The 81764-nt window shown below is 67.1% G+C and carries 75 protein-coding genes and 4 tRNA genes; 72 read left to right on the top strand and 7 right to left on the bottom strand.

Features of this window, described 5'->3' with window-relative positions; all coding sequences use genetic code 11:
- From ACIQ51_RS04565 to hflX, 16 genes are all read left to right on the top strand, one after another.
- On the top strand, positions 1 to 1289 hold a 1289-nt coding region (locus tag ACIQ51_RS04565), incomplete at its 5' end, for a DNA translocase FtsK (protein WP_396203824.1).
- 199 nt (positions 1290 to 1488) lie between these two features.
- Positions 1489 to 4410: a TonB-dependent receptor domain-containing protein gene (locus ACIQ51_RS04560; protein WP_396203823.1), complete on the top strand. Its 2922-nt coding sequence runs from the start codon at positions 1489 to 1491 to the stop codon at positions 4408 to 4410.
- 127 nt (positions 4411 to 4537) lie between these two features.
- Positions 4538 to 5311, top strand: a complete 774-nt coding sequence (locus tag ACIQ51_RS04555) for a glycerophosphodiester phosphodiesterase family protein (RefSeq protein WP_396203822.1) — start codon at positions 4538 to 4540, stop codon at positions 5309 to 5311.
- A gap of 111 nt (positions 5312 to 5422) precedes the next feature.
- The gene (locus ACIQ51_RS04550) at positions 5423 to 5788 is read left to right on the top strand and encodes a YraN family protein (protein WP_396203821.1); all 366 of its coding nucleotides are present in this window, start codon (positions 5423 to 5425) and stop codon (positions 5786 to 5788) included.
- 100 nt (positions 5789 to 5888) lie between these two features.
- Entirely contained in the window at positions 5889 to 6965 is a 1077-nt protein-coding gene (recA, locus tag ACIQ51_RS04545) for a recombinase RecA (protein ID WP_396203820.1), read from the top strand.
- Positions 6966 to 7078: 113 nt separating this feature from the next.
- The gene (locus ACIQ51_RS04540; protein WP_396203819.1) at positions 7079 to 7735 is read left to right on the top strand and encodes a regulatory protein RecX; all 657 of its coding nucleotides are present in this window, start codon (positions 7079 to 7081) and stop codon (positions 7733 to 7735) included.
- A gap of 29 nt (positions 7736 to 7764) precedes the next feature.
- Entirely contained in the window at positions 7765 to 10548 is a 2784-nt protein-coding gene (alaS, locus tag ACIQ51_RS04535) for an alanine--tRNA ligase (RefSeq protein ID WP_396203818.1), read from the top strand.
- A 128-nt stretch (positions 10549 to 10676) separates the two neighbouring features.
- Positions 10677 to 10937, top strand: a complete 261-nt coding sequence (locus ACIQ51_RS04530; RefSeq protein WP_396203817.1) for a hypothetical protein — start codon at positions 10677 to 10679, stop codon at positions 10935 to 10937.
- A gap of 97 nt (positions 10938 to 11034) precedes the next feature.
- Entirely contained in the window at positions 11035 to 11778 is a 744-nt protein-coding gene (locus tag ACIQ51_RS04525; RefSeq protein WP_396203816.1) for a tyrosine-protein phosphatase, read from the top strand.
- Between the two features lie 37 nt (positions 11779 to 11815).
- Complete coding sequence (locus ACIQ51_RS04520; RefSeq protein WP_396203815.1) at positions 11816 to 12400, top strand: SIS domain-containing protein; 585 nt, start codon at positions 11816 to 11818, stop codon at positions 12398 to 12400.
- On the top strand, positions 12397 to 13152 hold the full coding sequence (locus tag ACIQ51_RS04515; RefSeq protein ID WP_396203814.1) for an SDR family NAD(P)-dependent oxidoreductase: 756 nt from the start codon (positions 12397 to 12399) through the stop codon (positions 13150 to 13152). Before ACIQ51_RS04520 ends, ACIQ51_RS04515 begins: the two co-directional genes overlap by 4 nt.
- Positions 13149 to 14444 (top strand): CCA tRNA nucleotidyltransferase, encoded by a 1296-nt coding sequence (locus ACIQ51_RS04510; protein WP_396203813.1) that lies wholly within the window; start codon positions 13149 to 13151, stop codon positions 14442 to 14444. Before ACIQ51_RS04515 ends, ACIQ51_RS04510 begins: the two co-directional genes overlap by 4 nt.
- Positions 14441 to 14971 (top strand): hypothetical protein, encoded by a 531-nt coding sequence (locus ACIQ51_RS04505; RefSeq protein ID WP_396203812.1) that lies wholly within the window; start codon positions 14441 to 14443, stop codon positions 14969 to 14971. The genes ACIQ51_RS04510 and ACIQ51_RS04505 overlap by 4 nt, the downstream gene beginning before the upstream one ends.
- Positions 14968 to 16332 carry a replication-associated recombination protein A gene (locus ACIQ51_RS04500; protein ID WP_396203811.1) on the top strand — a complete coding sequence of 455 codons (1365 nt, stop codon included), beginning with the start codon at positions 14968 to 14970 and terminating at the stop codon, positions 16330 to 16332. Before ACIQ51_RS04505 ends, ACIQ51_RS04500 begins: the two co-directional genes overlap by 4 nt.
- 117 nt (positions 16333 to 16449) lie before the next feature.
- Positions 16450 to 16962, top strand: a complete 513-nt coding sequence (locus ACIQ51_RS04495) for an LEA type 2 family protein (protein ID WP_396203810.1) — start codon at positions 16450 to 16452, stop codon at positions 16960 to 16962.
- A gap of 64 nt (positions 16963 to 17026) precedes the next feature.
- Positions 17027 to 18379, top strand: a complete 1353-nt coding sequence (gene hflX, locus ACIQ51_RS04490) for a GTPase HflX (RefSeq protein ID WP_396203827.1) — start codon at positions 17027 to 17029, stop codon at positions 18377 to 18379.
- Positions 18380 to 18427: 48 nt separating this feature from the next.
- Here the strand turns inward: hflX and ACIQ51_RS04485 are convergent.
- The 3 genes from ACIQ51_RS04485 to ACIQ51_RS04475 all read right to left on the bottom strand — a co-directional run bounded on the left by ACIQ51_RS04485 (position 18428) and on the right by ACIQ51_RS04475 (position 19758).
- Positions 18428 to 18501 (bottom strand) — tRNA-Val (locus ACIQ51_RS04485).
- A 115-nt stretch (positions 18502 to 18616) separates the two neighbouring features.
- Positions 18617 to 18690, bottom strand: a tRNA-Ile gene (locus ACIQ51_RS04480).
- A gap of 57 nt (positions 18691 to 18747) precedes the next feature.
- A complete protein-coding gene (locus ACIQ51_RS04475) occupies positions 18748 to 19758 on the bottom strand; it encodes a bifunctional heptose 7-phosphate kinase/heptose 1-phosphate adenyltransferase (RefSeq protein ID WP_396203809.1) in 1011 nt (336 codons plus the stop codon).
- A 43-nt stretch (positions 19759 to 19801) separates the two neighbouring features.
- On the opposite strand from ACIQ51_RS04475, the gene ACIQ51_RS04470 reads away from it, so the two are divergent.
- From ACIQ51_RS04470 to rsmA, 23 genes are all read left to right on the top strand, one after another.
- The gene (locus tag ACIQ51_RS04470) at positions 19802 to 20815 is read left to right on the top strand and encodes a DMT family transporter (protein ID WP_396203808.1); all 1014 of its coding nucleotides are present in this window, start codon (positions 19802 to 19804) and stop codon (positions 20813 to 20815) included.
- Between the two features lie 156 nt (positions 20816 to 20971).
- The gene (locus tag ACIQ51_RS04465) at positions 20972 to 21970 is read left to right on the top strand and encodes an asparaginase (RefSeq protein WP_396203807.1); all 999 of its coding nucleotides are present in this window, start codon (positions 20972 to 20974) and stop codon (positions 21968 to 21970) included.
- 15 nt (positions 21971 to 21985) lie between these two features.
- Positions 21986 to 22672 carry a carboxymuconolactone decarboxylase family protein gene (locus ACIQ51_RS04460; RefSeq protein WP_396203806.1) on the top strand — a complete coding sequence of 229 codons (687 nt, stop codon included), beginning with the start codon at positions 21986 to 21988 and terminating at the stop codon, positions 22670 to 22672.
- Between the two features lie 67 nt (positions 22673 to 22739).
- On the top strand, positions 22740 to 23762 hold the full coding sequence (gene obgE / locus ACIQ51_RS04455) for a GTPase ObgE (protein ID WP_396203805.1): 1023 nt from the start codon (positions 22740 to 22742) through the stop codon (positions 23760 to 23762).
- A complete protein-coding gene (dprA, locus tag ACIQ51_RS04450) occupies positions 23743 to 24621 on the top strand; it encodes a DNA-processing protein DprA (RefSeq protein WP_396203804.1) in 879 nt (292 codons plus the stop codon). Before obgE ends, dprA begins: the two co-directional genes overlap by 20 nt.
- The gene (hemW, locus tag ACIQ51_RS04445; RefSeq protein WP_396203803.1) at positions 24618 to 25823 is read left to right on the top strand and encodes a radical SAM family heme chaperone HemW; all 1206 of its coding nucleotides are present in this window, start codon (positions 24618 to 24620) and stop codon (positions 25821 to 25823) included. Before dprA ends, hemW begins: the two co-directional genes overlap by 4 nt.
- A gap of 12 nt (positions 25824 to 25835) precedes the next feature.
- Positions 25836 to 26894 (top strand): heat-inducible transcriptional repressor HrcA, encoded by a 1059-nt coding sequence (hrcA, locus tag ACIQ51_RS04440; RefSeq protein ID WP_396203802.1) that lies wholly within the window; start codon positions 25836 to 25838, stop codon positions 26892 to 26894.
- Positions 26895 to 27032: 138 nt separating this feature from the next.
- Positions 27033 to 28166: a molecular chaperone DnaJ gene (gene dnaJ / locus ACIQ51_RS04435; RefSeq protein WP_396203801.1), complete on the top strand. Its 1134-nt coding sequence runs from the start codon at positions 27033 to 27035 to the stop codon at positions 28164 to 28166.
- Entirely contained in the window at positions 28159 to 29028 is an 870-nt protein-coding gene (locus ACIQ51_RS04430) for a 50S ribosomal protein L11 methyltransferase (protein ID WP_396203800.1), read from the top strand. Before dnaJ ends, ACIQ51_RS04430 begins: the two co-directional genes overlap by 8 nt.
- Positions 29001 to 29795 carry an RsmE family RNA methyltransferase gene (locus ACIQ51_RS04425; RefSeq protein WP_396203799.1) on the top strand — a complete coding sequence of 265 codons (795 nt, stop codon included), beginning with the start codon at positions 29001 to 29003 and terminating at the stop codon, positions 29793 to 29795. Before ACIQ51_RS04430 ends, ACIQ51_RS04425 begins: the two co-directional genes overlap by 28 nt.
- Entirely contained in the window at positions 29792 to 30133 is a 342-nt protein-coding gene (locus tag ACIQ51_RS04420) for a histidine triad nucleotide-binding protein (protein WP_396203798.1), read from the top strand. The genes ACIQ51_RS04425 and ACIQ51_RS04420 overlap by 4 nt, the downstream gene beginning before the upstream one ends.
- Before the next feature lie 159 nt (positions 30134 to 30292).
- Positions 30293 to 30481, top strand: a complete 189-nt coding sequence (gene rpsU, locus ACIQ51_RS04415) for a 30S ribosomal protein S21 (RefSeq protein ID WP_291163493.1) — start codon at positions 30293 to 30295, stop codon at positions 30479 to 30481.
- Positions 30478 to 30942 carry a GatB/YqeY domain-containing protein gene (locus ACIQ51_RS04410; RefSeq protein ID WP_396203797.1) on the top strand — a complete coding sequence of 155 codons (465 nt, stop codon included), beginning with the start codon at positions 30478 to 30480 and terminating at the stop codon, positions 30940 to 30942. Before rpsU ends, ACIQ51_RS04410 begins: the two co-directional genes overlap by 4 nt.
- 67 nt (positions 30943 to 31009) lie before the next feature.
- Positions 31010 to 33451, top strand: a complete 2442-nt coding sequence (locus ACIQ51_RS04405; protein WP_396203796.1) for an endonuclease MutS2 — start codon at positions 31010 to 31012, stop codon at positions 33449 to 33451.
- Positions 33452 to 33483: 32 nt separating this feature from the next.
- Positions 33484 to 35442: a DNA primase gene (gene dnaG, locus ACIQ51_RS04400; RefSeq protein WP_396203795.1), complete on the top strand. Its 1959-nt coding sequence runs from the start codon at positions 33484 to 33486 to the stop codon at positions 35440 to 35442.
- A gap of 230 nt (positions 35443 to 35672) precedes the next feature.
- Positions 35673 to 37487, top strand: coding sequence for a single-stranded-DNA-specific exonuclease RecJ (gene recJ, locus ACIQ51_RS04395; RefSeq protein WP_396203794.1), 1815 nt, complete (start codon positions 35673 to 35675; stop codon positions 37485 to 37487).
- Between the two features lie 2 nt (positions 37488 to 37489).
- Positions 37490 to 38011 (top strand): 16S rRNA (guanine(966)-N(2))-methyltransferase RsmD, encoded by a 522-nt coding sequence (gene rsmD, locus ACIQ51_RS04390; RefSeq protein WP_396203793.1) that lies wholly within the window; start codon positions 37490 to 37492, stop codon positions 38009 to 38011.
- A complete protein-coding gene (gene coaD, locus ACIQ51_RS04385) occupies positions 38008 to 38568 on the top strand; it encodes a pantetheine-phosphate adenylyltransferase (RefSeq protein ID WP_396203792.1) in 561 nt (186 codons plus the stop codon). Before rsmD ends, coaD begins: the two co-directional genes overlap by 4 nt.
- Positions 38565 to 39560, top strand: coding sequence for a phosphate acyltransferase (locus ACIQ51_RS04380; RefSeq protein ID WP_396203791.1), 996 nt, complete (start codon positions 38565 to 38567; stop codon positions 39558 to 39560). Before coaD ends, ACIQ51_RS04380 begins: the two co-directional genes overlap by 4 nt.
- Before the next feature lie 28 nt (positions 39561 to 39588).
- Complete coding sequence (locus ACIQ51_RS04375) at positions 39589 to 39921, top strand: STAS domain-containing protein (RefSeq protein ID WP_396203790.1); 333 nt, start codon at positions 39589 to 39591, stop codon at positions 39919 to 39921.
- Between the two features lie 97 nt (positions 39922 to 40018).
- Positions 40019 to 40444: an ATP-binding protein gene (locus ACIQ51_RS04370; RefSeq protein ID WP_396203789.1), complete on the top strand. Its 426-nt coding sequence runs from the start codon at positions 40019 to 40021 to the stop codon at positions 40442 to 40444.
- Positions 40441 to 42075 carry a PP2C family protein-serine/threonine phosphatase gene (locus tag ACIQ51_RS04365; RefSeq protein ID WP_396203787.1) on the top strand — a complete coding sequence of 545 codons (1635 nt, stop codon included), beginning with the start codon at positions 40441 to 40443 and terminating at the stop codon, positions 42073 to 42075. The genes ACIQ51_RS04370 and ACIQ51_RS04365 overlap by 4 nt, the downstream gene beginning before the upstream one ends.
- Complete coding sequence (rsmA, locus tag ACIQ51_RS04360; protein ID WP_396203786.1) at positions 42072 to 42965, top strand: 16S rRNA (adenine(1518)-N(6)/adenine(1519)-N(6))-dimethyltransferase RsmA; 894 nt, start codon at positions 42072 to 42074, stop codon at positions 42963 to 42965. Before ACIQ51_RS04365 ends, rsmA begins: the two co-directional genes overlap by 4 nt.
- Here rsmA and ACIQ51_RS04355 read toward each other — a convergent pair.
- Positions 42941 to 43585, bottom strand: coding sequence for a redox-sensing transcriptional repressor Rex (locus tag ACIQ51_RS04355; RefSeq protein ID WP_396203785.1), 645 nt, complete (start codon positions 43583 to 43585; stop codon positions 42941 to 42943). The two genes, rsmA and ACIQ51_RS04355, sit on opposite strands and share 25 nt — an antisense overlap.
- 106 nt (positions 43586 to 43691) lie before the next feature.
- Between ACIQ51_RS04355 and ACIQ51_RS04350 the strand changes: the two genes are divergently transcribed.
- From ACIQ51_RS04350 to recN, 17 genes are all read left to right on the top strand, one after another.
- Positions 43692 to 44708, top strand: a complete 1017-nt coding sequence (locus tag ACIQ51_RS04350) for a PolC-type DNA polymerase III (protein ID WP_396203784.1) — start codon at positions 43692 to 43694, stop codon at positions 44706 to 44708.
- Positions 44705 to 45625, top strand: coding sequence for an MBL fold metallo-hydrolase (locus ACIQ51_RS04345; RefSeq protein WP_396203783.1), 921 nt, complete (start codon positions 44705 to 44707; stop codon positions 45623 to 45625). Before ACIQ51_RS04350 ends, ACIQ51_RS04345 begins: the two co-directional genes overlap by 4 nt.
- A gap of 190 nt (positions 45626 to 45815) precedes the next feature.
- A complete protein-coding gene (gene infC, locus ACIQ51_RS04340; RefSeq protein WP_396203826.1) occupies positions 45816 to 46421 on the top strand; it encodes a translation initiation factor IF-3 in 606 nt (201 codons plus the stop codon).
- 78 nt (positions 46422 to 46499) lie between these two features.
- Positions 46500 to 46697 (top strand): 50S ribosomal protein L35, encoded by a 198-nt coding sequence (rpmI, locus tag ACIQ51_RS04335; RefSeq protein ID WP_396203782.1) that lies wholly within the window; start codon positions 46500 to 46502, stop codon positions 46695 to 46697.
- Positions 46698 to 46709: 12 nt separating this feature from the next.
- A complete protein-coding gene (gene rplT, locus ACIQ51_RS04330; RefSeq protein WP_396203781.1) occupies positions 46710 to 47081 on the top strand; it encodes a 50S ribosomal protein L20 in 372 nt (123 codons plus the stop codon).
- A gap of 107 nt (positions 47082 to 47188) precedes the next feature.
- Positions 47189 to 48199: a phenylalanine--tRNA ligase subunit alpha gene (gene pheS / locus ACIQ51_RS04325; protein WP_396203780.1), complete on the top strand. Its 1011-nt coding sequence runs from the start codon at positions 47189 to 47191 to the stop codon at positions 48197 to 48199.
- The gene (gene pheT, locus ACIQ51_RS04320) at positions 48196 to 50631 is read left to right on the top strand and encodes a phenylalanine--tRNA ligase subunit beta (RefSeq protein WP_396203779.1); all 2436 of its coding nucleotides are present in this window, start codon (positions 48196 to 48198) and stop codon (positions 50629 to 50631) included. Before pheS ends, pheT begins: the two co-directional genes overlap by 4 nt.
- Positions 50621 to 51061 (top strand): hypothetical protein, encoded by a 441-nt coding sequence (locus tag ACIQ51_RS04315; protein WP_396203778.1) that lies wholly within the window; start codon positions 50621 to 50623, stop codon positions 51059 to 51061. Before pheT ends, ACIQ51_RS04315 begins: the two co-directional genes overlap by 11 nt.
- Positions 51061 to 51369 carry a cell division protein ZapA gene (locus ACIQ51_RS04310; RefSeq protein WP_396203777.1) on the top strand — a complete coding sequence of 103 codons (309 nt, stop codon included), beginning with the start codon at positions 51061 to 51063 and terminating at the stop codon, positions 51367 to 51369. Before ACIQ51_RS04315 ends, ACIQ51_RS04310 begins: the two co-directional genes overlap by 1 nt.
- Positions 51370 to 51570: 201 nt before the next feature.
- Positions 51571 to 53157: a ribonuclease Y gene (rny, locus tag ACIQ51_RS04305; RefSeq protein WP_396203776.1), complete on the top strand. Its 1587-nt coding sequence runs from the start codon at positions 51571 to 51573 to the stop codon at positions 53155 to 53157.
- Entirely contained in the window at positions 53147 to 54040 is an 894-nt protein-coding gene (locus ACIQ51_RS04300; RefSeq protein ID WP_396203775.1) for a bifunctional 5,10-methylenetetrahydrofolate dehydrogenase/5,10-methenyltetrahydrofolate cyclohydrolase, read from the top strand. The genes rny and ACIQ51_RS04300 overlap by 11 nt, the downstream gene beginning before the upstream one ends.
- 12 nt (positions 54041 to 54052) lie before the next feature.
- On the top strand, positions 54053 to 55309 hold the full coding sequence (gene xseA / locus ACIQ51_RS04295; RefSeq protein ID WP_396203774.1) for an exodeoxyribonuclease VII large subunit: 1257 nt from the start codon (positions 54053 to 54055) through the stop codon (positions 55307 to 55309).
- Complete coding sequence (gene xseB, locus ACIQ51_RS04290; RefSeq protein WP_396203773.1) at positions 55306 to 55527, top strand: exodeoxyribonuclease VII small subunit; 222 nt, start codon at positions 55306 to 55308, stop codon at positions 55525 to 55527. Before xseA ends, xseB begins: the two co-directional genes overlap by 4 nt.
- An 11-nt stretch (positions 55528 to 55538) precedes the next feature.
- On the top strand, positions 55539 to 56453 hold the full coding sequence (locus ACIQ51_RS04285; RefSeq protein ID WP_396203772.1) for a polyprenyl synthetase family protein: 915 nt from the start codon (positions 55539 to 55541) through the stop codon (positions 56451 to 56453).
- Positions 56454 to 56519: 66 nt separating this feature from the next.
- Positions 56520 to 58412, top strand: a complete 1893-nt coding sequence (gene dxs, locus ACIQ51_RS04280) for a 1-deoxy-D-xylulose-5-phosphate synthase (RefSeq protein WP_396203771.1) — start codon at positions 56520 to 56522, stop codon at positions 58410 to 58412.
- Positions 58412 to 59281, top strand: coding sequence for an NAD(+)/NADH kinase (locus ACIQ51_RS04275; RefSeq protein ID WP_396203770.1), 870 nt, complete (start codon positions 58412 to 58414; stop codon positions 59279 to 59281). The genes dxs and ACIQ51_RS04275 overlap by 1 nt, the downstream gene beginning before the upstream one ends.
- A 29-nt stretch (positions 59282 to 59310) precedes the next feature.
- On the top strand, positions 59311 to 61065 hold the full coding sequence (gene recN, locus ACIQ51_RS04270; RefSeq protein ID WP_396203769.1) for a DNA repair protein RecN: 1755 nt from the start codon (positions 59311 to 59313) through the stop codon (positions 61063 to 61065).
- On the opposite strand, the gene ACIQ51_RS04265 is transcribed toward recN, so the two are convergent.
- The gene (locus tag ACIQ51_RS04265) at positions 61041 to 62750 is read right to left on the bottom strand and encodes a hypothetical protein (RefSeq protein ID WP_396203768.1); all 1710 of its coding nucleotides are present in this window, start codon (positions 62748 to 62750) and stop codon (positions 61041 to 61043) included. The genes recN and ACIQ51_RS04265 overlap by 25 nt on opposite strands.
- Positions 62751 to 62929: 179 nt before the next feature.
- On the opposite strand from ACIQ51_RS04265, the gene ACIQ51_RS04260 reads away from it, so the two are divergent.
- The 12 genes from ACIQ51_RS04260 to ACIQ51_RS04205 all read left to right on the top strand — a co-directional run bounded on the left by ACIQ51_RS04260 (position 62930) and on the right by ACIQ51_RS04205 (position 75416).
- On the top strand, positions 62930 to 64726 hold the full coding sequence (locus ACIQ51_RS04260; protein ID WP_396203767.1) for a hypothetical protein: 1797 nt from the start codon (positions 62930 to 62932) through the stop codon (positions 64724 to 64726).
- Positions 64727 to 64824: 98 nt separating this feature from the next.
- Positions 64825 to 64897: transfer RNA gene (locus tag ACIQ51_RS04255), tRNA-Gly, on the top strand.
- Between the two features lie 120 nt (positions 64898 to 65017).
- A tRNA-Leu gene (locus tag ACIQ51_RS04250) sits at positions 65018 to 65101 on the top strand.
- Between the two features lie 120 nt (positions 65102 to 65221).
- On the top strand, positions 65222 to 65452 hold the full coding sequence (locus ACIQ51_RS04245) for a hypothetical protein (protein ID WP_396203766.1): 231 nt from the start codon (positions 65222 to 65224) through the stop codon (positions 65450 to 65452).
- Between the two features lie 79 nt (positions 65453 to 65531).
- Positions 65532 to 66524: a M20/M25/M40 family metallo-hydrolase gene (locus ACIQ51_RS04240; protein ID WP_396203765.1), complete on the top strand. Its 993-nt coding sequence runs from the start codon at positions 65532 to 65534 to the stop codon at positions 66522 to 66524.
- On the top strand, positions 66521 to 67597 hold the full coding sequence (gene asd, locus ACIQ51_RS04235; RefSeq protein WP_396203764.1) for an aspartate-semialdehyde dehydrogenase: 1077 nt from the start codon (positions 66521 to 66523) through the stop codon (positions 67595 to 67597). Before ACIQ51_RS04240 ends, asd begins: the two co-directional genes overlap by 4 nt.
- Positions 67594 to 68949, top strand: a complete 1356-nt coding sequence (gene lysC / locus ACIQ51_RS04230; protein ID WP_396203763.1) for a lysine-sensitive aspartokinase 3 — start codon at positions 67594 to 67596, stop codon at positions 68947 to 68949. The genes asd and lysC overlap by 4 nt, the downstream gene beginning before the upstream one ends.
- Entirely contained in the window at positions 68946 to 69692 is a 747-nt protein-coding gene (locus ACIQ51_RS04225) for a 4-hydroxy-tetrahydrodipicolinate reductase (RefSeq protein ID WP_396203762.1), read from the top strand. Before lysC ends, ACIQ51_RS04225 begins: the two co-directional genes overlap by 4 nt.
- An 8-nt stretch (positions 69693 to 69700) precedes the next feature.
- Positions 69701 to 70591, top strand: a complete 891-nt coding sequence (gene dapA / locus ACIQ51_RS04220; RefSeq protein ID WP_396203761.1) for a 4-hydroxy-tetrahydrodipicolinate synthase — start codon at positions 69701 to 69703, stop codon at positions 70589 to 70591.
- Positions 70592 to 70632: 41 nt separating this feature from the next.
- On the top strand, positions 70633 to 71484 hold the full coding sequence (locus ACIQ51_RS04215; protein WP_396203760.1) for a 2,3,4,5-tetrahydropyridine-2,6-dicarboxylate N-succinyltransferase: 852 nt from the start codon (positions 70633 to 70635) through the stop codon (positions 71482 to 71484).
- Positions 71481 to 73499: a 3-phosphoshikimate 1-carboxyvinyltransferase gene (aroA, locus tag ACIQ51_RS04210; RefSeq protein WP_396203759.1), complete on the top strand. Its 2019-nt coding sequence runs from the start codon at positions 71481 to 71483 to the stop codon at positions 73497 to 73499. The genes ACIQ51_RS04215 and aroA overlap by 4 nt, the downstream gene beginning before the upstream one ends.
- 108 nt (positions 73500 to 73607) lie before the next feature.
- Entirely contained in the window at positions 73608 to 75416 is a 1809-nt protein-coding gene (locus tag ACIQ51_RS04205; RefSeq protein WP_396203758.1) for a 30S ribosomal protein S1, read from the top strand.
- Between the two features lie 183 nt (positions 75417 to 75599).
- Here the strand turns inward: ACIQ51_RS04205 and ACIQ51_RS04200 are convergent, their stop codons facing one another.
- Positions 75600 to 76145 carry a hypothetical protein gene (locus tag ACIQ51_RS04200; RefSeq protein ID WP_396203757.1) on the bottom strand — a complete coding sequence of 182 codons (546 nt, stop codon included), beginning with the start codon at positions 76143 to 76145 and terminating at the stop codon, positions 75600 to 75602.
- Positions 76146 to 76489: 344 nt separating this feature from the next.
- Between ACIQ51_RS04200 and ACIQ51_RS04195 the strand changes: the two genes are divergently transcribed.
- The 4 genes from ACIQ51_RS04195 to ACIQ51_RS04180 all read left to right on the top strand — a co-directional run bounded on the left by ACIQ51_RS04195 (position 76490) and on the right by ACIQ51_RS04180 (position 81520).
- Positions 76490 to 78028, top strand: a complete 1539-nt coding sequence (locus tag ACIQ51_RS04195; RefSeq protein ID WP_396203825.1) for an acyl-CoA carboxylase subunit beta — start codon at positions 76490 to 76492, stop codon at positions 78026 to 78028.
- An 8-nt stretch (positions 78029 to 78036) separates the two neighbouring features.
- Positions 78037 to 79569, top strand: a complete 1533-nt coding sequence (gene accC / locus ACIQ51_RS04190; RefSeq protein ID WP_396203756.1) for an acetyl-CoA carboxylase biotin carboxylase subunit — start codon at positions 78037 to 78039, stop codon at positions 79567 to 79569.
- A gap of 86 nt (positions 79570 to 79655) precedes the next feature.
- On the top strand, positions 79656 to 81008 hold the full coding sequence (locus ACIQ51_RS04185) for a class I SAM-dependent RNA methyltransferase (RefSeq protein ID WP_396203755.1): 1353 nt from the start codon (positions 79656 to 79658) through the stop codon (positions 81006 to 81008).
- Positions 81005 to 81520, top strand: a complete 516-nt coding sequence (locus ACIQ51_RS04180) for a biotin/lipoyl-containing protein (protein WP_396203754.1) — start codon at positions 81005 to 81007, stop codon at positions 81518 to 81520. The genes ACIQ51_RS04185 and ACIQ51_RS04180 overlap by 4 nt, the downstream gene beginning before the upstream one ends.
- A gap of 8 nt (positions 81521 to 81528) precedes the next feature.
- On the opposite strand, the gene ACIQ51_RS04175 is transcribed toward ACIQ51_RS04180, so the two are convergent.
- The coding region (locus ACIQ51_RS04175; RefSeq protein WP_396203753.1) for an MscL family protein at positions 81529 to 81764 on the bottom strand (236 nt) is incomplete at its 5' end.

Here is an 81764-nt window from a genome sequence, read left to right as displayed (position 1 = left end):
TGGCGCCCATCCCTGGGCGCGGCGCCGTCGGCGTGGAGGTGCCCAATCCCTCCCCGGAAATGGTGGTGCTGCGCGAGGTTCTCGACGTGCCGGACTTCCGCTCGGCGCGCGCGGCGCTGCCGATTGCGCTGGGCAAGGATCTCGAAGGACGGCCGGTCGTGGCCGATCTCGCGAAGATGCCGCACCTGCTGATCGCGGGCGCGACCGGGTCGGGCAAGTCCGTGTGCGTCAACACCATCATCACGAGCCTCGTGTACCGGCACACGCCGCGCACCCTGCGCTTCCTGATGGTCGATCCCAAGATGGTGGAACTCAGCGTGTACAACGCGCTGCCGCACCTGCGCCACAAGGTCATCACGGATAACCGTGATGCCGCCGCCGTGCTCAAGTGGGCGGTGATGGAGATGCAGGATCGCTATCGGTTGCTCGAAGCGAACGCCTGTCGCAACCTCCAGGAGTTCAATCGGCGGGTCACGCAGCATGAGGAGGGGGCAGGGGCTGCGGTGCTCAAGCCGCGTAGCCCCGACGTGGCCTTCGAGGACCGCACCTACGCCGGCGGCATCCTGCCGTACATCGTGGTCGTGATCGACGAAATGGCCGACCTCATGATGACCGTGCAAGGAGAGGTGGAGACACCGATCGCCATGCTGGCGCAGAAAGCGCGCGCGATCGGCATTCACCTCATCCTCGCCACCCAGCGGCCGAGCGTGAACGTCATCACGGGACTCATCAAGGCGAACTTCCCCTGCCGCATCGCATTCCGCGTGGCGTCGCAGGTGGACAGCCGCACGATCATTGACGGTGCCGGCGCCGAATCCTTGCTCGGCAACGGGGACATGCTCTTCATTCCCCCCGGTAAGTCGGAAGCCTCGCGTTTGCAGGGGGCGTATCTGTCGAGCGAGGATACCGAGGCGCTGTTGCGTTGGTATGACGACGCGCGGCTCCGCCTGGAGGCGGGGGCCGGAGGTCCCGGTGCCGGTGAGCCCGACATTCTGGAAGCGGTGCGCGCGCAGGAAGCCAAGGCTGCCGGTGGTGAGGACGAAGACGAACCGGGGGGCTCCGATGAGCGCGATGCACGATTCCGCGAGGCGGCGGAGGTGGTCATCCAGCATCGGCAGGGCTCCACGTCGCTGCTGCAGCGCCGCCTGAAGATCGGCTACGGGCGTGCCGCCCGGATCATCGATCAGTTGGAGGCGGCCGGCGTCCTGGCGCCCTCCGAGGGGGCGGCGCGTCCCCGCGACGTCCTGATCGGTGTGCAGGATCTGGATCGCATCTGCGGAGACGGTTAACCGCAAGCGCGGATTTAGCGTGCCAACTCCGGGGGGGCGTATTGACGAGCTACGTTGCTCCGGCGAACATAGACAGACTCCGCGTGTCCCCGGTCGGCATTCCGGATACCGTTCCGGATTCCGGAGTCCCGCCAATCGTCCGTGCGCAATGCCCGGACCGCTAAACCTCGAAGTATTTCCCTCCCTCACGAGGTGTGTGATGTCCCTGTTCCTCCGACGTATGCTGGCGACCACGGTGGTCGCGCTGGGTATGGTGCCCGGTGTGGCCGGCCGGTTGGCTGCCCAGAGTGGCGTGATCACCGGCAAGGTGACCGACGCGACGACGGGTCGGCCTATCGAGAACGCGCAAGTGGGCGCCCTGCTCACGGGTGGACAGCAGTACGGTGCCGTCACCGGTGCCGACGGCAGCTACCGCATCATCAATTTGCGTGACGGCAGCTACACCGTCACCGCTCGCCTGATCGGCTACGAGCGCAAGGCCGTGCAGAACGTGCGTCCCGGTCAGGTGGTGAATCTTGCCCTGACGCAGGCGACCACGACCCTCTCGCAGACCGTCGTCACCGCCAGCCGCTCGCGGCCGGAGAAGGCGCTCGATGCCCCGGCGTCGATCTCGGTCATCTCGAGCGAGCGCATCGAAACCACGCCGGCCGTTACGATTACCGACCATCTGCGTTCCACGCCGGGTGTCGATATCAACCGCGGCGGTATCGCGCAGGCCAACATCGTGGCCCGCGGCTTCAACAACGCGTTCAGCGGCTCGATGCTGATGCTGCAGGACTACCGCTTCGCCGGTGTGCCCTCGCTGCGCGTCAATGTGCCGTTCCTCTTCACGGGCACGAACGAAGACATCGATCGCATGGAAGTGCTGCTCGGCCCGGCGTCGGCGCTCTACGGCCCGAACAGCTCGAACGGCGTGCTGCACGTGATCACGAAGTCCCCGTTCAACTCGCAGGGCACCACGATCTCCGTGGACGGCGGTGAGCGTTCGGTCCTCCGCACCGGCATTCGCACGGCGCAGAAGCTGAACGACCAGATCGCGTTCAAGTTGTCCGGTGAGTACATGCAGGGGCGTGACTGGGAGTACACCGATCGGAGCGAGCCCACCACGTTCCCCTCGACCACGAACGTGCCGGCCGCGCGCCGCGGGCAGGCCAACCAGCGCGATTTCGATCTCAAGCGCTACACGGGGGAAGCGCGCCTCGACGTGCGCCCCACCGAGAACACCGAAGCCATCACCACGGTCGGCTACACCAACGTGGGCAGCGGCATCGAACTGACCGGCGCCAACGGCTCGGTGCAGATCAAGAACTGGACGTACCTCAGCCTCCAGCAGCGCTTCCGCTGGAACAAGCTCTTTGCTCAGGCCTTCCTGAACTCGAGCGACGCCGGCAACGACAATGCCCAGGACGATCAGGGCACGTTCCTGTTCCGCTCGGGGCAGCCGATCGTCGACAAGTCGCGCGTGGCGGCCGCCCAGCTGCAGCACGGCTTCGATCTCGGCAAGAAGCAGAGCTTCACCTATGGCGCCGATTACATCTGGACCAACCCGCGGACCGGCAACACGATCAACGGGGCCAATGAAGACGGCGACAACGTCACGGAGTACGGCGCCTACATCCAGTCCTCCACCAAGCCGAACAAGTATCTCGAGCTCCTGACGGCGGCCCGTGTGGACGGCAACAACGTGATCGAGGGGAGCTTCTTCTCGCCGCGCGCGGCGCTGATCGTGAAGCCGAACGAGAACCAGAACATCCGCTTTACCTACAACCGCGCGTTCAGCACGCCGGCGAACTTCTCGTTCTTCCTCGACCTCATCCAGACGCCAAACGTCGGTGGCTCGGGCTTCGACATCCGGGCCCGCGGCAATCCGCCGAAGACCGGCTTCCAGTTCGCCCGTAATTGCAACGGCAGCGCGCTGGGTTCGCTCTGCATGAAGTCGGCGTACGCCAACGGCGGCAACTTCACGGGCGTGTCCGCCGCGTCGGCATTCCCGGGAGCCATCACGGCGCTGTCGCCGCGCCTCCAGCCGGCGATCGCCGGTGCCCTGCAGGCGCAGGGCTTCCCGGCGGCCACGGCGCAGGCCGTCGCGGCCGGCATGCTGCAGTTCCTCGGCAGCCGCACGCCGGGCGCGTCGGATCTCGCCACGCGCGTATCGTACCTCACGGCGCCCACCACGGCCGTGACCGACGCCCAGATCACCGACATCCGCCCGCTCGCCGCCTCGTTCAACAACACGTACGAAATCGGCTGGAAGGGGATCGTCGGCAACAAGTTCCGTTTCGACATCTCGGCCTGGGGCCAGGAGCGTGGTGACGTCGGCACCTCGGCCGCGCTGGCTACGCCGAACGTGTTCTTCGGCAATCCCACGCAGCTCGGTGGCTACCTGGGGCAGCAGATCGGCGCCTTCCTCGCGACGCAGCCGCTCGGCCTGCCGGCCGCGCAGATCCAGGCGCTCGCGGGCGGTCTGGCACAGGCGCTCACGCCGAACGTGGCCGCCCTCCCGATCGGCGTGGTGACGTTCGCCAACGCGCCCACGGCGGCGAATGCGTTGTACGCCACCTACCTCACGTCCAACAGCAAGATCTGGGTGCGTGGCGTCGACATGGCGCTCGACGCGCAGGCTACCGATCGCGTGACGGTTGACCTCGCCTACAGCTACCAGAGCCGCAACGTCTTCCGTGGCATCGATGGCGGAAATGGCCAGCCGCTGATGTCGAACTCGCCGGGATCGCGTGGTTCGCTCGGCATGCGCTACAAGAACGAGGACAACGGCCTCGGGTTCGATCTCCGCGGGCGCTACAGCGAAGCCTTCCCGGTCAACTCGGGTGTGTACGCGACGAACGTGGCCTACGCGCTGGCCGCCGGTCAGGCGGGTGCGGCGGTGGGTGCGGCGGGCGGCGCGAACCGCTGCAGCCCGGCGCCGGCCGGCACTTTCTGTTACGAGAATGTGCCCGAGGCGTTCATCATGGACGCCCAGCTGTCGAAGCGTTTCGACCTGGGAGCCCAGAAGCTGACGTGGTCGCTCAACGCCACGAACCTGTTCGACAACCGCGTGCGCACGTTCCCGGGTGTCCCGGAGATCGGCCGCATGATCATGACCCGCCTGCAGTACACGTTCTGAGTGCACGGGCAGGTTCCCTCACACCCCACCGGTGTGAGGACGCGGCGGGGCGGCACCCAATCGGGTGTCGCCCCGCCGTGATTGTGTACCGGCGAAACGGTCGGGCGGGCAGGGATTAGCTTGCGTCATGATCCTGCTCGACCCGTTGGCGCGGCCCGTGATCGGACATCGTGGTAACCGCGCGCATGCTCCGGAAAACACGATCCCGTCGCTGCTCGAGGCCGTAGCGTTGGGGGTGGACGCCCTCGAGTTCGACCTGCGCGTGACGAAGGACGGCGTGCTTGTGTTGATGCACGATGCCACCCTCGATCGCACAACGGACGCCACCGGCCCCGTGATCTCGTACACGCGGGCGGATCTCCGCACCATCGACGCGGGGGCCCAGTTCAGCCGAGGGGGACCGGATTTTCCGTGGCGCGGGCGTGGTGTGGCCGTCCCCACGTTCGACGAGGTGATTGAGGCGTTGCCGCGCACGCTTCCGCTGATCGTCGAGGTCAAGACGCCGGCGGCTACGCCGCTCCTCGTCGAGGCGATCGCCCGCCATCGGCTGGAGTCGCGCGTCATCGTCGCGGGCTTCGATGCCAACGCCACTCGCGTGCTCCGCGGTGGGCGCGTGGCGCTCGGGGCCAGTACCCGCGCTGTAGCGGGACTCCTCGTGCCGGCGCTGCTACTGCGCCGCGCGGCGCCGTCGTGGTACCAGGCGCTGTGCATTCCCCCGGTCTACAAGGGCATTCCGGTCCCCATCTCAGCGCTCACCCGCGCCACGCGCCCGCATGGTGTCGTAACGCATGTGTGGACGGTTAACGACCCGGCGTTCGCACAGCGCCTCTGGCGGCTGGGCGTCAACGGCATCATCAGCGACGATCCGGCGCTGATACGCGCCGCCAGGCCTAGGGGCTGACGAGGGACGCTAGGCGGTTCACGGTGCACGTGCGCCCGCCCGTACGCTCGAATGATCCAACGTGACAACAATCGGTGCGGCGAGTGTCGGACGGGCGCGCTAGACTGCGCCATGACGAAAGCGCGACAGGAGCTTGGGCTGCTTGGAGAGCGGATCGCGGCGCGCTGGTTGTGCCGGCACGGGTGGGTCGTGGTGGCGCATCGCTTCCGCAGCGGCCACCGCGATATCGATCTCATCGTCCGGCGCCAGCACACGGTGGCGTTTGTCGAGGTCAAGGCCCGGCGTGGGGACCGGTTCGGCTCCCCGATTGAGGCGGTGCACGTCCGCAAGCAGCGGGAGTTGGCGCGGAGTGCCCGGATTTGGGTCGATCGGCACGGAACGCCAGCGCTCACGTACCGGTTCGACGTGTTCGGTGTCCTCGTGATCGGTCAGTCTGTCCGTGTTCGACACATCCCGAACGCGTTCTGTCTGTCCTGAAATCAGGCACTTGCGGGAGTTGTCCACATCGCACTTTCTTCGTACTTTATTCGGGTCTTGGCCCTGTCCGCGTTCTCCCTAGATTCTCGGAAGCCAGGGCATGGCAGCTTCACCCCTTACGACGGCGGTCCTCATGGCGGGTTCGGTGATTACAGACGACAAGCGCAAGGCCCTGGCGCTCGCGGTCGCACAGATCGAGAAGAGCTGCGGCAAGGGCTCGATCATGCGACTCGGCACAGACTCGAAGGTCCGCGTCGAGTCGATTCCCACGGGAGCGATCAATCTCGATGCCGCGATCGGCGTGGGTGGTATTCCGCGCGGGCGCATCACCGAGATCTACGGCCCGGAATCGAGCGGCAAGACCACGCTCTGTCTCCACGTGGTGGCGAACGCCCAGAAGGCGGGTGGCGTTGCGGCGTACATCGACGCCGAGCACGCGCTCGACACCGAGTACGCCAAGAAGCTCGGCGTCGACGTGGAGAACATGCTCATCTCCCAGCCCGACACGGGAGAGCAGGCGCTCGAGATCTGCGAAATCCTCGTGCGCTCCGGCGCCGTCGACGTGATCGTCATCGATTCCGTGGCCGCGCTCGTCCCCAAGGCCGAAATCGAGGGCGACATGGGCGATTCACATGTCGGCTTGCAGGCACGCCTCATGAGTCAGGCGCTCCGCAAGCTGACCGGTGCCATCGCGCGCTCGAAGGTCTCGGTGGTCTTCATCAATCAGTTGCGTGAGAAGATCGGCGTGATGTTCGGTAACCCGGAGACCACCACCGGCGGCAAGGCGCTCAAGTTCTACGCGTCGCTCCGCCTCGACATCCGTCGCATCGGACCGGTCAAGGAAAAGGAAGAGGTGATCGGCTCGCACGTGCGCGTGAAGGTGGTCAAGAACAAGGTGGCGCCGCCGTTCAAGCAGGCGGAGTTCGACATCATGTACGCCGAGGGGATCAGCCACACCTCGCTGCTGGTCGATATCGGCGCCGAATCGGGCATCATCGACAAGTCGGGTGCCTGGTACAGCTATGGATCGCAACGTATCGGTCAGGGGCGCGAGAATGCCAAGATGTTCCTCAAGGACAATCCCACGCTCATGGCCGAGATCGAGGAGAAGGTGAAGGTCGTGCTCGGCGTGAAGACGGCCGAGGGCGCTGGCGCTCCGGACGACGCGGAGGAGTAAGCGCGGGCGTCTGCGACTTGGGACACGCGTAAGGGCCGAGGGGTCGCTCGCGGTGGGAAGTGGTGCCCGGATCACCACGGCTCATCGTTGAGTGGCCCCTCGGCTCTTTTTCTATGACGAACTCCGAATCGATCACGCTCAAGGACCTGCGCGAATCGCCGCGCCGCCCCGGCCGCTATCTGCTCTCGCTCAGTGACGGGCAGCAATTGGTGGTGGGGATCGCTGTGCTCGCGGAGACTGGGGCCACCCGTGCGGGGGTGTCGCTCGGGCCCGAGGTGCTGGCCCGGCTCCTCCACGAGCACAGCATTACCGCGCTCGCCGATCGTGCGGTGGACGCATTGGCGCGGGGGCGACGCACCCGCCGGGAGCTCGAGCTCCGCCTGCGGCGCCATGAGGCCACGCCCGCCCAGATCCGTGAAGCCCTCGACCGTCTGGAAGCGGCCGGATTGCTGTCCGATGAGGCGGTGGCGCAGGCGGAGGCCTCGGCTCGACTTCGGCGCGGCGAGGCGCCGGCGAGGGTCACGCAACAGCTCCGGCGTAAGGGGGTGGCCGGGGCGGTGGTGAATCGCGCGGTGGCCGATGCCATCACTGATGATGGGTTCGACGAAATGGCGGCCTGCCGCGCCGTGGCGGAGAAGCGGGCGCGTACACTCGCTGGCGACGAACCCGTGGCGGCGGCGCGAAAGCTCCTCGGCTTCCTCCTCCGCCGTGGCTACAGTGGCACGGTGGCCCGTCGTGTGGTCGCTGAGGTTCTCGCCCGGCTGCAGTAGCGATCCAAGTCGGCTATATTGAGCGACTTATGCTCGCTGCCGAAATCCGCGCCCGATTCCTGGCCTACTTCGAAAAGAACGGCCACGCCATCCGTCCGAGCTCCTCGCTCGTACCCTCCGACGACCCGACCCTGCTGTTCACGAACGCCGGGATGGTCCAGTTCAAGAAGGTGTTCCTCGGCATGGAGGAGGCGCCCGGTGGAAAGCGGCGTGCCACCACGTCGCAGAAATGTGTGCGCGCCGGCGGCAAGCACAACGACCTCGAGCAGGTGGGGCACACCGCACGCCACCACACCTTCTTCGAAATGCTCGGCAACTTCTCCTTCGGGGACTACTTCAAGCGCGATGCCATTCGCTTCGCGTGGGAGTTCGTCACCGAGGAACTGAAGATTCCCCGTGAGCATCTCCGCGTGACCGTCTTCCACGAAGACGATGAAGCGCGCCAGCTGTGGAAGGACGTGGCCAACGTGCCGGACAACCGCATTTACGGCCTCGGGGCGAAGGACAACTTCTGGCAGATGGCCGACACCGGCCCATGTGGTCCGTGCACGGAGATCTACGTGGACCTCGCCAGAGTGGCGCCGGACTGGGCGTTCCCGGCCGATGCCAGTGGCGAATGGACGAACACCGATCTCGACGAGTACTCGCAGGATGCCTTCGTTGAAGGAGCCGAAGCCGGGCGCTTCCTCGAGATCTGGAACCTCGTGTTCATGCAGTTCGACCGACAGCCCGACGGGACGTTGGTGCCGCTCCCCAAGCCGTCGGTCGATACCGGGGCAGGGCTCGAGCGCATTGCGGCCGTCATGCAGGGCGTGACGAACAACTTCCACACCGACGGGTTCCGACCGCTGATCAGCAAGGTCGAGGAGATCGTCGGGATCGGCTATCCCTACCGTCCGGGCGTGGGGCTCGGCAAAGCGTTCGACAAGAGCGGCAAGGAAATCGACCCGGCCTCATTCCGCGTGCTTGCGGACCATGCGCGTGCGGTGGGCTTCCTGCTGGCCGACGGCGTGTTCCCGAGCAACGATGGGCGCGGCTATGTACTGCGCCGCATCCTGCGCCGCGCGGTGCGCCATGCCTGGCTGCTGGGACGCCGGGAGCCCACTCTCGTGCACGTGGTGGAGACGCTCATCGAGACGATGCGCGACATGTATCCGGAGCTCCACGTGCGCCGCAAGCACATTCTCGAAACGACCCGCGCCGAGGAAGAGCGCTTCCTCGCCACGATCGACGCGGGCATGAGCCGCTTTGACGAGTTGGCGCCCGAGGGGTCCACGCAGGGCTCATCGCGGCTGCGCGGCACGCTGTCGGGTGACGATGCTTTCCGTCTCTATGACACCTTCGGCTTCCCGATCGATCTCACCGAATTGATGGCGCGTGAGCGCGGCTACCTCGTCGATATCTCCGGATTCGAGCAGGCACTCGCGGCCCAGCGCAAACAGTCTCAGGACGAGCGCAAGTCGAAGCAGATTTCGGTGAGCGCCGACGACTTCGCCGATCCCACGCAGTGGACGCACGATCAGCAGCACGCGGCGGGGCTCGGGCGGTTCGTGGGCTACGACGTGATCGAGGTCGATACCGTGGTCACGGCGGTCCGGCAGCTCGCCGACGGGCGTGTGGCGGTCATGCTCCGCGAGACGCCGTTTTACGCGGAGTCTGGTGGGCAGGTGTCTGACCAGGGCGCCATCACGGGCGACGGGTGGAGTGTGCAGGTCAACGAGGTGCGCAAGGTTGATGGACGCATCGCCGCCATCGGCGTACCCAGCGGGGAGATCGTGTTCGGTCGGGCGCACGCCGCCGTGCCGCGCGCTCGGCGCGCGGACACTGAGCGGAATCACACGGCCACGCACCTCCTGCACGCCGCGCTCCGCAAGGTGCTGGGCGAGCACGTGCATCAGGCCGGATCGTTGGTGGCTCCCGATCGTCTGCGCTTCGACTTCACCCACCACGGGCCGATTACCGCGGAACAGCTGGCGGCGATTGAGGCCGATGTAAATGCCGGGGTCTGGGCTTCGGCGCCGGTGAACACCAAGGAGGAGTCGTACAACGACGCCGTGGCCCGAGGGGCCATGGCCCTCTTCGGTGAGAAGTACGGTGACGTGGTGCGGGTCGTGGAGATCCCCTCGCTGTCGGTGGAATTGTGCGGCGGCACGCACGTGCGCAACACGTCGGAGATCGGGTTGGTGCGTCTCACAAGCGAGAGCGGTGTGGCCGCCGGTGTGCGCCGCATCGAGGCGGTCAGCGGACCGCGTGCCTTCCAGTTCCTCGCCGAACGGGAACGCGCGTTGCTGACGGTGGCCGCACGGCTCAAGGTGCCGATGTCGGGGATGACGGCCGGTATCGAACAGATCGAGAAGAAGCTCGACGTGCTCATGGAGGAGCGGAAGCAGCTCGAGAAGCGCCTCGAGGAGGCGATGCGTGGGGGTGCGCAGGGCGGCGGTCTGGCGCAACAGCTCGTGGGCACAGCCTCCGACGTCGGTGGCACGCGGTACATCGCGGCGCGCGTGGACGTGCCCGACGTGAAGTCGCTTCAGGCGTTGGGTGACGCCGTGCGTGAGGCGTTGGGCAGTGGCGTGGCGTTACTCGGGGCGGCCTTGGCCGATGGCAAGGGCGCATTGCTCGCGGTGGCGACCGACGATGTTCGTGACCGCGGTCTTCGGGCCGACCTGATCGTACGGGACGTGGCCGCTACGGTTGGCGGCCGCGGCGGTGGCAAGCCGCACATGGCACAGGCTGGGGTGGAGGCATCGCAGATCGATGCGGCGCTGGCCGCTGGCAGTGCGGTGGTCTCACGCCTTGCGGTCGCTGGTTGATGCAGCCCGAGCGTGATGGCGCCGCGGCTGGGACGACTGACGGTCCGCCGTCTGCGACGCCTGCCGGTACGGTGGGTGAATGGCTGGCCCGCCTCGAGCCCGCCCCCCCCGCTGCACTTCACGCACGGTTGAGCGTGCTTCTCGCTGGTGCGGCCTCGCGCCCCGTCCGGGAGGTACCTGAGGCCTGCCTCGAAGCGGGCGAAGAGCTGCTCGACGCGCTACTGGCATCCGGCTCGACCTCGCGCGCATCGGCGCTGGACCTACTGGCCATCGACGCGCTGGTGACCTACGCCTTCCAGGCGGCGGCGGACGATCCTGCGCGGTTGGAAGAGCGTGCGGCGCAGGCCATGGCACGCATCGCGGCGCTGCCGGCGCGTCTACAGGGATGACGGTCGCGCACCGTGCGGTGAGCGCGCGGTGTGAGGGGCACACGGGCCGTGCTGCTCGTGGGTGGGCATGCGGGCGCAGTGGCTTCGAGGGATGCGAATGATCGACATTCATTCCCATCTGCTTCCGGGGGTGGACGACGGATCACCGTCGTTCGCCGTCTCGGTGCCGGTGCTGCAACGTTTTTGCGACGACGGCGTGACCACCGTGGTGTGCACCCCGCACCTCAATGCCAGCAAGGCGGCTGAGGCGCCCATTGAGCGGTATCGCGAGATCTTCGCGGAATTGCAGCGGCGCGCGCCAGCGGGTATCGGGTTGCAACTGGGCTGGGAGATCATGCTGGATACTCCCCATGTTGATCTCACCAGCCGTGAGCTGTCGCTCGGTGGTTCTTCTGCGGTCCTGGTGGAGTTCAGCCGCGGCGGCCTTCCTCGCGGCGCCACGGCGGAGCTACGGCGTCTTCGGCAGAGTGGCCGAGTACCGATTCTCGCGCACCCGGAGCGCTATTTTGGGTGCACGATCGACGCCGTCCGCGAATGGCGAACCGTCGGTGTGGTGATTCAGACCGATGCCTCGGTGCTCATGGGGCGCGGGGCGCCGGCCGGGCTGGCGCGTGCGATGCTCGCCGAGGGATTGATCGATATTCTCGCGTCGGACAATCACGGTGATCATCGGTCACTGGCGACCGCCCGCGACTGGTTGCGGGAGCGCGGCGGGGACGAACAGGTGGACCTGCTCACCTCCCGCAACGCACGTTGCATCCTGGACGATGAGGCCCCCATGCCGGTTCCGCCGCTCAAGCCCCGGCTGATGGACCGCATGAAACGGTTCTTCACGCGATAACAGCAACAGGCGTCAGCTCTCCCAATACCTTCCTCACATGAACACCAACGACGGCACGGCGGTGGCTCCGCTACTTGGCGCGCTTCGCGAACTCGCGGCGACCGCCGAGCGAACCGCAAATCGCCTCGAGGCACAGATCGAACAGGCGCTCGCGATGGTGCAAGCGACCATTTCGCGCGGTGGCACCCTGCTATTCTGTGGGAACGGCGGTTCGGCTGCCGACGCGCAGCACATGGCCACCGAGTACGTGGTGCGCTACATGCGGACTCGTCGCGCGTACCCCGCCATCGCACTCACCACCGATAGTTCGCTGTTGACGGCCACCGGGAACGATTTCGGGTTCGATCATATCTTTGAACGGCAGGTCGAGGCCCTCGGCAAGGCGGGCGATCTGCTCATCATCCATTCGACCAGCGGCAATTCCCCCAATGTCTTGCTCGCCGCCGATGCCGCGAGAGCGAAAGGCATCCCGGTGTTGGCGCTGAGCGCTAAAGATGGTGGTGCGCTGAAGGAGCGTGCCGATCTCTGCATCGTTGTGCCGACCACGCGCACCGATCGAGCGCAGGAGATCCACCTGTGCATCCAGCACGCGATCTGTGATGCCATCGAGGCCACGCTATGATCACACTGCAGGGAAAGACGGCCCTCGTGACGGGAGGCGCCCGCGGCATCGGCGCCGCATGTGCACGTCTCCTTGCCAAGGCCGGCGCCAACGTGGGCATTGCGTATCGTTCGCGCGACGCTGAGGCCAACGCACTCGTTGCGGAGCTCGAGCAGGCTGGTGTGCAGGCCTTCGCCTTCAAGGGAGATCTTGCCACGCGAAACGCCAACGATGCGTTCGTGGCGGAAGCGGTCCAGCGGTTCGGTCAGGTGAACATCTATGTGGGTAACTCCGGTGTTTGGCCGGACGTGGCGATCCCCGTCGGTGATCTCGATGACGAGCGGTGGCATCACACCATTGCCACGAACCTAGATGGCATGTTCTTTGGGGCTCGTGCGGCGGTCCGTCACATGCCCGATGGCGGGAGGCTCGTGTTTATCTCGAGTACCGCTGGGCAGCGCGGTGAAGCGGGGCATGCCGATTATGCGGCCAGCAAGGGCGCCATGATTTCCTTCGTGAAGTCGCTCGCCGTGGAGCTTGGCGCCCGCGACATCACGGTCAACAGTGTGGCCCCCGGGTGGGTCAACACTGAGGCCGTCGCCCGTCCGTTCTCGGGGAGCGGCCGCGATCGGATTGAGGCCAGTATCCCGCTGCGACGGGTGGCAAGCCCCGAGGATATCGCCGGTCCCGTCCTCTTTCTCGCCAGCCCCCTGGCACGTCACGTGACAGGAGAAATCCTCAACGTGAACGGCGGGAGCGTGCTCTGCGGGTGACTCCTCCAACGCTCCGGCCACCTGGTCAGGTCGTCGAGATCGCCCGCACGCTGCAGCTGGCGGGCTTCGAGGCATGGTGTGTGGGTGGGGCGGTCCGCGATGCGCTGTTGGGCTTGGCGCACCTCGACTGGGATTTGGCCACCTCGGCCACTCCCCAGGAGGTGCGCCGGCTGTTCAAGCGGACAGTGCCGGTCGGCATTGAGTTCGGGACCGTTGGGGTGCTCGATCGCGATGGGCGCATGCACGAGGTCACGACCTTCCGGCATGACGTCCAAACGGATGGACGGCATGCGGTGGTGCAGTTCGGAGCGTCTCTCGACGAAGACCTGGCGCGCCGTGATTTCACCATCAACGCCATTGCCTACGATCCGATCGCGAAGCAATTGCGCGATCCATTCGAGGGCCAACAGGATCTCGGGCGGCGCATGGTCCGTGCCGTGGGCGTGGCCGACGAACGCATGCGCGAGGATCGCCTGCGGGCCCTTCGCGCTATTCGCTTCGCCGCCCGGTTCGACTTCACCATTGACGACGCCACCTGGAACGCCATCGTGGCCAGTGCCCCATACCTCACGCGTCTTTCTCCCGAGCGCGTGAGGCAGGAGCTCGAGAAGACCGTGGAGCAGGTCGTGTGCCCGTCGGTCGCGTTTACCCGTTGGCGGGACAGCGGTGCGTTCGGGGCACTGATCCCCTCGCTCGCCGATGTCTCGCCCTCGGCGCTGGCCTCGGTCGATGCACTGCCGCTGCCCACGCTCGCCTCACGCCCCCTGCGCAAACTGCTCCGCTTTGCGGCCCTGTTCGGTGGGCTCGATGGCAAGTCTGCTGAACGGGCGTTGCGGGCCCTCCGGTTTTCCAATCACGATATCGCCACGATCTCGGCCCTCGTGGAGCGAATGACGGTGCACGGCGCAGTGCTGGAGGCACAGTTCCGGTCCCATGGCGTGCCCGCGGATGCCGCACTGCGGGCGTTGGCTGCGTCGCTCGGACGCCTGCGCGCGGCGGGCTTTTCGCGGCTGCTTGCGGCGCGTCTGGCCGTGACCGAGCCACCGGTGCCCGCGCCCATCCTGCGATTGTTTCATCGCCGCCTGCTGCGCGTGGCGTTTCGCGATGCGATCGAAGTGGCCGATCTGGCAGTTGACGGTGATGACCTCCGTGCCGCAGGAATTGCAGCGGGGCCGACTCTCGGTCGCATCCTGCAGGCGCTGATCGCGGAGGTCATCGAAGACCCGTCGGCCAATACCCGCGATGCTTTGCTGGCACGTGCGCGCGCGATGGCATCCGTAGGAAACGCGTGAGCGAGCTCTCCATGCTGGCGTCCTCGGACCGCCGTCGCTATCGCAGTGGCGAGGACTGGTTCGTGGTGAGTACCGCAGGTACGGTGGTCTGCACCGTCGTGGGCGCGACCGCCGAGCGAACGGTCGACTTGCTCCATGCGCTGTCGGTCCATCTCGACCCCGCGGTGGATGTGCGGATCAGCGACGTGCGCACGGGTCGGTGTTGGGCGGGCAATCTGCGTGCGCTCCCGGAGGTGCGCGATGCGATCGGGCGCTTGCGCCTACCGCTGGCAGCGTACGGCGGCGTGGAGGTCAGTCTGTTCACAGGCGATGACCAGCTGACGGTCACACCGGAGCTCCTGCTCGTCATCTATGCGCGCAGTGATCGTTGGAGCGATCTGCTCAACGCCATGGGGCTGGTGAAGCGGTCGGCCGCGCCGCCGCCAACGTGGACGCCCACGCGTGCCGTCCTGCAACAGGAGCGGCCGCTGCTGCAGGCACTCGAGTCGGCCGCTGCTAGGCTCACCCTCTCCGAGTGTGCGCCGTGACTCGTCCGCCGTCGAAAGGGGCAAGCGCCGCGGGCCCGTCGCTGTTCGCCGCCAGCGCCAAGATCGAGCCGCTCGCCGCACGTATGCGCCCCGAACGCCTCGAGGATGTGCTCGGCCAGCAGCACCTGTTGGCTGCGGGGCGACCACTCGGCGATGCCATCCGCAACGGTAGTATCGGTAGCGTGATCCTGACTGGACCAAGTGGTACCGGCAAGACAACGGTTGCGAGCTTGATCGGTCGCTATACCCGGCAAAGTGTCGTGGTGCTGAATGCCGTGACGGACGGTATTCCCCGGCTGCGGGAGATCGTGCAGGAGGCGGAGCACCGGCTCAACAGCGAGGGGCGACGTACGCTCGTCGTGGTCGATGAGATCCACCGGTGGGCCAAGTCGCAGCAGGACGCATTGCTCCCGCATGTCGAAAGTGGGGTGATCTCATTGTGCGGTGCCACCACGGAGGTACCGGCGTTCGCGGTGGTCGGGGCATTGCTTTCCCGCTGCCGCGTGTACGCGCTCCGCCCACTCGGCCAGGAGGACGTGCGCCAGGTGATCACGCGGGCACTACACGACGCAACCCGGGGCCTCGGCGCCCTTGCGCTCGTCATGGAAGACGACGCGGTCCAGTGGTTAGCGGAGCAGAGCGACGGCGATGCGCGGCGTGCCCTCGGCGCACTTGAGGCCGTGGCGGTGACCGTGACGCCGGGCGCCTCGATCACGGTCGAGGCGTTGTCCGGGGCGCTGGGCGTGCGCGTTGTGAGTTACGACCGCATCGATGTGGACCGTAACGCGGTGCTCTCGGCCTATCATAAGTCCTGCCGTGGCTCGGACCCGCATGCCGCCCTCTACTGGCTTGCTCGTGCCTTGCTGGCGGGGGAGGATGCGCAAGTATTCCTCCGGCGCTTGGCGGCGATTGCCACCGAGGACATTGGCCTCGCGGATCCTGCGGCATTGCAGGTCGTGATGACGGCCTGGGAGGCCTACAGACGACTGGGGCCAGCGGAGGGCGAGCGTGCCGTTGCTCAGGCGACGGTCTATTGCGCGTCGGCACCGAAGTCGAACCGGCTGTACATGGCGTGGGCGCTCGCGCGCGAGGCGGCACAGGGGACGCCGGCACTACCGGTACCGGCGCACTTGCTCAATTCTGAAATGCACCTGCGCGCTGATGAAGAGCGCCGAGTGCCGTACCAGTATCCGCATGATTTTCCCGGCGCCTTCGTGGCGCAGAGGTACCAGCCGGACGAACTACAGGGGCGTACGTACTATCGTCCGGGCCCGTTCGGCGAGGAGAAGCGCATCGCGCAACGGCTCGCGTGGTGGGCCGAGCGTGGGGGGCCACCAGTCGAACCTCAAGGGGATCAGTAACCGCCGCTGATGTTCGGCGCGTGCGACGGGTGCTGGTCATGGGGTCGTGTGTCACGGGAACTCGGCGGTGGGAATGGGTACCAGTCGGTAAGTCGTCGTCTGTCTTCGTCCGGAACTATGCGTATGCCCACTATCGAGCTCTCTTCTGCGCGTCGTCGCCGCTTCTTCGTGGCCTCTGCCGTTGGCCTCGGTGCCATGTCGCTCCTTGGGTGTGCCACCCTCGGACGCGCTACCTTCAAGGAGCCCGCCGTACAGTTGCGGGAAGTCGTCGTGACCGGGCTCGGATTGACTGGCGGCAGCCTGGAGGTGGTGCTTTCGGTGTCCAACCCCAACCGCTACCGTCTCGATGCGTTGGGGATGACGTATCGGGTGGATGTGGACTCGACAAAGGTAGGCGACGGCGCACTCAATGACCGATTCGTGGTGGCGGCAAAAGACTCCTCGCTCGTTCGCCTCCCCATCCGCTTCACTTACGCCGGACTGGGCGCCGCCGGGCGCGCGCTCATCCAGTCGGGAACGGTCCAGTACCGCGTGCGCGGCGACTTCACCGTGGCTACGCCACTCGGCAACTTCACCCGTCCGTACGACCGTACAGGCCGCTACTCGTCGGTCGCCGGCAATCGACGATAGATTAGAAGGGTAAGTCCGAGGCCGCCGCGGGGCGGTGGTGATTCTTCAGCACAGGTAGCGTCTCATCAGTCGCGAGCCAATCAATCTCACGCCGCCTATTGAACGGGCGATCCTCGTCAGCGCGCCGTTCAAGCGCAGTTCGGCGAAGCACACCGTTGACGAGCATCTCGAAGAGCTCGGGCGCCTTGCCGATACGGCCGGTGCGCAGGTCATCGGCACCCTGACGCAGCAGCTCGACCGGCCGCACCCCGGGACGTATCTGGGATCGGGGAAGGTGGAGGAGCTCAAGCTTCGCATTCAGGAACTTGGCGCCACGCTGGTCATTTTTGATGACGAGCTCTCGCCGGCGCAGGGAAAGAACATCGAGCAGATCGTGCGCACGCGCGTGATGGATCGCGCAGAGCTCATCCTTGATATCTTCGCTACGCGTGCGCGCTCGAGTGAAGCGCGCATGCAGGTGGAGTTGGCGCAGCTCGAGTATCTGCTGCCGCGGCTGACGCGGATGTGGACGCACCTCGAGAAGATGCGGGGCGGCATCGGTATGCGCGGTCCCGGCGAAACGCAGCTCGAGACCGATCGCCGGCTCATTCAGCACCGGATCCGTATTCTCAAGGAGCGCCTCGCCGACGTCGAGCGGGCGCGCGAGATTCAGCGGCAGGGACGTCACGCGCACTTCCGGGTGGCGCTGGTGGGATACACCAACGCCGGTAAGTCGTCGATCCTGCGCGTAATGGCCGGCGACGGTGACGTGTTCGTGGAGGATCGCCTCTTCGCTACACTGGATCCGCTGACACGTGAGGTGCCGGTTGGCGACGGGTACACGGTGCTGCTCACCGATACGGTCGGATTCATCCGCAAGCTGCCTCACCATCTCGTTGCGTCCTTTCGTGCCACGTTGGCAGAGGCCCGCGAGGCCGATCTCCTGCTGCACGTGATCGACGCCAGTCATCCGGCGTGGGAGGAACAGCGCGATGTGGTCGACGGGGTACTGAACGAGCTCGGGTTGGCCGAGCGTCCCGTGGCCTACGTCATGAACAAGATGGATGCCGTCCCTGAGAGCGAGCAGGGAGCCATGCGCGAGCGGGTCGCCAACCTGATGCCCAATTCGCTCTTCGTCTCGGCGATTGCCGACGGTGGGCTCGACGGATTGCGCCGGTTACTGCTTGACAGCCTGCGCCAGCAGCGACCGGTTCTGGAGGTGCGGATACCGGCCGCGGATGGGCGTCTGATCGCCGAGGTCCACCGAGATGGTGAAGTGCTTGACCAGGAGGCCGAGGAGGATGTCATCGTCCTGCGTGCGCGCCTCGACGAACGCTCGATCGGCCGGCTGCGCCAGGCGGGGGCGCGGGTGAAGGTGGTGCAGAGCGTGAACCGCCCCTCTGGAATGCCCAGGGGCACCGCGGTTCCGCTGCCGTGAGGGTAACACAAAGGGCCGGTGATCGACTGATCACCGGCCCTTTGCAAGTGGGCGCGCAGGGACTCGAACCCCGGACCTCTGCTGTGTGAAAGCAGCGCTCTAACCAGCTGAGCTACGCGCCCGATCACCGAACCGACGATGTGCGGCGGACGGATCGAAAACGTAACGGGACGCGTCTGGCGTGGGAAGCCCCCCACTGAAAAAGCAGCGCCCCGGTGCAGGGCACCGGGGCGCGAGTGGTCCGGGTGGGACTTGAACCCACGATCGATCGATTATGAGTCGACTGCTTTAACCGACTAAGCTACCGGACCGCACAAACCCGTACGGGAAAGTTGAGGCTTGGCGCGCGATCCGCCACCCCTCGCTGTTCATGGCGTGGCATCGTGCAGCCCGGCATGATGTGCATCGAACGCGTCGAGGACTTCGGCGGTCGACACCGTGGCCGCACCGAGCTTGCCGACTTCCACGCCGGCCGCATAGTTCGCGACGATGGCCGCCTCGAGTGCCGTGGCGCCAGCCGCAAGCATGGTGGCGAGGTACGCCGTGACGGTATCGCCGGCACCCACCACGTCGTACACTTCGCGCGCTGTCGTGGGCACGCGATGAACGACGCCGTCCGATGACACGAGGGCCATACCGCGCTCGCCGAGGGTGAGCAGCAGATGCTCCACACCGAGGCGGCCGAAGGTGTCCGGCAGTGCGGCCGGATGCTCGAGGTCCACCGCCGCACCCAGTGCGCTTTCGAGTTCCCGTCGGTTCGGCTTGAACACGGTGGCGCCGCGGTACGCGAAGAAATTCCGGAACTTGGGGTCGACGACGATCGGCAGACCGCGTTCGCGCGCCAGGCGAATAGCCCCCTCGATGACTGCAGGAACGAGTACGCCCTTGTTGTAATCCTCGAAAACCAGCGCCGTGGCGTGTGGCATCGCGGCGGCGATGGCCTCGAGCACGCGTTGTAGGTCACGGGCGTCGAGATCGGCGTCGTCTTCCTCGTCGAAGCGAACGAGCTGCTGCGACCGGGCCATCACGCGGGTCTTCGTCGTGGTAGGGCGGGCCACCGTCACCAGCGAGCGGGATTCCATGCCCCCGCCATCGAGGTGGTGGCGCAAGGTCGTGCCGGCCACGTCATCGCCGACCACGGCCACGAGATCACACCCGGCGCCGAGCGCCGCCACGTTCTGCGCCACGTTGGCCGCGCCGCCGAGGGCGAGCTTGCGATCGCGTACCCGCACCACGGGCACCGGCGCCTCGGGGGAAATGCGGTCCACGTCACCGCGCAGGTACACGTCGAGCATGGCGTCACCGATGATGACCACATGCTGGCGGCTCCCGGCGGCGAGTAGCGCCTCGAGACGGGCGCGGGTAATGAAAGGCGTCATTCACATAAGCTAAGCGATCCGGCCGTCCAGTCAGTACCTTGCCGTGACTCCGGGCGCCGCCACCGTGGCGGTGTGTCGGCCCGACGGACCACTCGCGCACATGACCGCCGCCTCGCCTACTCCCGCCGCCTCCAAAGCCGCCCCCGCCGCGTCGCCGCTGCTCGTTCTGGCGCTGTCGCTCGTGGGAATTTCCTTTGCGGCACCACTCATCCGGCTCTCCAACGCCGACCCGCTCGTAATCGCCACGTGGCGATTGGGTTTTTCGATGCTCATCGTCGCGGTCGCGCTGGGTGTTGGTGGCGGTTGGCGTGAATGGCGAACGCTTGCCCCGCGTGAGTACCTGTTTGCCGCCGGTGCCGGCGTACTGTTGGCCGTGCACTTCTGGTCGTGGAACGCGTCACTGCGCTACACCACCGTGGCGGCGTCGGTGGCGCTGGTGAATCTGCAGCCGGTGATCATTGCCATCGTCTCGGCGCTGTGGCTGCGGGAGTCGCCGTCGGGCAGGCAATGGGGCGGCATTGTCGTGGCGGTGGTGGGTGCGCTCGTGGTGGGCGTCGCCGATGTCCCCGGCGGCCTGGCGGCCATCGGTCCGGCGCTGCTCGGGAAGGGGACGGAGGGTGGCGGGTCCCGCGCCCTCTTCGGTGACCTGCTCGCCATGCTCGGGGCGGTGACGGCCGCGGGCTATTACCTCATCGGTCGGCGCATTCGGCAGCACCTTGGGATTTGGCCGTACGTGGCGCTCGTGTACGGCGCTGCGTTCGTGACTTGCGTGGTGCTCTCCCTGATGGCGGGCAAGCCCCTCTCCCCGCAGCCGCCGCGCGAACTGGCGATCTTTGCCGGGCTCGCGGCGGGTCCCATGCTACTCGGCCATACCGGAATGAACTGGGCGCTCGGGCATCTGCCGGCCTTCATTGTGAATCTCACCACGCTCGGGGAACCGATCGGTGCCACGATACTTGCCGCGCTCCTGCCGGGTATCGCCGAGGTGCCCGGTGCTGGAACGATCGCCGGTGGCGTTCTGGTCCTAGGGGGGGTCCTGCTGGCGGCGAGGAAATAGCGGGTACCGGGCGGGGAGCGGCCCCGGATCGGTTATCTTACCGAGGTGTGGATTCCAGACTCCTTCAGCGCCCGCTCGGGCCCCCCTGACGCGGACCCGCTCCGACCGATCGGCAACGGATTCGGGCCCCCGGCGCAGACACGTTCTCTGGACGTCGTGGTTACCCGTGATGGCCTGGTCGAATCGCGTCACCGCGTCCATGCGGCTGTGGTGTCCGCCGAGGGCGCGCTGATCGACGCCGCACGTGATCCGGAGTTGCCGGTCTGGTGGAGATCCTGCGCCAAGCCCTTTCAAGTGATGCCGCTGTTGCGCAGCGGCGGTTTCGATGCGTTGGGCTGGGGGGTGGAGGAACTGGCGCTCGCGTGTGCGTCGCACGGGGGCGAACCGGAACATGTCGCGATCGCCCAGCGCATGCTCGAGCGGCTCGGCCTCGAGGAGGGCGACCTCGCCTGCGGCCCGCACGAGCCGTTGGCCAGCCGCGGGGCGCGCGTGATTCGGGACTCGGCGCAACGGATCACGCGTCTCCACAACAACTGTTCCGGCAAGCATGCCGCAATGCTGGCGCGCGCCGCCCAGCTCGGTGCTCCCACCGCCGGGTACGAGCGAGCACCGCACGCGGTGCAGCAGGACTGCCTGCGGGCGGTCGCTGAGTGGACGGGCATGGTGATCCCCAGGATTGGTGTAGGGGTGGATGGCTGTGGCGTCTCGGTGTTTGCCTTGCCCCTCGCCAACATGGCGTTGGCATACGCGCGTCTGGTGCGTGCCGCCGCCGAGGGCGACGCCGCGAGCCGGCGCGTGGTGAGCGCCATGACTTCGCACCCGTTCCTCGTCGGTGGTACCGATCGCTTCGATACGCTGCTCATGAACGCCTGTGGCGGGAACGTGGTGTGCAAGATCGGCGCGGAAGGGGTGCACACGTTTGCCATCGTAGACCGAGGGCTCGGTTTTGCCCTCAAGGTCGAAGACGGTGCACCGCGTGCGCAGTATCCGGCCGTGCTGGCATTGCTTGCCGCCTATGATGCGCTGCCAGCCACCCTCCCCGAGCCCCTGCGTGAGTATGTGCAGCGGGCCGTGCGCAATACGCGCGGGGAAGCGGTGGGCCTCATCCGGGTGGGCCACATGGATGTAGGTGATCGGTTGGAATTCGCCTCCTGACCTCGGGTGACCACGATGAAGGCACCCGTGCGTGCGGCCGATGAGACGGCGCCACTTTCGATGACGCCCAACGTGGCAGGCGGCATTATGCTGCCCTCGCTTGATATGGAGACGGCGGCGCTGGTCCAACTCGCGGCGGTGCTCGCCGGCGGAAGCGAGTCGCAGGTGCGCGTAGCGCTCGCCGACGTCGTGGGCCGTGTGCGTGATGTCTGGGTGGAAGAGGTGATTCTGCAGACGTACCTCTTTGCCGGATTTCCCCGCGCCCTCAACGCGGCGCGCGAGTGGCGTCGGCTCAGCGGGGTGCCGGCTCCCGAGCAGGACCTCTACGGCATCGAGGAACCGCTCGAGCGGCAGGAGAAAGGCGAGGCGACATGCTCCACCGTGTACGGGCGGTTCTACGAACGCCTTCGCGTGAATATCCATGCGTTGCATCCGGCGCTCGATCGGTGGATGGTCGAAGAGGGGTACGGCAAGGTGCTGTCGCGTGCGCCGCTCGATCTGGCGCGCCGCGAGCTGTGCGTGGTCGCGGCCTGTGCCATCGCCCGGCAGGATCGGCAGTTGCACTCGCACCTCCACGGAGCGCTGCATGCCGGGGCCGCCGAGGCGACCGTGTCGGCGGCGCTCGACGTGATTGCGCCTTTGCTTCATGCCGACGATGTGCGGCGGTACCAGGGGCTGTGGGCGCGGGTGTTGGGCAAATAGCGCACCGGATGGTGCGTGAGCAGCAGAGAGGTTCGCGTAGGTTTCGCGTCAATCCAGAGAGAGTCAGATGTTCGTCGATCGCGTTCTTGTGAGAGTGGAAGCCGGCACGGGTGGTTCGGGGCAGACCTCGTTCCGTCGCGAGAAATACGTGCCCATGGGTGGGCCCGATGGCGGCGACGGTGGCCGTGGCGGCGACGTGATCGTGCGCGCCGACCGCAACCTCACCACGCTGCTCGACTACACCTACCGCGACTCGTGGAAGGCGGAGCGTGGCCAACACGGTGAAGGTTCCAACCGTACCGGACGCTCCGGAGAAGACGTGGTGCTGCCGGTACCTCCCGGCACCATCATCCGCGACAGCGACAGCAAGGAACTCGTCGGCGAAGTGCTCGAGCACGGTGACGAGTTGCAGGTGGCCAAGGGTGGGCGCGGGGGGAAGGGAAATGCCTTCTTCGTCACCGCCACCCACCAGTCGCCGCGCGAGTGGCAGCCGGGTGAGGAAGGGCAGATTCGTACGCTCGAGCTAGAGCTCAAGCTGATCGCCGATGTGGGGCTCGTGGGGCAGCCCAATGCCGGGAAGAGCACACTGCTCTCGGTCATTTCCGCGGCACGCCCCAAGATTGCCGATTATCCCTTCACGACGCTGTCGCCCAACCTCGGCGTCGTCCCCCTCAGCGACCATCGCTCGTTCGTCGTGGCCGATATCCCCGGCATCATCGAGGGGGCGCACGAAGGCAAGGGGCTCGGGCTGCAATTTCTCCGGCATGTCGAACGCACTCGACTCCTCGCGTTCCTCATTCCCATCGACGCGTTGGATTGGCAGGCGGAGCTCGATCAGTTGCGTCACGAGATCGCTTCGTATTCGGCGGAGCTCGCGGCCAAGCCGTTCTGCGTCGTGTTCTCCAAGCTCGACTTGCTGGGAGAGCACTACATCCCCGAGATCGACGCGCGCGATGCCTATGCGATGTACGCGATCAGTGCCGCCGGACGTCAGGGGCTCGATGTGATGCTTGATGGCTGGTGGAGCAAGCTGCTGGCCATGCGCGCGCAGGCGTTGCAGCCGGAGAAGGATGCCCAGCTCCTTCCCTGAGGCGGTGCGTTGCCTCACCGCTGCGGACGAGGCCTTTCCGCTGGCGTTGCGTGACCTCAAGGCCGTCCCCCGTGCGCTCTGGGTGCACGGTACGCTGGCGACCGCGGAAGCGCCCGCCGTCGCCATTGTCGGCACGCGTCGGTCCACACCGTACGGTGAACGGGTGGCAAAGACCATCGCGACCCTGTGTGCGCGACATGGCGTCTGCGTGGTCAGTGGCCTCGCGGCCGGGATCGATGCGGCCGCGCACACCGCGGCACTCGAAGCGGAAGGGCGCACGGTGGCCGTGCTGGGGACGGGGATCGATCAGGTCTATCCGCGGGCGCATCGCGCCCTGCAGGCACGCATTGCGCGCGAGGGGCTGCTCCTGAGCGAGCATGGCCCTGGAGACGCCGGGCATGCGGGGGCGTTCCCGCAGCGCAATCGCTTGATTGCCGCGCTGGCCTCAGTCGTCGTGGTGGTGGAGGCGCCCGAGTCGAGCGGTGCGCTCAACACGGCGCGGTACGCGCGGGAGCTCGGGCGCACCCTTGCGGTCGTGCCGCATCCCATCGATTCGCCAGCGGGGCGGGGCAGCAATCTGCTCATCAAGTCCCACGACGCCGAGCCGCTTCTCGCCCCGGAGGACGTGCTCGCGTTGCTCGATCTGCAGGCCACGCCCACGGTGGGTCTCACGCTCGACGGCGATGCCGCCGCCTGCTGGGATGCCCTCCGCAGCGGGGCCGCCACCGTGGCGGCCATCGCTGCGCAGACCCGCTTGCCCTCGCGGCAGGTAACGGCGCTGCTCGCACTGCTCGAGATCGACGGTCTGGTCACGTTCGATGCGGCGGGGCATGTGCGCCCCGCCAGCATGCTGGCATGACCCTCGGGCAGCCACGCGATCCGCACGAGGATCGGTCCGGGGCCCAGCATGTGCCGCCTCAGCCGGGTGGCCGGCGCTACGAGCATCTGTACCTGCACGTTCCCTTCTGCGCCCGTCGCTGCAGCTACTGCGATTTCGCCATTGCGGTGCGTCGGGACGTCCCGTGGCACCAGTTCGCTCAGGCCGTCTCACGCGAGTGTGAAATCAGACGAGTCGGGGAGTGCAGCGGGATGCTGCGCACCGTCTATCTCGGCGGCGGGACGCCCTCACGGCTTGGCGCTGACGGCGTCGCCGCCACGTTGCACGCCCTCCGCGATCACGTAGCGTGGACTGACGACGCCGAAGTCACTCTCGAGGCCAATCCCGAGGATATCTCCGCCGACGTCGTCGCACGGTGGCGAGCAGCGGGCGTGAATCGCCTGAGCATCGGCATCCAGAGCTTCGATGACCTGGTGCTCTCGTGGATGCACCGCGTGCACGACGCGGCTGGCGCTGCGACGGCCGTCCGTGAGGCCCGCCGTGGTGGCATGGTCGACTTCTCCCTCGACCTGATCTTCGCCACGCCCGACCGTCTGGCCCGCGACTGGGCGGCGGATCTTGAACGCGCCATCGCGCTGGAGCCCGCGCATATTTCGCTCTATGGCCTGACCGTGGAGCCGCAGACGCCGCTCGGACGGTGGCATGCGCGTGGGCAGGAGCAGGAGGCCCCCGAGGAGCGGTACGAGCGCGAGTTCCTGCTTGCGCACGAGACCTTGCGGGCGGCCGGTTACGAGCACTACGAGGTCTCGAACTTCGCGCGTCCCGGGCATCGGGCCCGCCACAACAGTGCCTACTGGCGCGGCGTGCCGTACCTCGGCCTCGGCCCCTCGGCCCATGGGTTCGACGGGCGCACCCGTCGGTGGAACCGTGACGCCTTCACCGCGTGGGAGCGTGCCCTCGGCACACTGACCGATCCGATCGGAGGTGAGGAGATGCTCACGAGCGAGAACCAGCTGGCGGAGCAGGTGTATCTTGGGCTGCGCACCGTCGATGGTCTCGCCGTGTCGACGGTGGAAGTGGCCCACGTGGACGCCTGGCGCCGTGCGGGATGGGTGGAAGTGGTCGACGATGCTGGCGGGGCGCGCCTGGTCTGTACTCCCCACGGCTGGTTGCGTTTGGATTCTCTGGCCGCCGACTTGACAGCCTTTCGAAGCCGTTCGTAGGCTTCGCCTTCTATGGCACGCGATATGGCGCACAGCGGTGAACTCTCTGAGCGGGAGCGGGAAGTGCTCGAGGCGGTGATCCACAGCTATGTGGCCACCGCGGAGCCGGCCGGCTCGCGCACGCTGTCGCGCCGATTCGGCCTGGGGATTTCGCCGGCCACGATCCGCAACACGATGAGCGACCTCGAGGAGAAGGGGTTTCTCTTCCATCCGCACACCTCGGCCGGGCGCATTCCCACCGACAAGGCGTACCGCACGTACGTGGACTCGCTGATGCGGGTCGATCCCCTCTCGGGGGAGGACCAGCGCCGCCTTCAGGAGGAAATTCTCGGCGGCGGCTCGGCGATCGAGACCATCCTTCGCCGCGCCGCACAGTCGCTCGGGGTGCTCACGCAGGAGCTGGGGGTCGCCCTCGGGCCGCGTCTCGATCGCGCCACGTTGCGGCAGGTGGAGCTCGTGCGCGTCTCGTCGGACCGGCTTCTCATGGTGCTCACATTGAGCGGTGGGGCTGTTCGGACAATCTTCGTCGAAGTGCCGGGCATCATTGCCGATGAGGCGCTAGTGGGCGTGACGATCGTACTGAACGAGCGGCTGGCTGGTCTCACACTCGATCAGGTACGTACCTCGCTGGTAACCCGATTGCGTGATGTGACCACCACGCCGGAAGCCGCCGAGTTGCTCAATATCTTCGTGCAAGAGGGCGATCAGGTTTTTGCGCGCGCGGCGACGGAGCCGCTCGACACGGTGGTGCTCGGCCAGCCGTCGTTGCTGGCCGATCAGCCGGAGTTCGCGAGCGGTGAGCGCCTGCGCCAGTTGATCGCCCTGACGGAGACGCGGCAACAGTTGGCCACATTGCTCGAGTCCCGCTCCGGCGGTCCGGGGATCTCCATCACCATCGGCAACGAGCATGGCGACCCCCGGTTCGAGCCATTTACGGTGGTCACCGCCGAGTACCATGTGGGGTCGCTGAGCGGGGTGATCGGGGTGATCGGCCCCACCCGCATGCCCTACGACAAGGTGATTGCGCTCGTCGATCACACCTCGAGGTTGGTCTCAGACCTTCTCTGCTGATCGCGCACTGGGCCCAATGCGCGGGGAGCCACGGGGGCGCCGTCGGATGCGCGGCACGCCCACGGGGAGGCAACTGTGGGCCCGGCTGGGTTAGCTTTCAGGGTCCGTTCAGGTTTCCCGGCAATTGCAGATATCCCCATGGCTGACTTCTACGCGGTCCTCGGCGTACCGCGCGACGCGTCCGACGACGACATCAAGCAGGCGTACCGCCGTCTGGCGATGCAGTGGCACCCCGACCGCAACGGCGGATCGAAGGAGGCCGAAGAAAAGTTCAAGACCATCACGGAAGCGTACGACGTCTTGCGCGACTCACAGAAGCGCGCGGCGTTCGATCGCTACGGCGAAGCCGGGCTGCGTGGCGGTGGTGCCCAGTCGGCCTATGAGCATGTGGATCTGTCCGACGCGCTCAACATCTTCATGCGCGATTTCGGCGGTTTTGGCGATCTGTTCGGTGGTGCCGCGGGCGGTCGTCGGGCTGGCGCCCGCAGCGGCGCGGACATCAAGCTCCCATTGCCGCTGACGCTGACCGAAGTGGCCACCGGCGTGGAGAAGACGGCGGTGGTCAAAGTGCTTGACGCCTGCGACAAGTGTGAAGGCTCGGGCGCTGAGCCGGGCACCAGACCCCAAGGCTGTGGGACCTGCGGTGGCGCCGGCGAAGTGCGACGGGCGCAGCGGTCGTTCTTCGGGCAGTTCGTGTCGGTCGCGCCGTGCCCCACGTGTGCGGGGGAGGGCGTGGTCGTGTCGAGCCCATGCAAGAAGTGCCGCGGCGAGGGGCGCGTGCGCGCCGATCGTACGCTCAAGATCACCATCCCCCCCGGCGTGGCCACCGGTCAATACATGACGCTGCGTGGCGCCGGCAATGTCGGGCCGCGTGGCGGTACGCGCGGTGACGTGCTCGTGGTCTTCGAGGTCGACGACGATGAACGATTCGATCGTGATGGCGAAGACCTTTTCTGCGAAGCGTTGGTGACCTACCCGCAGCTCGTGTTCGGGGCCGACATCGCCGTGCCCGGCTTGACCGGCGATCTGGCGCTCCGCGTGCCGGCGGGCACCCAGAGCGGGACCGTGTTTCATCTCCGTGGCCGCGGGTTACCGCGGGTGAATGCCAGCGGTACCGGCGATCTGCATGTGAAGGTGCAGCTCTGGACGCCGCAGGCGGTCGACGGGGAGGAACAGCAGTTGATCGAGCGGTTGGGAGTGCTGCAGGGGAAGGCGCCTGAGCGTCGGGAAAAGGGCTTCTGGTCCAAAATGAAGGAGGCGCTCGGTGCCTGAGTCGAGTGGTGGGGCGGGGCCGGTTGACCATCCGGGGCACGCGGCCAACGAAGCTGGTCGGTGGATCAGTGTGCGGGTGCAACCGGGGGCGGACGCCGGCGCGCGCGACGCTTGCCTGGCCGCACTGTTCGCCGTCGGCGCGCAGGGTGTGCATGAGGACGGCCGCGCGCTCGTCACGCACTTTCCACCGCACAGCGCTCTTGAGGCGGTGCACCGCGCCGTCACGGAGGCCGACGAGCAGGCTGTCATCGAAACGGCTCCGGTGCCCCCAATCGACTGGAGCGAGGCGTGGAAGTCGCGCATCAGTTCGCACCAGCTCGGCCCGCTCACCGTGACCCCGCCGTGGTTGGCGGAGGGGATGGATCCCGCGACGACCATCGTCATCGATCCGGGGATGGCGTTCGGTACCGGCGAGCACCCGACGACGCGCGGTGTGGTGCGGTTGTTGCCGCGCCGGCTGCGCAGCGGTGACGTGGTGATCCTGTCGATCGCTGCGGCCAAACTTGGCGCGGCGCGCGTCTACGCGATCGAGCTCGACGCGGACGCGATTCCGGATGCGGAGGAGAACGTGCAGCGCAACGGGGTCGCCGATCGGGTCCATGTGTTTGAAGCGGATGCGGGGGCGTTGCTGCCGCTGGTGGCGCCGGTGCACCTCGTGCTCGCGAATATCATTTCGTCGGTGCTGATCGAACTGCTCCCACTCATCACCATGTCGCTCACGGAGGGCGGCAGCGCCATTCTGAGTGGCATTCTGCTTGAGGAGCGCGAGACGATGCGCGAGGTGCTCGCTGCGCATGGCTGGTCCATCCTCGAGGAAGACGCGGAGGACATCTGGTGGTCGGTGTCGATCGTGAGGGCGTAGCAGCGGGACGTCCGCAGTTCATTGCGCCGGAGCCATTCGCGGCGGGGGGGACCGTCACGCTCGACGAGGCATGCGCGCGGCACATGCGCGTGCTGCGCCTCGGTGCCGGCGCGGTCGTGGGGCTGCGTGATGGCCAAGGACGAATTGGGGCCGGGCAGCTGGTCGTGCTGACCAAGGCGCATGCCCAGATCGAGGTGACGGAAGTGGAGCGCCAGGAACCGCTGCCCCCGGTGCATCTGCTGGTGCCCGTGGCGGATCGGGATCGCATGTTGTGGCTCGCGGAAAAGGCGGCCGAACTCGGGGCCACGAGTTGGCGCCCCGTGCTCTGGCGGCGCTCGCGCAGCGTCTCGCCGCGCGGCGAAGGGGTGAGCTTCCAGGGGAAGGTCCGCGCGCGTATGGAAGGGGCGCTTACACAGTCGGAGGGGGCGTGGTTGCCTCAGCCCTATCCCGAGGCCAACCTCGAGCGCGCTATCCTCGCGGCGCCCGTGGGCGACAGGGTTGTCCTCGATCCTGCCGGCGAGCCGATGGTTGGTTCCGGTGCCCTGCTACTGCAGGCACCGATCATCATTGCCGTCGGCCCGGAAGGCGGCCTTGAACGCGACGAGCTCGCCCATCTTGAGGCCGCTGGATTCCGTCGGGTGAGCCTCGGCCCCACTATCCTCCGCTTCGAGACCGCCGCGATGGCGGCGCTGTCTATGGCCCGCACGAGTCTGGGGCGCCAATGGACGCCGGACTCACACCCGGGCGAACGCTTGGAGGCCCCATGAATGACGCGTGTATCTTCTGCCGAATCGTGGCCGGAAGCATCCCGGCCACGGTCGTCGCGTCCAACGAGCAGGCGCTCGCCTTCAAGGACCTGCACCCGCAGGCGCCGGTCCACGTACTCGTTATTCCCCGGCGCCATGTGGCGTCACTGGCGACTGCCGACGACCCCGCGGAGCTCGGGGCCGTGATGGCGCTTGCGGCCCAGGTGGCGCGGGACGCAGGGCTACCGGCGTCCGGATATCGGGTGGTTACCAATATCGGGAACGACGGGGGGCAGACGGTCGGGCACCTCCACCTGCACGTCCTCGGTGGTCGGGCGTTCTCCTGGCCTCCCGGGTGAGCTTGGGGTCGCTAAGCCCCCGTCGCACACGCAATTAGTTCACGAGCCGCGGCTTGACCCCAGACTCCGGTCTGCCTAGCATTAGAGGCTGGCCCGAAAGGGTCATTGCCCATTCCCTGACACGTCGCGGGTTTCTCGCGATCACACCCGAGGTTCAGTTTGTCGGAAGTCATCATCCACGAGGACGAGAATTTCGAGCGGGCGCTCAAGCGCTTCAAGAAGAAGTGCGAAAAGGCCGGCATCCTGTCCGACCTGCGCAAGCATCGTCATTACGAGAAGCCGTCGGAGCGCCGCAAGCGCAAGATGAACGCGGCTGTCCGCAAGAATCGCCGCACCCGTCAGGGGTGAGCAGTCCCGTGGACGCCAGCGGCACCTCGCTGCTGGCGCGGTTGCAGGCGGATCAGGCGGCCGCCCGACGGGAACAGCAGAAGGAGCGCGTGATGCTCCTCGGCATGATGGTGTCCGAGGTCAAGAACCGCGAAATCGAACTGCGTCGGGACGTCACCGACGACGACGTGCTCGATGTGATCCGCAAGGGCGTCAAGAAGCGCCGCGAGTCCGTCGACCTCTACGCCAAAGCCGGGCGCGCCGACCTGCAGTCGAAGGAGCAGCAGGAAATCAGCATGCTCGAAGCGTACCTGCCCGCCCAGGTGGATCCGGCGGAGGTACGTGCCGCAGTCCTCGCGGCCATCACGGGCGGTGCGACCAACGTCGGTGCGGTCATGGCTCGCGTCATGCCCGTCTTCAAGGGCCGGGTTGACGGTAGCCTCATCAACGCCATCGCGCGCGAAGAGCTCGCACGCGGGTAGCGCCGGCCGCTAGGTCGGGGTGAGCATTGCGTAACGTCGGCTCGATCCGACACCCTTGCGGGGCCCCATGAACGCGCACGCGCTCGGCATTCTCGAGTTTCCACGCCTGTTGGCGCACGTTGCAGGTCGGGCCTCCTCCGCCTCCGGCGCCGCTGCCGTGCGGGCGCTCGCACCGCGCACCGATCGCGAGTGGATCGAAGCGGAACATGCGCGCGTGAACGCGATGCGCTCCCTCGTGGTGTCCGAGCTTGGGTGGCCCACCGAACCCATTCCGGACCTCGGTGAACCGCTGAAGCGGCTCCGCATCGAGGGGCTCACGTGGACGGCGCTGGAACTCCTCCAGGGCGCCACGCTGCTGCGGTCGTCACGGCGGACTCGCGACGCGCTCCGCGATCCCCGGCGCCCCGCCATTACGCTCGCGTATCTCGTGGCATTTGCGCAGGCGCTCGTGGATCTGCGCGCTCGCGAGGAGGCCATCGCGCGCGCCATCAGCGAGGATGGCACCGTGCGCGATGATGCCTCCCCGGCGCTGCGTCGCGTTCGGAAGGAGCTGCGCCAGGCAGAGGGGGAACTGGTACGGCTACTCGAGCGCGAAATGGGGAAGCTCGAGCCGCATCATCAGGTCAGCGACCTCTCGGTCACCATGCGTAATGGCCGATGGGTCATGCCCATGCGACGCGAGGCGAAGGGGTACGTGGGCGGCATCGTTCACGACAGCTCCGGGACCGGCGCCACCATCTTCGTCGAGCCACCCGCCGCCGTGGAGTTTGGCAATCGGGTGCGCGAACTCGAGATCGAAGAACAGCGCGAGGTGGAGCGTGTGCTGCGCGAGCTCACCGACGAGATCCGTCCGTATCACGACGAGATCCTTGGTGCCTACCACGCGCTCGTGGCGCTCGATGCCCTCTACGCACGTGCGAAGTACAGCCTCGAGGCCAATTGCGCCTCGCTCGCCTTCGGCGCCCCCGCCGAGGGCCTCACGATCGTCGACGGTCGGCATCCGCTGCTCCTCGCCAAGGGAACGCCGGTCGTGCCGTTCGACCTCACGCTCACCGCTGACGAACGCACGCTGCTGGTGTCGGGGCCCAATACGGGCGGCAAGACGGTGCTGCTCAAAGCCATTGGCCTGTTGTGCATGATGGCACAGGCGGGCGTGCCGGCACCGGTTGGTGCCATGAGTCGGCTGCCGGTGTTCGACGACGTGTTCGCTGACGTGGGGGATGAACAGAGTATCGAGGCGAGCCTGTCCACCTTCAGCGCACACCTGAAGAACCTCGGCGAGATTCTGCGCTCTGCTACCCCATCCTCGCTGGTACTCATCGACGAGCTGGGATCCGGTACCGATCCCGCCGAGGGCGCAGCGCTCGGCGGATCGATTCTCGAAACACTCACCGGCCGTGGAACGCTCACCCTCTCCACCACGCACCTTGGCCAGCTCAAGCTGTTGGCCACCGAGGTCACGGGCGTGGTCAATGCGTCGCTGCAATTCGACGCCGTGCAGCTGGCGCCCACCTATCGCTTGCTGAAGGGGGTGCCGGGGCGCAGCTATGGCCTCAGCATCGCCCGCCGCCTGCAGTTGCCGGAAGAGGTGATCGTACGGGCCGAGGAGCGCCTGCCGGTTGGCGAGCGTGATCTGGCGGTACTGCTGGCTGATGTGGAGGCACGCGAATCCGCATTGACCGACCGCGAACGACTCATGGATCGCGAGAACGACAAGCTGCGCTCGCGGCTCGCCACGGTCAGTGATCGGGAGCTCAAGGTGCGCGAGCGGGAGCGCGAGGCTGAGCGCGCGGCGCGTCAGGAAGCGCGCCAGTACCTGCTGGAAGCCCGTGGGCAGGTGGAGCGGGCCATCGCCGACATTCGTGCCCGGGCAGCCGCTGAGAGCGAGGCCTTCGACGCGGCGGCGCGCGTGGCACGGCGAACCGTTGAGGAAGCGGCGGCGGCACAGGGTGCGGCCGCTGAGGCCGTGCACCAGCGTGCGGCGCGCGAGCGTGCCCGTGCCGATGAGAAGAAGCGCGGCCCGGGCTACGCGCACCGCCCAGCTGCCGCGACCCCTGCCGTAGTCGCGCCCCTCGTTGAGGGCGACCATGTGCTGGTGGGTACGCTCGGTGACAAGGTCGGGCGCATTATGTCGGTGCGGGGGAGTGAGGCGCGCGTCGCGGTCGGATCACTCACCGTGAACGTCCCCCTCACCTCGTTGTCGCGTACCAAGGCGGCCCCCCAGGCCGCGATTCGCCTGTCGCTCGGGGACATCCCCGAAGTGGAGCCGGTGCGCGAAGTGGACGTGCGCGGGCTTCGGGTGGATGAAGTCGATGACCAGGTACTGCAGGCCCTCGATGCCGCCGTGCGCAACGATCTTCGTGAGTTACGGATCATCCACGGAAAGGGCACGGGGGCGCTACGCGCCCGCGTCAGCGAAATGCTCAAGAAGGACACCCGGGTCTCGGGGTTCCGGCTTGGGGCCTGGAATGAGGGTGGCGCCGGTGTCACCGTGGCAGAACTCGCCTAGCGTGCATTGATTCCAGTCATGCGCCCGCGCCCATGATCCCCGACGAGACCGTAGAACAGGTCCGCACTGCAGCGGACATCGTCGAAGTCATCAGTGAATTCGTGCCGCTCAAACGGTCGGGGGGCTCGTGGCGCGGGCCGTGTCCGTTCCATCAGGGCAAGAACCCCAACTTCTCCGTATCACCGTCGACAGCCAGCTATCACTGCTTCGTCTGTCACGAAAGCGGCGATGTGTTCACGTTCGTCCGCAAACGGCTCGGGCTCGACTGGCCATCCGCGGTCAAGTTCATCGGGGAGAAGGTCGGCATCGAGGTGATCGATGCGCCGCGGCGTGCGCAGGCGCCGGATCCGAACGCGCCCAACTACGAGGCGCTCGCCGCAGCGGCCGAGTGGTTCCAACGCCAACTGCTCGATCACGAGGTTGGCCGCGCTGCGCGCGAGTATCTCGAATCGCGGGCGCTCGACCCGCATGCGTGGCAACGATTCGGGTTGGGGTTTGCACCGCGCGACGCACAGGCCCTGCGTCGCTACCTGCATTCCCTCGGCATCGACGATGCGCGGCAACTTGAAGCGGGGCTGCTCGTGCTGCGCGACGGCGAGAGCGAGCCGCGGTTGCGCTTTCGCGGGCGCGTGATGTTTCCCATTCAGGATGAACTCGGTCGCCACGTTGGCTTCGGTGGGCGCGCCATGGGAGACGATCAACCGAAGTATCTGAATAGCCCTGAGTCACCGGTGTTCCAGAAGCGCCGCACGCTGTACGGCTTGCACACCGCCAAGCAAGCCATGCGGCGTGCGGCGCGTGCGATCGTGGTGGAAGGCTATCTCGATGCGATCCGTCTGTCGCTCGCAGGTTTGGAGGAGGTCGTGGCGCCACTCGGAACAGCGCTGACCGAGGAGCAGGCCCAGTTACTCGTGCGCTACGCGGGCGATGTCTTCCTCCTCTACGACAGCGATGACGCCGGGCAAAAGGCCACCTTCCGCTCCGGACTCGAGTTGCTCCGCGCCAAGGCGAAGGTGCAGGTTGTTTCGCTCCCCGATGGTGAGGATCCGGACACCTTCGTACGCAAAAACGGTCGCGCCCCCATGGAGGCGCAGCTTGGTCATGCCATCGACCTCTTCGATCGACAGGTGCAATTGCTCGAACGGCGCGGCTGGTTTGCCGACCTTCGGCATCGGCGGTCTGCGATCGACAAGCTGCTCCCCACCATCCGGGCGGCGAAGGAACCGCTTACGCGCGACATGTACCTCGGGCGCCTCGCCGAGGCCACGCATCTCGACAAGGTCACGCTCGCCGCAGAAGCCGACGCGGTGCCGGAGATTGAGCGGCGTCGCAGCGCCCTGTCCGGGAGCGGCGGCGCGGGGGCGTTGGCGGAGGGCGAGGAGCCGCCGCCGTTCGATGGGCCACTCCCGGAGTATTCGGGCGTGGACGAAGGACGGATCGAGACCGCGCCGCTGCCGCCTCCCGCCTCTGATAAGCCGGTGTGGACGCCGGGACGCAAGCGCGGCTACAAGCAGGGGCCCGAATGGCAAGCCACCAACATCCCGCCACGCCCACGGCGTGACGAGCCGGTCGAACGGGCGCTCGTGCGTGCCATGCTGGTGGATCGCGGTGTGGCGGAGCGTGTGGCCGAGCGCCATCCGCCCGACGCATTCCGAGACGCTCGGTACCGTGAGCTCTTCGATGTGCTGCTCAACGCTCCCCTCGGCGACGATCTCGAGCAGATCGCCGAGCGGCTGTCGGCGGAGGCCGTGAAGGCCCTGCGGGATCTGACGGATGCGGGCCACTACGATCTCGAGGCCGCCGATATCGGCCTCAGTCTCAGCAAGCTCGATGCGCGCGTGCTGGAACTGCGGGTGGATGAGATCCGGGACGCCATGCGGACGGCGTCACGAGAGGCACAGGATACCCTCATGCGCGAGCGGCTTGAACTCGAGGCGGAAATGCGGCGGCTGCTACCCATGCGATCACCACGCGGCAAGCACAAGCCCTGAGCGCCGGCAGAGGGACGCTGGAGTGATCCGGGACCGGTCGGCCGCTCACGGCGTTGCTGGGGCTCCGGCAGAGGATTCCGCTCGAGATATCGTCGGAGGTAGCGACCGCACCGTGCGAAAGGAGTGACATGCATAGGTTCCGGCGGCTCCGTTCTGGGGGCCGCGTGATTACGATGCGCCGCGCGCCGGATCGGGTGTCCCGTACACGCCGGTCCTCGTAGATTGTCGATGTGACCGCTCCCCCTCGCTCCGTGTTCCCCTTTGGTGCTCCGGTGTCTGCGCTCAATCTCGGGGGCGCCGACGCACCTGCGCCGCGCACCACGCCGACGTCGCTGCGCCCCCCTGCGCGCTGGGTGCCGGCGGCGTCGCCGCCGGCTGAGCTGGTGAGTGCACTCCAGCGCGACCTGTTGTTGCCCGAGGAGGTCTGCCGCCTGCTGGTGTCGCGCGGCTATCGTGACGCGGACGCCGCCAAGCGATTCCTGCGGCCGCGTCTCGAGCACGTGGAGGCCCCGTCCGCGCTTCACGACAGCGACCGGGCCGTGTCGCGAATCGCTGAGGCGGTACGGGCCCAGGAGACGATCTTCGTGCACGGCGACTACGATGTGGACGGCATGTCGTCGACCGCGTTGCTCACACGCGTGCTCCGAGGCTTGGGAGCACTGCGCGTCGTACCATTCGTGCCCAATCGCCTGACCGATGGCTACGATCTTGGCAGCGCGGGGGTGGCCGCCGCCCGTGCCGCTGGCGCGACCCTCGTGGTCACCTGTGATTGCGGTACCAGTGCGCATGGGCCCGTACAGGAGCTCATGGCATCCGGTATCGATGTGATCGTTACCGATCATCATTTGCCGGGCCACGGGATGCCGCCCGCCTATGCGGTGTGCAACCCGCGTCATCCGAGCTGTCGCTCGGCAGACAAGGATCTTGCTGCCGTTGGCGTGGCCTACAAACTCTCGCTTGCGCTCTGCGACGCATTCGGTGTTTCGGCCGGGCTCGCGCACCGCCAGCTCGATCTCGTGGCTCTCGCAACGATCGCCGATGTCGCCCCCCTTCGCGGCGAGAATCGCGTGCTCGTGCGGTATGGGCTCAAGCTGCTCAACGAAACCACCCACCCCGGTCTGCGTGCGCTCATCCGCTCGTCAGGACTCGAGGGCAAGGCGTTGACGGCGGGTCGCGTGGGTTTTGTGTTGGCGCCGCGTCTCAACGCCGCTGGCCGCATCGCCGATGCCAAGCGTGGGCTGCAACTGCTGCTCTGCGAGCGGGACGATGAGGCCAACGCGATTGCTCGCGAGCTGGAGGAACTCAATCGCGCCCGGCAGGAACTCGACAAGGTCGTTCTCGATCAGGCGATGCGTCAGGTCGAGCAACCCCACATGCGTGATCGCTACGCGCACGTGTTGTATCAGGACGGCTGGCATGCGGGAGTGATCGGCATCGTTGCCTCGCGCATCGTGGAGCAAACCGCCCGCCCGGCCGTGCTGGTCGCCGTTGAGGATGGCATTGGCAAGGGATCGGGGCGGTCGATCAGCGCTTTTGATCTGCATGGTGCGCTGGGTGACTGTGCTTCGCTGTTCATGCGCTATGGCGGCCATCGGGCGGCGGCGGGGCTGACCATGCGCGCAGAGCAGCTGCCGGCGTTTGTCGACCGCTTTGACGCGGTGGCGCGGAAGCGCCTTGCCCCCGACGATCTGGTGCCGGAGTTGCGTGTCGATCTCGAGGTGCCGTTGCACTTGGTGGGGGAGGATCTCGAGAAGTTGGTGCGTCACTTCGAACCGTTCGGGGTGGGGAATGCGGCGCCGCTGTTTCATGCCCGCGGTGCCCGGCTCACCCGTGCACCGCGCAAGGTTGGCGCGGACGGGCTCAAGCTGTCGATCGACATGACCCGGGGAGAGCTCGAGGCGATCGGGTGGGGCATGGCCCCGCGTGCCGCCACCTTGGATATGACGCGTGCATTGGACATTGCCTTCAAGCTCGAGCGTGACGAGTACCGCGGCGTGTCGCGGCTGCAGTTGCGCCTGGCCGACCTTCGTCATGGAGAGGAGTGAGCGTGCGGATCATTGCCGGGCGATGGAAGGGACGGCGGATCGAGGCCCCGCCGGGTGAGGCGGTACGCCCCACAGGCGATCGCGTGCGTGAGGCATGGATGAGCATCGTGCACCCCCTGTTGCCCGATGCGCGGGTGCTGGACTTGTGTGCAGGGAGTGGGGCGTTGGGACTCGAGTGCCTTTCCCGGGGCGCGGCGCAGTGCGACTTCGTGGAGCAGGCCCCCAGAGTCCTGACGGTGATCGAGAAGAACCTCGCTGGCCTGGGAGGCCACGAGGGAGCTGTGCTGCACCGTGACGAATCCGTGCGATTCGTGCAGCGGTTGCCGGCGGAGGCCTACGACATCGCCTTCGCGGACCCGCCGTACGCCTCAGACACGGCGCACCGTTTGGTGGAGCAGTGGCTGGCGGTCCCTTTCGCCACGGTGTTCGCCGTTGAACATTCAGCAGCGGTCGCACTCCCCGCGATCGGCGAGACCCGCCGGTATGGCACCACCGCTCTGACCTTCTTTCGCACCGTTCCGTGACCCCCGATCCGGCCGTCCAGGCCGATGCCACCAGTGTGCGGGCCCAGGGCCCGCTTATCGCGCTCTATGCCGGCTCGTTCGACCCGATCACGCACGGGCACGAGGACCTGATCAAGCGCACGCTGACGTTCTCCGATCGCCTCATCGTGGCGGTTGCGAACAACGTCAACAAGCAGCCGCTCTTCCGCGTGGACGAGCGGATCGCATTCATCCGCGAGTGTATTGGCGACGACCCGCGCATCGAGGTCCGTGCCTTCTCGGGGCTGCTCGTCGAGTTCGCGCGGGAGGTCGGGGCACGGGTCAATGTGCGCGGGCTTCGGGCCGTGAGCGACTTCGAGTACGAGTTCCAGCTCGCGCTTATGAACCGTCACCTGTATCCAGACCTCGAAACGGTCTTCATGACGCCCTCGCTCGACACCACCTACATCAGCTCCAGCATGGTGCGCGAGGTGGCGAGGTTCGGAGGGGATGTGTCCGGGTTGGTGCACCCGGTGGTGGGGCGGGCACTGATCGAGCGCTATCGCGAACTGGCGATGGGGCGAGAAGGGCGGGGATGACCGGCGCCGGCGCGTTCCTTGATGCCGTGCATGCGCGGGCGGCTCTGGCCCCGCGCACGATTCTGTTTCCCGAAGCGACCGATCCCCGCACGGTGTCGGCCGTGCTGGCGCTGGAGAAGCGCGGGTCGGTCCGCCCGATCGTCGTTCGTCGCGGCGACGCCCCTACAGGGGAAATGCCGTCGGGAGCGATGCTCCTTGATCCGCTCACGGACCCACGCACCGAGCGGGTTGTGGCGCATCTGCTGGCCAGGCGGGGCGACAAGGGGCTCACGCGCGAAGATGCCGAACGCCTGGCCCGTGAACCGTTGTACTTCGCCGACAGCCTCGTGGCCCTTGGTGAGGCCGACGGCTGCGTGGCGGGGGCCGTGTATACCACGGCCGATGTGTTGCGCGCCGCATTGTGGACGATCGGTGCGGCCCCTGGCGTGAAGACCGTATCGTCGTCGTTCTATCTGATCGTACCGCCCTTCCGCAGCAGCGCGACGGAGGTACTCACGTTCACCGATTGTGCCGTAGTGCCCGACCCCAGCGCACGCCAGCTGGCCGACATCGCGCTCGCTGCCGCGGCGGATCGCCGTCGTATTGTCGGCGACGAGCCGCGGGTGGCGTTTCTCTCCTATAGCTCCATGGGAAGCGCCGATGGCCCCTCGGTCAGCAAGGTGCGGGACGCGGTGGCCATGGTGCGGGCCGCGGCCCCGTCGCTGATCGTGTCCGGTGAGCTGCAGGTGGATGCAGCCCTCATTCCCGAACTCGCTCGCCGCAAGGCACCGGGAGAGGCGGCGGCCGGCACGGCCAACGTGCTCGTCTTTCCCTCGCTCGATGCGGGCAATATCGCCTATAAGCTTACCCAGCGTCTTGCGCACGGGACGGCCATCGGGCCGATCCTGCAGGGGCTCGCCAAACCCTGTAGCGACTTGTCGCGAGGGGCGACAGCCGACGACATTGCACATGTCGCGGCCATCACCGCCCTGCAGGTCGCAGGCGCGGCGTGATCCACTTTCCCTGTACCCCAGGTACCGCATGAGCTTCACGCTGGAGCACACGGACCACGCCCTGATCGTCACGATCGAGGGCCACCTCGTGGTCACCAACCGGCAGGAGTTCAAGCAGGCGATTCTCGACGCCGTGGAGCAGGGCGTACGGGTCGTCGTCGTCGACTTCACCACCTCCGGCTACATCGACAGCTCGGGGCTGGGCGCGCTGGTCTCGCTCAGCCGACGTCTCCGCGACGTCGGTGGTGACCTGCGTCTGGTGGGGCTCAACGACGATTTGCGTACGCTCTTCGAACTCACGCGTCTCGATGCGCTCTTCCCCCTCTACGCCACCCGCGCCGACGCGCTTGCGGCCCGCTGATTCGGTGGCGACCCGTGTCTCGTCCCGCGCCCGCGCTCCCCAAGTGGATGCGTCCACGGTGCGGGCGGTCACGGCGGCGTCTGTCACGGAGGCACGCATGACGACGGTCTCGCGGCGGTGGGTCCTTGCCTCGGACGTGCAGCACATCGCTCCGCTCGTCGACGAGGTGGTGTGCCTCTGTCAGGCCGCCGGGTTTTCCTCGAGGCAGTGCCGGCTCAACGTACCCATCGCGATCACCGAGGCCGTGACCAACGCCATGGTGCGTGGCAACGGCGGTGCGCACGAGAAGCAGGTGGTGGTGGTCGTGCGGGTCAGCATGGAGCAGCTGGTGGTCGAGGTGGTCGATGAGGGGAGTGGCTTCGAGCTCGATGGCGTGGAGCAATCACCCGAGGATGTGGACTGGCTCGAGCGCGAGGACGGGCGCGGGGTCTTTCTCATGCGGCAACTCATGGACCGGGTGGAAAACCGCTGTCTGGATCACGCCGCGGGCCACCTGCTCCGGCTCATTCTGAACAAGGCATGACTGAGGTCGCCGCCCTTCTGGCCGCGTTTCTCGAGGCCACCGGGCGTGATGCTGCCATCTGGGAGCGACGGGAGGGCGCCGTCACCCCCACGCTCCTTGGAGCCTCTTCCGTCGCCTTCGCCGATCGTACCGAGCCCGGCGCCGCCGCATGGGATGTGGCCACGTGGGCACGCGCGCAGGCCTTGCACGCGCAACTCGTCACGACCGGAGACAGCGTGGGCTGGCTCTTCGTCGAACCGGGACACGCGGCCGACGCGGATCGGCTCCTCGGGCGCCTGGTGCCCGTCGTGCGTCGACTCACGCGTGAGCGGGACGGCGCCACCCGTGAACTCGCCGAGCGCTACGAGGAGATCAACCTCCTGTACGCGATCGGCGAGCTCCTGGGCGGGACGACCTCGGTTGAGGAGGTCGCTGAGACGCTCCTCGTCGAACTTGCCGCCACCATCGGCGCGCGGCGCGCGGTCTTTCTCCGGGCGGATCGCTCGCAGGGCGCGCTCGCACCGATCGCGACCCTTGGCCTTGGTGACGCGGAGTACGAGGCCATCGCGCTGGAGCGCCACGATCACATCGCGGTGCGCGCGTACCGGGCCGGTGGCGCCTGCACGGAGGATGGGCAGGCCGCCATGGTTGGCGATCCGGTGCTCGCGACACGTGGCGCTCCGCTCCTCGCGGTCGCGATCGCGCGGCCCAGCAGCGGCATCGGGATCACGGGCACCTTCGCGATTCCCACGCGCCGGGCGACGGATCCCGTCGCCACCCCGTTGGGCGTTCTGGTGCTTGCCGGTCGAGAGGGTGGATCGTCCTTCACGGCGGGCGATCGCAAGCTGGCGGTGGCCGTGGGCACGCAGATCGGTACGGCCATGCACAACGCGTCGCTCGTACGGGCCGCTGTAGAGCGGCAGCAAATGGCGCGCGAGATGCAGCTCGCCAATGAGTTGCAGCTCAAGCTGTTGCCCAATCCTCGCGTGGTGCAGCCCGAAGCACGTGCGGCGGCTCGCGTGATTCCCGCGGAAAGCGTGGGGGGCGACTTCTTCCTGCTCGCACGCCTCGATCGCGATCGGACCGGGGTGCTGATCGGCGACGTCTCAGGGCACGGCTATCAGTCGGCCCTGATCATGGCCCTCGCCCTCAGCGCCGCGGGGATCCACGTGCAGGCGGCGTTTGATCCGTCGATCGCGCTGGAGGCGGTCCATCGTTCGTTGCGCGACGAACTCGAAAGCACCGAGATGTCGATCTCGATGTGCTATGCGGTGATCGACATACGGGCCGGCGAGCTGCGCTTCGCGAACGCCGGGCACCCGCACGCCTTCGTGCTTGCTGCAGACGGGCAGCTCGTGCGCCTTGGCGCCGTGGCCCCACCCCTCGGCTGGTGCGATGACACGATTGAAGAGTGCGTCATTACGTGGAAGCCTGGGCAGCGTCTCGTCTTCTTCACCGATGGCATGGTGGACGCGCGCGACGCCCAGGGGCGTCGCCTCACCGAGCAGCCCCTTCTCGATACCCTTGCTTCCATGACCCACGGCGAAACCCCGGACCAGATGCTCCACGCACTCTTCTCCCAACTGCAGGCCCACGTCGGGTCTACCGCGCTTCGTGATGACTGCACGGTCGTCGTGGTGGACCGGCCGTGAGCGGCGGACGTCGGTTTGGATCGCGTCCCGAGAAGAATCCCGGCGGGCGGAGCGGGGCAGGGAGACTGCCGGCGCCGCGCAAGCGGTTCGGACAGCACTTTCTCACCGACGGGCGTGTGCTCGACAGCATCGCAGACACCCTCGGGGCGATCGGCGACCGCACCGTCCTCGAGATCGGACCGGGGCGCGGGGCGCTGACTGACCGGCTGGTGGAGCGGGCAGGGCGGGTGGTCGCGATCGAGGTCGACCGGGATCTCGTGCAACATCTTCGCGCGCGCTACGCCGGCAAGTCACACGTGGAGATCGTGGAGGCGGACGTCTTGCACACCAACCTTGCCGAGTTGGCCGGCGGACCATACGTCCTCGCCGGCAATGTGCCCTACTACATCACCACCCCCATCATCTTCCACGCCTTGGAGGTTCCGCGGCCAGACCAAGCGGTGTATCTGGTGCAGAAAGAGGTCGCGGACCGGATGGCTGCGCCGCCGGGAGATAAGACGTATGGGGCCCTGAGTGTGAACCTGCAGTCGGTCGTGGACGTGACGTTCATCCGGAAAGTCCTTCCCGGTGCCTTTAATCCTCCGCCGGCGGTGGACAGTGCGGTGGTGTCGCTCACGCCGAGGGCGACGCCTGTCGTGGAGGCTGCGCTGGAAAAGCGGTTCCGCAGCTTCGTGCTGGCGGCGTTCGGGCTTCGCCGAAAGCAACTCGTTCGAGTGGTCCGCACGGCCGCGTCTCTCGATGCGGAGCGGGCCTTGGCTGTGGTCACGGCCTGCGGGCTCAATCCCGAAGTGCGCCCTGAAACACTGACGCCCGCCGAGTTTGCATTACTCGTGCGGGCGCTGGCCGACGTGAGCGGGCGGGACGATCAGGCGGCGCCTTCGTCGAGATAGCCCGCGTTCGTGAGGGCAAACGACAGCCCTTCGAGTTCCATCGCCATGTTGACGCTCTTGAGGTTCACGTGCGGCGGCACGGTGATCTGCGTTGGCGCGAAGTTGAGGATGGCGCGCACGCCCGCCGCCACGATGCGGTCCACGACCGCCTGCGCGCCATCCGCTGGAATGGCCAGCACGGCGATGGGGGCGTCGTCGGCGCTGATGTCTCCCACCAGCGCGTCCATCGGGCGAATGACCGCCTCGCCCCACGGCTGACCGATCTTGCTTGGATCGTTGTCGTACACCCCCGCCACGCTGAAGCCGCGCTGGCGGAATCCGCGGTAGTTGGCGAGTGCCGCCCCGATCTTGCCGGCGCCGATGATGACGACCTTCCATTCACGCTGCAAGCCGAGGATCTCGCGGAGCCGCGCGGTGAGCTCGTGGACCGGGTACCCGAGCCCACGTTTGCCGAACGACCCGAAAAAGGACAGGTCCTTCCGGACCTGCGCGGGGGTCGTCCCGCAGAGGTGGGCCAGTTCGTCACTGGACGCGGTGTGCTGGCCACGGGTGTCGAGATCCTCCAGGTAGCGGAGGTACATCGACAGGCGGCGTACGGTCGAGTCGGCGATGCGTTTCACGGCGTCGTGGATGGCTTGTGAAATTCTTCACAAAGACTGGTGAATAGTAGGACATCGCCGACGGCAATACCAGCGGCATGGTTCGCGCTGCTGCTATCTTGCGCAGGTGACTGGTTTCTCTTCCCCTGAGCGCGCCCCCGCCGCCGGTGCCCGCCCATTCGGCACCACCGCGTCGCCGCGCCCCACCACCCTGTCGGGCCGCGCGGCGCGACGCCTCGCTCAGGGGCCCCTCGACGCCGTGACCCTCATGCGTGAGGTTTGTCAGGTCGAGCGGCTGCAGGCCGATGCTGCCGAACGCATGGCGCAGGCGCTGCTGGGGAGTCACCCCGAGTTCATTCGGCTGCCATCAGGGCACTGGGCGCTTGCGTCGGCGTCGGCGCCTGACGTCCGTGGACCTTCCGGGATCATGGTCGCTGGCGCACCCGCCACCGGCGCCTTCGCCGCACCCGAGTCGGCGCCTGACGATCCGGGCCCCTCACTACGAGACATCACCTTCTCGGTGGTCGACGTTGAAACGACGGGGACACGGGCGGCAGGGGACGATCGCATCACCGAGATCGCAATCGCCACGGTCCGTGGCGGCGCGGTGATCGACGTGTACAGCCAACTGGTCAATCCCGAACGACCCATTCCCCCGTACATCACGGCGCTCACCCAGATTTCGTGGGAAATGGTCCGCGATCAACCCCGTTTTCGGCACGTGGCCGATCAGGTGCTGGCGCGCTTGGCGGGGAGCGTGTTCGTGGCCCACAACGCCAGCTTCGACTGGCGTTTCGTCAGTGAAGAGATCCGTCGCGGGGTGGGGCATGAATTGTCCGGCCCGCGGTTGTGCACGGTGCGGCTGGCCCGGGTGCTGCTGCCGGAGCTCTCGCGCCGTTCGCTCGACCACCTCACGCATCATTTCGGGATTGCCATTGAAGCCCGGCACCGGGCCGCTGGCGACGCCGTGGCGACCGCGCAGGCGTTGTGTCGCATGTTGATCATTGCCGAGCGCGACGGCGTGCGTACGTGGGCCGAGCTCGATGCCCTCGTGAACTCGCCGGCGTCCCGGCGTCGCCGCACGGCCAGCGACCGTCGGCGTCGGGCTTTTCCCCTTCCTGTCCAAGAGGATTCCTCCGCGTGAGCGATTCGTCCGACGCCCCGTTCCCCGTGTATCCGTTCCCGCAGCCGCTGGTCGAGACCCGTTCCATTGGCTCCGTCACCGTGCATGCGATCCAGGCCGGCGGGCAACAGCTCGACGGCGGGGCCATGTTCGGGGTCGTCCCCAAGACCCTTTGGTCGCGGCGTCTACCGGCCGACGACAAGAACCGGATTGCCATGGGGATGCGGTGCCTGCTGATCGAGCATCCCCACGGGCTGGTGCTGATCGATACCGGGTCGGGCAACAAGGAAACGCCCAAGTTCCACGACATCTACGGGATCGAGAACCGCGGCCGCGACGGGCGGACGGCGCTTGAGGATGGCATCCGGCAGGCCGGGCATACCCCGGAGGACGTGTCGCTCGTAATCAACACACACCTGCATTTCGATCATGCCGGCGGCAATACGTGGCGGACGCCCACGGGCGAGGTGCACGCGGCGTTCCCCAACGCGCGCTACCTCGTGCAACAGGGGGAGTTCGAGTACGCGATGCGCCCGAATGAGCGCACCATGGCCAGCTACTTTCCCCCCAACTGGGCGCCGATCATGGCGGCGGACCGATTCGATTTGGTGTCGGGCGCGGCGGAGGTGCTCCCCGGGCTGTCGGTGCTCCCGACACCCGGGCACACGCCCCACCATCAGAGTGTGCTGCTGCGGTCGGGCGGGGAGACGCTTTGCTTTCTGGGCGACGTGGTTCCCACGGCGCACCACCTTCCGCTCCCCTGGATCATGGGGTACGACGTGGAACCGCTGGTGACGCTCGAGTCCAAGCGGACGCTGCTTGCCAACGCGCTGCGCGAAGAGTGGGTGGTGGTGTTCGAACACGATGCACAGGTGGGCTTCGGGCGAGTGGCCCACGATGGCAAGGCATATCGGCTGGCGGACTCGCAGGGGGGTTGACCTCCGGCCCCAGCCGCCTACCTTTCCCCTGTTGCGAGTGTCTTGGCCAACCGTTCATCGGTGGGCCGCCAAAATCGAGCAAGTGGTCCGGCATCGAAGCCGGGCCCACCCTTCGGCCCTCTCGACCGGTTCGTCCGGCGGAGGTGTGCTGCTGGAGTCCATCGAAGCCGGCTCCCCGGTACACGCACACGTGCGTCTACGGGCGGGTACGCCGTTTGCGACGCGGGCTCCTCACAGGGGTCCGCGTTTTTCTGTTTCTTCCACCGGAGTACGCACTATTCAGGATTCGACGAAGCGTCCGCCACGGGTGAACCGGCAAATCCGGATCAGCCCCGTTCGCGTGATCGGTGCCGACGGCAGTCAGCTGGGTATCCTCGAAGTGGACGCCGCATTGTCCATGGCGCAGGAGCTGGGGCTCGATCTCGTTGAAGTGGCGGCGGCTGCTCGGCCGCCCGTAGTCCGCATCATGGACTACGGCAAGTTCAAGTTCGAACAGGCCAAGCAAGCCCGACTCGCGAAGAAGAAGCAGCACGTGATCCATCTCAAGGAGGTCAAGTACCGCCCCGGGATCGATGATCACGACTTCGAGACGAAAACCCGCCACGCGCGGCGATTCCTCGAGGAAGGCAACAAGGTGAAGGTGACGCTGATGTTTCGAGGCCGTCAGATCGCCCACCCCGAGCTTGGTAAGGCAGTCGTGGAACGCGTGGCTCAGGAACTGGCCGATCTGGCGAAGACCGAGAGCGCGCCCGCCATGGAAGGAAAGTCGATGACGATGATCCTCGCGCCCAAGTGATCACCTCCGGGTGATCAGCGCGTGATCCGACGTAGGGCTGCCCCACATGGGGTGGTTGACCGCTGACGTGAGTAAAACATGCCGAAGATGAAGACCCACAGCGGCGCCAAGAAGCGCTTCTCCGTAACGGGATCGGGGAAGGTGCGGCGCCTGAAGGCCTACAAGAGCCACATCCTGACCAAGAAGACGTCCAAGCGGAAGCGTAATCTCCGTCGCCCGGCGATCGTTGAGACGAACGGCGAAGCGAAGCGTATCAAGCGTCTCATCCTGGCCTGAGGATCTCCTACTATGCCACGCGTCAAGTCCAACGTCGTTCGTCTCAAGCGCAAGAAGCAGATCCTCAAGCACGCCAAGGGTGCCTTTGGTGGCCGGTCCAAGCTCTGGAAAGCTGCCAAGGAAACCGTGGAGCGCGGCTGGCGCTACGCCTACCGCGACCGTAAGGCGAAGAAGCGCGACTTCCGTCGCCTCTGGATCGTGCGTATCAACGCCGCCGCGCGCACGCACTCCATGTCGTACAGCGCCTTCATCAACGGTCTCCACGCCGCCGGTCTCGAAATCGATCGCAAGGTGCTTGCCGATCTCGCGGTGCGTGAGCCCGAGGCGTTCGCCGCCATCGCCGAGCAGGCCCGCAAGGCGCTCGAAGCCCAGGCGGCTGCGTAAGTCGATGGGCCCCGCGTGCCGCCACGCGGCGGCTCACGGTCGTTAAATTGCGAGGGCCGGCGTCGAAAGATGCCGGCCCTTCGTGCTCCCGTTCTCCGATTCTCCTCGTGATCCTCTCCGATTACCTCGCTCAGGCCGATGCGCTCGCGCAGGCGTGCCGGGCGCTCCTCGACGGGCTCGATCCCGCCACGCGACTCGATGTGGCCAAGGGGCAGCTCAATGCGCTCAAGGACGAGCGGCTTGCGGAGCTGCAAGGGGCGTTGCGCGCGCTGCCTGCCGAAGACCGGCGGGCCGCCGGCGGCGCCTTCAACAGCCTCAAGACGGCCCTCCAGGACGCGCTCGATGCCTTCGGTGCCCGACAGGCTGCCACCTCGGGCACCGCGAGCGTCGATGGCACCATGCCGGCCCGCCGCTCGTGGCGCGGCTCGCTGCATCCGGTGACGCTGGTGATCGACGAGATCTGCGAGATCTTCCGCGAACTCGGCTTCACCATCGCCCTCGGGCCTGAAGCGGAGACGGAGTGGTACAACTTCGGCGCGCTCAATTTTCCCGCCGACCATCCGGCGATGGAGTTGCACGACACGCTCTATCTCGGCGACGATACGCTGTTGCGCACGCACACCTCACCGGTGCAGGTCCGCACGCTGCAGCGCTTTGCGCCCCCGGTGCGTGTCCTCGCGCCCGGTCAGGTGTATCGCCGCGACTTCTTCGATGCCACACACGCGCCGGCGTTCATGCAGCTCGAAGGGCTGGCCATCGACGAAGGCGTGAGTTTCGTGGACCTCAAGGCCACGCTCGCGGAGTTTGCGCGCCGCTTCTACGGGGCGTCGCGCCGAGTGCGCTTCGGGCCGTCGTACTTTCCGTTCGTCGAACCCGGCGCGCAGATGGACGTCGAGGTCGATCTCGGCGATGGCAAGGGGCTTCGCTGGGTCGAAATCCTCGGATGTGGTATGGTCCATCCCAACGTGATCGAGGCGGCAGGGCTCGACAGTGAGAAGTACACCGGCTGGGCCTTCGGTATGGGCCCGGCGCGCATCGCCATGTCGCGCTACGGCGTCAACGACATCCGCACTCTCTACGACTCCGACGTCCGTTTCCTGGAGCAGTTCGCTCGATGATCGTCTCGCACGAATGGCTCAAGCAGTTCGTTCCGCACACCCGCACGGCGCAGGACGTGGGTGAGGCGCTCAGCCGCCACTGCGTCACGCTCGATGGGATCGAAGCGCTCGGCACCCAGCTCGCCTCCTTCGTGGTGGCGCAGGTTGTGGAAGCCGGGCGTCATCCCAACTCCGATCACCTGTGGGTGACCAAGGTCGACGACGGCAGTGGGACGCTCCTCGAGGTGGTGTGCGGCGCCCCCAATGTGGTGGCCGGCACCAAGTATCCGTTTGCGCGCACCGGTACGGTGATGCCCAACGGGCTCAAGATCGAGAAGCGGAAGATCCGCGGGGAAACGTCGAACGGCATGCTCTGTTCGTCGCGTGAGCTTGGCCTCGGTGACGAGCACGATGGCATTCTCGCGCTGGATACCGAGGCCGCGCCCGGTACGCCGCTGCTCGAGGTGATTCCGATGGCGGACGCTCGCCTCGACCTCGACGTGCTGCCCAATCGTCCCGATCTCCTCTCGCACCTGGGCGTGGCGCGCGAAGTCGCTGCGATTACGGGCAGGCCACTCTCAGTCGTACCGGTCGATCTCACGGGAGCACTCTCCACGCTGCCTGCGATCACCGGGGGCCAGGCGGCTCGCGGTACGCACGCCAGCGTGACGATCGATGATGCGCACAGCTGCCCGCGCTATGTGGCCGTGATCGTCCGCGGGGTGAAGGTGGGCCCCAGCCCCGACTGGCTGCGGGCACGGCTCGACGGGATCGGGGCGCGCAGCATCAGCAACGTGGTGGATGCGACCAATTACGTGCTGCATGGCTTCGGGCAGCCCGTGCACGCCTTCGATCTCGCCAAGCTGTCCGGCGGGGCGATCGTCGTGCGTCCCACCCGCGACGGTGAATCGATCGTGACGCTCGATGGACAGCAACGGGCGCTCGCTGGCGGCACCACCTGTATCTGTGACGGGGCGGCGCCCGTGGCGTTGGCCGGTGTCATGGGGGGGCGCGACAGCGAGGTCACGGAAGGCACCACCGACGTGCTGCTCGAAGTCGCGGTCTTCGATGCGAAGTTTGTACGCCGCGTCCGCAAGGCCGTGGGGCTCAACACCGATGCGGGCTATCGCTACGAGCGCGGGATCGATGCCGGCAACACCCAGGACGTCGCGCGCCTCGCGGCGGCGTTGATCGTGCAAGTGGCCGGCGGTGAGGTGGTGGAGATCCTCGATGTGGGTTCGGCGCCGGCCCCGCGATCGCCTGTGGCGCTGCGTCCGGCGCGCTTGGCCCGCTTGCTCGGCATGACGGTCGATCGGGCGGAGATCGTGCGCCGTCTCGAATCGCTGGGTTGTGGGGTGGCGGATGCCGGTGACGCGTTGGCGGTAACGGCCCCTACGTGGCGTCATGACCTTGTGCTCGAAGTGGATCTCATCGAGGAAGTGGCGCGGCTCATCGGTTTTGATGCGCTCCCCGATGAATTGCGGCCGTTCCGTCCGGGGACGGCACCTGATCATCCGCTGCACCTGGCGTCGCGTCGGGTGCGCGATGTGCTCGTTGGGCTCGGCCTCGCCGAAACGCGACCGATGCCGTTCACGGCGACTGGCAACGAACACACGCCACGCGTACGCAACCCCTTGGCGGACGACGAGCCGTATCTTCGCGCGTCGGTGCTCGACACGCTGGCGCGTCGCGCCGAGTACAACTTGTCGCGCATGCAGGGCAACCTTCGGTTGTTTGAGGTGGGCAATACCTTCACGTCGCGTGCCTCGCGTTTGCCGCTCGAGGAAATGCGCGTGGGGGCGCTGCTCATGGGAGCGCGTCGTCCGGCGCATTTCACCGATCCCAACCCACCCGCGTTCGACATCTGGGATGCGAAGGAGCTGGCTGACCGCATGGCGTCAGCCGCGTTCCCCGGGCGTGCTGTGCGCTTCGTCGCTGGCGACGCGCCGGTGATGTGGCAGGTGCATGTGGAGGGACTCGGGCGGGTCGGGCAGGTTGAGGCGGTGTCGCTCGATCGTCCGGTGTGGGCCAGTGACGCCTGGGGGGTCGAACTGACGCTCGGCGTCCTGTCCTCCGATGACATTGCCGCGCCGGGGCAGGCGGCCCATGCGCCCGCTGTCCGCGAGTCCGGCGCCACGCGCGCCGTGCGCTACACGCCGTTGCCGGTCACACCGGCTGCGGAGATCGATCTGGCGCTACTGGTGCCCGATGGCACGAGTGCCGCGGCCGTGGAGACCGTTTTGCGCGAGGCGGGCGGGGAACTGCTGGAGCAGGTCACGCTGTTCGACGAGTTCCGCGGTCAGGGCATCCCCGCCGGCGTGCGCAGCCTCGCTTGGCGGTTGACGTGGCGCCATCCGGAGCGCACCCTGCGGGACAAGGAGATTGACGGGCGTCGGGTACGCCTGCTCGACATCCTCGACAAGGAACTCGGTATCCGTCCACGTGCGTCCTGACGTCGTTGCCTTTCGCGAGCTCGATACGCTCGTTCGCAATCTGAGTGACCAGCTGGCGGGCTTCCGCCGGCGGGCGCTTGCCGCGGAGTCGCGTACCCGTGAGGTCGAACAGATTCTTGCCGGTCTCCAGGGCAAGCTCGATGAGGTGCGCGAACAGGCGGCGGACGCGCAGGCGGCGCGTGATGCGGCCGTGTCGCGGGCACGTTCCGTCGAGGCGCAGCTGGAGGTGGCCCGCGACGAGGTACAGCGGGTCACGACGGCCTTTGCCGACCTGGCGGCGAAGGCGACCCCTGAAGCGCGAGATCAGCAACTGGCCCGCGAGAATGAGCGCCTCCGCGCACGTCTGCAGGACGCACGGGAGCGGACGGCGCAGTTGACCGAGCGGGTGCGATTCCTTCGCCAGCAGGTCGGACAGGGAGCCGAACGTTGATGGACATCCGGGCAGTCGTGAAGGTGCGGATCTTGGGCGAGGAATACACCTTGCGCACCGAGGCCTCGCCGGAGCACACCAAGGCGGTGGCCGAGCACGTGGACCGGACGATCCGGGCGATCCTCTCCGGGTCCTCGACCATGGAAACGCAGAAGGCGGCGATCCTCGCCGCCCTGCAGGTTACCGATGAGCTCTTTCGTGAGCACGTGGCCATGGAGTCGCTGACCAACGACATGAAGCAGCTGGCCGCCGATATCCGGCCGCTACTGCCACCTGCCAAGCGCGGAGAGGAGCCGGGCGCGGCGTAATCGGGGCGCCCCTGTTGCGGCACCTACCGTCGAGCCATACGTTCTCAGGGTCGGCCTTCGGAGTGCAGGTCTGCCGGTTTCGTCGCGCTTGGTCGTGCGCCTGACGAACCGGCTGCCGTGCACGGCGGTGAGCTGACCGCCTTCATAGATCGAGGGGCTCACGATCCAACCCGCGCGGCGCGCGGTGGAGTATATATCCCCATGGGAGAACTGTCCCTGGCGGCGCTCATCAGCGCCGTGGGTGTGGTTGTGGCTGGCGTTGCATTCTTCGTGGGGCGGCAGTCCGGCCGTGCCATCGAACTGAGCGCCCAACAGCGGGCCAAGGCCACGGCAGAGGAAACGGCGGCTCGGGTGGTCGACGAGGCGCGCCGCGAAGCGGAAACGATCCGCAAGGGCGCCGTGGTGGCGGGCAAGGAGGAGCTCCTGCTGCTCCGCGAGACCCACGAGCAGGAGCTCCGCGGGCGCCGGGCCGACGTGGAACGCGAGGAGAAGCGGGTCACCGAGCGGGAGACGCAGATCGATCGGGCACGCGAGTCGCTGGAAGCCCGCGAGCAGGAGCTCCAGCGCCGCGGCAAGGAACTCGGCCAGCGCGAGCTGGCGTCGACGGCACGTGAGCAGGATCTGGAGCGGCTCATTGGCGACGAGCGCCGCCGGCTTGAGCAGCTTGCGGGATTGAGCGCCGATCAGGCCAAGGCCGAACTGGTGCGGCGTCTGGAAGAGGAGGCACTGGCCGATGCGGCCAGCCGACTCCGCGAGATCCGCGAGAGTGCGAAACGCAACGCTGACCGCGAGGCGCGCAAGATCGTGGCGCTCGCGGTCCAGCGCGTGGCGGCTGAGACCACGGCCGAGACCACCGTGTCGGCGGTGTCACTCCCGAACGACGAGATGAAGGGGCGCATTATCGGCCGCGAAGGGCGCAACATCCGCGCGTTCGAGCTGGCGACCGGCGTGGACGTGATCATTGACGACACGCCGGATACGGTGGTGGTGTCGTGTTTCGATCCGGTTCGTCGCGAAACGGCCCGTCTCGCGCTTGAGAAGCTGGTGACCGACGGACGCATTCATCCGGGGCGCATCGAAGAAGTCGTGGCCAAGGCCCGCAAGGAAGTCGATGCCGCCATTATCGAGACCGGCGAGCAGGCAGCCTATGATGTAGGCGTTACGGGACTGCACCCGGAGCTGATCAAGCTGGTCGGTCGCATGCGCTGGCGTACCAGCTACGGTCAGAACATTCTCGCACACAGCAAGGAAGTGGCGTGGCTCGCGGGGATGATGGCCGCTGAACTCGGCCTCGACGTGGCGCTCGCGAAGCGCGGCGCGCTGTTGCACGACATCGGCAAGGTGCTCACCCACGAACACGAGGGCACGCACGTGCAGCTCGGCGTGGAAGTCGCGACCAAGTATGGGGAGAACCCGCTGGTGGTGAATTGCATCGCCGCCCATCACGATGACGTGCCCCATGAGAGCGAGGTGTCCGTGCTCGTGCAGGCCGCCGACGGTATCTCGGGGTCGCGCCCGGGTGCCCGCCGGGAAGCGTTCGAGACCTACGTCAAGCGCCTGGAGGGGCTCGAGAAGATCGCGTCGAGCTATCGGGGGGTGGAGCGGGTCTTCGCCATTCAGGCCGGGCGGGAGGTCCGGGTGGTGGTGACGCCCGAGCAGGTCGACGATGCTCGCATGACGGCCATGTCGGAGGAAATCGCGCGCCGCATCGAGTCGGAACTCCAATATCCCGGCCAGATCAAGGTCGTGGTCATCCGTGAAAGCCGGGCGGTGGACTTTGCGCGCTGAACTGATCGATGGAAAAGCCATTGCGGAAACGATCCGCCACGAGGTGGCCGCCGACGTGGCGGCGCTGACAGCGCGTGGCGTGGTCCCCGGGCTCACCGTCGTGCTGGTCGGCGACGACAGCGCGAGTGCCACGTACGTCGGGGCAAAAGAAAAGGCCTCGAAGGCGGCCGGGATGCAGGGTGAGACCATCCGCATGCCCGCCTCCACCACGCAGGCCGAGCTGCTCCTGGTGGTTGAGCGGCTCAACGCCGATCCGTCGGTGCATGGCATTCTCGTGCAGATGCCGCTGCCGAAGCACATCGATCCGGACACCGTGATCCGCCATATCCTTCCCGAGAAGGACGTGGACGGGTTTCACCCGGTCAACGTCGGCAAGCTGCTCATCGGCCACACCGATGGCTTCGTCTCCTGCACTCCGGCCGGCGTGATTGAACTGCTCGTGCGCAGTGGTGTGGACACCCGTGGCGCCGAAGCCGTGATTGTCGGGCGGAGCAACATTGTGGGAAAGCCGATGGCGGCACTGCTGGTGCAGGGACGTGCCGGCGGTGATGCGACGGTCACGGTGTGCCACAGCCGCACGCGGGATCTCGCCTTCCATACCCGTCGCGCCGATATCCTGATCGCCGCCATCGGTCGCGCCGAGATGATCACGGGCGACATGATCAAGCCGGGCGCCGTGGTGATCGATGTCGGGATGAACACGAAGCCCGACGCCACGAGGGCCTCGGGGACACGGCTCTGCGGCGATGTGCACTTCGCGAGCGCCGTCGAGGTGGCCGGCAAGATCACGCCCGTCCCGGGCGGCGTGGGACCGATGACCATTGCTATGTTGTTGCGCAACACGGTGCGTGCGGCGGAACGCACGCTCGCCGTGTCACGCTGACCGGAGACGGGCATGGCATCGCGTCGCACCAGCGGCTACGGTCCGCCCGTGCCATCCGACGCGGCTCCCGGGGGCGCTCCCGAGTCCGCCATCGCGGTGCGTACCCTGACCACGGCGGCGAAGGACCTCATCGAAGGGGCCTTCCCACCGCTCTGGGTGCGTGGCGAAGTCACCAACTTCAAGGCGCACCGTAACGGGCATTGGTACTTCTCCCTCCGCGATGCCGAGGCGCAGGTCAACTGCGTGATCTGGAGCTCGGCGGCTCGGCGCCTTCCCGGGCCGCCCGACGAGGGGATGCAGGTGCTGGCACTGGGGCAGATGACGGTATGGCCGGTGCGGGGCGACCTCCAGTTCAGCGTGAGCGCCCTTGAGGCGGAGGGGGATGGGCTCTGGCAGAAGGCGCTCGAGCAGACCCGACTCCGCCTTGAGAAGGATGGCCTGCTCGACCCGGCGCGCAAGCGCGCGCTCCCAGCCCACCCGCGTCGTATTGCCGTCATCACCAGTCCCGATGGTGCGGCGCTGCACGACATCATCACCGTCGCCCGCAGCCGCAGTGCGGAGGTCGAGGTGGTGCTCATCCCGGCCACGGTGCAGGGCGAGGGCGCTCCCGAGTCCCTGATCGCGGCGATCCTGCGGCTCGGACGCTGGCGTGACGCAGATTTGCTGATCATCGGGCGTGGCGGCGGGTCTCGGGAGGACCTCTGGGCCTTTAACGACGAGCGGGTGGCGCGTGCCCTGGCCGGGTGTCCGGTGCCCACGATTTCAGCGGTGGGCCACGAAACGGATATCAGCATCGCTGACCTCGTGGCGGACGTGCGAGCCGCGACCCCGTCGGCCGCGGCGGAGATGGCCGTGCCGTCGCGTCGCGAACTGGCGGCGCGGGTCGATGCCCTCGGGAAGCGGCTTGCCGCCGCAGCGCGGCGGCGCGAGGATCGGGCCGGTACGGCGTTGTCCCAGGTCCGCAAGCGCCTCGGGGCGGCGGCGTCCCGGCTCGTCGAACGGCGCCGTGGCCGCACCGAGACCCTCGCGGGGCAGCTGCACGCCTTGTCCCCGCTGAGCACCCTCGCCAGAGGCTTCGCGGTGGCGCGAACGCCCGCGGGCGCTACTTTGAGCAGTTACACGCAGTTTGTACCCGGCGCGCCGTTTGATCTGTGGCTGCGCGACGGCATCGTGGCGGTGACCGCCGGAGACGCGCGGCCGCTGCCGAACGGCATGGGCGATCCCACCACGGTCGTGCCGGACGTTTCCACCGAGGAGGACGACGCATGACGGAACCGACCTTCGAACAGTCGCTCAATCGACTGGAAGAGATCGTCCGCGACCTCGAGCGCAATGAACTCGATCTCGAGCAGGCGCTGCGCCTTTTCGAGGAGGGGATCCTGCATCTGCGAACCGCCGGTGCGGCGCTCAAGACCGTCGACGCGCGTGTGCAGCAGCTGGTGGAAGCGGCCGATGGTTCATTCTCGCTCGTTGAATTCGGATCCTGACCGCCAGAGCCGTGACTGGAACTTCTGTGATGTCGGAAGACACGGCGCGCGCGTTCGCAGCCGAACGGGTGGCCGTCCAGCGGGCCCTCGATGGCTACTGTGCGCGCTGGCTTGGCGACATTGCGCCGCTCACCGCCGAGGCGATCCGCTACGCCTTGCTGGGCGAGGGCAAGCGGCTACGGGCGATCCTGCTGTTGGAGGCTTACCGGGCATGCGGCGGGACAGGCAATGCCCTCGATCTGGCCGCCTCGGTAGAGGTGGTGCACGCGTACTCGCTGGTACACGATGACCTGCCGTGCATGGATGACGACGACGTGCGCCGCGGCCGCCCCACGGTGCATCGGGTCTATGGGGTGCCGGTGGCCACGGCGGCCGGCCTGGCGATGGTCCCGCTCGCGGCGCGCAGTGCCTGGCATTCGGCGCAGGCGCTCGGGCTGTCGGCCGCGGTATCCGCGGACATCGTGCGGGAGTTGATGGACGCCTCCGGCGGCGGCGGTATGATTGGGGGACAGCTTCTCGATCTCGAGGGCGAGGGCGAACAGCTTACCCTCGCATCGCTTGAGCAGGTGCACCGGCTCAAGACCGGCGCGCTGATCATGGCGTCGGTCACGCTGGGCGCGCGTGCCGCCTTGGCCCCGGCATCACGTCGGCTGGCCCTGGCCCGGTACGGCGCGTCGATCGGTCTGGCGTTCCAGATTGCGGACGACGTGCTCGACATAACCGCCACGACGGATCAGTTGGGCAAAACAGCGGCTCGGGACCTCGATCTGCACAAGAGCACCTATCCGGCGCTGCTGGGCGTCGAGGGAGCGATCGGGCGGGCCGTTGCGTTGGTAGAAGATGGGTGCGCGGCCCTCCATGGCGAAGGGCTGCTCACCCCTGCGCTGGAACAGCTGGCCCGCTACATCGTGGAACGCCGGTCGTAGACCGGCGGCCGTTCCCGCGTTCATTCCTGGTTGTCTGGGTCGTACCGCATTCCATCCGACTTTTTCATGTCCATCCTCGAAGGCATCAAGTCTCCCGCCGATGTTCGTCGTCTCTCCCGTGACGAACTGCGCACGCTCGCGCAGGACATGCGGGAGCGGCTGATCGACGTGTGCTCGCGCACCGGTGGTCATATCGGCGCCGGTCTCGGCGTTGTGGAGCTCACCATCGCCCTGCATGCGGCCTTCGATACCCCCACCGACCAGATCGTGTGGGACGTAGGGCACCAGGGGTACCCGCACAAGCTCCTCACGGGGCGCAACGACCGCATGGAAACGTTGCGACAGGAAGGTGGGCTGTCGGGTTTTCTCAAGCGCACGGAGAGCGAGTACGACACGTTCGGTGCCGGCCATGCGGCCACCGCCATTTCAGCGGCGCTCGGTATGGCCGCCGGTCGTGACGTGATGGGCGAGACGTTCAAGGCCGTCGCCGTGATCGGTGATGGCTCGCTCGGCTCCGGTCTTGCGTATGAGGGACTCAACAACGCCGGCCACTCGGATCGCGACATCATCGTTGTGCTCAACGACAATGAAATGTCGATCGCGCCCAATGTCGGCGCCATGCACAAGTACCTCACGAGCATCCAGCGCAACCCGCTGTACAACCGGCTGCGCTCCCGCATCGGCGATATCGTCGATCATGCCCCAGGCCCGTTTCAGTCGGCTGGCACGCTGCTCCGGAAGTGGGAAGAAAGCGTGAAGTCGTTCCTCACCCCGGGCGTTCTTTTCGAGGAGTTGGGCTTCCGCTATTTCGGCCCCATCGACGGACACGACATCGATGCGTTGATGGACACCTTCTCGGCGGTGCGCGACATGAATACGCCGCGCTTGGTCCACGTGATCACGCAGAAGGGCAAGGGCTTTCCCGCCGGTGAGCACGGGGAGAAGTGGCACGCGCTGCCCCCCGGCCATGATCCCTCCACCGGCAAGCAGCTCAGCGTGTCGGCGGGCAACCCGGCCTACACGGCTGTGTATGGCAAAGGGCTCGTTGAACTCGCCGCTGAACGCGCCGATGTGGCCGTCATTACGGCGGCCATGCCCGGTGGCACCGGGACTGCGGCCTTCGCGAAGGCGTACCCCGAGCGCTTCTTCGATGTGGGGATCGCCGAAGGCCACGGCGTGACCTTTGCGTCGGGGCTCGCGACGCGCGGCGTGCGACCCATCGTGACGATTTACTCCACGTTCCTCCAGCGCGGCTACGACAACATCATTCACGACGCGGCGCTGCAGAAGCTGCCCGTGGTGTTCGCGATGGATCGCGCCGGGTTGGTGGGCGAGGATGGTGAAACGCATATGGGCCTCTACGACATCTCGTACATGCTCACCGTCCCCAATATGACCGTCACGGCGCCCAAGGACGGCACGGAGATGCTCGGGCTGGTGCGCGCCGGCGTCGAACACACCGATGGCCCCTTCTGCCTGCGGTACCCGCGCGATGCGTCGCCGGATGTGCCGGTGTCGATGCGCGATATCCCGGCCACGCCGTACGCCACGTGGGAAGTCCTGCGGAAGGGCAGGGACGTCGCGATCCTTGCCACCGGCACGATGGTGCTGCCGTCGGTCGAGGCGGCCGCCGCGCTCGCGGCAGAAGGCCTTGATGTGACGGTGGTCAACTGCCGCTACATCAAGCCGTACGACGAAGTCACCCTCGCCGCGATCCTCGCCGAACACACGCACATCCTGACCGTCGAGGAAGGCGTGATGATCAATGGCTTCGGTGCCTTCCTCAACACGGTCATCAGCCGGCAAGCGCCGAACGTACGCACCATGGTGCATGGCGTGCCGGACAAGATCATCTATTCGGCTCCGCGCAAGAAGCAGCTCGCGGCGCTCGGGCTCGACGCTGCCGGGATCGCGGATTGCGTGCGCGCGCTGCACGCTTCCGAGGCACTGGCGGGTTGATGCGCGTCGGCGTTATCGGTCATCGCGGCTACGTCGGACTGCCCGCCATTCTGGGTACGCTCCACGACATCGCCCCCGCGCTCGGGCTTGAACTGGCCTTCGAGGACGAGCTCTGGGAGATTGCCGAGCAGGGCGAGCGGCTTGGCGCGCCCGAGACCGTGCAGGCGCTGTTTACGCTAGGCGGCGACGGAACCCTGCTGCGCGGCGCGCGTTGGCTCGACGGGCACAACGTGCCGATCCTTGGGATCAACCTCGGTCGCCTCGGGTTCCTCACGAGCTGCAGCGGCACCGACTTCGAGGACGGTGTGCGGCGGTTTGCGCGCGGCGACTTCATGTCGGAGCCGCGGATGGCGCTCGAGTCGTGCGCCCTCGATCGGGACGGGCGCGAACGATGCGGCTGGCGTTCGCTCAACGACGTGGTGCTGCACAAGGGCGGGTTCGCCCGCGTGGTGCGCTTCACGGTATTCGTCGACGAGGAGCCGATCGGCTCCTACTCCGCGGATGGCCTGGTGGTGTCCACGCCCACCGGCTCCACCGGCTATTCGCTCTCGGCGGGTGGCCCCATTGTGGTCCCGACCGTCGAGAGCATCGTGCTCACGCCGGTCTCGCCGCACACGCTGGCCATGCGGCCGCTCGTGCTGCCGCCGCAGGTCGAGGTGAAGGTGCGTGCGGATGATGGGCCGGAAGAACTCTTGGTGACGATCGACGGGCAGGTCGGCACTACCTTCACCGGTGGTGAAACGCTGGTGGTGCGTCGGGCCCGTAATCCGGTGCAGATCGTGCGCTTCCCCGGTACTACGTTCTTCACGCGCCTGCGTCGCAAGCTGGGATGGGGTGGTCTCTCCGAGCGCGACGGCGAACAGGGCTGATCGTCTTTTCCTTCCCGGGGTAGCCTCCGATGCTCGTCGAACTGCGTATCCGCAACGTCGCCGTCATCGACACCGTCTCCTTGCCCCTCGCCGGCGGGCTCAATGTGCTCACCGGCGAGACGGGCGCCGGTAAGTCGCTGATCATCGGCGCCCTCGGCATGCTGCTCGGCGAGCGGGCCGCGGCCGATCGGGTGCGTGCCGGGGCTGAGCGCGCAACCGTCGAAGGGGTCTTCGACCTCCGTGGCCTTCCTGCGGTGCGCGTTCTGCTCGATGAACGGGGCGTGGAGGCCGACGACGACTTGCTCGTCCTCAAGCGCGAAGTCGGGGCCAACGGACGGTCGCGCGCGTGGATCAACGGCTCCGCCGTGACCGCGTCCGTGCTGGCCGATGTCGGCGCGCGCCTCGTCAGCGTGCACGGTCAGCACGATTCGCGTCAGCTCGTCGATGCCGACCATCAGCGCGAGGTGCTCGACGCCTACGTGCAGGCCGATGCCGCGCGGGCCGGCGTGGCGGCCGCGCATGCGCAACTTGTTGCCCTGCGCGCGCGTGAACGTGAACTCGAACAGGGTCGTCAGGACGCGATGCGGCGTGCGGACTATCTCCGCTTCGTGGCGCGCGAGATCGAGGAGGTCAATCCCGTCATTGGCGAGGACGACGCGCTCGACGCCGACATTCGGCGTCTCGCCCACGCCGAAGAGCTCCAGGGACTCGCCGCGCAGGCGGCCGCGGCAATCACTGGAGACGACCGAGCCGCGCTGACGCGCCTTGCCACCGTACGCCGTGCGCTCGCGTCGCTCGTGCGCATCGACCCGTCGCTGGAGCGACTGCAATCCGGCTTCGATGCGGCCGTTTATGCGCTCGACGAGCTCACCACGGAGCTCGAGAGCTACGCGGAAACCATCGAGGCCGATCCGCAACGCCTGCGGACACTCGAACGGCGGCGTGATCAGCTGGTGTCGCTGATGCGCAAGTACGGTCCCACCATGCCGGAGGTGCTGGCGGCGGCGGCTGAAGCGAGCACTGCCCTCGACCTCCTCGATGGCGGGACGCTTGATCTGGCCGCCATTGCGGATGCCCGTGCCTCCGCGGAGGGGGCGCTCGCTGAGGCGGCGGCAGAGCTCACGCGTCTGCGGCAACGTGGGGCGCATCGGTTTGCCCGCGCCGTGACGGCGCTGCTCCCCGAGTTGGGGATGCGCGAGGGGCGGGTGGAGGTTGTGCTTGCTCCGCTCGAGGCCATCGGTGCGGCCGGTGCGGAGAGCGTGGCCTTCGTGGCGGCGCTCAATGCCGGAAGCGACATGCGGCCGCTGTCGCGCATTGCGTCTGGCGGCGAGCTCTCACGCGTAATGCTCGCCCTGAGCACGGTGCTCGCCCGCCTGCAGCAGGTCCCCACGCTTGTCTTCGATGAAGTCGATGCGGGGGTCGGGGGAGCCGTCGCGTGGCAGGTGGGCGCACTCATGCGTCGCGTTGCCTCGCATCATCAGGTTTTGGCCATCTCGCACCTCGCGCAGATCGCAGCCCGCGCCCACCATCACATTGTGGTACACAAGAGCGCCGTGGGGACGGTCACGACCTCCGACACCACCGTCGTCATCGATGACGCACGTGTGGTGGAGATCGCACGCATGCTCGGTGGCGACGCAGACCGCGAGGTGAGTCGCGCCCATGCCCGCGAGCTGCTTACCCGCGGCAGTGAGGACGTGCAGGCGTTGGCCGATGTTGGGGCAACGCTTGAAGTCACGCCGAGTGCGACGCCGAAGCGTCAGCGCCGCGGGAAGCCGGTGTAGACCCGCAACTCGAGACGATCGCTCGACACGGCGGGTACAACCCCGCCGCTCCCCGAGAGTGGCGTCGTGTGTGTGTAGATGACCTCGGCTGGGAACCGTGAGCGCCCCCGGGTGTAGCTGGCCAGCGTGGAGAAGGTCACGCCGACTGCTGCCGCGCTGAGCGAACGAGAGGGGGTTTTCCATCTCGACGCCTCCAATGCGGTGCCCTCCGCGTTGGCGACATCGAACCGGTCGGCGCCCCAGTGCCGCCACAGGTAAGCCGCCGACACGCCGAAGAACTGTCCCACGGCATAGCGCGGCGCGAGCTCCACTTCCAGTCGGTTGCCAAGGGCCCGCGCGGCGGTGGCGCTGCCGACCGGAAGAAAAGCGGTCGCCTCGTCGCGGTCGGGCAGCAGCACGTTGACGCGGTCCGCGATCGGGTGAACCGCCCGCACTGTGGCACTCACCCACGCTCGACGGTTGAACATCAAATCCGTCGTGCTGCGCACGAGCAGCGCATTGGCGCCCTCGCCGATCGGCACATCGAAGGCGTCTTCAGTACGGTCGGCTCCCGCGGTCCCGAAACGCCATCCCATCGAGACATTCGAGCGAATGCCACGTGTGGGGGTCAGGAGGCGGCGCACTTGATCGGCCTGGAACGTGTCGAATACGAGAAAGGTGGCGGTGAGATCGACGTCCCCGATTCCGGCACGTCGCGTATCGCCCAGGCGCTCATAGCCCACGCCAAACGAGGTATCGCTTGCCACGGTGGTCATCGACGCGGGGCCGAGGACCGTCGTGGCCGCGGCCGGCGCGGCCGAGGCGGCAATGCTGGTGATGCCGTATGCACCGAAATCGGTGCGCAGGGCATCGATCGTGCGCAGCACACCGGCGTGTTGCGTGGAGTTCACGAGGGGCACCACCGGGGAGCCCGCGCGCTCTGCGTTGCCGTATACCGTGCGGAGCTGCACGCTCGTCTGCAGTGCCCGATTCACCAACCCCTGCGCCCCCGCCACGTTGGCGCGGATGGCATCACATCCAGTGGCAGTGGTGTTCACGCAGCGCGTGAGCTGCGCCACCAATGCGGCACGCGCCGTTTCGATCTGCGTCAGGACGGCGCCGTTGGTGGCGCGCGAGGCGGCATTCACGAAGGCGGGGTTACGGCCCACATTCGCCCCACGGCCAGCACGGTTCAGAATGAACTGCGTGGCGTCCCGCGACTCCACGTAAGGGACCAGCACACGCAGCGAGAGCCGGCGCGTGACGCCGTAGTCGATCGTGAACGGCGCGATGCTCTGGCGGACCTCGCCCTGCGCTTCGAGCGCACCGAGCGACAGCGAGAAACGACTGTCGCCGCTCAGGGCGCGAATGGAGCTTTCTGCGGCTTGGAGTTGCGGGAGTTGCGTTGTGCCGAAGCGATCGGTGCCCAGCGTGGCGAACAACTCACGCTTCCCGTCTCCGGGGGCGAATACCGCGCGGTAATCGTTCCACAGGCCTCCCACCAGAAACCGAAAACCGCCGTGGGGGATGGGGATGGCGTCGTCGCCCACCCCAGCCACGGGTTGCGCCATGGCGCGCGGTGCCAACGTCGATGCTGCCAACGCCAGAGAGACCAGCGTCAGGGCGGCACGGAGTGCTTCTGGTACCTGAGGAAAGCGTGACGTTCGGATGGGCAACGGACAGACGGTCGGGGACGGAGTCGGCACGGGACCACGCTAGATTACACTGCCTAGTGAAGCACCTTAGCCCGGCACCGTGGGCACGTCAACGAAGCCACAGGTCGGGCTGGTGCCACAGCGTCACCCGTGCGCTGCGGTTCACCGCCGTACTCCCCGCCGCCGGCAAATGCTCGTCGGCATGCTGGTTCCGTCATTTCCAGGTGTCCATGCGTCCCATCCCGACCGTTCCGTGGCAGTTGACCGGCAACCACTGGCTCACGATTCCGTGTATCAACCCCATGGACGGGTCGATCCACGCCCTCGGGGTGTTGCATCGAGGCGCCCGCGCTGCCGTCGAAGTGGCGGGGGCGTCCGACTTCGCCTCTGGTCAAGGGGTGCCCCTGCTCGGGCCCGTGCTACGGGTGAATGGGGAGGTCCGGGCGCTGGCCGCCGAGGGGATTGCGTGGGAACGGGCGGTGGGCTGGCTCCCCACGTTTACGTGCACGGTGGGTTCACTGGTCGTACGCGGTACGATCTTCGCCCCCTACGGCCGTGACGCTGACATGGCCGGCGCCGTGTATACCCTCTCGGTGGAGAACCGCGGTACCGCCGCCGTCGAGCTTGAACTGGCGATGGAAGGGACGCTGGGGCATCGGCAGCAGCGGGTACGGACCGCACGCCCGTTTGACGACCAGCATCTGGTGAGTCGCACCGAGGACGATGTGGTCCTCCTCGAAGGCGCGGCGATCCCCGGGCTGGTCGCCGTGGCCGTGGGCTGTGATGGGCCGGCCACGATCGAGGTCACGGCGGGCGCATCCGTCGCCCCGCGCCCCTTCGCCATTCGACGGGCGCTCACGGCACCGGCGGGCGGCGCGATACAGTGCGCCTTCTACATCGCCGTCGGTCCCGAGCGCGATGGGGCGCAGGCAACCGTGAGCGTTCTGCGGCGTCGTGGATGGCGCTCGCTGCTGACGGCCACGCGGGAAGCATTGACGGCACTCGAGCAGACCACCGGGAACGACGGCATTGACCGGTTGCTCAACCGCAATCTGCTCTTCACGTACTTCTACGCCGTCGGGCGTGGCCTCGACGATGCGCAGTACTACCTCGTGCGTTCTCGCGCGCCGTGGCATTCCATGGGGTGTACGGTACGCGACTGGGAAGCGCTGATGTGGACGCTACCCGCGGTGCAACTTGCCGATGCCGGGCTGGCGCGTGAACTCTTGGTGCGCGCCTGTGAGTTGCACGGATATGCGCCGGGGCAGGGGGTGCACTATTTCGACGGCACGCTCTTTCAGCCTGGATTTTCGATTGAGGGCCCCGCCGCCTTCGCGGTCGCCACCGATCGGTACATTCGGGATACCGGTGACGATCAGATCGTTGAAGATCCGGTCGTCGCGGACACGCTCTACCTGAGTCACGACGACATCAATGCGCGGCGCGACGAGCGGGTGCCGCTTTACGCGACCGAGGTGACCCCGTCGGGGGCACCGGCGGCCCATCCCTTTACGCTGCACGGCAACGCCGTGGTGGCGCTGGCGCTCGACGTGTTTCGGCGCACGCTTGACGAAGACGCCGCGGCGAATGTGGAGGATCCGGCCGCGGTGCGGGCGGCCCTGCGGCGTCATTTCGCGGTCGAGCGAGGCGAGAAGGCGCGACTGGCAACGGCTGTCGATCTCGCGGGTGGCACGGCGCTCGATGATGATGTGTCGGGGTCCGTCCTCTGGCTCCCGCTGTACGAGGCGCTGGAACGCGAGGACTCCATGTACCGGCGGACGGCACGGGCTGTGCGTTGTGACCCGGGAGCGGTGACCCCGCTGCTGCCGCAGATCGCGCGGCTGCTCGGTCCCGAGGCGCAGGATGTCGTGGCGTGGCTCAGGCGAGCGCCTCTTGATACTGGAATCGCGGCAGAACTGGTCGATGCCGACGGGCGGGCGCTCGCCAATGGTGGTGATGCCGCCTTGGCTGGCCTGCTTGCGCACACGCTCTGGTACGCGGCACACGCGCTCGGTGTCCGGGACTGATCCCAGCGGGGTGCTTGTCCGCGGCCACACCGTGGGCTAGTATTTGCCTCACGACGGTGGTGCGGTCGTCGCGGTGCCTCGGCAGCGCGGCAGGGCATGCGGGAATAGCTCAGTTGGTAGAGCACAACCTTGCCAAGGTTGGGGTCGCGGGTTCGAGTCCCGTTTCCCGCTCTGCAGGTCAGGATGAAGAACATCGCATAGCGGGGGCGCCGATTGCGCTCCCGTTTTGCGTTGGGTGGGCGCGCCGCGTATGCTGTGTGGTAGCGCGAAGCGCCCTCGGCCTGCGCTTGGACCCGGATGGCGAAATCGGTAGACGCGAGGGACTTAAAATCCCTTATCCGCGAGGGTGTGCGGGTTCGAGTCCCGCTCCGGGTATGAGGGAGGGCAGGGAGTGCCGACCGTCGCGGCCCCGCCGTGCCCGTCAGTGCCGCGCCTCCCCTGCGGACCGAGTAGCTTGCACGGGGTTCCCCTCCACCCAACCATCCGGAGTACCACGTGCTGCGTACCGTGCAGGATCAGAAGGGCATGACCTGGATCTGTCTCGAGCTTCCCGAGGTGCCCGTGGAGCGCCGTGAGGCGGCCGCGGCGATGTCCGCCGATACCGTGGCGATCGAGTGCAATTCAGGGGCGGAGCGTGTCATCGCCCTCGTGCCGAACGGGTGGGACGACGACATGCCGGACAGCCAGCTGGCGGGCATCATCTCGGCCCATCTTTCGAGCGGCTGATGCTCCGTACCTTTTCGGATCGGGCGACGAGCTGAGCGGGGGGGCGCGCCCGGGGACGGTGTAAGAGTATTTTGTCAGGATGTCTGACGCCGTCGCCCTCGCCACCGAATTGCTATCCCTGGAGTCCACGACCGGTCGCGAGCGCGACGCCGTGGACTTCGTGTCGCGCTGGTTGATCGCGCGGGGCTGGCAGGTGTCGCTCCAGGAAGTGGAAAGCGGGCGTTCCAATGTCTGGGCAACGCGCCGCGGCGGCGGAGTCACACTCTCCACCCATCTCGACACGGTACCGCCGTTCGTTCCGCCGCGGCTCGAGGGTGATCGCTTGTATGGGCGCGGAGCCTGTGATGCCAAGGGCATTGCCGCGGCGATGATGATCGCCGCACAGCGATTGGCCGAGTCTGGTGAGGAGCGGGTGGACCTCCTCTTTGTTGTCGGCGAGGAAAAGGGTTCGCCGGGCGCGCTCGCGGCCAACCGGCTGCCGGCGACAAGCCGGTTCCTCGTGAACGGTGAGCCAACCGAGAGCAAACTTGCGTCGGGCTGCAAGGGCGCCCAGCGCGTGATCGTGCGCGTGCGCGGGCGTGAGGCGCACTCCGCGTATGCCCACCTCGGTGCAAGTGCCCTCGAGGCGATGCTCGACATGCTGCCGGAGTTGCGGGCGCTTGTGCTCCCGCGCGATCCCGTGCTCGGGGAGACGACCTACAACATCGGTGTTCTTCGCGCGGGCACCGAGGCCAACATCGTTCCCGGACTCGCCGAGGCCGAGATCATGATTCGGCTGGTGGGAGACGTTGAGCCCGTGAAGGCGGCGTTCACCGCGTGGGCGGGCGATCGCGCCGAGCTGGTGTGGGGGGCGCACATCCCGGCGCAGCACTTCCAAACGCTCGACGGGTTCGAGGTGGAGCCTGTCGCGTACACCAGCGACATCCCGCTGCTCGATCGCTGGGGCACACCACTGCTTTTCGGGCCCGGTTCCATTCACGTGGCCCACACGCCCATCGAATACATCGATGTCGCGGAACTCGACGCGTCGGTCGACGCGTACGTTCGAATCGTTCGCACCCTTCTCGCATGACACCCTCCTCCACCCGCTGGCCGGTTGCGGTTCTTGGTGCAACCGGTGCCGTTGGCCAGGCGTTCGTCCGCTTGCTCGACGCCCATCCCTGGTTCGATCTCGTCGAGGTCGCGGCCTCTGAACGCAGCGCGGGCAAAGCGTACCGCGATGCGGCCAAATGGCTGGAGGGGACGATGCCGCCCGGGGTGGCATCGTTGCCGGTAAAGCCGTGCAGCCCCGAGGAGATCACGGCACCGATCGTCTTTTCCGCGCTCGATTCCGGCGTGGCCGGTGAGGTGGAGCCGGCGTTCGCGCGGGCGGGTCGGCTCGTGCTTTCAAACGCCAAGAACTACCGGATGGCCGCCGACGTGCCGCTCGTGATCCCCGAAGTGAACGGGGATCATCTCGCGCTCCTTGAGGTGCAGCGCGCGGCACGCGGCTGGACCGGTGGTATCGTCACCAACGCCAATTGCGCCACCACGGTGATGGCGGCGGCGCTTGCGCCGCTGCACGAGGCCTTCACGGTGACCAAGGTCTTCGCCACAACGATGCAGGCGGTGTCTGGTGCCGGGTATCCCGGTGTGGCGTCGCTCGACATTCTCGGCAACGTGATCCCGTACATCAATGACGAGGAGCCGAAGATCGAGACGGAGTTGAACAAGTTGCTTGGGCGCCTCGCGGGTGATCGGGTGTTGCACGCCGACATCGTCACCAGCGCGCATGCGAATCGCGTGCCGGTGGAGCACGGTCACACGGTGTGCATGTCGGTGGCGTTCGCGACGAAGCCCACCGCTGAACAGGCGCTCGAGGTGTTGCGCGCCTGGACGGGTCATGAGGCGGTGCGTGGTCTGCCGTCCGCACCGGAGCCTGCGCTCATCATCCGGGGCGAGGCGGACCGTCCGCAGCCGCGCCGCGATGCGCATGCCGGCCGCGGCATGTCGACGACGATCGGGCGCGTGCGGGCCGATACGCTCCTCGATCTCAAGCTGGTGGCCATGTCGCACAATGTGGTGCGCGGCGCCGCTGGCGGTTCGATCCTCAACGCCGAGCTGTTGGTGAAGAGTGGCCGGCTGGCGGGGCTCGCCCGCTCGTGATCGTCTGTAAGTTCGGCGGGACCTCCGTCGCTGATGCGGCAGCCATCTCGCGGGTGATCGAGATCATCGACGCCAAGCGCGCCCTGCAGCCCGTGGTGGTGGTATCGGCGCTGGGTGGCGCCACCAACATGCTGCTCGATCTCGCGAGTAAGGCGGCCAACGGTGAGTTGCCTGTGGCCTTGCAGCTCATCGAGCAGCTACGTGATCGTCATCTGCGGGAGGCGCGTACCCTTCTCCATGGGGCTGCCGAGGTGGATGACCGTTGCCGGGACATTGGCGCCGCCTTCGACGAACTCGCGCAACTGGCCGAGGCGTTCAAGACGCTCGGGTATCTTTCGCCACGCTCGCTCGATGCCGTGGCGGCGATCGGCGAGCTGCTGTCGTCGCAGATCGTGGCGGCGGCGTTCCGTGCGCAGGGCCATGATGCCGTGTACGTGGATGCGCGCGACGTGATGCGCACCAACGATGTCTTCACGAAGGCCGAGCCCGATGTGAACGGCATTGCGCAGCTCGCGCAGGAGCAGCTGGTGCCGTTGCTGCAGCAGGGTCGCATTCCCGTCATGGGGGGGTTCGTTGGGGCTACTGCCGCGCGCGTGACCACGACGCTCGGACGTGGGGGCTCCGACTATTCGGCGTCGCTGATCGGCGCGGCGATCGATGCCACGGCGATTGAGATTTGGACCGATGTGGATGGTATGCTCACCGCCGATCCACGCGTGATCCCCGGCGCCCGGCTCATCGAGCGGATCAGCTTCGACGAAGCGGCCGAGCTCGCGGCCTTTGGGGCCAAGGTGTTGCACCCCGCCACGATCGCGCCGGCGGTGCAGCGCGGCATTCCGGTGTTCGTGTTCAATTCGCGCAACCCGGCCGCCAAGGGGACGATGATTGCCTTCGACGCGCCCCGGTTGCCGGTCCGCGCCATTGCCGGCAAGCGCGCGACCACCATGGTCAAGCTGCGCTCGTCGCGCATGCTGCTGGCGCCGGGCTTCCTGCGACGCGTGTTCGCGGTCTTCGAAGCCCACCGGACCTCGGTGGATGTGGTGACGACCTCCGAGGTGTCGGTGTCGGTCACGCTTGACGATGCCACCAATCTGGCGGCGATCCTGCAGGACCTCGCCGCGTTTGGCGAGGTCTCGGTGTCACCCCGTGCAGGGCTGATCGCGATCGTCGGGGCCGGCATTTCCGACGGTAGTCAGGCGATCGCGCAGGCGCTCGGCGCCTTGGGGCCCATCCCGGTCCACATGGCGTCGTTGAGCGCCACGGGGATCAACTTTACCCTTGTGATCGACGACGACCAGGTGGTGCCGGCGATGCAGCGTCTCCACGCGACCTTCTTCGAGCGACCATCGTGAATGGGGCAGGGGATGCCGCACTGAGCGCCGGCACGGCGCCGGTCCGTGTGGCCTTGATCGGTATGGGCCGCATGGGGCGTGCGCTCGATGCACTGGCCCCGGAGCGCGGGTGCGAGATCGTAGCGCGCCTCGACGCGGCAGAGATGACCCGTGGCATCACGATGGCCGATCTGCATGGTGCACAGGTGGCGATCGAGTTCACCACCCCGGAGGCCGCGGTGACAAACGCGGTGACACTCCTCGGCCTCGGCTGCCCGGTCGTGATCGGGACGACCGGATGGAATGCCGCGCTGCCCGCGCTGACCGCAGCCGTCGCGTCCAGCGGCTGCGCAGCGCTCTGGTCCCCGAACTTCTCCCTTGGCGTGCAACTCTTCCTCGCCATCGCGGAGGATGCCGCGCGGCGCGCCCGCGACGTGTTGGGCTTCGATGTGCACGTGGTCGAGACGCACCACACTGCCAAAAAGGATGCGCCGTCCGGTACCGGCATCGCCATTGCTGACCGTCTTGAGGCGGGGCTCGGCCGGCGCGTGCCGATCACCAGCGTTCGCGTAGGCAGCGTACCCGGGACGCACGACGTCCTGCTCGATGCGGCGTTCGAACAGATCACCCTCCGGCACGAGGCGCGCGACCGGCGCGTGTTTGCCGATGGGGCACTCGCGGCGGCCCGCTGGCTCGCAGCGTCCCGTCCGCCCGCGTTGTATACCATGCGCGACGTGCTGTCGACGTCCGTCCCCACGCCTTGAAAGCACTCATGCGTTCGAACCTTCTGCGCGGCTGCGGCACCGCCATCGTCACGCCATTCACCGCCGCGGGCGCACTCGACGAACCGGCGCTGCGGGCCTTCGTGGATGCCCAGCTCGCGGCTGGTGTGCGCATGATCATTCCCTGCGGTTCCACCGGTGAAGCGGTCACGCTCACACCGGAGGAACACCGGCGCGTGGTGGAGATCACGGTGGAGCAGGTGAACGGGCGTATTCCGGTCGTTGCGGGGGCTGGCTCGAACGATACCCAGAAAGCGATCACCCTTTCTCGGGAGATGCAGGCGGTCGGCGCCACGCATCTGCTGCAGGTCACGCCCATGTACAACAAGCCGCCGCAGCGCGCACTGCTGGCGCACTTCCGGGCGATTGCCGACGCGTGCGCGCTGCCGATCGTCTTGTATAACGTGCCGGGGCGGACCGCGGTGAATATGGAGGCGGCGACCACGCTGACGCTGGCGGCCGATCCGCGGTTCGTGGCCGTCAAGGAGGCGAGCGGCAGTCTCGCGCAGATGACGGAGATCCTTCGCGAGCGGCCCGACGGTTTTTCCGTGCTCTCCGGCGACGATGGCTTCACCCTGTCGCTCATGGCGCACGGCGGCGATGGCGTCATTTCCGTCGCCTCGAATGTGGCCCCTGCGCTTGTCGTGGCGCTGTGCGAGGCGATGTTGCGTGGTGATCTCGTCGAGGCGCGGCGGCTCGAGGCCGTACTCGCACCGGTCATCGACGCGTGTTTCATCGAATCCAATCCCATTCCCGCCAAGGCGATGTTGGCGATGATGGGGCACATGCATGATGTCCTCCGGCTGCCGCTCGTGTCGCTCGCGGACGCGCTCCGTGATCGGGTGCGCAGTGCGCTCGAGCGCGCGTCGCTCCTTTCCTGATCCGCAGGCTTGCGGTTTCTCTCCCTCTGGGGCTCCAGTCCATGGCTCTTCTGATCGCCGATCTCGAGGCACGCTTCAACGATCCCTTGCTGCTCGACAGTGGTGCGCCGATCGCGCCTGACGCGCAGCAGCTGTTCGATTCGGCCATCGCGCACCTGGAGCGCGGGGAGATCCGCGCGGCCCGTCGCGATGAGAGCGGGACGTGGCACGCCGTACCGTGGGTGAAGCGGGCCATTCTGCTTGGCTTCCGCCTTGGCCAGGTGACCGAGATGCCGTCGGGCGCGCCCTTCAGCTTCATCGACAAGCACACCTATCCCCCGCGCGCATTCCGTACCGATCATGGGGTGCGTATCGTCCCCGGCGGCTCTACGGTGCGTCGGGGAGCGTATCTCGCGCAGAACGTGGTGTGCATGCCTCCCATGTACATCAACGTGGGTGCCTACGTGGGCCGTGGGACGATGGTCGATTCGCACGCGCTGGTGGGGAGTTGTGCGCAGATCGGTGAGCGAGTGCATCTGAGTGCCGCGGCGCAGATCGGTGGCGTGTTGGAGCCGATCAACGCGTCACCCGTGATCATCGAGGACGACGTGATCGTGGGTGGCAATTGTGGCGTGTACGAAGGAACCGTGGTGCGCAGCAAGGCCGTGCTCGGGGCCGGCGTGATCCTCACGCGCGGGACGCCTGTCTACGACCTCGTGAAGGAAACCGTCCACCGGGCCACGGGGGATCAGCCGCTGATCATCCCAGAGGGGGCCGTGGTCGTGCCGGGCGCCCGCAGCGTGACGTCGACGTTCGGTGAGGCGCAGGGGCTGTCGCTGCAGACGCCCGTGATCGTGAAGTATCGTGACGACAAGACGGATGCCGCGACGGCACTGGAGGCGTGGTTGCGGTGAGGGTGACGGGAACACCGCTCACCGTCAGCGGCACGATCCGCGCGCCAGGCGACAAGTCGATCAGCCATCGTGCGCTCATCTTCGCGGCGATGGCGAGCGGTGCAACGCGCATCCGCGGCATCCTGCCGTCCGCGGATGTGCGCGCCACCGCGGGGGCGCTCCGGGCGATGGGCGCCCGTATTCCCGCACTCAGCGACGACTTCGTCGTGCACGGTCAGGGTGTCCAGTCGCTGCATTCTCCCGAGGCGACGCTCGATTGTGCCAACAGCGGCACCACCGCTCGCCTGCTCGCCGGACTGGTGGCCGGGCTCGCGGGCCGCTCGGCGCGGTTCGAAGGCGATGCCTCGTTGAGCCGCCGTCCAATGCGACGCGTGGCGGACCCACTCTCGGCCATGGGCGCGCACGTCACGTTCATGGGGGCGGCCGGCCATGACGGGCTGCCCATGCAGGTGGATGGGGCCGCCCTGCACGGCATTCGGTACGTCAATGCCCAGGCGAGTGCGCAGGTCAAGAGCGCGCTGCTCCTCGCCGGCCTCACCTCTGGCGTTGCCGTCACGGTCGACGAACCTCTCCGCTCCCGCGATCACAGCGAGCGCATGCTCCTCGCGCGCGGCGTGGCGCTCGCGATGACGTCGGAGGGTGTCACATTGCCCGCCGGGCAGGTCGTGCAGCCCGCCGATGTGATCGTACCGTCTGATCCGTCGTCGGCCGCGTTCTTCGTGGCCCTCGCGGCCCTCGCCGACGCGGGGCAGCTGCGTCTCGAGAACGTCTGCCTCAATCCCACGCGCACCGGAGCGTTCGACGTGCTGCAGCGCATGGGGGCCGTCCTGCATGTCGAGGATGAGTGCGATGTCGGCGGAGAGCGCATCGGAACGCTCGTGGTGCATCCCTCCACCTTGCGTGGTACGCACATCAACGGCGCCGAAATTCCGCGATGCATCGACGAGTTGCCCATGATCGCATGTCTCGCCGCATGCGCAGAGGGCGAGACCCGAATCACTGACGCGCAGGAACTGCGCGTGAAGGAGAGCGACCGCATTCGTGGCGTGGTGGAGAATCTTCGCGCGCTGGGGGCGGAGATCGAGGAGCTCTCCGATGGCATGCGCATCGTGGGATCGCGGACGCCGCTGGCCGGCCACGTGGTTACGCATGGCGACCACCGACTGGCAATGGCCTTCGGCGTGCTCGGAGCGTTGCCCGGTAACCAGATCACCATCGACGATCCGGGGTGCGTGGCGGTGTCGTATCCCACCTTCTGGCGTGACTTGTCCCAGTCCGTGGGACCGGTCGCTCCTTCCATGGCATCCGCACCCGCGTCGGTCGCGCCGTCGATCACGGGATCCTCGCCGCTGGTGATCGCGATCGATGGACCGGCCGCTTCGGGGAAGAGCTCCACGGCCCAGTGGGTCGCCAAGCTTCTGGATGTGCGCCATGTCGATTCCGGAGCCTTCTATCGCGCCATCACATTCCTGGCCGTGGAATCCGGGGAGGTGCCAGAGTCATGGACGGCGGCGTCCGTCCTCGCGCATTCGGGTCGTGTTGCGTGGCGCCTGACCGAGCGATCGGTCCTCCCGCTGGTAGATGGCCAGGATCAGGACGAGGCGCTGCGCGGCGCGGCGGTGACGCGCCATGTCTCCAGAGTGGCAGCGATGGCGCTGGTGCGGGCCTGGGTCAACGAGCAGGTCCGGTCCGCCGGTGCTGCGGTGGATGTGGTGGTTGATGGCCGAGACATCGGGACCGCCGTCTTCCCGACCGCCCAACTCAAGGTGTTCTTGGTGGCAGATAGCTGGGAGCGCGCTCGCCGCCGACTGCTGCAACGGCTTGGGCGTCGGCCCACCGAGGCCGAGATCGCCACGGAGACGGAGGCGCTCGTGGCTCGGGACGCTCAGGACGCCACCCAGAGCGCCCCCGCCCACGACGCCGTGACGATCGATACCACCACGGTGACCCAGGAGGAGCAGGTGGAGCGCATCGTGGCGCTGGCCAGAGCGACGAGGCAGCGACTCGGCCGGTGACTTGTAGACCGGTACCCTCCCCCCTATGTTTCGGGGTTCCGGTTATTCCCTCTCAACTCTTTCTCGGCGCGGCGAGTGCAGGTCCGCGACTTGGAGATACCTCACCGTATGAGCACTGAACTGAGCCCCGAGCTCGCCGCTGAAATCGCCGCCCAGGCCGACGCTGATGCCGACGCGCCCGTGTATGGCAAGCTGACCGCCCGCGAGAAGCGCGACCTGCAGAAGTCGCAGCTCCGTCCGTTGGCCAACCGCCGCCCCGAGCTCTACGAGGAGGACGAGTTCTCGTCCGACGAGTACGAGCGCATGATGGAGCTGTACAACGGGACGCTCGCGTCGATCGAAGAAGGCGAGATCGTCAAGTCGCGCGTTCTTGAGATCCGCGACAACCTCGTGGTCCTCGATATCGGCTTCAAGTCAGAAGGCACGATTCCGCTTGAAGAGTTCAAGGACATGCCCGACCTCAAGGCGGGCGATGAAGTCGAAGTCCTCCTCGAGCACCTCGAAGACCAGGAAGGATCGGTCGTCCTCTCGAAGAAGAAGGCCGACTTCATGCGCGTGTGGGAGCGCATCCGCGTGGCCTACGAGAGCGATCAGCCGGTGGAGGGGACGCTCGTCAAGAAGATCAAGGGCGGCGTTGTGGTCGACCTCATGGGCGTCGACGCGTTCCTCCCTGGCTCGCAGATTGCGCTGCGTCGCGTGCCCAACATCGACGAGCTGCTCGGTCAGAAGTACGAGTTCAAGATCATCAAGCTCAACAAGCGTCGCCGCAACATCGTCGTATCGCGTCGCGTGATCCTCGAGACCGAACGCGCCGGCAAGCGCGAGAAGCTCATGAAGGAGCTGTCGAAGGATCAGGTGCGGAAGGGCGTGGTCAAGAATATCACCGACTTCGGTGCGTTCATCGACCTCGGTGGCGTGGACGGCCTGCTGCACATCACCGACATGTCGTGGGGCCGTATCTCGCATCCGAGCGAGATGGTCCAGATCGGCATGGAGCTCGAGATCAAGGTCCTCGATATCGACTGGGAGCGCGAGCGCATTTCGCTCGGCCTCAAGCAGCTCCAGAGCTACCCGTGGAAGGACGTGGCGGCCAAGTACCCGGTGGGTACGCGCGTCAGCGGCAAGGTCGTCTCGATCACCAACTACGGCGCGTTCATCGAGCTCGAGCCGGGCATCGAAGGCCTCGTGCACATCTCGGAAATGAGCTGGACGCGCAACGTCCGTCATCCCTCCAAGATCGTGTCGATCGGCGAAGCCATCGAGGCGGTGGTGCTCAAGGTGGACGAAACGGAAGAGAAGATCTCTCTCGGTATGAAGCAGACCGAGCAGGATCCGTGGGTCATTCTGCCCCTCAAGTACCCCGTTGGTACCCGGATCAACGGCAAGGTCCGCAACCTCACCTCGTTCGGCGCGTTCGTCGAGATCGAGCCGGGCATCGACGGCCTCATCCACATCTCCGACATGTCCTGGACGAAGCGTGTCCAGCACCCGTCAGAGGTCGTGAAGAAGGGCGACGCGGTCGACGTCGTGATCCTCAACATCGACAGCGAAAACAAGCGCATCTCGCTCGGCCTCAAGCAGGCCGAGGAGGATCCGTGGCTTCGCATCGGTGAGACCTACCCGGTGGGCACCGAGCTCCCCGGCACGGTTGTGCGCCTCATGGACAAGGGCGTCGTCGTCGATCTCGGCAACGACATCGAGGGCTTCGTTCCGGTCAGCCAGCTGAACCCGGAAGGCACGGTTACCAACCCGGCGGACTTCGCCTGGGAAACGATGAACCTCGTGATGCGCGTGCTGGAGGTGGATCCGATCCACCGTCGCATCGTTCTCGCGGTCACATCGGTGCCGGAAGAGCAGCCGCCCAAGCCGGCCGAGCCCAGCAAGGTGCATAGCTCGGAAGACGAACTCGGTCTCTGATCGCGTCGGTTTCTGGTAGTACAAGCGGCCCCGGTCCTCATGGATCGGGGCCGCTTTCCTTTATGTGGTCAGTGCCTTGTCGTGCTGCCAGGGCAATTGTTGCGTCCGCGCAACACAACGCCTGCGGATTCTGACGTGCCAGGACGGCGGCATTCGGCGGCAAATACCACGCGTCTCGAGCCCTCAGCCCTCACGGAGCCCAACGATGAGCCCCACCTCAGCGTCCGATTCCCTCGCGCTGGTCATGGGGCGCGGGCGGGACGACGCGGACGTGCGGCGCGTGGCCTTGAACCCCGCGACGGTCAGGTACGCGAACGCCAAGAGAAAGACCGTGGTGACGAGCCCCACCCGCACCGAGGTGCTGGTGAACGATGCCGTCATGGCCGTGCTCACGATCGCCTTGAGCTGCAGGGCATCGAGTGCGAAGACCACGAGGCAGGCAAGCAGGCCGACCGTGAAGGTCGCCGCGACGATCCCCACACTACGGGCAAGGCCACGGCGCTTCAGGCCGCCCGCCATCAGGACCAGCAACGAAAGCCCCAGATACGGGAGCAGCAGAATACTCGAGAGGGCGTTGGCCGCTCCGAAGCGCCACTGCGGGTTGCTCAGCTGAAGCGGCCAGATCTGGGACCCGGCCTGGACGAAGGGTACGGCAATCAGCAAGGCGGCGGCACTGTAGAGAACACGGCGAGCTGAGGTATCGGCGTGCAGATCGAGGAAGTCGGACATGGCGGTGGTAGCTGCGAGAGGAATGTGGGGGACGGCTCTCCCCGTGGTTGTGCAAGGGACGTTCCAGCAGCCTCGTCCGAGGCCACCGTAGCTTCGGATGTGGCCTAGCGCAGCCCTCGGCTGCGCCGGCGGTAGGGGCGGGTCTGCGGTCTCTGCCCCAGCCGCAGCGGGCTCCGCGATCCGGCGCCCCGTAGGGGGCGGTGGGCTGCGGTGCAGGCCGGCTTCCACCCCGAGAAATGCACGGATCGGCACCGGTGGCGGCTCCCACTGGGATCGGCGCCTCGTTTTTCCCTGCGCGGGCGCTAGCTTCCCGCGGCATGACTCCGACCTCTCCGTCATCCGCCATGCATGACAAGCTCGAGCGGCTCGCCATCGCTCGGGATGCCTCCGAACAGGGCGGCGGTGCCGCGCGCATCGCGCAGCAGCATGCCAAGGGCAAGCTTTCCGCACGCGAACGACTCGACGTGCTCCTCGACGACGGCTCCTTCGTGGAGATCGACCGCTTCGTGACGTCACGGGCCCTCGCTGAGGGTGAGGCGCCGATCTACGGCGACGGTGTGGTGACCGGACACGGACGGATCGAAGGACGCCTCGTTTACGTGTTCTCGCAGGACTTCACTGTCTTCGGTGGCTCGCTCTCCGAAGCCCACGCGGCGAAGATCTGCAAGATCATGGACCTTGCCATGCGAAACGGGGCGCCGGTGATCGGCCTCAACGATTCCGGCGGTGCACGGATCCAGGAGGGAGTGGTTTCACTCGGAGGCTACGCCGACATCTTCCTCAAGAACACCCTCGCTTCGGGGGTGATCCCGCAGATTTCGGCGATTCTCGGTCCGTGTGCCGGCGGTGCGGTCTATTCGCCAGCCATCACCGATTTCATCTACATGGTGCGCGGCACGAGCTACATGTTCGTGACCGGACCCAACGTGGTGAAGACCGTCACTCACGAAGACGTGACGATGGAGCAGTTGGGTGGTGCCGACACGCATGCCGGCACCAGCGGTGTGGCGCATTTCGCCTGCGACTCGGAACTCGCCTGCCTCCAGCACATCCGTGAACTGTTCCGTTTCGTGCCGAGCAACAACGTGGACGATCCGCCACGCGGCAACGGCCGGGACCCACGGGACCGCCGCGAGGCATCGCTGCTGGAGGTCATTCCGGACAATCCCAACAAGCCCTATGACATGCGTGAAGTCATCACGCGCATCGTCGACGATGGGTACTTCTATGAGGTGCAGCCGGATTACGCGGCCAACATTCTCGTGGGCTTCGCTCACCTGGGTGGCCAGAGCGTGGGCATCGTGGCCAACCAGCCCGCGGTGCTTGCGGGGGTGCTCGACATCAACGCATCGCTCAAGGCCGCGCGCTTCGTGCGCTTCTGTGACTGCTTCAACATTCCGCTGGTGACCTTCGAGGACGTGCCCGGATTCCTCCCCGGCGTAGCGCAAGAGCACGGTGGCATCATCAAGCACGGGGCGAAGCTGCTGTACGCCTATTGCGAGGCAACCGTGCCGAAGCTCACCGTGATCACCCGCAAGGCGTATGGCGGCGCGTACGACGTGATGAGTTCCAAGCACATCCGCGGGGACTACAACGTGGCGTGGCCCACGGCGGAAATTGCGGTGATGGGGCCCAAGGGAGCCGTCGAGATCATTTACAAGAAGGAAATCGCCGAGGCCGCGGAGCCTCAGGCGGCCCTCGACGCTCGCGTGGCTGAGTACACGGACAAGTTCGCCAATCCCTACATCGCCGCAGCGCGCGGTTATGTCGATGACGTGATCGATCCGCGCGACACGCGCCCGCGCCTCATCGAGGCGCTTGAGACGCTGCGTGGCAAGCGTGATCGCAATCCGGCGAAGAAGCACGGCAACCTTCCCCTCTGAGCGCCGCCATGTTCAAGAAAGTGCTGGTGGCCAATCGCGGCGAGATCGCGCTGCGCGTGATTCGTGCCTGTCAGGAACTGGGCGTGAAAACGGTGGCCGTGTATTCGGAGGCCGACGCGAGCGCGCCACACGTGCGCGAAGCCGATGAAGCGGTCTGTGTGGGACCGGCCCCGTCCAGTCAGAGCTATCTCGTCGGTGAGCGCCTCATCGAGGTCGCCAAGGCGATGGGGGCGGAAGCGATCCATCCCGGATACGGCTTCCTGTCGGAGCGTGCCTGGTTCGCGCGCGCCGTACGCGAGGCGGGGCTGGTGTTCATCGGTCCGCCGGCCGAGGCGATCGAGGCAATGGGCTCCAAGACGGCGGCCCGTCAGCTGGTGATCGCCGCCGGTGTGCCGGTGGTCCCTGGGAACGCCGAGGGAGTCAAGGACGCGGACGAGGCGCGCGCTATCGCTGAGACGTACGGCTATCCCGTGCTCCTCAAGGCCGCCGCGGGCGGTGGTGGCAAAGGCATGCGCGTGGTGCGGACGGCTGACGAGTTGTCGGCGGCGCTCGACAGCGCGCGGCGTGAGGCGAAGAACGCCTTTGGCGACGATGCGGTCTATCTCGAGAAGTACATCGAGGGCCCACGCCACGTGGAGATTCAGGTGTTGGCCGACGCCCACGGGACCGTGCTGCACCTCGGCGAGCGCGAGTGCTCGGTGCAGCGTCGCCATCAGAAGATGATCGAGGAAGCACCGAGTGTGGCGGTCTCGCCCGAGCTTCGCGCTCGCATGGGCGCCACGGCGGTAGCGGCGGCCAAGGCCGCCGGATACGTGAACGCCGGGACGTGTGAGTTCCTGCTCGATCGCGATGGGCAGTACTACTTCCTCGAGATGAACACCCGCATTCAGGTGGAGCATCCCGTCACGGAACTGGTGATGGGGCTCGATCTGGTGCAGTGGCAGATCCGCATTGCGGCTGGCGAACCGTTGCCCTTCCAGCAAACGGACTTCGCACCGCGCGGATGGGCGATCGAGTGCCGCATCACCAGCGAAGACCCGACCAACGGGTTTCTCCCCAGCACGGGCCGGATCGAGTATCTGCATCTCCCCAGCGGGCCTGGCGTGCGGTGGGATGGCGGTGTGGAAGCGGGCAGTGACGTGGGGCTGCACTACGACCCGATGCTGGCCAAGCTGATCGTGCACGCACCCTCCCGGTCGCTCGCGATCGCGCGCATGCGGCGCGCCTTGCTGGAGCTCACGGTCGACGGCATCGAAACGTCGCGTGGGTTTCATCTCCGCGTGATGGATGATCCGGAATTCCAGTCGGGGGACATCAGTATCCAATGGCTCGAACAGCGCCTTGGTACATTGACGTCGCCGACGACGGACCGTGAGACGCTGCAGCTCGCCGCCATCGCGGCGGCACTGGTGGCGCACGAGGAGCGTAGTGGCGGGCGGGTGGTATCGCCCGCGCCGGAGCAGGGTGGCAGCCCTGCATCGGTGTCACGCGCCGGCAGTGGATGGGCTGCGGTCGGTCGGCGCGAAGGTTTGCGTTCGTGAGCCGACGGCCCAAAGGCTCGACCCCGCGCGGCGGGCGGCGGGCGGAGTCATCGCCCCGCAGCACGCGTCTGCCGGAGTCGGTCGGTGTGGTTCCCATCGATCGGATTGCGGCGGGCGGCGACGGCGTGGGTCGCGTGAACGGGATGGCGGTGTTCGTGCCGCGCACCGCGCCTGGCGACGTCGTTCAGGCCGCCTATGTGACCCACGCCCGGCACGGCCGCGGTCGAGTGCTGCAGGTCGTGCAGCCCTCCCCCGATCGCGTGGAGCCGACCTGCCAGCACTATGTGGTTGACCGGTGTGGAGGCTGCCAGTTGCAGCACCTGTCGGTGGAGGCACAGCGTTCCGCGCGTCGGCAGATCGTGCAGGAGACGCTGCATCGCATTGGCAAACGCGAGATCCCGCTGCCGCCGATCGTTTCCGACGTGCAGTGGGAGTATCGGAGCCGCCTCACGCTCACGCTGCTGCCGCGTGGCGCAGGGTGGGTGGGTGGTCTTCATCCGTTCGACGATGCGTCCCGGGTGTTTCCCCTCGAGACGTGCCGGATCGCGCACCCCGTGCTGGTCGAGGTGTGGAACGCGCTGCGGCTCCTCGTGCGCAGCAACACGCCGGCGCTGCCCACCTCGTCGGCCGCGTCCTCATTGCGTCTTGGGCTTCGCCTTGCGGCGTCCGATGAAGAGGGGCCGCCGGACGAGCAGGACGGGGTGGTCCTCGTCGTCGAAGGCGGCAGTGCCTGGCCGTCGAGAGACGAGTGGATGGCGGCCGCCCGAAAAGCCCACCCTGGCGTGCGCGCGATCTGGTGGACCCCCGCGCGGAGCGCACCGGATGAGACGATGCGGTCTGGGGCGGCGGCGTCGACCGTCGAGTATGCCCCCGATGCGCGGGAGGCACTCGCTTTCGCTCAGGTGAATGCACAGGTCGCTCACGCGCTGCGCGAGTTTGTGTTCACGCACGTGAAGAATTTTGCGCCGGCGCAGGTGATTGATGGCTATGCGGGCACCGGTGATCTCTCGCTGCGTCTGGCGCGGGAGGGGGTGCAGGTTGTTGCGATCGAGGCCGACCAGGCGGGCGCGGAAAGCGCCGTCCGCAGGCTGCAGCGGGCTGGCGGTGAGATCACCTCGCGGGTCCGGGTGGTGTGCGACCTGATGGAGCATGCGCTGCCCGCGCTCGGGGAGGGGGCCCCGCGCGTCGATGTGGTGGTGCTCAATCCGCCCCGCCGTGGGGTGCACGCCGATGTCACGGCATGGCTGGAAGGGGCGGCGTCGCTCGGGGTCCGGGGCGTGGTGTATGTGAGTTGTGATCCCGCGACACTCGCGCGCGACCTGTCGCGCCTTCCGTCGTGGCGCGTGGAGACGGTGCAGTGTTTCGATATGTTTCCGCAGACGGCGCACGTGGAGACCGTGTGCGTGCTGCATCGATCGGCATCGCAGGAGGACCGATGAAGTACTTGGTGGATGTGAACGGCGAGCGCATCGCGGTCGAGCTTGACGGCGCCCATGCAACGGTCGACGGGATCCGTCACGAGGTGGCGCTGCTGCAGGTTCCCGGAACACCGGTGCGGCTCGTCCGGATTGGCGAGCAAGTGCACCGCGTGGTGGCGCGTCGTGGGGGCTCACGAGGGGTGTGGCATCTCGATGTGGATGGCGCCCGCGTGGAAACCGAGGCCCTCGACGAGCGCATGCGGGCGATCAAGGACCTGACGGCCGCGTCGGCCACGGCGAGTGGGCCGGCGCCGCTCGTGGCGCCCATGCCCGGTTTGGTGGTGCGCGTGGCCGTGGCAGTCGGCGACCAGGTTTCCGCGGGACAGGGGCTGGTCGTGATCGAGGCCATGAAGATGGAGAACGAGCTGCGGAGTGCCTCGGCCGGGGTGGTCACGGCGGTACGCGCGGTGACGGGGCAGGCGGTGGATAAGGGGGCAGTCCTCGTCGAAATCGGTCCACTCGCATCGGCTTGACTGGCCGATCAGCTTGCGCCGGGCTCGGTGCGGCGCATACGGTTGACCCCTTTGATGACCATGAAGACGGCGATGGCCACGATGAGGAAGGTCAGCACCTGGTTCAGGAAGAGGCCATAGGCGATGGTGGGCGCCCCGGCGGTCTTGGCCTCGGCGAGGGTGGCGAAGGGACCGTCCCCCACGGTCACGAAGCGATTGGTGAAATCGATGCCACCGGTGAGCAGCCCCACGGTCGGCATGATGA

The organism is Gemmatimonas sp. (assembly GCF_044344655.1).
Lineage (GTDB): Bacteria > Gemmatimonadota > Gemmatimonadetes > Gemmatimonadales > Gemmatimonadaceae > Gemmatimonas.
This window is presented reverse-complemented; position numbering and strand designations above follow the sequence as displayed.

What these genes read in the sequence shown, in the direction of transcription:
- ACIQ51_RS04560 (WP_396203823.1), top strand. Translation starts at nt 1,489, where the DNA reads ATGTCCCTGTTCCTCCGACGTATGCTGGCGACCACGGTGGTCGCGCTG.
- ACIQ51_RS04555 (WP_396203822.1), top strand. Translation starts at nt 4,538, where the DNA reads ATGATCCTGCTCGACCCGTTGGCGCGGCCCGTGATCGGACATCGTGGT.
- ACIQ51_RS04550 (WP_396203821.1), top strand. Translation starts at nt 5,423, where the DNA reads ATGACGAAAGCGCGACAGGAGCTTGGGCTGCTTGGAGAGCGGATCGCG.
- recA (WP_396203820.1), top strand. Translation starts at nt 5,889, where the DNA reads ATGGCAGCTTCACCCCTTACGACGGCGGTCCTCATGGCGGGTTCGGTG.
- ACIQ51_RS04540 (WP_396203819.1), top strand. Translation starts at nt 7,079, where the DNA reads ATGACGAACTCCGAATCGATCACGCTCAAGGACCTGCGCGAATCGCCG.
- alaS (WP_396203818.1), top strand. Translation starts at nt 7,765, where the DNA reads ATGCTCGCTGCCGAAATCCGCGCCCGATTCCTGGCCTACTTCGAAAAG.
- ACIQ51_RS04525 (WP_396203816.1), top strand. Translation starts at nt 11,035, where the DNA reads ATGATCGACATTCATTCCCATCTGCTTCCGGGGGTGGACGACGGATCA.
- ACIQ51_RS04520 (WP_396203815.1), top strand. Translation starts at nt 11,816, where the DNA reads ATGAACACCAACGACGGCACGGCGGTGGCTCCGCTACTTGGCGCGCTT.
- ACIQ51_RS04515 (WP_396203814.1), top strand. Translation starts at nt 12,397, where the DNA reads ATGATCACACTGCAGGGAAAGACGGCCCTCGTGACGGGAGGCGCCCGC.
- ACIQ51_RS04495 (WP_396203810.1), top strand. Translation starts at nt 16,450, where the DNA reads ATGCGTATGCCCACTATCGAGCTCTCTTCTGCGCGTCGTCGCCGCTTC.
- ACIQ51_RS04475 (WP_396203809.1), bottom strand. Translation starts at nt 19,758, where the DNA reads ATGACGCCTTTCATTACCCGCGCCCGTCTCGAGGCGCTACTCGCCGCC.
- ACIQ51_RS04460 (WP_396203806.1), top strand. Translation starts at nt 21,986, where the DNA reads ATGAAGGCACCCGTGCGTGCGGCCGATGAGACGGCGCCACTTTCGATG.
- obgE (WP_396203805.1), top strand. Translation starts at nt 22,740, where the DNA reads ATGTTCGTCGATCGCGTTCTTGTGAGAGTGGAAGCCGGCACGGGTGGT.
- dprA (WP_396203804.1), top strand. Translation starts at nt 23,743, where the DNA reads ATGCCCAGCTCCTTCCCTGAGGCGGTGCGTTGCCTCACCGCTGCGGAC.
- hemW (WP_396203803.1), top strand. Translation starts at nt 24,618, where the DNA reads ATGACCCTCGGGCAGCCACGCGATCCGCACGAGGATCGGTCCGGGGCC.
- hrcA (WP_396203802.1), top strand. Translation starts at nt 25,836, where the DNA reads ATGGCACGCGATATGGCGCACAGCGGTGAACTCTCTGAGCGGGAGCGG.
- dnaJ (WP_396203801.1), top strand. Translation starts at nt 27,033, where the DNA reads ATGGCTGACTTCTACGCGGTCCTCGGCGTACCGCGCGACGCGTCCGAC.
- ACIQ51_RS04420 (WP_396203798.1), top strand. Translation starts at nt 29,792, where the DNA reads ATGAATGACGCGTGTATCTTCTGCCGAATCGTGGCCGGAAGCATCCCG.
- ACIQ51_RS04405 (WP_396203796.1), top strand. Translation starts at nt 31,010, where the DNA reads ATGAACGCGCACGCGCTCGGCATTCTCGAGTTTCCACGCCTGTTGGCG.
- dnaG (WP_396203795.1), top strand. Translation starts at nt 33,484, where the DNA reads ATGATCCCCGACGAGACCGTAGAACAGGTCCGCACTGCAGCGGACATC.
- ACIQ51_RS04380 (WP_396203791.1), top strand. Translation starts at nt 38,565, where the DNA reads ATGACCGGCGCCGGCGCGTTCCTTGATGCCGTGCATGCGCGGGCGGCT.
- ACIQ51_RS04375 (WP_396203790.1), top strand. Translation starts at nt 39,589, where the DNA reads ATGAGCTTCACGCTGGAGCACACGGACCACGCCCTGATCGTCACGATC.
- ACIQ51_RS04370 (WP_396203789.1), top strand. Translation starts at nt 40,019, where the DNA reads ATGACGACGGTCTCGCGGCGGTGGGTCCTTGCCTCGGACGTGCAGCAC.
- ACIQ51_RS04365 (WP_396203787.1), top strand. Translation starts at nt 40,441, where the DNA reads ATGACTGAGGTCGCCGCCCTTCTGGCCGCGTTTCTCGAGGCCACCGGG.
- rpmI (WP_396203782.1), top strand. Translation starts at nt 46,500, where the DNA reads ATGCCGAAGATGAAGACCCACAGCGGCGCCAAGAAGCGCTTCTCCGTA.
- rplT (WP_396203781.1), top strand. Translation starts at nt 46,710, where the DNA reads ATGCCACGCGTCAAGTCCAACGTCGTTCGTCTCAAGCGCAAGAAGCAG.
- pheT (WP_396203779.1), top strand. Translation starts at nt 48,196, where the DNA reads ATGATCGTCTCGCACGAATGGCTCAAGCAGTTCGTTCCGCACACCCGC.
- ACIQ51_RS04310 (WP_396203777.1), top strand. Translation starts at nt 51,061, where the DNA reads ATGGACATCCGGGCAGTCGTGAAGGTGCGGATCTTGGGCGAGGAATAC.
- rny (WP_396203776.1), top strand. Translation starts at nt 51,571, where the DNA reads ATGGGAGAACTGTCCCTGGCGGCGCTCATCAGCGCCGTGGGTGTGGTT.
- xseA (WP_396203774.1), top strand. Translation starts at nt 54,053, where the DNA reads ATGGCATCGCGTCGCACCAGCGGCTACGGTCCGCCCGTGCCATCCGAC.
- xseB (WP_396203773.1), top strand. Translation starts at nt 55,306, where the DNA reads ATGACGGAACCGACCTTCGAACAGTCGCTCAATCGACTGGAAGAGATC.
- dxs (WP_396203771.1), top strand. Translation starts at nt 56,520, where the DNA reads ATGTCCATCCTCGAAGGCATCAAGTCTCCCGCCGATGTTCGTCGTCTC.
- ACIQ51_RS04275 (WP_396203770.1), top strand. Translation starts at nt 58,412, where the DNA reads ATGCGCGTCGGCGTTATCGGTCATCGCGGCTACGTCGGACTGCCCGCC.
- recN (WP_396203769.1), top strand. Translation starts at nt 59,311, where the DNA reads ATGCTCGTCGAACTGCGTATCCGCAACGTCGCCGTCATCGACACCGTC.
- ACIQ51_RS04260 (WP_396203767.1), top strand. Translation starts at nt 62,930, where the DNA reads ATGCGTCCCATCCCGACCGTTCCGTGGCAGTTGACCGGCAACCACTGG.
- ACIQ51_RS04240 (WP_396203765.1), top strand. Translation starts at nt 65,532, where the DNA reads ATGTCTGACGCCGTCGCCCTCGCCACCGAATTGCTATCCCTGGAGTCC.
- asd (WP_396203764.1), top strand. Translation starts at nt 66,521, where the DNA reads ATGACACCCTCCTCCACCCGCTGGCCGGTTGCGGTTCTTGGTGCAACC.
- dapA (WP_396203761.1), top strand. Translation starts at nt 69,701, where the DNA reads ATGCGTTCGAACCTTCTGCGCGGCTGCGGCACCGCCATCGTCACGCCA.
- ACIQ51_RS04215 (WP_396203760.1), top strand. Translation starts at nt 70,633, where the DNA reads ATGGCTCTTCTGATCGCCGATCTCGAGGCACGCTTCAACGATCCCTTG.
- ACIQ51_RS04205 (WP_396203758.1), top strand. Translation starts at nt 73,608, where the DNA reads ATGAGCACTGAACTGAGCCCCGAGCTCGCCGCTGAAATCGCCGCCCAG.
- ACIQ51_RS04200 (WP_396203757.1), bottom strand. Translation starts at nt 76,145, where the DNA reads ATGTCCGACTTCCTCGATCTGCACGCCGATACCTCAGCTCGCCGTGTT.
- ACIQ51_RS04195 (WP_396203825.1), top strand. Translation starts at nt 76,490, where the DNA reads ATGCATGACAAGCTCGAGCGGCTCGCCATCGCTCGGGATGCCTCCGAA.
- accC (WP_396203756.1), top strand. Translation starts at nt 78,037, where the DNA reads ATGTTCAAGAAAGTGCTGGTGGCCAATCGCGGCGAGATCGCGCTGCGC.
- ACIQ51_RS04180 (WP_396203754.1), top strand. Translation starts at nt 81,005, where the DNA reads ATGAAGTACTTGGTGGATGTGAACGGCGAGCGCATCGCGGTCGAGCTT.